92 protein-coding genes and 14 pseudogenes (1 of these 106 cut by a window edge) are annotated in these 115,343 nt (G+C 72.2%); 57 read left to right on the forward strand and 49 right to left on the reverse strand.

Annotated elements, in window-relative coordinates; translation table 11 throughout:
- The first annotated feature begins 117 nt into the window (after positions 1–117).
- Complete coding sequence (locus KIF24_RS03855; RefSeq protein ID WP_407939866.1) at positions 118–1,533, forward strand: M1 family metallopeptidase; 1,416 nt, start codon at positions 118–120, stop codon at positions 1,531–1,533.
- 14 nt (positions 1,534–1,547) lie between these two features.
- Positions 1,548–2,293: pseudogene (locus KIF24_RS03860) on the forward strand (hypothetical protein); the annotation flags it as partial.
- A 118-nt stretch (positions 2,294–2,411) separates the two neighbouring features.
- On the opposite strand, the gene KIF24_RS03865 reads toward KIF24_RS03860, so the two are convergent.
- A complete protein-coding gene (locus tag KIF24_RS03865; protein ID WP_221082783.1) occupies positions 2,412–3,512 on the reverse strand; it encodes an LCP family protein in 1,101 nt (366 codons plus the stop codon).
- 211 nt (positions 3,513–3,723) lie between these two features.
- On the opposite strand from KIF24_RS03865, the pseudogene KIF24_RS03870 reads away from it, so the two are divergent.
- Both KIF24_RS03870 and guaA read left to right on the forward strand, forming a co-directional pair.
- A pseudogene (locus KIF24_RS03870) lies at positions 3,724–4,289 on the forward strand (GMC oxidoreductase); the annotation flags it as partial.
- A 117-nt stretch (positions 4,290–4,406) separates the two neighbouring features.
- The gene (gene guaA, locus KIF24_RS03875) at positions 4,407–5,963 is read left to right on the forward strand and encodes a glutamine-hydrolyzing GMP synthase (RefSeq protein WP_221082784.1); all 1,557 of its coding nucleotides are present in this window, start codon (positions 4,407–4,409) and stop codon (positions 5,961–5,963) included.
- Positions 5,964–5,993: 30 nt separating this feature from the next.
- Here guaA and KIF24_RS34895 read toward each other — a convergent pair whose 3' ends face one another.
- Positions 5,994–6,452 carry a PspC domain-containing protein gene (locus KIF24_RS34895; RefSeq protein WP_221082785.1) on the reverse strand — a complete coding sequence of 153 codons (459 nt, stop codon included), beginning with the start codon at positions 6,450–6,452 and terminating at the stop codon, positions 5,994–5,996.
- 143 nt (positions 6,453–6,595) lie between these two features.
- Here KIF24_RS34895 and KIF24_RS03885 point away from each other — a divergent pair, with 143 nt between their 5' ends.
- The 3 genes from KIF24_RS03885 to KIF24_RS03895 all read left to right on the forward strand — a co-directional run bounded on the left by KIF24_RS03885 (position 6,596) and on the right by KIF24_RS03895 (position 9,853).
- Positions 6,596–7,543: an NUDIX domain-containing protein gene (locus KIF24_RS03885; RefSeq protein WP_221082786.1), complete on the forward strand. Its 948-nt coding sequence runs from the start codon at positions 6,596–6,598 to the stop codon at positions 7,541–7,543.
- A 95-nt stretch (positions 7,544–7,638) separates the two neighbouring features.
- Entirely contained in the window at positions 7,639–8,544 is a 906-nt protein-coding gene (locus KIF24_RS03890; protein WP_221083161.1) for an NUDIX hydrolase, read from the forward strand.
- A 400-nt stretch (positions 8,545–8,944) separates the two neighbouring features.
- On the forward strand, positions 8,945–9,853 hold the full coding sequence (locus KIF24_RS03895; RefSeq protein ID WP_221083162.1) for a CDP-alcohol phosphatidyltransferase family protein: 909 nt from the start codon (positions 8,945–8,947) through the stop codon (positions 9,851–9,853).
- A 62-nt stretch (positions 9,854–9,915) separates the two neighbouring features.
- Here KIF24_RS03895 and KIF24_RS03900 read toward each other — a convergent pair whose 3' ends face one another.
- From KIF24_RS03900 to KIF24_RS34905, 4 genes and pseudogenes are all read right to left on the reverse strand, one after another.
- Entirely contained in the window at positions 9,916–11,163 is a 1,248-nt protein-coding gene (locus KIF24_RS03900; RefSeq protein WP_221082787.1) for a phosphatidylserine decarboxylase, read from the reverse strand.
- A 410-nt stretch (positions 11,164–11,573) separates the two neighbouring features.
- Positions 11,574–11,757 (reverse strand): annotated as a pseudogene (locus KIF24_RS32115) (hypothetical protein); the annotation flags it as partial.
- The gene (locus tag KIF24_RS34900) at positions 11,754–12,341 is read right to left on the reverse strand and encodes a LiaF domain-containing protein (RefSeq protein WP_407939867.1); all 588 of its coding nucleotides are present in this window, start codon (positions 12,339–12,341) and stop codon (positions 11,754–11,756) included. The gene KIF24_RS34900 and the pseudogene KIF24_RS32115, both read right to left, overlap by 4 nt.
- Positions 12,342–12,514: 173 nt before the next feature.
- On the reverse strand, positions 12,515–13,300 hold the full coding sequence (locus KIF24_RS34905; protein ID WP_407939868.1) for a PspC domain-containing protein: 786 nt from the start codon (positions 13,298–13,300) through the stop codon (positions 12,515–12,517).
- A gap of 444 nt (positions 13,301–13,744) precedes the next feature.
- On the opposite strand from KIF24_RS34905, the gene KIF24_RS03915 reads away from it, so the two are divergent.
- From KIF24_RS03915 to KIF24_RS03945, 7 genes are all read left to right on the forward strand, one after another.
- Positions 13,745–14,941, forward strand: coding sequence for a PspC domain-containing protein (locus tag KIF24_RS03915; protein WP_407939890.1), 1,197 nt, complete (start codon positions 13,745–13,747; stop codon positions 14,939–14,941).
- Positions 14,941–15,627 (forward strand): response regulator, encoded by a 687-nt coding sequence (locus tag KIF24_RS03920; protein ID WP_221082789.1) that lies wholly within the window; start codon positions 14,941–14,943, stop codon positions 15,625–15,627. The genes KIF24_RS03915 and KIF24_RS03920 overlap by 1 nt, the downstream gene beginning before the upstream one ends.
- Before the next feature lie 329 nt (positions 15,628–15,956).
- Positions 15,957–17,591 (forward strand): peptide ABC transporter substrate-binding protein, encoded by a 1,635-nt coding sequence (locus KIF24_RS03925; protein WP_221082790.1) that lies wholly within the window; start codon positions 15,957–15,959, stop codon positions 17,589–17,591.
- 100 nt (positions 17,592–17,691) lie between these two features.
- Positions 17,692–18,702: an ABC transporter permease gene (locus tag KIF24_RS03930; RefSeq protein WP_221082791.1), complete on the forward strand. Its 1,011-nt coding sequence runs from the start codon at positions 17,692–17,694 to the stop codon at positions 18,700–18,702.
- 78 nt (positions 18,703–18,780) lie between these two features.
- Positions 18,781–19,719, forward strand: coding sequence for an ABC transporter permease (locus KIF24_RS03935; protein WP_221082792.1), 939 nt, complete (start codon positions 18,781–18,783; stop codon positions 19,717–19,719).
- A 20-nt stretch (positions 19,720–19,739) separates the two neighbouring features.
- Positions 19,740–20,777, forward strand: a complete 1,038-nt coding sequence (locus KIF24_RS03940) for an ABC transporter ATP-binding protein (RefSeq protein WP_221083164.1) — start codon at positions 19,740–19,742, stop codon at positions 20,775–20,777.
- Complete coding sequence (locus KIF24_RS03945; RefSeq protein WP_221082793.1) at positions 20,770–21,780, forward strand: ABC transporter ATP-binding protein; 1,011 nt, start codon at positions 20,770–20,772, stop codon at positions 21,778–21,780. Before KIF24_RS03940 ends, KIF24_RS03945 begins: the two co-directional genes overlap by 8 nt.
- Positions 21,781–21,899: 119 nt before the next feature.
- Here the strand turns inward: KIF24_RS03945 and KIF24_RS03950 are convergent.
- Positions 21,900–22,262: pseudogene (locus KIF24_RS03950) on the reverse strand (chorismate mutase); the annotation flags it as partial.
- Between the two features lie 284 nt (positions 22,263–22,546).
- On the opposite strand from KIF24_RS03950, the pseudogene pcrA reads away from it, so the two are divergent.
- Positions 22,547–24,939, forward strand: a pseudogene (pcrA, locus tag KIF24_RS03955) (DNA helicase PcrA).
- 53 nt (positions 24,940–24,992) lie between these two features.
- Here the strand turns inward: pcrA and KIF24_RS03960 are convergent.
- Positions 24,993–25,769 (reverse strand): M23 family metallopeptidase, encoded by a 777-nt coding sequence (locus KIF24_RS03960; RefSeq protein ID WP_331461001.1) that lies wholly within the window; start codon positions 25,767–25,769, stop codon positions 24,993–24,995.
- A 274-nt stretch (positions 25,770–26,043) separates the two neighbouring features.
- Positions 26,044–26,757, reverse strand: a complete 714-nt coding sequence (locus KIF24_RS03965; RefSeq protein ID WP_221082794.1) for a M23 family metallopeptidase — start codon at positions 26,755–26,757, stop codon at positions 26,044–26,046.
- A 483-nt stretch (positions 26,758–27,240) separates the two neighbouring features.
- Between KIF24_RS03965 and KIF24_RS03970 the strand changes: the two genes are divergently transcribed.
- The 3 genes from KIF24_RS03970 (at position 27,241) to sucD (ending at position 30,196) form a co-directional block, all read left to right on the forward strand.
- Positions 27,241–27,645, forward strand: a complete 405-nt coding sequence (locus KIF24_RS03970) for a cobalamin B12-binding domain-containing protein (RefSeq protein WP_221082795.1) — start codon at positions 27,241–27,243, stop codon at positions 27,643–27,645.
- Between the two features lie 481 nt (positions 27,646–28,126).
- Positions 28,127–29,305, forward strand: a complete 1,179-nt coding sequence (sucC, locus tag KIF24_RS03975) for an ADP-forming succinate--CoA ligase subunit beta (protein ID WP_221082796.1) — start codon at positions 28,127–28,129, stop codon at positions 29,303–29,305.
- Between the two features lie 3 nt (positions 29,306–29,308).
- On the forward strand, positions 29,309–30,196 hold the full coding sequence (sucD, locus tag KIF24_RS03980) for a succinate--CoA ligase subunit alpha (RefSeq protein WP_221082797.1): 888 nt from the start codon (positions 29,309–29,311) through the stop codon (positions 30,194–30,196).
- 48 nt (positions 30,197–30,244) lie between these two features.
- On the opposite strand, the gene KIF24_RS03985 is transcribed toward sucD, so the two are convergent.
- Positions 30,245–30,502, reverse strand: coding sequence for a DUF4190 domain-containing protein (locus tag KIF24_RS03985; protein ID WP_221082798.1), 258 nt, complete (start codon positions 30,500–30,502; stop codon positions 30,245–30,247).
- Between the two features lie 162 nt (positions 30,503–30,664).
- On the opposite strand from KIF24_RS03985, the gene KIF24_RS03990 reads away from it, so the two are divergent.
- Entirely contained in the window at positions 30,665–31,954 is a 1,290-nt protein-coding gene (locus KIF24_RS03990) for a cell division protein PerM (protein WP_221082799.1), read from the forward strand.
- Positions 31,955–32,119: 165 nt separating this feature from the next.
- Here KIF24_RS03990 and KIF24_RS03995 read toward each other — a convergent pair whose 3' ends face one another.
- A complete protein-coding gene (locus KIF24_RS03995; RefSeq protein ID WP_221082800.1) occupies positions 32,120–32,797 on the reverse strand; it encodes a DUF4190 domain-containing protein in 678 nt (225 codons plus the stop codon).
- A 5-nt stretch (positions 32,798–32,802) separates the two neighbouring features.
- On the reverse strand, positions 32,803–33,105 hold the full coding sequence (locus KIF24_RS04000; RefSeq protein ID WP_221082801.1) for a CD225/dispanin family protein: 303 nt from the start codon (positions 33,103–33,105) through the stop codon (positions 32,803–32,805).
- A gap of 160 nt (positions 33,106–33,265) precedes the next feature.
- Here KIF24_RS04000 and purN point away from each other — a divergent pair.
- Both purN and purH read left to right on the forward strand, forming a co-directional pair.
- Positions 33,266–33,871: pseudogene (gene purN, locus KIF24_RS04005) on the forward strand (phosphoribosylglycinamide formyltransferase); the annotation flags it as partial.
- 3 nt (positions 33,872–33,874) lie between these two features.
- Positions 33,875–35,445 (forward strand): annotated as a pseudogene (purH, locus tag KIF24_RS04010) (bifunctional phosphoribosylaminoimidazolecarboxamide formyltransferase/IMP cyclohydrolase).
- A gap of 570 nt (positions 35,446–36,015) precedes the next feature.
- Here purH and KIF24_RS32120 read toward each other — a convergent pair.
- The 7 genes from KIF24_RS32120 to KIF24_RS04040 form a co-directional block, all read right to left on the reverse strand.
- A complete protein-coding gene (locus tag KIF24_RS32120; RefSeq protein WP_407939870.1) occupies positions 36,016–36,501 on the reverse strand; it encodes an EAL domain-containing protein in 486 nt (161 codons plus the stop codon).
- Entirely contained in the window at positions 36,498–37,379 is an 882-nt protein-coding gene (locus KIF24_RS32125) for a diguanylate cyclase domain-containing protein (RefSeq protein WP_230414839.1), read from the reverse strand. Before KIF24_RS32125 ends, KIF24_RS32120 begins: the two co-directional genes overlap by 4 nt.
- Positions 37,380–37,512: 133 nt before the next feature.
- Entirely contained in the window at positions 37,513–38,541 is a 1,029-nt protein-coding gene (locus tag KIF24_RS04020) for an ABC transporter ATP-binding protein (RefSeq protein ID WP_221082802.1), read from the reverse strand.
- Positions 38,525–39,562, reverse strand: a complete 1,038-nt coding sequence (locus tag KIF24_RS04025) for an ABC transporter ATP-binding protein (protein WP_221082803.1) — start codon at positions 39,560–39,562, stop codon at positions 38,525–38,527. The genes KIF24_RS04020 and KIF24_RS04025 overlap by 17 nt, the downstream gene beginning before the upstream one ends.
- A 10-nt stretch (positions 39,563–39,572) precedes the next feature.
- Entirely contained in the window at positions 39,573–40,529 is a 957-nt protein-coding gene (locus KIF24_RS04030) for an ABC transporter permease (protein ID WP_221082804.1), read from the reverse strand.
- Complete coding sequence (locus KIF24_RS04035) at positions 40,522–41,460, reverse strand: ABC transporter permease (RefSeq protein WP_221082805.1); 939 nt, start codon at positions 41,458–41,460, stop codon at positions 40,522–40,524. The genes KIF24_RS04030 and KIF24_RS04035 overlap by 8 nt, the downstream gene beginning before the upstream one ends.
- 81 nt (positions 41,461–41,541) lie before the next feature.
- The gene (locus KIF24_RS04040) at positions 41,542–43,146 is read right to left on the reverse strand and encodes a peptide ABC transporter substrate-binding protein (RefSeq protein ID WP_221082806.1); all 1,605 of its coding nucleotides are present in this window, start codon (positions 43,144–43,146) and stop codon (positions 41,542–41,544) included.
- Between the two features lie 423 nt (positions 43,147–43,569).
- Between KIF24_RS04040 and KIF24_RS04045 the strand changes: the two genes are divergently transcribed.
- The 3 genes from KIF24_RS04045 (at position 43,570) to KIF24_RS04055 (ending at position 46,955) form a co-directional block, all read left to right on the forward strand.
- Complete coding sequence (locus KIF24_RS04045) at positions 43,570–44,430, forward strand: bifunctional methylenetetrahydrofolate dehydrogenase/methenyltetrahydrofolate cyclohydrolase (protein ID WP_221082807.1); 861 nt, start codon at positions 43,570–43,572, stop codon at positions 44,428–44,430.
- A gap of 178 nt (positions 44,431–44,608) precedes the next feature.
- Positions 44,609–45,559 (forward strand): malate dehydrogenase, encoded by a 951-nt coding sequence (locus KIF24_RS04050; protein ID WP_221082808.1) that lies wholly within the window; start codon positions 44,609–44,611, stop codon positions 45,557–45,559.
- 178 nt (positions 45,560–45,737) lie between these two features.
- Positions 45,738–46,955 carry an NADP-dependent isocitrate dehydrogenase gene (locus KIF24_RS04055; protein WP_221082809.1) on the forward strand — a complete coding sequence of 406 codons (1,218 nt, stop codon included), beginning with the start codon at positions 45,738–45,740 and terminating at the stop codon, positions 46,953–46,955.
- A 332-nt stretch (positions 46,956–47,287) separates the two neighbouring features.
- On the opposite strand, the gene galT is transcribed toward KIF24_RS04055, so the two are convergent.
- From galT to KIF24_RS04070, 3 genes are all read right to left on the reverse strand, one after another.
- Positions 47,288–48,364: a galactose-1-phosphate uridylyltransferase gene (galT, locus tag KIF24_RS04060; RefSeq protein ID WP_221082810.1), complete on the reverse strand. Its 1,077-nt coding sequence runs from the start codon at positions 48,362–48,364 to the stop codon at positions 47,288–47,290.
- Between the two features lie 37 nt (positions 48,365–48,401).
- Positions 48,402–49,931, reverse strand: a complete 1,530-nt coding sequence (cysC, locus tag KIF24_RS04065; RefSeq protein ID WP_221082811.1) for an adenylyl-sulfate kinase — start codon at positions 49,929–49,931, stop codon at positions 48,402–48,404.
- 92 nt (positions 49,932–50,023) lie between these two features.
- A complete protein-coding gene (locus tag KIF24_RS04070; RefSeq protein WP_221082812.1) occupies positions 50,024–50,602 on the reverse strand; it encodes a DM13 domain-containing protein in 579 nt (192 codons plus the stop codon).
- Between the two features lie 167 nt (positions 50,603–50,769).
- Between KIF24_RS04070 and KIF24_RS04075 the strand changes: the two genes are divergently transcribed.
- The 4 genes from KIF24_RS04075 to KIF24_RS04090 are packed head-to-tail and all read left to right on the forward strand — an operon-like array spanning position 50,770 to position 54,215.
- Positions 50,770–51,684, forward strand: a complete 915-nt coding sequence (locus KIF24_RS04075) for an ABC transporter ATP-binding protein (RefSeq protein ID WP_221082813.1) — start codon at positions 50,770–50,772, stop codon at positions 51,682–51,684.
- Positions 51,677–52,558, forward strand: coding sequence for an ABC transporter permease (locus KIF24_RS04080; protein WP_221082814.1), 882 nt, complete (start codon positions 51,677–51,679; stop codon positions 52,556–52,558). The genes KIF24_RS04075 and KIF24_RS04080 overlap by 8 nt, the downstream gene beginning before the upstream one ends.
- Entirely contained in the window at positions 52,555–53,505 is a 951-nt protein-coding gene (locus tag KIF24_RS04085) for an ABC transporter ATP-binding protein (RefSeq protein WP_221082815.1), read from the forward strand. The genes KIF24_RS04080 and KIF24_RS04085 overlap by 4 nt, the downstream gene beginning before the upstream one ends.
- Complete coding sequence (locus KIF24_RS04090) at positions 53,505–54,215, forward strand: ABC transporter permease (RefSeq protein WP_221082816.1); 711 nt, start codon at positions 53,505–53,507, stop codon at positions 54,213–54,215. The genes KIF24_RS04085 and KIF24_RS04090 overlap by 1 nt, the downstream gene beginning before the upstream one ends.
- A gap of 7 nt (positions 54,216–54,222) precedes the next feature.
- Here the strand turns inward: KIF24_RS04090 and valS are convergent, their stop codons facing one another.
- From valS to KIF24_RS04115, 5 genes are all read right to left on the reverse strand, one after another.
- Positions 54,223–56,787 carry a valine--tRNA ligase gene (gene valS, locus KIF24_RS04095; protein ID WP_221082817.1) on the reverse strand — a complete coding sequence of 855 codons (2,565 nt, stop codon included), beginning with the start codon at positions 56,785–56,787 and terminating at the stop codon, positions 54,223–54,225.
- 70 nt (positions 56,788–56,857) lie between these two features.
- On the reverse strand, positions 56,858–58,729 hold the full coding sequence (locus KIF24_RS04100) for an ABC transporter ATP-binding protein (RefSeq protein WP_221082818.1): 1,872 nt from the start codon (positions 58,727–58,729) through the stop codon (positions 56,858–56,860).
- Entirely contained in the window at positions 58,726–60,573 is a 1,848-nt protein-coding gene (locus tag KIF24_RS04105; protein ID WP_221082819.1) for an ABC transporter ATP-binding protein, read from the reverse strand. The genes KIF24_RS04100 and KIF24_RS04105 overlap by 4 nt, the downstream gene beginning before the upstream one ends.
- Before the next feature lie 379 nt (positions 60,574–60,952).
- Entirely contained in the window at positions 60,953–61,459 is a 507-nt protein-coding gene (locus KIF24_RS04110) for a methylated-DNA--[protein]-cysteine S-methyltransferase (protein ID WP_221083166.1), read from the reverse strand.
- A 41-nt stretch (positions 61,460–61,500) separates the two neighbouring features.
- A complete protein-coding gene (locus tag KIF24_RS04115; protein WP_221082820.1) occupies positions 61,501–62,943 on the reverse strand; it encodes a DNA-3-methyladenine glycosylase 2 family protein in 1,443 nt (480 codons plus the stop codon).
- 239 nt (positions 62,944–63,182) lie between these two features.
- Between KIF24_RS04115 and KIF24_RS04120 the strand changes: the two genes are divergently transcribed.
- Together KIF24_RS04120 and ychF are read left to right on the forward strand one after the other, a co-directional pair.
- Positions 63,183–63,668: a hypothetical protein gene (locus KIF24_RS04120; RefSeq protein WP_221082821.1), complete on the forward strand. Its 486-nt coding sequence runs from the start codon at positions 63,183–63,185 to the stop codon at positions 63,666–63,668.
- Positions 63,669–63,790: 122 nt separating this feature from the next.
- Positions 63,791–64,876, forward strand: coding sequence for a redox-regulated ATPase YchF (gene ychF / locus KIF24_RS04125; RefSeq protein WP_221082822.1), 1,086 nt, complete (start codon positions 63,791–63,793; stop codon positions 64,874–64,876).
- A gap of 61 nt (positions 64,877–64,937) precedes the next feature.
- Here the strand turns inward: ychF and KIF24_RS04130 are convergent.
- The 4 genes and pseudogenes from KIF24_RS04130 to KIF24_RS04145 form a co-directional block, all read right to left on the reverse strand.
- Positions 64,938–65,458 (reverse strand): annotated as a pseudogene (locus KIF24_RS04130) (SanA/YdcF family protein); the annotation flags it as partial.
- Positions 65,459–65,849: 391 nt separating this feature from the next.
- Positions 65,850–66,206: pseudogene (locus KIF24_RS34910) on the reverse strand (methyltransferase domain-containing protein); the annotation flags it as partial.
- A gap of 222 nt (positions 66,207–66,428) precedes the next feature.
- Positions 66,429–66,791, reverse strand: a complete 363-nt coding sequence (locus KIF24_RS04140; RefSeq protein WP_111245897.1) for a PH domain-containing protein — start codon at positions 66,789–66,791, stop codon at positions 66,429–66,431.
- Positions 66,792–66,854: 63 nt separating this feature from the next.
- The gene (locus KIF24_RS04145) at positions 66,855–67,160 is read right to left on the reverse strand and encodes a 4a-hydroxytetrahydrobiopterin dehydratase (protein WP_221082823.1); all 306 of its coding nucleotides are present in this window, start codon (positions 67,158–67,160) and stop codon (positions 66,855–66,857) included.
- A gap of 236 nt (positions 67,161–67,396) precedes the next feature.
- Between KIF24_RS04145 and KIF24_RS04150 the strand changes: the two genes are divergently transcribed.
- A complete protein-coding gene (locus KIF24_RS04150) occupies positions 67,397–67,783 on the forward strand; it encodes a (deoxy)nucleoside triphosphate pyrophosphohydrolase (RefSeq protein WP_407939891.1) in 387 nt (128 codons plus the stop codon).
- A gap of 149 nt (positions 67,784–67,932) precedes the next feature.
- On the opposite strand, the gene KIF24_RS04155 is transcribed toward KIF24_RS04150, so the two are convergent.
- The 6 genes and pseudogenes from KIF24_RS04155 to KIF24_RS04180 form a co-directional block, all read right to left on the reverse strand.
- Positions 67,933–69,042, reverse strand: a complete 1,110-nt coding sequence (locus KIF24_RS04155; RefSeq protein ID WP_221082825.1) for a succinate dehydrogenase/fumarate reductase iron-sulfur subunit — start codon at positions 69,040–69,042, stop codon at positions 67,933–67,935.
- Between the two features lie 3 nt (positions 69,043–69,045).
- Positions 69,046–71,037, reverse strand: a complete 1,992-nt coding sequence (locus tag KIF24_RS04160) for a fumarate reductase/succinate dehydrogenase flavoprotein subunit (RefSeq protein WP_221082826.1) — start codon at positions 71,035–71,037, stop codon at positions 69,046–69,048.
- Positions 71,038–71,048: 11 nt separating this feature from the next.
- A complete protein-coding gene (locus tag KIF24_RS04165; protein ID WP_221082827.1) occupies positions 71,049–71,855 on the reverse strand; it encodes a hypothetical protein in 807 nt (268 codons plus the stop codon).
- A 270-nt stretch (positions 71,856–72,125) separates the two neighbouring features.
- A pseudogene (locus tag KIF24_RS04170) lies at positions 72,126–73,564 on the reverse strand (TldD/PmbA family protein).
- Positions 73,561–74,997 (reverse strand): TldD/PmbA family protein, encoded by a 1,437-nt coding sequence (locus tag KIF24_RS04175; RefSeq protein WP_221082828.1) that lies wholly within the window; start codon positions 74,995–74,997, stop codon positions 73,561–73,563. The pseudogene KIF24_RS04170 and the gene KIF24_RS04175 overlap by 4 nt, the downstream one beginning before the upstream one ends.
- 76 nt (positions 74,998–75,073) lie before the next feature.
- Positions 75,074–77,221: a prolyl oligopeptidase family serine peptidase gene (locus KIF24_RS04180; protein ID WP_221082829.1), complete on the reverse strand. Its 2,148-nt coding sequence runs from the start codon at positions 77,219–77,221 to the stop codon at positions 75,074–75,076.
- 86 nt (positions 77,222–77,307) lie between these two features.
- On the opposite strand from KIF24_RS04180, the gene mshB reads away from it, so the two are divergent.
- From mshB to KIF24_RS04195, 3 genes are all read left to right on the forward strand, one after another.
- Positions 77,308–78,234, forward strand: a complete 927-nt coding sequence (gene mshB, locus KIF24_RS04185; protein ID WP_221082830.1) for an N-acetyl-1-D-myo-inositol-2-amino-2-deoxy-alpha-D-glucopyranoside deacetylase — start codon at positions 77,308–77,310, stop codon at positions 78,232–78,234.
- 14 nt (positions 78,235–78,248) lie between these two features.
- The gene (locus KIF24_RS04190) at positions 78,249–78,689 is read left to right on the forward strand and encodes a hypothetical protein (RefSeq protein WP_221083167.1); all 441 of its coding nucleotides are present in this window, start codon (positions 78,249–78,251) and stop codon (positions 78,687–78,689) included.
- 78 nt (positions 78,690–78,767) lie between these two features.
- Positions 78,768–79,232: a hypothetical protein gene (locus tag KIF24_RS04195; RefSeq protein WP_221082831.1), complete on the forward strand. Its 465-nt coding sequence runs from the start codon at positions 78,768–78,770 to the stop codon at positions 79,230–79,232.
- A gap of 13 nt (positions 79,233–79,245) precedes the next feature.
- Here the strand turns inward: KIF24_RS04195 and KIF24_RS04200 are convergent, their stop codons facing one another.
- Positions 79,246–80,235: a GNAT family N-acetyltransferase gene (locus KIF24_RS04200; protein ID WP_221082832.1), complete on the reverse strand. Its 990-nt coding sequence runs from the start codon at positions 80,233–80,235 to the stop codon at positions 79,246–79,248.
- A gap of 79 nt (positions 80,236–80,314) precedes the next feature.
- On the opposite strand from KIF24_RS04200, the gene fdxA reads away from it, so the two are divergent.
- From fdxA to KIF24_RS04225, 5 genes and pseudogenes are all read left to right on the forward strand, one after another.
- Positions 80,315–80,641 carry a ferredoxin gene (gene fdxA / locus KIF24_RS04205; RefSeq protein WP_331461003.1) on the forward strand — a complete coding sequence of 109 codons (327 nt, stop codon included), beginning with the start codon at positions 80,315–80,317 and terminating at the stop codon, positions 80,639–80,641.
- Positions 80,638–81,747: a succinyldiaminopimelate transaminase gene (dapC, locus tag KIF24_RS04210; protein ID WP_269440589.1), complete on the forward strand. Its 1,110-nt coding sequence runs from the start codon at positions 80,638–80,640 to the stop codon at positions 81,745–81,747. Before fdxA ends, dapC begins: the two co-directional genes overlap by 4 nt.
- A 135-nt stretch (positions 81,748–81,882) precedes the next feature.
- Positions 81,883–82,894, forward strand: a pseudogene (locus KIF24_RS04215) (prephenate dehydrogenase).
- 91 nt (positions 82,895–82,985) lie between these two features.
- A complete protein-coding gene (locus tag KIF24_RS04220) occupies positions 82,986–83,633 on the forward strand; it encodes an SIMPL domain-containing protein (protein ID WP_221082834.1) in 648 nt (215 codons plus the stop codon).
- Positions 83,633–84,280 carry a nucleoside/nucleotide kinase family protein gene (locus KIF24_RS04225; RefSeq protein ID WP_221082835.1) on the forward strand — a complete coding sequence of 216 codons (648 nt, stop codon included), beginning with the start codon at positions 83,633–83,635 and terminating at the stop codon, positions 84,278–84,280. The genes KIF24_RS04220 and KIF24_RS04225 overlap by 1 nt, the downstream gene beginning before the upstream one ends.
- On the opposite strand, the gene KIF24_RS32130 is transcribed toward KIF24_RS04225, so the two are convergent.
- A complete protein-coding gene (locus KIF24_RS32130) occupies positions 84,257–85,960 on the reverse strand; it encodes a hypothetical protein (protein WP_230414841.1) in 1,704 nt (567 codons plus the stop codon). The two genes, KIF24_RS04225 and KIF24_RS32130, sit on opposite strands and share 24 nt — an antisense overlap.
- 119 nt (positions 85,961–86,079) lie before the next feature.
- Here KIF24_RS32130 and KIF24_RS32135 point away from each other — a divergent pair, with 119 nt between their 5' ends.
- On the forward strand, positions 86,080–86,748 hold the full coding sequence (locus tag KIF24_RS32135) for a hypothetical protein (protein WP_230414843.1): 669 nt from the start codon (positions 86,080–86,082) through the stop codon (positions 86,746–86,748).
- Positions 86,749–87,107: 359 nt separating this feature from the next.
- Here the strand turns inward: KIF24_RS32135 and dapD are convergent, their stop codons facing one another.
- Positions 87,108–88,067: a 2,3,4,5-tetrahydropyridine-2,6-dicarboxylate N-succinyltransferase gene (gene dapD, locus KIF24_RS04235; RefSeq protein WP_221082836.1), complete on the reverse strand. Its 960-nt coding sequence runs from the start codon at positions 88,065–88,067 to the stop codon at positions 87,108–87,110.
- 126 nt (positions 88,068–88,193) lie between these two features.
- Here dapD and dapE point away from each other — a divergent pair, with 126 nt between their 5' ends.
- The gene (gene dapE, locus KIF24_RS04240; RefSeq protein ID WP_221082837.1) at positions 88,194–89,267 is read left to right on the forward strand and encodes a succinyl-diaminopimelate desuccinylase; all 1,074 of its coding nucleotides are present in this window, start codon (positions 88,194–88,196) and stop codon (positions 89,265–89,267) included.
- Between the two features lie 68 nt (positions 89,268–89,335).
- Here dapE and KIF24_RS04245 read toward each other — a convergent pair whose 3' ends face one another.
- A complete protein-coding gene (locus KIF24_RS04245) occupies positions 89,336–89,488 on the reverse strand; it encodes a hypothetical protein (RefSeq protein ID WP_221082838.1) in 153 nt (50 codons plus the stop codon).
- Between the two features lie 138 nt (positions 89,489–89,626).
- Between KIF24_RS04245 and KIF24_RS04250 the strand changes: the two genes are divergently transcribed.
- The 10 genes from KIF24_RS04250 to nudC all read left to right on the forward strand — a co-directional run bounded on the left by KIF24_RS04250 (position 89,627) and on the right by nudC (position 102,983).
- Positions 89,627–90,466, forward strand: coding sequence for an LOG family protein (locus KIF24_RS04250; protein ID WP_221082839.1), 840 nt, complete (start codon positions 89,627–89,629; stop codon positions 90,464–90,466).
- Between the two features lie 3 nt (positions 90,467–90,469).
- Positions 90,470–91,015: an LOG family protein gene (locus tag KIF24_RS04255; RefSeq protein ID WP_221082840.1), complete on the forward strand. Its 546-nt coding sequence runs from the start codon at positions 90,470–90,472 to the stop codon at positions 91,013–91,015.
- 398 nt (positions 91,016–91,413) lie between these two features.
- Positions 91,414–92,940: a UvrD-helicase domain-containing protein gene (locus KIF24_RS34915; RefSeq protein ID WP_407939874.1), complete on the forward strand. Its 1,527-nt coding sequence runs from the start codon at positions 91,414–91,416 to the stop codon at positions 92,938–92,940.
- A 275-nt stretch (positions 92,941–93,215) separates the two neighbouring features.
- The gene (locus KIF24_RS34920; protein WP_230415173.1) at positions 93,216–94,946 is read left to right on the forward strand and encodes a RecB family exonuclease; all 1,731 of its coding nucleotides are present in this window, start codon (positions 93,216–93,218) and stop codon (positions 94,944–94,946) included.
- A gap of 25 nt (positions 94,947–94,971) precedes the next feature.
- Positions 94,972–98,325, forward strand: coding sequence for an ATP-dependent helicase (locus KIF24_RS04265; protein WP_221082841.1), 3,354 nt, complete (start codon positions 94,972–94,974; stop codon positions 98,323–98,325).
- Positions 98,326–98,555: 230 nt separating this feature from the next.
- Positions 98,556–98,759, forward strand: a complete 204-nt coding sequence (locus tag KIF24_RS04270; RefSeq protein WP_092378207.1) for a cold-shock protein — start codon at positions 98,556–98,558, stop codon at positions 98,757–98,759.
- Positions 98,760–98,949: 190 nt separating this feature from the next.
- Positions 98,950–99,153, forward strand: coding sequence for a hypothetical protein (locus KIF24_RS04275; protein ID WP_407939876.1), 204 nt, complete (start codon positions 98,950–98,952; stop codon positions 99,151–99,153).
- 125 nt (positions 99,154–99,278) lie between these two features.
- A complete protein-coding gene (locus KIF24_RS04280) occupies positions 99,279–100,589 on the forward strand; it encodes a M16 family metallopeptidase (RefSeq protein WP_221082842.1) in 1,311 nt (436 codons plus the stop codon).
- An 82-nt stretch (positions 100,590–100,671) separates the two neighbouring features.
- Positions 100,672–102,006, forward strand: coding sequence for a M16 family metallopeptidase (locus tag KIF24_RS04285; protein WP_221082843.1), 1,335 nt, complete (start codon positions 100,672–100,674; stop codon positions 102,004–102,006).
- Complete coding sequence (nudC, locus tag KIF24_RS04290) at positions 102,003–102,983, forward strand: NAD(+) diphosphatase (RefSeq protein ID WP_230414844.1); 981 nt, start codon at positions 102,003–102,005, stop codon at positions 102,981–102,983. The genes KIF24_RS04285 and nudC overlap by 4 nt, the downstream gene beginning before the upstream one ends.
- A 129-nt stretch (positions 102,984–103,112) precedes the next feature.
- Here nudC and KIF24_RS04295 read toward each other — a convergent pair whose 3' ends face one another.
- From KIF24_RS04295 to KIF24_RS04305, 3 genes are all read right to left on the reverse strand, one after another.
- A complete protein-coding gene (locus KIF24_RS04295) occupies positions 103,113–103,385 on the reverse strand; it encodes a hypothetical protein (RefSeq protein WP_221082844.1) in 273 nt (90 codons plus the stop codon).
- A gap of 215 nt (positions 103,386–103,600) precedes the next feature.
- Positions 103,601–103,837: a DUF397 domain-containing protein gene (locus KIF24_RS04300; protein ID WP_221082845.1), complete on the reverse strand. Its 237-nt coding sequence runs from the start codon at positions 103,835–103,837 to the stop codon at positions 103,601–103,603.
- A 67-nt stretch (positions 103,838–103,904) separates the two neighbouring features.
- Positions 103,905–104,885, reverse strand: coding sequence for a helix-turn-helix domain-containing protein (locus KIF24_RS04305; RefSeq protein WP_221083170.1), 981 nt, complete (start codon positions 104,883–104,885; stop codon positions 103,905–103,907).
- Between the two features lie 221 nt (positions 104,886–105,106).
- Here KIF24_RS04305 and KIF24_RS04310 point away from each other — a divergent pair.
- A pseudogene (locus KIF24_RS04310) lies at positions 105,107–106,468 on the forward strand (MFS transporter); the annotation flags it as partial.
- On the opposite strand, the gene KIF24_RS04315 reads toward KIF24_RS04310, so the two are convergent.
- The gene (locus KIF24_RS04315; protein ID WP_221083171.1) at positions 106,459–106,701 is read right to left on the reverse strand and encodes a mycoredoxin; all 243 of its coding nucleotides are present in this window, start codon (positions 106,699–106,701) and stop codon (positions 106,459–106,461) included. The pseudogene KIF24_RS04310 and the gene KIF24_RS04315 sit on opposite strands and share 10 nt — an antisense overlap.
- A gap of 92 nt (positions 106,702–106,793) precedes the next feature.
- Here KIF24_RS04315 and KIF24_RS04320 point away from each other — a divergent pair.
- The 3 genes and pseudogenes from KIF24_RS04320 to KIF24_RS04330 all read left to right on the forward strand — a co-directional run bounded on the left by KIF24_RS04320 (position 106,794) and on the right by KIF24_RS04330 (position 109,868).
- Positions 106,794–108,943: pseudogene (locus KIF24_RS04320) on the forward strand (UvrD-helicase domain-containing protein).
- 139 nt (positions 108,944–109,082) lie between these two features.
- Positions 109,083–109,367, forward strand: coding sequence for a hypothetical protein (locus KIF24_RS04325; protein ID WP_221082846.1), 285 nt, complete (start codon positions 109,083–109,085; stop codon positions 109,365–109,367).
- A 135-nt stretch (positions 109,368–109,502) separates the two neighbouring features.
- Positions 109,503–109,868: a WhiB family transcriptional regulator gene (locus KIF24_RS04330; protein WP_221082847.1), complete on the forward strand. Its 366-nt coding sequence runs from the start codon at positions 109,503–109,505 to the stop codon at positions 109,866–109,868.
- A gap of 299 nt (positions 109,869–110,167) precedes the next feature.
- Here KIF24_RS04330 and KIF24_RS04335 read toward each other — a convergent pair whose 3' ends face one another.
- The 3 genes and pseudogenes from KIF24_RS04335 to KIF24_RS04345 all read right to left on the reverse strand — a co-directional run bounded on the left by KIF24_RS04335 (position 110,168) and on the right by KIF24_RS04345 (position 112,979).
- The gene (locus KIF24_RS04335) at positions 110,168–111,496 is read right to left on the reverse strand and encodes an ABC1 kinase family protein (protein ID WP_221083172.1); all 1,329 of its coding nucleotides are present in this window, start codon (positions 111,494–111,496) and stop codon (positions 110,168–110,170) included.
- Positions 111,497–111,556: 60 nt separating this feature from the next.
- Positions 111,557–112,615: pseudogene (locus tag KIF24_RS33800) on the reverse strand (hypothetical protein); the annotation flags it as partial.
- 193 nt (positions 112,616–112,808) lie between these two features.
- A complete protein-coding gene (locus KIF24_RS04345) occupies positions 112,809–112,979 on the reverse strand; it encodes a DUF5679 domain-containing protein (protein ID WP_221082848.1) in 171 nt (56 codons plus the stop codon).
- Positions 112,980–113,512: 533 nt separating this feature from the next.
- Here KIF24_RS04345 and KIF24_RS04350 point away from each other — a divergent pair.
- Both KIF24_RS04350 and KIF24_RS04355 read left to right on the forward strand, forming a co-directional pair.
- Complete coding sequence (locus KIF24_RS04350; protein WP_221082849.1) at positions 113,513–114,034, forward strand: M48 metallopeptidase family protein; 522 nt, start codon at positions 113,513–113,515, stop codon at positions 114,032–114,034.
- A 23-nt stretch (positions 114,035–114,057) separates the two neighbouring features.
- A complete protein-coding gene (locus KIF24_RS04355; protein ID WP_221082850.1) occupies positions 114,058–114,687 on the forward strand; it encodes a hypothetical protein in 630 nt (209 codons plus the stop codon).
- Positions 114,688–114,735: 48 nt separating this feature from the next.
- Here the strand turns inward: KIF24_RS04355 and KIF24_RS04360 are convergent, their stop codons facing one another.
- A protein-coding gene (locus tag KIF24_RS04360) for a zinc-dependent metalloprotease (RefSeq protein WP_221082851.1) crosses the window boundary here: on the reverse strand, positions 114,736–115,343 show its final stretch. Its footprint extends 691 nt past the window's final position; 608 of the gene's 1,299 nt are visible here — the last part of the coding sequence; its start codon lies off the right edge, out of view; its stop codon occupies positions 114,736–114,738.

The following is a 115,343-nucleotide window of genomic DNA, read 5'->3' on the forward strand; positions in this document are numbered from 1 at the left end:
CCCACCCCTGTCAGCGTCGATCATGGAGTTGTGGCGCCCGGTCGAGGCGGTAATATCCGATTCGCCGTGCGCCATAACTCCATGATCGACGGAGGGGACGACGGTAGGCTCGGGCTGGTGAGCAGGAGGCTTGGCGGGCGGTGGGTAGCCGGTGTAGCTGCGGTGGCGGCGGCGGTGGTGGTGCTGGTCAGTTGTACCGGTGGGCGGCAGGCCGAGCCGGGCTTCCGGGCCGGCAGCGTGGACCTCGCCGACCCGTACGTGCCGGGTAGCGGCAACGGTGGGTACGACGTCGCGCACTACGACCTCGGCGTGCGCTACGACCCGGCGCACGACCGGCTCACCGGCCGTGCCGAGATCACCGCGACCGCCACCCAGCGCCTGTCCCGGTTCAACCTGGACCTGTCCGGACTGGACGTCAGCTCGGTCACCGTGGACGGTGCCCCGGCCGAGCACCGTCGCGACGACGGTGAACTGGTGGTCACCCCGCGCGACGGGCTCGGCTCGGGCAGCCGGTTCACCGTCGAGGTGGCCTACGCCGGCGTGCCCGAGCCGATCGCCGACGGTGTGCTGGGCAGCGGCGGATTCCAGCACACCGACGACGGGGCGATCGCCCTCGGCCAGCCCCACTCGGCGGCGACCTGGTTCCCGGTCAACGACCACCCCTCGGACAAGGCCACCTACGACATCGAGGTGACCGTGCCGGACGGGCTCGCCGCGCTGAGCAACGGGGTGCCGGGGGAGCGGAGCAGCGCCGCTGGCTGGACCACGTGGCGCTGGGCCGAGGGCTCGCCGATGGCGAGTTACCTGACCACATTGGTGATCGGCGACTACCGGGTGACCACCGGCGAGCACGGCGGCAAGCCGCTGGTCACCGCCGTACCGACCGGGTTGCCCGCCACCGGTCCCGAGGCCGCCTCCATGGCGCGGACCGGCGAGATCGCCGACTTCCTGGCCACCCGCTTCGGCCCGTACCCGTTCGAGTCCTACGGCGGCGTGGTGGTCGCCGACGCCCGCATCGGCTACGCGCTGGAGACCCAGTCGCGGCCGGTCTACGGGCCGGGCTTCTTCCGTGCCGGTGAGCCGAACTATGCCGTGGTCACCCACGAGCTGGCCCACCAGTGGTTCGGCAACAGCGTGGCGCTGGCCCGCTGGGGCGACATCTGGCTCAACGAGGGTTTCGCCAGCTACGCCGAGTGGTTGTGGGAGGAGCACGACGGCGGACGCAGCGCCCAACGCAACTTCGAACTCCAGTACGCGGCGACGGACTGGTCCCGCCGCACCCTCGATCCGGGCCCGGGGCAGATGTTCAGCACCGCCGTCTACAAGCGCGGGGCGCTGACCGTGCACGCGTTGCGGCGTACCGTCGGCGACGACGCGTTCTTCGAGATCCTGCGGGCGTGGACCACCGAGCGGCGGGACGGCACGGCGACCACCGCCGATCTCGTCGCCCTGGCCGAACGGGTGTCGGGGCGTTCGCTGGGCACATTCTTCGATACCTGGCTCACCGGCGCCGCCCCGCCGGCCCTGCCCTGACGACGTGGACGGCGATCGGTAGGCTGCCGCCCGCGATCGGGCCGGCGTGCCCGCGCGGTGGCGGCTACGACGTCGCCGGCTACACGGTCAAGGTCCGCTACGACCCCGCGAAGGACCACCTCACCGGCGTGACGGCGGTGCAGGCCAAGGCGACCGCCGACCTGTCGTCGTTCGATCTGGATCTGGCCGGCCTGAAGGTGAGCGCGGTGACGGTGGAGGGTGCGGCGGCCACCTACCGGCAGGACCGCAACGAACTGGTCGCCACGCCCGCCACCGGCCTGGCCTCGGGCAGCCAGTTCACCGCCGAGGTCAGCTACGCGGGCAAGCCGAAGCCGCTGAAGAACGAGGCGGTCGGCGAGGGCGGCTGGCTGCACACCTCCGACGGTGCGATCGCCCTCGGCGAACCCGAGTCGGCCAGCACCTGGTTCCCGGTCAACGACCACCCGTCGGACAAGGCCACCTACCGGTTCGAGATCACCGTCCCGGACGGCCTGACCGCGGTCAGCAACTGCGTGCCGGGCGGCCGGACCAGCACGGCCGGACCAGCACGGCCGGCTGGACCACCTGGCGCTGGGCCGAGAACACGCCGATGGCGAGCTACCTGAGCACGGTGGCGATCGGGAAGTTCCGGCTCACCGAGGGCAACAGCGTGGCGCTGAGCCGGTGGCAGGACATCTGGCTCAACGAGGGCCTGTCGTCGTACGCCGAGTGGCTGTGGGCGGAGCACACCGGTGAGTCCACCGCCAAGGAGGCGTTCGAGATCCGGATGGCGCGTTTGGACAAGCTCTTCGACGCCTGGCTCTTCGGCAAGAAGAAGCCCGCCGCGCCCAAGCGTCTCTAGGCCGCGTTTCACAAGACCGTGCCCCCGGGGGACTTGGTCAGGCGGGCACCTTCAGGTCCGGATGCTCGGCGAGGAAGGCGTCGACCCGGCCGGCGCGCAGCTCGGTGAGGAACCGGCGGCCGACCTTGGTCAGTTCCTCGCCCCGGTAGGCGCTGCCCCGGCCGACCGAGGCCCCGGGCAGGCCGACCAGGGTGAGCGCCTGCGGCGAGAGCGTGCCGAGGGCGTACGCGAAGTCGACGATCCGCCGTCCGCCGACGTAGAGCAGCGCGTCGCCGAGGGCCGCGACCACCTGTTCGACCCGCTCGGGCTGCCGGGCCAGGTCCTCGTCGAGGATCTTTCCGACCAGTGCCCGGATCAGCTGCTGGTGGTGGCGCTGGCGGGAGTAGTCACCGCCCGGCAGGTAGCGCTGGCGGGCGTAGTCGAGGGCCTGCCAGCCGTTGAGGTGCGCCTCGCCGGGCTCGTAGACCATCTGCGGCCCGACGTAGCCGCCCACCCCGGGGCCCGGCTCCCGGTGCTTCCCGTCCGGCTGGCGGTGCCGTGACACCACCCGCTGATCGATGTCGATGTCGACACCGCCCAGGCTGTCGACCAGTTCGTCGAAGCCGCCGAAGGTGAGCACCGCGCCGGCGTCGATGCGCAGGCCGGTGTAGTCGCTGACCGTCCGGCGCAGCAACTCGTACCCCTGGGCCGGGTCCGGTCGCTTGGGGCGGTCCGGTATCCGGCTGCCGTAGCTCATCGCGTGGGTGAGCTTGGTCCGTCCGCCCGGGTAGCCGGCCGGTTTGTAGGAAGGGATGTCCACCACCAGATCGCGGGGGAGGGAGAACAGGTACGCCCGGGACAGCCCCGCCGGCACGTGCAGCACGAGTACGGCGTCCGCGTGCGGCTCCCAGCCGGGCATACTCACCCGGGTGTCGACCCCGACCAGCAGCAGGTTGAGCGGGCCGGTGATGTCGGCCCCCGGCGGCGGGCTCGGGCTGGCGCTGGGGCTGGGCGACAGGCTCGGGCCGCCGGTGGCGGCGGTCGATGTCCGGCGGTCGTCGCTGACCGTACGGGCCACCACCACGCCGATCACCGCGACCACCGCCAGCGTGACCAGACCGGCCAGCGCCAACCGTCTCCGGTTTCCTCCGAGCATCATCCCCCGCCTTCTTGGAGCGCCTGTCGAAGTCCTGGCCGACCGGTGACTCCACCTCGGCTCGACGGAGACTTCGACACCCGCCCCGGGTCGATACCGGTCCAACGCGCTGAACCGGGCTCGTGGTTGCATCCCCGTCGGGCGAGACTGACGCGGTGCGGAGCATGATCGCGCGGAATCAGGTCCTGGCGCGAGAGCTACTCGCGAGTAATGCTACGGCCGGGGCTCGAACGCGATGGGGCTGCTCCAGTCGCTGCTGGTCGACGGCGGGCCGCACCGGCTGCGCCGGTGGCTCGGGCAGCTGCTCCGGCAGCCCCGGGTGGCCGCCCGGATGCTCTCCGTCCGACGCTGGTCGGAGCGGACGGTGATCGCCCTGGTGATGCGGTCGACCGACAACTCGCTTACCCTCCGGCTGCGGCGTGGGCCGCTCGGCCGCCGGCTCGTCTCCGGGCCGGGCCACGGCAGCCCCACCCCGACCTGGATCCCGGCCGGCAACCAGGCGGTCCGGCTGCTCGCCGAGGAGATCGACGGTACGCCGGGGGCGCGCTGACCGAGCCGTTCGACATCCCGGTGACCGCGCACATCCTGGGCGGAGCGGTGATCGGTGCCACCCCCGCCGACGGCGTGATCGACCCCTACCACCGCGTCTACGGCCACCCCGGGCCGCACGTCGTCAACGGTGCCGCGACCCCCGCCAACCTCGGCGTCGACCCGTCGCTCACCATCACCGCCCAGGCCGAACGCGCCCTGTCCCGCCGTCCCCTGGCCGCGATCATGTAGTTATGGCACCTCGCAAAGGGCGTGAAATGGGGCGAGACGCTCGCCACAACTGCATGATCGGCGCGTGGTGCGGTGGGGGGCGGGGGGTGGTCGTCACGCTGGGTAGGATTGCCGGCTATGAGCCTGCCGCGTCCTGTCCTCGTGGTCGACTTCGGAGCCCAGTACGCCCAGCTGATCGCGCGCCGGGTACGCGAGGCGAACGTCTACTCCGAGATCGTCCCGCACACCATGCCCGTGGCTGAGATGCTGGCCCGCGACCCCGCCGCGATCATCCTCTCCGGCGGTCCCGCGAGCGTCTACGAGCCGGGTGCCCCGCAGGTCGACGACGGGCTGTTCACCGCGGGGGTGCCGGTCTTCGGCATCTGCTACGGGTTCCAGGCGATGGCCCGCTCCCTCGGCGGCACGGTGGCGCGCACCGGCGGTCGGGAGTACGGCGGCACCCCGCTGCGACCCCGCCTGCTCACCCCGGGCGTGCTGCTCCGCGACCTGCCGGCCGACCTGCCGGTGTGGATGAGCCATGGTGACTGCGTGACCGAGGCGCCCGACGGCTTCACGGTGACCGCCGAGTCCGCCGGTGCGCCGGTCGCCGCCTTCGAGGACCTGACCGGTCGGCGGGCCGGCGTGCAGTTCCACCCCGAGGTGGGGCACACGGCACACGGGCAGGAGATGTTGACCCGTTTCCTGTACGACATCGCCGGGATCGAGCCCACCTGGACGGCGGCGAACATCATCGACGAGCAGGTGGCCCGGATCCGCGAGCAGGTCGGCGACAAGGAGGTGATCTGCGGGCTGAGCGGCGGGGTCGACTCCGCGGTCGCCGCCGCGCTGGTGCACAAGGCCGTCGGCGACCAGCTGACGTGTGTCTTCGTCGATCACGGTCTGCTGCGTGCGGGCGAGGCCGAGCAGGTGGAGAAGGACTACGTCGCGGCCACCGGCATCAAGCTGAAGGTGGTCGACGCGGCCGACCGGTTCCTCGGCGCGCTGGCCGGGGTGACCGACCCGGAGCAGAAGCGCAAGATCATCGGTCGGGAGTTCATCCGGGTCTTCGAGGCCGCGGCCCGGGAGATCGCCTCGCACGGCGACGTCGAGTTCCTGGTGCAGGGCACGCTCTACCCGGACGTGGTCGAGTCCGGTGGCGGGACCGGCACCGCCAACATCAAGAGTCACCACAACGTCGGCGGGCTGCCCGAGGATCTCAGGTTCGCCCTGGTCGAGCCGTTGCGCACGCTGTTCAAGGACGAGGTCCGTGCGCTCGGGCTCCAGCTCGGCCTGCCCGAGGCGATGGTCTGGCGGCACCCGTTCCCGGGCCCCGGCCTGGCCATCCGGATCATCGGCGCGGTCGACCGGGAGCGGCTCGACGTGCTCCGCCGGGCCGATTTCATCGCCCGGCACGAGCTCAGCGCCGCCGGGCTGGACCGGGACGTGTGGCAGTTCCCGGTGGTGCTGCTGGCCGACGTGCGCAGCGTCGGTGTGCAGGGCGACGGGCGCAGCTACGGGCATCCCGTGGTGCTGCGCCCGGTCTCCAGCGAGGACGCGATGACCGCCGACTGGTCCCGGCTGCCCTATGACGTCATCGCCCGGATCTCCACCCGGATCACCAACGAGGTGGCGGAGGTGAACCGGGTGGTGCTGGACGTCACCAGCAAGCCCCCCGGCACCATCGAGTGGGAGTGACGCCGGTCCACGCCGGTGCGGGACGTCGGCTCAGGCCGGCGGCTGCGCTGCGGGCCGTGGCGCCGGTGCCGGAGTAGCCGGTTCGGCCTCTTGCACCGGAGTAGCCGGCGCGGCCTCCGGTGCTGGAGTAGCCGGCGCGGCCTCTTGTGTCGGGTCGGCCGGCCCGGGGAACGGCCACGCGGGGTGCGGCGCACCGCCTGCCGGCGTAAATGGCTGCGGCGGCGGGCCGGCGGGCCGGTGGGCCGGGCCGCCCGCCGGGTGCGGCCAGGCGGGCGCGCCGGCCGGCTCCTCGGGCATCAGGAACCACATCACCGGGTACGCGAGGGCGGCGATCCCGCCGGTGAGCAGCGTGGCGACGGCGAACGCGACGCGAACCAGGGTGGGGTCGACGGCGAAGTAGCGGCCGAGGCCGCTGGCGACGCCGGCCACCATCCGGTCGGTGGTCGGGCGGCGTAGTTGCTTGTACGGGGCCTGAGGTGTGGAAGTCATGCCTCCACGGTCCGTGTTGCCGGGCGCATCGACCTCGGTGACCGCCCGGATCAATACCCTGACCCAACCCTCAGGGGCGAGCATCAGTCAGGAATCCGACTCTTTTCCGCGCCGGTAACCGGTCGCGGGGAGAATTTGGCTCCGTGACCACCATGCTGGAGCCGCTGCGCAGGATCGCGGCATACGCCGTCTGTACTGATTCCGTAGACCGAGTCCTGCTGGTCCGCGCATCGGAGCGCTCCGGCACCCCTGGTACCTGGTCCCTGCCCGGCGGGGCGGTCGACCACGGCGAGGATCCGCACCACACCGTCGTCCGTGAAACCGCCGCCGAGACCGGTCTGTCGGTGGCCGTCGCCAGCCTGCACGACGTGCTGGCCGACATGCGGGCACTGCCCGAGCGGGGCATCACCATCCACACCGACCGCCTGGTCTACCGGGTCTCGGTCCGGGGTGGTTCGCTCACCGACCGGGTCGACCGGCCGACCGACCTGGCCCGCTGGTTCACCGTGGACGAGGCGCGGCGGTTGCCGCTGCGCTCGTTCACCGCGCGCGCCCTCGGGCTGCCCGCCTCCTCGGCGGACATCGTGCCCGACGAGGCGCCGGAGTTCCCCTCCTTCTACGCGGTGCCGGGCCCGGACGGGCTGCACCGGGCGCAGCGCTTCGCCGCGTACGCCGTGGTCACCGACCCGGAGGGGCGGGTGCTGCTGACCCGGGTCTCCGACGGCTACCCGGGTGCCGGGTGCTGGCACCTGCCCGGCGGCGGCACCGACTACGGCGAGCAGCCGGGCGCGGCACTGATCCGGGAACTGGTCGAGGAGACCGGGCAGACCGGGCGACTCGTCGGGTTGCTCGGAGTGGCCAGCCACCGGGACGCCGCGTCGCTGGGGCCGGAGGGATACCCGATCGACTGGCACGGCGTGCGGGCCTTCTACCGGGTGGTGGTGGACCAGCCGGCCCCACCCACCGTCGGCGACGTCGGTGGCTCCACCTGCGAGGCCCGCTGGTTCGGCCGGGAGGAACTCGGCGCGCTGCCCAGCGACCGCCTCACCGAGGTCACCGCCGAAGCCGTCCAGGCCGCCCAGCTGACCTGACCCGCCCCACCCGCGCTGATCATGTAGTTATTGTCGGGACACGGCGTCGACTTCATGATCGACGGGTGGCTGACGGGACGGGAGCGCAGGGAGCCGTGAAGCAGGTGCGGCGGGTCGGGGCGTACGGCGTGTTGCGGGACGCCGATCGGCGGGTGCTGCTGGTGCGGGGTTCGGAGGGGGCGGACTTCCCGGGGGTGTGGTCGTTGCCGGGCGGTGGCCTGGAGCACGCGGAGCATCCCGCGCTCGCCGTGCTCCGCGAGGTCACCGAGGAGACCGGGCTGATCGGCGCGGTGACCGGGTTGCGGGCGGTGGTCGCGGACGTGGTGCCGTACGCCGACCTCGGCGTGGCACTGCACACCGACCGGATGCTGTTCGACGTGGCGCCGGTGGGCGGGCGGTTGCGTGCCGAGCGTGACGGCAGCACCGACCTGGCCCGCTGGCTGACCCTGGACGAGGCCACCGGGCTGCCGCTGCTGGCGTTCACCGCCGAGGCCCTCGGCCTGCCGGTCGTCCCGCTACCGCCCGGTGCGCTGCGCCGCCGGTCGCCGTTCGCCGTGCCCGCCGCCGACCGGCGGCAGCGTTTCGGCGCGTACGGGGTGGTCACCGATCCCGCCGGGCGGATGCTGCTGTCGTTGATCGCCGACGGCTATCCGGGCGCCGGGCGGTGGCATCTGCCCGGCGGGGGAACGGATCACGGCGAGCAGCCGGTGACCGCGTTGCTACGGGAGCTGGTCGAGGAGTCGGGTCAACTGGGCAGGGTGACCGAGCTGGTCGGTGTGGACAATCTGCACAATCCGGCCGCTCTCGGCCCCGAGGGGTTTCCCCTCGACTGGCACGGTGTCCGGGTTGTCTACCGGGTGGTGGTCGACTTTCCGACCGAACCGGCGGTGACCGAGCTGGCCGGCGGCTCCACCGCGGGCGCCGCCTGGTTCACCCCGGAAGGGCTACGAGAGCTTCCGCTTACCGAGATCGCCGCCGCGGCCGTGGCGCTGCCGGCCTAATCCGGGCGGCCCTTGCCGACGTCCGCTCGCTGCGTCGGCAGTGACCACCTCCGGTACAGTCGAAGCAGGGCAAGTGGCGGAAACGGGCGACGGTGTCGGAAACAGCCAACGATGTCGGAAACAGCCAATCACCTCCGAGATGGGAACAAGACGGCGGTTCGCACCGTTAAGGGAGATATAAGTACCGTCGGCAGCTATCGCCAATCCCCGTCCCCCTGTGCGATGGTGTACTCCGCAAAACGGCTGCCGGGCCCCAGAAAGGTCTGGCACGAGACAGCCGGACACCCGCCCCACGGCGGCCAGTTGGTCCGGTGATGGAGGAAGCGTGCCGAGAGCCCCCTGGCGCCGGCGTCGTACGACTGACAGCCCGCGCCCCGCAGGGCGACGCTGGACGGGTCCGCTGCGCCGCAGCGGCAGCCTTGCCCGCCAGGTCCTGCTGGTCCGCGTCGGCCGCCGAGGTGCGCAGGCCGACGTGTTGCCCGAGCCCCGGTATCAGGACCGCCCGCGTCGCCGGTACGGCCTGCAGCGGTTCCACCGTACCCGGCTCGAGACGATCGCCCCGGTCATCCCGGCCGTCCTGCCGCAGCCGGTGGCGGTCGAGCCGGAGGGGATCTCCGTACCCTTGCTTCCCGGCGCGCGGACGCCCGCCCGGCGGGTGAAGTTCGCGCTGGTCAATGCCTGTACGCTGGCCAGCCTGCTGCTCGGCATCAACGCGATCTTCGTCGCCATGCAGGGCGACGTACGGCTCGCCGCCCTGCTCCTCATCGCCTGTGTCGGCTTCGACGGCCTCGACGGCGCACTGGCCCGCAAGCTCGGCGTGTCCAGCCCGTTCGGCGCCCAGATGGACTCGCTGGCCGACATGTGCTCCTTCGGCCTCGCCGCGCCCGTGGTCGTCTACGCCTCGCTCGCCGGCTCCGCGCCGACGGCCGCCGCGGCGGTGGCCGCCGCCCTCGTCGCGGCCTGCGCCGCCATCCGCCTGGCCCGCTTCAACGTCTCACCCAGCGACGGCCGGTTCTTCTCCGGCGTGCCCACCACCATGGCCGCGGCCGTGCTCGCCCTGATGGTCGTGATCGGCCTGCCGGTGCCGGGGGCGGTGCAGATCGCCGGGGTGGCCCTGCTCGCCTTCACCATGGTCAGCAGCTTCCCGTACGCCAAGCTCGCCCGGCTGGTCAAGCTGCCGCCGTGGGTCTGGCTGGCGCCGGTGCTCGGCGCGCTGATCGACGTCCGGCTCACCTTCGGCCTGATCGTGGTCGGATATCTCGTCAGCGGTCCGGTGCTCTGGCTGCGCCAGCGCCGCACCATCATCTGAACCCATACCCGAGAACGGGGCGCCGCGGTTGCCGTGGCGCCCCGCTTCACGTATCTCGCCGATCAGCGCCAACGGGCGATGACGCTCGCCCCGCCGATCACCTTGTCGCCCGGCCCGACCAGTGGCTCCGCGGCATCCGCCGGCAGGTAGACGTCCGTACGCGAGCCGAAGCGGATCAGCCCGAGCCGTTCGCCCCGGGCCAGCAACGCGCCGATCGGGGCCCGCTGCACGATCCGCCGGGCGATCAGGCCGGTGCGCTGGGCCACCACCACCGTGCCGTGCGTGGTGTCCAACACCGTGTACGCGGCCACGTTGTGCTCCGCGTCCGGCTTCATCGCGTTGACGAACCCGCCGTCGGCGACGAAGTAGTCCACCACCTTGCCGGCCACCGGCGAGCGGTTGACGTGCACGTCGAGCACCGACAGGAAGACCGCGATCCGGAGGAACTCACCGTCGCCGAAGCGCTCGTCGGCCAGCCGTTGCACCGACAGCACCCGACCGTCGGCGGCGGCGACCACGGCCGACGGATCCTCCGGAACGTCCCGCTCCGGGTCGCGGAAGAAGGCGGCCACCGGCGCGGCGGCCAGCGCGGGCAGCAGCCAGAGCTTCGACTTCGGCCGGGCCAGCCGGGTCAGCGCGGCCATCCCGAGGGCGATGCCGGCCGCGGCCAGCCCGTTCGAGTCGATGTGCATGCCCCGGGTCAGCGGCACGCTCGACGGCCGGTACGCCGGGGCGAGCCGCTCCGCGGACGCGGCCTGCGCCGGGGTGAAGCGGAGCCGGTACACGCGCACCGGCGGGGAGTTGCGCAGCACCAGGTCGTCGCCGACGCCGTACAACGCGCCCTGCCGGTCCAACTCGGCAGCGGCGCCGGCGGTCCGGGCGACGGCGGTTGCGACGCTGAGCACCGCGCCGTCGGCCAGGTACTTCGTGAGCGCCTCGATGGCGACGCGGGCTTCGTCGGCGGTGCCGGTGAACGCATCCGCGGCGATGACCACCCCGGCCGGCTCGGCCTCGGTCAGGCTTTCCACGACGCGGACCCGGTCGGCCACCCAGCGGCCCTGGGCGGTGACGTGCTCCCGCAGCGCCGCGGCGCCGACCCGATCGGCTGGTACCACGGTGAGGGTGTCGCCGGGCAGCATCGCCTCGATCGCCGCGGCCAGCACCGCGGATCCCGGGACCGCGCCGACGAGCAGGGCAGCCTTCGGGGCGTTGATCCGGGCAAGCTCGGCGACCAGAGTACGAGCGGCGCGCTCGCCGAGGCGGACCGGACCGGATCGGTCGGTGGTGCGCACGGCGGGGAACTGGGTCATGTCGAACGGGCTCCTGACGGGGTAGTGGCGACTGACACGGGGTCACCGCCGCGGCGAGGTCGGCCCGGACACGGACGGCCCGCGCGAGCCGGTGGCCCGCGAAGGATGCCCCGCGGCGCGGGCCGCCGGCGCAGGCGGGAGCACACCGGCCAGCATAGGCCGCGCGCGGCGGCCGTCGCACGGTCAGGCGGCGGGCCCGGCCCGGTCTGGTGGCGCAGCGTCGTCCCCGGCGGAAAGGTCGAGCGTACGGTCGTCGTCGGCGTCCGCCCGCGAGACGGGGTGCGGTTCGGTGTCGGTGCCGGCCGCCGGCTCCGGGCCGGTCAGCTCCGACGCTTCCTGGTCCCGGCCGGTCGGTTCCGACGCCTCCTGGCCGGTGCCGGGCGCACCGGCAGTCGCCGGTCCGCCGTTCTGCCGGCTGGAGCGAAGGGCGCCGATCAGGCCGAGCCCGCCGATCAGGATCAGCCCACCGGCCAGGAACCAGCCGATCGGCGGCAGGACGAGACCGAGCAGCTTGGCGAGCAGCCACCAGGCGGCGAGGGCGAGGAAGAGCAGCCCGAAGGCGAACGACACCAGGTCGGTGCGGTGGACCCTCATCGGGTCACCTCCATGTGTCCGGCGTTGACGTGCAGGTTCAGGCGCAGTTCGCCGCCGCCGGGGCCGTCCGCGCCGAGGTCGACGGTCTCCGTGAGCCGGTTGTCCAGCCCGCCGGCCCGCACGCCGAAGAGGCTCGCGTCACCGGCGGTCACCTGCGCCGCCGCGGTCACGTCCACGTTCGGCGGCACCACCACGGTGGCCTCACCGAAGTTGATGACGACGGTGATCTCGGTGTCCTGCTGGTCGAGGTCGATCGCGCGCAGGTCGAGCACCGCGTCGCCGAAGCTCTGTTCGTATCGCACGGCGAGGTCGCGACGGTCGGTCGGTGCCCAGGTCACCGTGCCGTCCACCCCGCGCACCCGGTCGTACGACTCGGCGACGGTGGCCACGGCCAGCGCGGCGGCGGTCACCAGGCCGAGCGCGATCAGCCAGCGGGCCCGGCCGAACCAGGTGCCGACCAACAGGCCGAGACCGATCACGGCGAGCGCCGCCGCGAAGTAGGCCGAGGCGCCGATCCCGAAGACGTCCAGCAGGTCGAGGACGCCGACCAGCCCGAGCGCGACGAAGATCAGTGAGAACGTCACCGCGCCGAGGGCGGAGCGCTCCCGGGGCTTCCTGGGCCGCTTGGGCTTGGCCGGCGGAGGCGGAGTCACCGTCGTCTGCCCGGCGTACGGGCCGTGCGGGGCGAACGGGGGGCGGTAGGTCGGCGGGCCCGACGGGGTGCCGCCCGGTGGCCAGGCCGGTGTCGGTGCCAGGTTCAGGGTTGGTTCCTCGGGCCGCCCGGGCCCCGTGGTCCCGGGCGGTGCCGAGGTGACGCCGGACGCCGGAGCGTGGAACGCGGCCGGCCCGGCGGTGGCCGGCGTGGTCCGGCCCCAGCCGGGGTACGGCGGGGGTAGGCGGTCGGGCCGGGGTAGCTGACCGGTGGCACCGGGCCGGGCGGTTGGCTGCCACCCTCGCCCTGCGCCGTGGGTGCGCCCGGTGCCGCCGTCGGCCGGGGCTCGCGCTGCTGGCGGTTGAGCAGCAGCGCGCCGCCGACCAGGATGGCCGCGCCGAGCAGCACCGCGCGGAACGCGTCGGTGACGATGTAGCCGAAGCTCACCGCCACCAGGATGCTGAGCACGATCACCGTGATCGGGGACATGCTGGAGCGGCCCCGGCCCAGCATGGACTCGACCGGCGAGGCGGTGTCGCCCTCACCGGGGATGATCAGCCAGGCCGCGACGTAGACCAGGATGCCGACGCCGCCGAAGAAGCCGAGCACCGCGAGCAGCACCCGCCAGAGCACCGGATCGGTGTTGGTCGCCCGACCGACGGCGGCGCAGACGCCGGCCAGGTAGCGGCCCTCGCGGGGACGGACCAGCCCGTACCGCGAGGTGAAGCCGGCGCCGCCGAAGTACGGACCCGGGCCTCCCGGCGGCGGCCCGGCGCCGGCCGGACCGCCGCCGCCGGGCGGCGGCGGAGGCCGCCGAGGGACCGGCGCCGGGCCAGCGACCGCCCGGCCCCCGGCCCGGCGGTCGCTGCCGACGCACCCACGCCGTCGCACCGCCCGGTGGTGGCGTGGCGACCGGCGGAGCGCTCCCGTCCCACGCCGTCTCCCCGGTGGGTGCTCCACCGCCGGCCGGTGTGGCCGGGGCGTCCGCCGGGCCACCGGGCGCTTCGGTGGCGGCCGGTGCTGCGGACTCGGGGGGTGCGGGCTCCGGTTCCGTCGGCCCGGGCCGGTGCGGCTTGGCGGCATCGTCGGTCATGCCTCGATCCTGCTGCTCCGGGTGCCCGAGCGACCTCCGGAGACGACCCTGACCCCACCCTGAGATCCGACCTCGCGGAATGTCGGGGACGTCCCCGTGGTCGGGCGACCGCACCACGTGTGACGATCGGATCGGCGCCGGGAGGCTCCACTCTTCGTTCCGGCCCGACCGTTCTGCACAGGGAGCTTGTGATCAGCACCGGCAGCCAACCGCCCCGCCTCTACCGCGCCCCGGAACACCGGATGGCCGCCGGGGTGGCCGCCGGCATCGCCGAGCATCTCGGCGTCCCGGTGGTGCGGGTTCGGGTCGCCTTCATGGTGCTGCTCGGGCTGAGCGGGCTCGGCCTGCTGCTCTACGCGGCCTTCTGGGCCGTCGTCCCGCTGCGACCCGGTGACACCGCCGCCCCGCCCCGCCGCGATGTCGGCCAGTTGCTGCCGTTCGTGGCGATCGGGCTCGGCGTGCTGCTGATCCAGGTGATGGTCTTCGACTCGGTTGGCGCGGCCGGCACGGCGGGCTGGCTGGTGGCCATCATCGCGGTCGGTGCCGGAGTGATCTGGCACCAGTCCGCACCGGAGCGGCGGCGGCAGTGGGGCGAGTCGATGCCGGTGCCCTGGCTCGGCGCGGTGATCGAGGAGAGCGACCGGCGTGCCTTCGTGCTCCGCTTCGTCGGCGGCGGGGTGCTGGTCGCGGTCGGCATCATCGGTGTCGCCGCGGTCTACTCCCCGGCGCAGAACCTCGACGCCGTCGTCAACGGGGTGATCTTCGCGCTGGTCGGGCTGGCCGGCGTCGGGGTGGTGGCCGCGCCGGTGCTCTGGCGGACGTGGAACCAGCTCCGCTCGGAGCGCGAGGGGCGGATCCGGGAACAGGAGCGGGCCGAGCTCGCGGCGATGGTGCACGACCAGGTGCTGCACACGCTCGCATTGATCCAGCGCAACGCCAGCGACGTCAAGACCGTGCAGCGGCTCGCCCGTGGTCAGGAACGCTCGTTGCGCAACTGGCTGTACAAGCCCACCGCGTCGCCGGCCGAGCGCTTCGCCGCCGCGCTGGAGCAGGGTGCCGCAGAGGTCGAGGACACCTTCGCGATAACCGTGGAGGCGGTCGTGGTCGGCGACCGGGAGACCGACGAGCGGGTCGCCGCGCTGGTGGCCGCGGCCCGCGAGGCGCTGGTGAACGCCGCCCGGCATGCCGGGGTGCAGACCGTCTCGCTCTACGCCGAGGTCGAGCCAGACCAGGTCAGTGTCTTCGTACGGGACCGGGGGACGGGGTTCGACCCGGATACGGTGGAGGACCACCGGCATGGTGTCCGAGGCTCCATCGTCGGGCGGATGAGGCGGCACGGAGGCCGGGCGGAGATCCGCTCCCGGCCAGGAGAGGGAACCGAGGTCCGGTTGATCCTGCCGATCCCCCGGGACTCGGCCACGGCGGAAAGGGACAAATGATGGCCGAGCAGTCGATGCCACCGGTCGAACCGGCAGGCACCGGGCCCGAGCGGCTGCGGGTGTTCCTGGTCGACGACCACGCCATGTTCCGTGCCGGCGTACGCGCCGAGCTGGGCGCGCACGTCGAGGTGGTGGGTGAGGCGAGCACGGTGGCCGAGGCCGTCAACCGGATCGCGGCCACCGCACCGGACGTCGTCCTGCTCGACGTGCACATGCCCGACGGTGGCGGCCGGGCCGTGTTGGAGGCGATGCGGCGTAGCCATCCCCAGGTGCGCTTCCTGGCGCTCAGCGTCTCCGACTCCGCGGAGGACGTGATCGGGCTGATCCGGGCCGGTGCGCGGGGCTACGTGACGAAGACCATCTCACCGGACGAACTGGCCGCGGCGGTCCGGCGGGTGGCCGACGGCGATGCCGTGTTCAGCCCGCGGCTGGCCGGCTTCGTGCTGGATGCCTTCGCGGCCCGCCCGGACGCCCCGGTGGCCGATCCCGAGCTGGATCAGTTGACCAACCGCGAACGCGAGGTGCTGCGGCTGCTCGCCCGGGGATACGCGTACAAGGAGATCGCCCGGGAGCTCTACATCTCGATCAAGACGGTCGAGACGCACGTCTCCAACGTGCTGCGCAAGCTTCAGATGTCCAACCGGTACGAGCTGTCCCGGTGGGCGGCGGACCGCCGGCTGGTGTGACCGCCCGGGTCGGTCACCAGGCTGGAATCAGACTCATCCTTTCGGGTAGCATCCTGGTCGGAGTGGCGGGACTCACGTCGATATTCGGTCGCTTCACGGATTCGTCAGCTTGGTGTCGCCGGCTGGCCCGTCGAGCGTGGAAATGGCGTTGACGAGCAGCTCATACCATGCCTCCGAGGTGACGTGAAGTCGGCTTCGGGTCGGTGTCGGCGCCGTCCCGGCCGCGTATCGGGTTGATAACACGCCTTCCCGCCTGGGCGCATCGGGTGTCACAGTGGCAGGCACCTCACAACCCCCTCGTGAGCCGAGCGCCCTGAGGAGGCACTCCCATGCGCGGGAAATTCCTGAAGGTGGCGGTCGCGGCGACCGCCACCGCCATGTTGGCCACCGCCTGTAGCAGCGGTGGCGACGAAAACGAGCCGAGCGGCCAGACCGGCGGCACGCTGCGGGTCTACAACGCCGAGCCGGCGTTCCTGACGCCGTCCGGTGGCGACGACGAGCCGTCGTTGTACGTGATCCGCCAGCTGTACCGCGGTCTGGTCAAGTACAACGCGGAGAGCTCGGCGGTCGAGATGGACCTGGCCGAGTCGGTCGAGTCGACCGACCAGAAGCTCTGGACGATCAAGCTCAAGAGCGGCTACACCTTCGACAACGGTGAGCCGGTCAACGCCGACGCGTTCATCCGGTCTTGGAACTACGCCGCCTATGGGCCGAACGCCCAGAACAACGGCTACTTCATGAAGCGGATCGTCGGCCTCAAGGACGTGGCGCCGGCCGACCCGGACGGCGAGGGCCCGCAGAAGGCGCCCGAGCCGGCCACCAAGGAGATGTCGGGTCTGAAGAAGGTCGACGAGCTGACCTTCACCGTCGAGCTGGACGCTCCGTTCTCCGGCTTCCCGACCACGATCGGCTACCCGGGCTTCTTCCCGATGGCCCAGGCGTGCGTGGACGACATCGCCAAGTGCAACGAGACGCCGATCGGTAACGGTCCTTACAAGATCGACGGTAGCTGGCAGCACAACGTCGCCATCAACCTGACCCGCAGCGACAGCTGGCAGGGTGAGGCCGGCAAGCCGGACCGCATCGAGTACCGGATCTTCGCCGACATCGACGCCGGCTACGCCGCCTTCCAGGCCGGTGAGCTGGACGTGCTGTACTACCTGCCGCCGGCCCGTTACAAGGAGGCGCAGGCACAGTACGGCGACCGGATGTACGAGACGCCGGGTGACAGCTTCACCTACGTCGGCATGCCGCTGTACCAGGACGCCTTCAAGGACAAGCGGGTCCGGCAGGCGCTGTCGCTGTCGCTCGATCGCCAGTCGATCATCGATGCGGTCTTCGACGGCCGGTACACCCCGGCCACCGGCTACGTCGCCCCGACCTTCGAGGGTGCGCGCGAGGGCGTCTGCAAGTACTGCACCAAGGACGTCGAGAAGGCCAAGCAGCTGCTCGCCGACGCCGGCGGCTGGCCGGCCGGCGAGAAGCTGATCCTGTGGGCCAATGCCGGTGCCGGCCACGACCTGTGGCTGCAGGCGGTCGGTGACCAGATCAAGGAAGCCCTGGGCATCGACTACGAGCTGAAGGTGAACCTCCAGTTCGCCGAGTACCTCGAGACCGCCGACCAGAAGAAGTTCACTGGTGGGTTCCGTCTCGGCTGGGGCCCGGACTACCCGTTCATGGAGACCTACCTCTACCCGCTGTACGGCACCGGTGCCGGCAGCAACAACTCGGGCTACACCAACCCGGAGTTCGACGCCCTGATGGAGGAGGGTGACTCGGCCGACTCGATCCAGGCCGCGATCCCCGCCTACCAGAAGGCGGAGGACCTCCTCGGCGAGGACCTGCCGGTCATCCCGATGTGGTGGAACAAGGTGGGGGCCGTCTACGGTGAGAACGTGGACCAGTTCGTCTGGAACGCCGTCTCCGACGCCGACTACGGTGCGACCTCGCTGAAGCAGAACTGAGCTTCAGACTCCTGATCATGCCGTAACACGACGTGGCGGCAACGATCACCTCAACAGGGTGATCGTTGCCGCCACGTCAGCGCCGAGAGGAGACCCCGACATGGGGCGCTACGTCATTCGACGGTTGCTCCAGTTCATCCCCACCGTGCTGGGCACCATGTTCCTACTGCACTACATGACCTCGCTGGCGATCCAGTTCAGCGGGAACCCGGTCCGGGCGCTGTTCGGGGACCGGACGCCGCCGCCCGCGCTGCTCCAGGCGGTCACCGAGCGGCTCGGCTACGGCGACCCCTGTCTGGACCAGCGGGGCAGTCCCTGCCTCGGGCTCTTCCTGGACCGGCTGCAGAACATCTTCTTCCACTTCGACTTCGGCATCAACCTGCGCCAGCGCGAGGTCACCGACCTGGTCGCCGATGCCATTCCGTTCACCCTCAAGCTGCTGGTCATCGCGATTGTCTTCGAGGCGGTCGTCGGCATCGTGGCCGGCGTGCTGGCCGGCCTGCGCGGCGGCAGCTTCACCGACTACCTGGTGAAGATCAGCACGGTCTTCATCATCTCGGTGCCGATCTTCGTGCTGGGTGTGGTGGTCCGGGAGTTCGTCGGGGTCAAGTTCGGCAACGTGCTGCGGGACCAGGACTGGATCCCGGACGTGATCTCGGCCGGCATGTTCAGCCCCGGCTTCAAGCCCGACTATCCGCTGGCCAGCCTCGTGATCCCGGGCATGGTGCTGGGCGCGGTCTCGCTGGCCACGACGGCCCGGCTCACCCGGACCAGCATCATGGAGAACATCCGCGCCGACTACGTCCGGACGGCCCGCGCCAAGGGACTGACCAACAAGCGCGTCATCGGTGTGCACACGCTGCGCAACTCGCTGATCCCCGTGATCACCTTCCTCGGCGTCGACATCGGCGCCGCGATGGCCGGCGCGGTGGTCACCGAGACCATCTTCAACGTGCCGGGCATCGGCCGGTTGGTGACGATGTCGGCACGCACCGGTGAGTCCTCGGTGGTGGTCGGCGTGGTGACCATGCTGGTGCTGGTCGTCCTGCTGGCCAACCTGCTGGTCGACCTCCTGTACGCCGTGCTCGACCCGAGGATCCGCTATGAGTGACCGGCAACTGGTGACGATGCGGACGCTGGGTCTGTCGACCGCCCGTGGTGGTCGGCCGGAGCGAAACGAGGTGTGGACATGAGCGACCTGACGAATGCGGGTACCGCGGCCGGCGGCGCGCCGGTGGACGGTGACGGTCCGGCGGCCCAGGCACCGGGCGAGGACAAGGACCGCAACGTCAGCCTCTGGGCGGACGCCCGGCGGCAGCTGATGCGCGATCCGGTCTTCGTGATCGCCTCCCTCTACGTGCTCGTGGTCGGCTCGATGGCGGCCTTCCCGAAGCTCTGGACGAGCCAGGACCCCCGGGCCTGCGACACCGGCCGGTCCCGGATCGGCCCGAGCTGGGAGCACCCCTTCGGGTTCGACATCCTGGGCTGCGACTACTACTCGCACGCCATCTACGGCGCGCGTCCGTCGATGGTGATCGCGGTGATGGCGACCAGCGGCATCGTGCTGTTCGGTGGCGTGCTCGGCCTGCTGGCCGGCTACTACGGCGGCTGGATCGACGCGGTCATCTCCCGGGTGATGGACATCTTCTTCTCGCTGCCGTTCCTGCTCGGCGCGATCGTGTTCCTCACCGTGATCAAGCGGCAGAACGTCTGGACCATCACCGCGGTGCTGTTCCTGCTGGCCTGGCCGACCATCGCCCGGATCATCCGGGGCAGCGTCATCTCGTCGAAGGACCTGGACTACGTGCACGCCGCCAAGGCGGTCGGAGCGCGTAACTCCCGGTTGATGTTCCGGCACATCCTGCCGAACTCGATCGCCCCGATGCTGGTCTACGCCACCATCGTGCTGGGTTCGTTCGTCGCCGCGGAGGCCACGCTGACCTTCCTCGGCGTCGGGCTCCAGCCGCCCACGCAGTCCTGGGGCATCATGATCAGCCAGCACCAGGTCTACTTCCTGGAGGACCCGTGGCTGCTGCTCTTCCCATGTGGGCTGTTGGTCGGCACGGTGCTGTCCTTCATCCTCATGGGTGACGCCCTGCGTGACGCCCTCGACCCGAAGTTCCGGTGAGTGCCATGAGCGAGCGAAACATCAGCACCGACGTGAACGTCAAGATGGAGGCGCTGGCGGGCGTCGACCCGGACGCGCTGCCGTTGCAGGTCAAGGATCTGCACGTGGAGTTCCGCACCCGCAACGGCATCGCCCACGCCGTCAACGGCGTGAGCTTCGACCTGCGGGCCGGTGAGACCCGGGCGATCCTCGGCGAATCCGGCTGCGGCAAGAGCGTGACCGCTCAGGCGATCATGGGCATCCTGGACTCGCCACCCGGCTTCGTCACCGGTGGGGAGATCCTCTACCGCGGCGTCGACCTGCTCAAGCTTCCGGAGTCGGAGCGTCGCAAGGTGCGCGCGAACCGGATCGCGATGATCTTCCAGGACGCGCTCTCCGCGTTGAACCCGGTCTTCACCGTCGGGTTCCAGCTCGCCGAGCTGTTCCGCAAGCACCGGGGGATGTCCCGCCAGGACGCCAAGGCCCGCGCCGTCGAGCTGCTCGACCTGGTCAAGATCCCCGCCGCGAAGCAGCGGGTGAACGACTACCCGCACCAGTTCTCGGGTGGTATGCGGCAGCGTGTCATGATCGCCATGGCCCTGGCGCTCGACCCCGAGGTGCTGATCGCGGACGAGCCGACCACCGCGCTCGACGTGACCGTGCAGGCCCAGATCATGGCGCTGCTGGCCGAGTTGCAGCGGGAACGGAACATGGGCCTGGTGCTGATCACCCACGACATGGGTGTGGTGGCCGACGTGGCGGACCAGATCTCGGTCATGTACGCCGGTCGTGTCATCGAGGAAGCCGGCGTGAACGACATCTACGCCAACCCCGCCCACCCGTACACCAAGGGCCTGCTGGAGTCGATCCCGCGTCTGGACCTCAAGGGTCACGAGCTCAGCGCCATCAAGGGTTTGCCGCCGGTGTTGACCAACATCCCGCCGGGCTGCGCCTTCAACCCCCGGTGCGGGTACGCGCAGGACGTCTGCCGGAAGGACCCCGCGCCACCGCTGTACCAGGTGTCGCCGAGTCGGACGGCCGCCTGCCACTTCTGGAAGGAGGTCAAGGGCGATGAGTGACGTCGTGCTGGAGACCCGAGACCTGGTCAAACACTTCCCGCTGACCCGGGGCGTCGTCTTCAAGAAGCAGTACGGCGCGGTTCAGGCGGTCGACGGGGTCAACCTCGAGCTGCGCCGGGGCGAGACGCTCGGCATCGTGGGCGAGTCCGGCTGCGGCAAGTCGACGCTGGCCCGGCTGCTGGTCGGGCTGGAGACGCCGACCTCCGGTGACCTGTTCGTGCAGGGCAAGAACATGTCCAAGGTCGGTGCGGAGGAGCGGCGGCGTGGCCGGCGCAACATCCAGCTGGTGATGCAGGATCCGTACACCTCGCTCAACCCGCGGATGACCGTCGGCGACATCGTCGGCGAGCCGTTCGACGTGCACCCCGACGTGGTGCCGAAGAGCGGCCGGCGGGGCAAGGTGCAGGAGCTGCTGGAGCTGGTCGGTCTCAACCCCGACCACATCAACCGGTACCCGCACCAGTTCTCCGGCGGCCAGCGGCAGCGCATCGGCATCGCCCGGGCGCTGGCGCTCAACCCGGAGATCATCCTGTGTGACGAGCCGGTCTCGGCGCTGGACGTCTCCATCCAGGCGCAGGTGATCAACCTGTTGGAGAAGCTCCAGCGCGAGCTCGGGCTGTCGTACATCTTCATCGCCCACGACCTGTCGGTGGTCCGGCACATCGCCGACCGGGTCGCGGTCATGTACCTCGGCAAGATCATCGAGATCGGCACCGAGGACGACATCTACGACAAGCCGACCCACCCGTACACCCAGGCGCTGCTGTCGGCGGTGCCGGTGCCGGACCCGAAGCTGCGCGGGCACCGGGACCAGATCGTGCTCACCGGTGACGTGCCGTCACCGGCCAACCCGCCGTCGGGCTGCCGGTTCCGCACCCGCTGCTGGAAGGCCCAGGACATCTGCGCGGAGCAGGAACCGCTCCTGCAGATCCACGACCGGTCCGGCCACCCCAGCGCCTGCCACTTCGCCGAGGTACGCGACGTGGTGCACGCGAGGGAGTAGCCGCACAGACGCCGTCGGCCCTCGACCATCCGTACCGGGAGCGGCGGTGAAGGTAGTGCCTCCTCAGTGACCGGGGCGTCGGCCGTCACCAGCGGCCGGCGCCCCGGTCCTCGCTCAGAGGGGCCGCGGCCGGCCCGCAGCAGCAGCAGCGCGAGTTGCGTGCCGTCGGCACCGAGGGCCGATCGGAACCGCTCCAGGATCTCCTGCTCGCGGGAGAGCACGAGTCGGGTTCCGCCCGAGGCCATCCGGGTCGCGCCGACCTCCTGGGACAGTTCGGCCCGTTCCTGCCACAACTCGACGAGCGCTCGGTCGATCTCGTCGATCCGTACCCGGATCTCGGCGATCCGGGCGGCGGCGCCGGGCTCGTGGGTGCCCGCCACCGGCCTGCCCGGCTCGGGTCCGGATCGACCGGCGGGGCCCGCGCCGTCGGTCGCGCCGTTCGGGGTCGCGCCGGAACCGGTCGGGGCTCCGCTCTGCTCCATCACGTCTGTCATCTTCGGGTACCTCTCACGGTCTGGTGCCCAGTGCCCGGATCCCGGGACGACGAAAGCCCCGGGCTCCAAGGAGCCCGGGGCTTTCGCAGGTCTAGTCGATCAGGCGCGACCTACGGCTGCCGGACTCCCGGTGCCGTAGTAAAAGTAGAAGCGCTGGTCGAACACGCCGTCGAGTATGCCGCCCGACCGGGCTGGCGCGCAAGGGAAAGCGCCGGGAGCCGACGGCGCCGGGGGCGGGTGATGTCGGGCCGGCGGCATAGACTCGCCGTGCGATGCATCCTCTCTTCGACATCCCCGCGTCCCCGCCCGCGCCTGCCCGGGCACAGCCGCCGCGCCGGACGGGACCCGGCCACCTCGACCCGACGCAGCTGGTGGAGGGACTCAACGGCCCCCAGCGGGACGCCGTCACCCACGCCGGCTCACCGCTGCTGATCGTCGCCGGCGCCGGTTCCGGGAAGACCCGGGTGCTGACCCACCGGATCGCGTACCTGCTCGCCGCGCGGGACGTGCATCCCGGCGAGATCATCGCGATCACCTTCACCAACAAGGCGGCCGGTGAGATGAAGGAGCGGGTGACCGCACTGGTCGGCCCGCGCGCCCGGTTGATGTGGGTCTCCACCTTCCATTCCGCCTGCGTCCGGATCCTGCGCGCCGAGCACGAGCACGCCGGCCTCAAGTCCACCTTCTCGATCTACGACGCCGACGACTCCCGCCGGCTGATGCAGCTGGTCGCCCGCGAGCTCGACCTGGATCCGAAGCGCTACCCGGCGCGTGGCCTGGCCGCCCAGGTCTCCAACCTGAAGAACGAGCTGGTGGATCCGGAGGACTTCGCCGTGCGGGCCAGCGGGCCCAACGAGCGTGCCCTCGCCGAGGCCTACACGCTCTACCAGCGCCGGCTGCGCGAGGCACATGCGCTGGACTTCGATGACCTGATCATGGCGACGGTGCACCTGTTCCAGTCGCACCCGCACGTCGCGGAGAGCTACCGCCGCCGGTTCCGGCACGTCCTGGTCGACGAATACCAGGACACGAACCACGCACAGTACGTCCTGATCAAGGAGCTGGTCTCCGGCACCGCCGGCCTCGACCCGGCGGAGCTGTGCGTCGTCGGAGACGCGGACCAGTCGATCTACGCCTTCCGTGGCGCGACGATCCGCAACATCCTGGAGTTCGAGCGCGACTTCAGCGACGCCCGCACCATCCTGCTGGAGCAGAACTACCGCTCCACCCAGACCATCCTGAACGCCGCGAACGCGGTGATCGACCGCAACACGTCCCGCAAACCGAAGCGGCTGTGGAGCGATGCGGGCACGGGTGAGCCGATCGTCGCCTACGTCGCCGACACCGAGCACGCCGAGGCGGACTGGGTGGCCCGGGAGATCGACCGACTGGTCGACGCCGGTGAGACCCGTCCGGGGGACGTGGCGGTCTTCTACCGCACCAACGCGCAGTCCCGGGTCTTCGAGGAGGTGTTCATCCGGGTCGGTCTGCCCTACAAGGTCGTCGGCGGAGTGCGCTTCTACGAGCGCAAGGAGGTCCGTGACGCGTTGGCCTACCTGCGTTCGGTGGTCAACGACGACGACACGGTCAGCCTCCGCCGGATCCTCAACACGCCGCGCCGGGGCATCGGCGACCGCGCCGAGGCGTGCGTGGAGGCGTTGGCCAACCGGGACCGGGTCTCCTTCGGTGCCGCGCTGCGCCGCGCGAAGGACGCGCCGGGCATCTCGGCCCGGGCGACCAACGGCATCGCCGACTTCGTCGCGCTGCTCGACTCCGCCCGCGAGTTGGCCGTCGACGGCACCCCGGAGGAGGTACTGGAGGCGGTGCTGACCCGCTCGGGATACCTGACCGAGCTGGAGGAGAGCCTCGACCCGCAGGACGCCGGTCGGGTCGACAACCTCCAGGAACTGGTCAGCGTCGCCCGTGAGTACACCGAGCGGATCGAGGTCGCCGGCGCGGAGGGGGAGCGGGCCACCCTGGCCGGCTTCCTGGAGCAGGTCGCGCTGGTCGCCGACGCCGACCAGGTCCCCACCGACGACCCCGAGCACCAGGGCGTGGTCACCCTGATGACCCTGCACACCGCCAAGGGCCTGGAGTTCCCGGTGGTGTTCCTGACCGGCCTGGAGGACGGCGTCTTCCCACACCTGCGCTCACTCGGTGACACCAGGGAGCTGGAGGAGGAGCGGCGGTTGGCGTACGTCGGCATCACCCGGGCCCGGCAGCGGCTCTACCTCTCCCGGGCGGTGACCCGCTCTGCCTGGGGTCAGCCGTCCTACAATCCGCCGTCGCGGTTCGTCGAGGAGCTGCCGCCCGAGCTGGTCCGCTGGGAGCGGACCGAGGGGTCGTACACCTCCTGGGGCGGTGGTGGTGGCGTCGGCGGTCGCGCGGAGCGGATGGCCGACGGTCGCGGCACCTTCGCGGGGGGCACCCTCGGGCCGTGCAACTGGCGCGGAAGCTCGGCGTGGACGGCAGCCGGCTGGCCACCGCCAGCGAGCTGCCGCAGGGGCCGAAGGTCACCGCCGGGGACCGGGTCAACCACCAGCGGTACGGGCTGGGCCGGGTGGTGGCCGTCGAGGGGCACGGCCCCGGCGCCCGGGCGCAGATCGACTTCGGCGAACAGACGCTCTGGCTGGTGCTGCGGCACGCCCCGATCGAGAAGCTCTGAGGGACACCGGCCCGGGATTTACGCCGGGCCGGTGTCCCGGCGGGTCGACCGACTCAGCAGGCCACGTCGAGGCCCCGGGCGCGCAGGAACGGCGCCGGGTCGATCTGGTTCCACAGCTGGCCCTGATGCACCTCGAAGTGCAGGTGCGGGCCTGTGGAGTCGCCGGTGGATCCCTCCAGGCCGATGGTCTGCCCGGTGCCGACCTTCTCGCCCACGCTCACCCTGGCCGTGCTCAGGTGGGCGTAATGGGTGAGGTAGCCGTTGCCGTGGTCGACGAAGACGGAGATGCCATAGCCGTCGCCGACGTCGCCGGCCTTGGTCACGGTGCCGGCGAACGCGGCGCGGACGGGGGTGCCGGCGGGCTGCGCGAAGTCGATGCCGGCGTGCAGGGTGCCCCACCGGGGCCCGTAGCAGGAGGTGACGGCGGCTCCTGCCATCGGGATGACCCAGGACGATTTCGGCGCCGCGCTCCTGGTCGATTTCGGCGCCGCCCTGGTGGCCTTCGTGGCCTTCGGGCTGGGCTTCGCGGTCGGGCTCGCGTCGGCGGTCGGGCTCGTCGACGCGGCGGGCGTCGGGCTGTCCGGGGTGACCGGGCCGCGGGCCGAGCGGTCGGCCCGGTCGGCGGCCTCGGTCCGGGCCTGCGCGTCAAGGGCGACCAGGCCCGGGGCCGGGCTTTCCTCCCGGGTAACGGCGACGACCGCACCGACGCCGAGGCCGACCAGAGCGACCGCACCGACCATCAGGAAGCGGCCGCGCCAGCCGAGGCGGCGCCGGTGCCGGGCGGGGGTGTGGGGGATCTTGCGGGTCGGGGTCGAGCTGTCGTCCTGCACGGCGGACCTCACCGGAATCGAGTGGCACGTGACCTCGAAATCCTGGTGTCGGTCCGGGTGGCCACGGGTATCGGGGGTTCGGTGGCGCACCGACGGCAGCCGGTGCGCTGTCCAGGTCTGTCCGCTGCTGTCGCCGATGCCCGGCGCGGCCGGCCGAGGGCGCTGTGACGTCGGGCACAGTCTGCGTCGTGAGCTGGGACACTTCGCGGGCCACCGGGAAACGTGAAACCGCCCGGATCGATCGATCCGGGCGGTCAACGGGCGTTACGGCGCGTCAGGACTCCGCTACCTCGCTGTAGATTGCCTCGACTTGCAGCTTGATGTCCACTCCGCGCTCCTGCAGCCACGGCACCGGGTCTAGCGGCTTGCCCTTGACATGGATCTCCAGGTGCAGGTGAGGGCCGTAGGAGTGGCCGGTGTTGCCGACCAGGCCGAGCTGGTCGCCGGCCTTGACCTGCTGGCCCTCCCGGACGCTGACCGCGGAGGAGTGGCCGTAGATCGCCTCGCTGCCGTCGGCGTGCTGGACGATGACCGCGTTGCCGTAGCCGCCGAACCAGCCGGCCTTCGTGACCGTGCCCTCGTGGATCGCGACGTACGGCGTGCCCTCGGGGGTGACCAGGTCGATGCCGGTGTGCAGCTTGCCCCAGCGCATCCCGTAGGGGGAGTTGAAGTCGTAGCCGTGCAGCGGCAGCAACCAGGTGCCGGAGTCGGTCGCGCTCTCCGGGCCGCTGCGGCTGTCGCGGGAGGCCCGCTCCGCGGCATCGGCCCGCTCGGCAGCGCCCTGGTTGCTGATCGACGCCTGCTTGAGCTCGTCGAGCACCGTGGGGCTGACGTCCTTGGCGTCCGGCATCGCGCTGGCGCCCAGGGCGACCACACCGGCACCGACGAAGGCGGTGGTGACGACCGCGGCGTACCGGCTGCGCGGGGGGGTGGGTACGCGACGGCGGCCGCGATATCGATCGGGCTCAGACGACAGGCGCTGGCGCACGCACACCCTCCGTTGTCGGGGTTCCGATGCGGTCGGCCGTCGTCCGGATCTGGTGACCCGTCCGCCGGCTGGTCGCGTCGTCACCCGTCCGTAGACCTGATGACAACCGTGGACACGGTAGCCAACCGTTGGTCGTGTCACAAGCCGGAGCGCCGAATTGGCCGCAACGATCTGTCCCTTTCCGTCCGTGATTGTCATGGCTCATGCCGGTGGCGGGCTGCCCTCGTTATCGTCCGTTCGTCGCACACCGTGACCGATCGGCGGAGTCGTCCCGCTTGACGCGACCCTGGGCGGACAGTGTCGCTACGTGAGGTTGTGGTGGCGTCGTGTTCCTTGGCCCCGGCCGCGCCGCCGGACCTGCCGCCCGCCCGGCCCGGTCGCCGCGTCGGCGGCCGTCTGTGCGGCCCCCGTTCCCCGGCCCCGGCCGGGCGGGTTACCGTTCGTCCAGGTGAGTGCCGCAGAGCCGGTGAAAGGGATGCCCAGATGAGCTCTCATGTTCGGGTCGTCGTCGCCAAGCCGGGCCTGGACGGCCACGACCGTGGCGCCAAGGTGGTGGCGCGCGCCCTCCGGGACGCCGGCATGGAGGTCGTCTACACCGGCCTGCACCAGACCCCGGAACAGATCGTGGAGACCGCGATCCAGGAGGACGCCGACGCCGTCGGTCTGTCGGTGCTGTCGGGAGCGCACATGACGCTGTTCCGCCGCGTCCTGGAGTTGCTCGGCGAGCGGGACGCCCGGGACATCGTGGTCTTCGGCGGCGGCATCATCCCGGAAGCCGACCTTCCGGAGTTGGAGCGGCTCGGTGTCGCCAAGATCTTCACGCCGGGTGCCACCACGCAGTCCATCGTGGAGTGGGTCCGGAGCAACGTCGCCCAGCCGGTGGGCTGAGCAACCGGGGCGAGGCCCCGACGTCGGCCCCTCCCCCTGCGCGCAGGGGGGAGGGGCCGGACGCACCCCTCACACGTCCGGCCCCTCTATGCACGATGCCCCGCCGCCACCCCTCGACCGACAGGGCATCGGCCGTTTCGTCGCCGCGCCTCTCAGCGCTCCGACACCTGACTCAACGACGCCCTTCCGGCGGGGTTACGCGCGGCCGGCGAGATCCCGCGCCGACCCGGCAAGATCGCCCGAACGGGTGACGGCGGGCACCGGGCGCCCGGTGGTACGGCCCCGGTGACACTGCGTCGTGGCGAGGCTGTGCATTACCGCACACCGAGCACCCGCTGTCGTTGCCGGCGGTGCCGGCATCGCTAGGCTGCGCCAATGGCCTGCGTCAACTTCCACTGATGCCAGGCACCACACTGTTTTCTTTCCATACGCTGGTGGCGGCGCGACGGTGCGCCGCAGAGACGGGACGGGACGCGCAAACGTGGACCTGTACGAGTACCAGGGGCGGGACCTGTTCGAACGGCACGGGCTTCCCGTGCTCGCCGGCGGCGTCGCCACGACCCCTGAGGAGGCCCGCGCGATCGCCGAACGCCTCGGCGGCCGGGTGGTTGTCAAGGCACAGGTGAAGGTCGGCGGGCGAGGCAAGGCGGGCGGCGTCAAGCTGGCCGAGGGCGCGGAGGAGACGGTGGCCCGCGCCACCGACATCCTCGGTATGGACATCAAGGGTCACCCGGTCCACAAGGTCATGATCACGGTGACCGCCGACGTGGCCGAGGAGTACTACTTCTCGTACCTGCTCGACCGGGCGAACCGCACCTTCCTCTGCATCGCCAGCGTCGCTGGCGGTATGGACATCGAGCAGGTCGCCGCCGAGACCCCGGACCAGGTCGTCAAGGCTCCGATCGACGCGGTCAAGGGCGTGGACGAGGCGACGGCCCGGGAGATCGTCAGCGCGGCCGGCTTCCCGGCCGAGGTCGCCGACCAGGTCGTCGACGTCGCGGTGGGCCTGTGGCGGGCATTCGTCGCCGAGGACGCCACCCTGGTCGAGGTGAACCCGCTGGCCCAGACCAGGGAAGGCAAGCTGCTGCTGCTGGACGCCAAGGTCTCGCTCGACGAGAACGCCGGCTTCCGGCATCCGGACCACGAGGCGCTGGTCGACCAGGCGACCGTGGATCCGCTGGAGCAGGCCGCGAAGGAGAAGGACCTCAACTACGTCAAGCTCGACGGCGAGGTCGGCATCATCGGCAACGGTGCGGGTCTGGTGATGTCCACTCTCGACGTGGTCGCCTACGCCGGCGAGCGGCACGGCAACGTCAAGCCGGCCAACTTCCTCGACATCGGCGGCGGCGCAAGCGCCGCGGTGATGGCCAACGGGCTGGAGATCGTGCTCTCCGACCCGGCGGTCAGGAGCGTCTTCGTCAACGTCTTCGGCGGCATCACGGCCTGCGACGCGGTCGCGAACGGCATCGTGCAGGCGCTGGCCCTGCTCGACCAGCGGGGCGAGCGGGTCACCAAGCCGCTCGTCGTACGCCTCGACGGCAACAACGCCGAGGCAGGTCGGGCGATCCTGGACGGGGCGAACAACCCGCTGATCGAGCGGGTCGACACCATGGACGGCGCGGCCGAGCGGGCCGCCGAGCTGGCAGCTGCGGGGGTCTGACGTATGGCTATCTGGCTGACCAAGGACTCGAAGGTCATCGTCCAGGGGATGACCGGTTCCGAGGGTTCCAAGCACACCCGGCGGATGCTCGTCGCCGGCACGAATGTGGTGGGCGGCGTCAACCCGCGCAAGGCGGGCACCACCGTCGACTTCGACGGCACCGAACTGCCGGTCTTCGCCGGGGTCACCGACGCGATGAAGGACACCGGCGCGGACGTCACCGTCATCTTCGTGCCGCCGCAGTTCACCAAGGGTGCGGTCATCGAGGCGATCGACGCCGAGATCCCGCTGGCCGTGGTGATCACCGAGGGGGTGCCGGTGCATGACACCGCCGCCTTCTGGGCGTACAACGTGACGAAGGGCGAGCGGACCCGGATCATCGGCCCGAACTGCCCCGGGATCGCCTCACCCGGCGCCTCCAACGCCGGCATCATCCCGGCCGACATCACCGGCAGCGGCCGGATCGGCCTGGTCAGCAAGAGCGGCACGCTGACCTACCAGATGATGTACGAACTGCGCGACATCGGCTTCTCGACCTGCGTCGGCATCGGCGGCGACCCGATCATCGGGACGACCCACATCGACGCGCTGGCGGCGTTCGAGGCCGACCCGGACACCGACGCCATCGTCATGATCGGTGAGATCGGCGGCGACGCGGAGGAGCGGGCGGCCGAGTTCATCAAGGCCAACGTCACCAAGCCGGTCGTCGGCTACATCGCCGGTTTCACCGCGCCCCCCGGCAAGACCATGGGGCACGCCGGTGCGATCATCTCCGGTTCGGCGGGCACCGCCGACGCCAAGAAGGCGGCGCTGGAGGCGGCCGGCGTCAAGGTCGGCAAGACGCCGACCGAGACCGCCGAGCTGATGCGTGAGATCATGTCCGCCGGCTGAGCGGAGCAGCGACCACGCCCAGCGAGGGGCCGACCGATGGTCGGCCCCTCAGCGGTTCCAGTACGGGTAGTTCCCGGTCGCCTGGAGGATCAGGCTGACGACGATGTTCAGCACGCCCAGGCCGATGGCCACGTAGCCGAGCACCGGCGACTGCCGGAACCGCCGCGCGTCGCGTATCGACAGCCAGCCGAAGACGATGCCGAGGATGCCGCAGCACAGCACGCCGGTCACGATGCCCAGCACGCCCCAGAGGGTGGTGCGGTCGCGGCCGGCGGGCGGCGGGGGCGGTGGATACGGAGCGTTCACGGCTGCCCTCCGGTCGCTTGTTGCCGCGACATCGCCGCACGGCCCCTGTGCCCGAGGCTAAAGGAGGTCGGCGCCCACGCACGCCGGATCAGGCGAACTCGCCACCGGAGATGGGGCGGTGTCGGGCAGCCGACGCGGGCACGGCATGCCAGAGTAGAGCCGATGTCCTTCGTCACCCCTGACCAGCCTCGTCGGGCCACCGACGCCCGTGGGGCCGGCGCCCGGCCACCCGGCCGCGCCGGCCCGCCGCGCCGGGTGCCGGCTCCCCGGGCCGCGCCCGCGGGCCGCAGCCACCCGCCGCTGGTGGTCGCCGCCCTGGTCGCCGCCGTCGGGGCCGCGGTCACCTCCTGGCTGCCGGTGGCGTTGGTGCTCTGGCTGTTCCAACTGAGCGAGGGTGCCGCCAGCCTGCCCGGCGCCGTGCGGGCCGGAGCGGCCGGATGGTTGCTCGGGCACGGGGTGCCACTGGCCACGGACGCGGGCACCCTGGGGCTGGCCCCGCTCGCGGTGACGGTGCTGGCCGGGTGGCGGCTGATCCGCGCCGGGGTGCACGTCAGCCGCGCGATCGGCGCTCGCGGTGGCCGGTCCCCGGGTCGTACGCTCACCGCCGCCGTGGCGGTGGGCATCGCGTACGCGCTGCTGGGTGCGCTCGCCGCGATGCTGGTCGGGGCCGGCGGTCCCGGTGTGTCGCCGGTGCGCGCCGGGCTGACGCTCGCGGCGATCGGCACGCTCGCCGCCGGCGTGGGAGCCGCCCGCACCACCGGGCTGGCGGAGGTGTTCGAGCAGGCGCCGGTGCCGTTTCGGGAAGGTGTCCGCGCCGGTCTGGCGGCCGGCCTGGCGTTGCTAGGTGCGGGAGCGGCGGTGGCGGGACTGGCCGTGGCGACCGGTGGTGGTGACGCGGCCGACCTGATCGGCGCCTACCGCACGGGAGTGGCCGGACAGGCCGGCATCACCCTGGTCAGCCTGGCGTACGCGCCCAACGCCACCGTGTGGTCGGTGAGCTACCTGCTCGGCCCCGGCTTCGCCGTGGGCACCGACACGGCGGTACGCACCAGCGAGGTCTCCGTCGGTGCCCTGCCGGCCCTGCCGTTGTTCGCCGGCCTGCCCAGCGGGCCGGTCGACGGGGTCGGTGCGGTCGCCGTCCTGGTGTTGCCCGTCCTGGTGGGGATGGCCACCGGGTGGCTGCTTTCCCGCCGGTTGCTGCGGCTGACCGCCGCCGAGCGGGCGCCCTTGCCCTGGAGGCGGCTGCTCGCCCCGGCCGCGCTCGCCGGACCGGTCGCCGGCCTGCTGCTGGGCGCCGCCGCGGAGGCCTCCGGCGGGCCGCTGGGCGCCGGTCGGCTGGCGGAGGTCGGTCCGGTCGGCTGGCAGGTGGCGCTGGCGGCGGTCGTGGTCACCGGCGGCGGTGCGCTGCTCGGTGCCGCCGCCACCCGCTGGTCCACCCGGTTCACCGGCTGAGCCCACGGCCGCCACCGGCTGGTTCCACCCCGGCTTGGCGGCCGAGGTCGGGCCGCACCCGTCGCCCCGGCTGCCGGGCGGGTCTCCCGGGTCGCCGATGTGCCGCCGGCGCGACCACCCGTCGAGGGGCGCCCGGTGCTCCGGACGCCCCTCGACCAGCTTCGCTCAGTTTTGCAGCGGCAGGGCGAAGTTCACCGTCAGCAGCACGATGTGCACCAGGCCCAACAACAGGCCGACCGCGCCGCAGACCAGGCCGGCGAGCGCCTGGCCGGAGTTGCCGGCCCGGCCCTGATCGGCCTTCTGCTTGCCCAGCCAGCCGGTGACCAGCGCGGCCAGCCCCAGCGGGACGCCCAGATAGCAGCAGCTCAGCGGGATCGACGCGATGCCGATGATCATCGCCACCAGGCCGAGGGTGTTCTGCTGCCCCGGCATTGCGGTGAACCCAGCGTTCGGGTACATCGGCGTGCCGCCGTACGGCTGCGGCGGGCCGTACGGGTCGGGGTAGGACTGGCCGTACGGCTGGCCCGACGTCGACGGTGGCCCGTAGCCCGGCGGTCCGTAGCCCGGTGGCCCGTAGCCCGGTGGCCCGTACGCGGGCGGCTGACCGGCCGGCGGCGCGTACGGGTCGTGGGGCGCTGGAGCGGCCGGCGGCCGGTATTCCGGCGGCTCCGGGGTCGGTTGCTGACCGTACGGATCGGCCGGTGGGGCGTACGGATCGGCCGGCGGCGGGGCGTACGGGTTGACCGGTGGCGGAGCGTACGGGTTGGCCGGGGGTGGCGTGGTCGGGTCCCCGTACGGCGGTTGCTGGCCGTACGGGTCCTGACCAGGCTGGCCGGGCTGCATCCGACTCAGTAGCCGGCGGCGCTGCTGCCGCCGGTCATCGCGCCCAGCAGGCTGCCACCCACGCAGCAGACCAGGACGATCGCGATCCAGGCGATGCCGACGATCAGGGCCCACTTGGACCACTTCTTCGACTCGGCCGCGGCGGCCTGGGCGCCGGCGTAGTCACCCTGCTGGAGCAGCGGGTTGACCTTCGAGGCGTTGATGATCGCCGGAATGGCCAGCGGCCAGAACAGGAAGATCGCGACGATCGACATTGTCATGTTGTTGTCGACCGACTGGGGCGGCTGGGACGGGTATCCGGGCTGCATGATGACGTGCTCCTCACGGTTGTTCCCTGACGGGTGCGGGCCGGGTACGCGCCGGTCCCAAGCGACCGGCAGCGTACCCGGTCCGCGCCAGAACGGCAGCCGTCGAAGGGTCTGCTGCCCAGCGGGTGGGCGCCGGTCAGCGGCCGGATAGGGTGTTCCGGTGACCGAGCCCGCCCGCATCGTCGTCCTTGTCTCCGGCTCCGGGAGCAACCTGCAGGCCCTGCTGGACGCGACCGCCGACCCGGCGTACGGCGCACGGGTGGTCGCGGTCGGCGCGGACCGGGACGGGATCGCCGGCCTGGACCGGGCCGCCGCCGCGGGCGTGCCGACCTTCGTCGAGCGGGTCAAGGACCACCCGGACCGGGAGGGGTGGGACGCCGTGCTCACCGCTCGGGTCGCCGAGCACCAGCCGGACCTGGTCATCTCCGCGGGGTTCCTGAAGCTGGTCGGGGCACGGTTCCTCGCCGCCTTCGGCGACCGCTACCTCAACACGCACAACACCCTGTTGCCGGCCTTTCCCGGCATCCACGGCCCGCGTGACGCCCTCGACTACGGGGTGAAGGTGACCGGGGCGACCCTCTTCTTCGTCGACGCCGGTATGGACACCGGCCCGATCGTCGCGCAGGTGGCGGTGCCCGTGCGCGACGACGACGACGTCGACACACTCACCGAACGCATCAAGGAAGCGGAGCGGAGCCAGCTCGTCGAGCAGGTGGGCCGGCTGGTCCGCGAAGGCTGGACGATCACCGGTAGAAAGGTCACGGTTGGAGTGAGTTCCATGCAGGACGGACGCCGCCCGATCCGGCGGGCACTGGTCAGCGTCTACGACAAGACCGGCCTCGCCGAGTTGGCTCGCGCACTGCACGCTGCCGGTGTGGAGATCGTCTCCACCGGCAGCACCGCGTCGACGATCGCCGCGGCCGGGGTGCCGGTGACCCCGGTGGAGCAGGTGACCGGCTTTCCGGAGATCCTCGACGGGCGGGTGAAGACCCTGCACCCGGCGATCCACGGCGGGCTCCTCGCCGACCTGCGCAAGGACGAGCACGCCGTGCAACTGGACGAGCACGGCATCGCCGGGATCGACCTGCTGGTGTCCAACCTGTACCCGTTCCAGGCGACCGTCGCCTCCGGGGCGAGCCAGGACGAGTGCGTCGAGCAGATCGACATCGGCGGCCCGGCGATGGTGCGGGCCGCGGCCAAGAACCACGCCTCGGTGGCCGTGGTGACCGACCCTGGCGCGTACCCGATGCTGCTGGCCGCCCTCGACGGCGGCGGCTTCACCCTGGCGCAGCGTCGGGCGCTGGCCGCCCGTGCCTTCGCCGACATCGCCGAGTACGACGTGGCGGTCGCCGAGTGGTTCGCCGCGTCGGTCGCCCCGGCCGCCGACGGCTGGCCGCAGTTCGCCGGCCTGGCGTTGCGCCGGCAGTCGGTGCTGCGCTACGGCGAGAACCCGCACCAGGCCGCCGCTCTCTACACCGACCCGGCCGGCCCGGTCGGGCTGGCTCAGGCCGAGCAGTTGCACGGCAAGGAGATGTCCTACAACAACTACGTCGACGCGGACGCCGCCTGGCGGGCCGCCAACGACTTCGCCGACCGGCCGGCGGTGGCCATCGTCAAACACGCCAACCCGTGCGGCATCGCGGTCGGCGCGGACGTGGCGCAGGCGCACCGCAAGGCACACGCCTGCGATCCGGTCTCCGCCTTCGGTGGGGTCATAGCGGTGAACCGGCCGGTCTCGGTCGAGTTGGCCGGGCAGATCGCCGAGATCTTCACCGAAGTGGTGGTGGCGCCCGGGTACGAGCCCGGCGCGGCGGAGGCGCTCCAGGCCAAGAAGAACATCCGGCTGCTGCGCGCGCCGGAGTTCCGCCCCGGCCGGCCGAGTGGCGGCAGGTCACCGGCGGCGTACTGGTGCAGCTGCGCGACGCGATCGACGCCGAGGGCGACGATCCGGCCAGCTGGCGGCTGGCCACCGGCGAGGCGGCCGACGCCGAGACCTTCGCCGACCTGGTCTTCGCCTGGCGGGCGGTGCGTGCGGTGAAGAGCAACGCGATCCTGCTGGCCCGCGACGGCGCGACCGTCGGCGTCGGGATGGGGCAGGTCAACCGGGTCGACTCGGCCCGGCTGGCGGTCAGCCGCGCGGGCGCCGACCGGGCACGCGGCGCGGTGGCCGCCTCGGATGCGTTCTTCCCGTTCGCCGACGGCCCGCAGATCCTCCTCGACGCGGGGATCCGGGCGATCGTGCAGCCCGGCGGCTCGATCCGCGACGAGGAGGTGATCGCCGCCTGCAAGCAGGCCGGCGTCACCATGTACCTCACCGGCACCCGCCACTTCTTCCACTAGGGCGGTGTCGAAGTCATCGGTCGAGCCGAGGTGGAGTCCAGGCGGCGGTCCCTAACGCGGCCGGTCGTCGCCTGGGCCGCCGGAGGCCGGCCAGGGACTTCGACACGGGGCCTGGCTTGCGTGGAAGGCTCGGCGCGGTCCTGTTTTCAGCGGATGAGATGCGAATGTGAGATCTTGGACAGTTTCCGTTAACTCCTAACGGAAACTGTCCAAGATCTGGACCGAACCTGTAGCTGGAAACTGCATCGCCGGGGTCGTCCGGTCTGGTGGCGTCCGGTCCGGCCCGGTTCGGCTGGCACGGTTGCGATACGTCGCTCCGGTGCTTTCAGGGGCTGCCGCGTCCAGCCGACGAAGCGTCGGTGTAGTGCGCCGGCGGGTGCCCAGGGCATGCCCTCGGCGACCTGGACGAGACGGGGCAGGCGCGATCCGATCCAGCATGTGAATGCGCGTCGGCCGCTTCGACGCGCCCCGCCGCGACGGGCCGTGCTGGAGGCACCGGGTGCGAGATCCGGGCCGGCTAGGAAGTGTGTCGAGGTCCCTGGCCACGCAGATCGGCCCGCCGGTCTTCGGTCAGGTCGGCGGTCGGATGGCTGTCACGGTCCGCTCTTGGGCCAGCAGGCAGGCGATGCCGTCGGCGGTCATCGGCCGGGCCAGGTGATAGCCCTGGCCACGGGTGTAGCCGAGGTCGCGGAGCACGGCGACCTGCTCGGCGCTCTCGACGCCCTCGGCGACGGTCTCCAGGCCGAGCGCGTGGGCGAGTTGGATCACCGCCCGGGCCACCGCCTGCCGGGCGTCGGCCGCCGCGGCCTGGCCGTCGTCGATCTCGATTCCCTCGACGAAGGACTTGTCGAGCTTCACGATCGCGGCGGGGAAGTCCCGCAGCAGGCTCAGCGACGATTCGCCGGTGCCGAAGTCGTCCAGCGAGAGGCGGATCCCCATCCGGCCGAGTTCGAAGAGGGTCCGGGAGACCTGCTGACCGCGTAGTACCGCGGACTCGGTCACCTCCAGGACCAGCCGCTCGCAGCCGAGCCCGCTCTCGGCGAGCGCGGCCGTCACGTCGGAGACGAAGTCGGGGTCGTGTAGTTGCCGCGCGGAGACGTTCGCGCGGAGACGTTCAGGCCCGCCTCCCGGAGTGCGTCCGGCCCGAACTCCCGAGACCACGCCGCCGCCTGGCGGCACGTCTCGCGCAGCACGAACCGGCCCAGCGGCACGATCAGACCGGTCCGCTCGGCGGCCGGGATGAACTCGGCCGGGCCGACGACGCCGCGGGTCGGGTGGTGCCAGCGGACCAGCGCCTCGACCCCGACCAACCGGTTGTCGTCGAGCCGCAGGATCGGCTGGTAGACGACCCGCAGTTCGTTCTCGTCCAGGGCCCGCCGCAGTTCGCCGCCGAGCTGCATGTGTGCCAGCACCGGCTCACCCATGCCGTCCACGTAGCGTACGAAGCCCGCCTTTCCGCGCTGTTTGGCCGTGTACATGGCGACGTCGGCGTCCCGCAGCACCGAGTCGACGGTGGCACCGGCGGCGGCGTCGGCGATGCCGATGCTGGCCTGCACCAGCCGGCGGTGCTGGCTGATCGGGTGGTCGAGCGCGGCGAGCAGCCGGCCGGCCAGCTCCTCGGGGTCGGCGTCCGCGCCGGTGAGCAGGACGGCGAACTCGTCACCGGCGACCTGCACCGGCAGGCCGTCGTCGCCGACCTCGGCGCGCAGCAGCTGGGCGACCGAGACGAGCAGCCGGTCACCGACGCCGTGCCCGAGCAGGTCGTTGACGGTCTTGAAATCGTCCAGGTCGACCAGGAGCACCGACGTGGGTGTCGTCGCGGCGAGCGCGGACGCGAGCCGGTCCCGGAAGAGCACCCGGTTGGCCAGCCCGGTAAGGCCGTCGTGGCTGACCTCGTGCTGGAGGCGCTCCTCCTGGACCCGGGTTTCCCGCAAGTAGCCGGGCGTTCTCCCGGTAGGCGATGAACTGCGTCACGGCTGTAGACACTAGTGAGTGAGCAGTGGCTCGCCATCCGTCATCGGGTGCTTCTTCGATGCCGCAGTATCCACTGGGGAGGGAGGTTCGTACTCACCGCCCCGGGCGTAGTTCGGCGAAGTGGCAGGCGGAGGGGTGCGGGTCGGCGGCGCGGAGCACGGTCTGCGGGTCCTGGGTGGCGCAGATCTCCTGCGCCTTCCAGCACCTGGTCCGGAAGTGGCAGCCGCTCGGCGGGTCCGCCGGGCTCGGCACGTCGCCGCGTAGCCGGATGATGTTGCGGTGCTGCCGGGCGTCCGGGTCCGGCACCGGCGCCGCGGAGAGCAGCGCCTGGGTGTACGGGTGGGTGGCCCGCTCGTAGATCTCGTCCTCGGTGCCGATCTCCACGATCCGCCCCAGGTACATGACGGCGACGCGGTCGGCGATGTGCCGGACCACCGACAGGTCGTGGGCGATGAAGATGTACGACAGCCCGAACTCGCTCTGGAGCTGCTCCAGCAGGTTGATCACCTGGGCCTGGATGGAGACGTCAAGCGCGGAGACCGGCTCGTCGCAGACGATCACCTCGGGCCGCAGCGCCAGCGCCCGGGCGATGCCGATGCGCTGCCGCTGGCCGCCGGAGAACTGGTGCGGGTAGCGGTTGATGTGCTCCGGGTTCAGTCCGACGACGTCGAGCAGCTCCTGGACCCGGTGCTGCCGGCTGCCCTTCGGCGCCGCCTCCGGGTGGATCTCGAACGGCTCGCCGATGATGTCGCCCACGGTCATCCGCGGGTTCAACGAGGTGTACGGGTCCTGCATGACCATCTGCATGTTGCGCCGGACCCGGCGCAGTTCGCCGCCGGAGGCGGCGAACAGGTCCCGCCCGGCCAGGGTGGCCCGGCCGGCGGTGGGCTTCTCCAGCCGCATCAGCAGCCGGGCGAGGGTGGACTTGCCGCAGCCCGACTCGCCGACGATGCCCAGCGTCTCACCCCGGCGCAGCTCGAAGCTCACCCCGTCGACGGCCTTCACCGCGCCGACCTTCTTCCGGAACACCACGCCCTGGGTGATCGGGAAGTGCTTGACCAGGTGGTTGACGTCGAGGAGCGTTTCGCCGCGCACCTTGGTGGGGTTAGCCGGCGCGGTCATCGCGTACCTCCTGCGCGAAGTGGCACGCGCTGGTCCGGCCGTCGCCGAGGACCAGGTCGTGCGGCACCACGTCCACGCAGACCTGCTGCGCGTACGGGCACCGGGGGTGGAAGGGGCAGCCGCTGGGGATCTGCATGAGGTTCGGCGGCAGACCGCGGATCGTGGACAGCTTCCCGCCCCGCTGGTCCAGGCGCGGGATCGAGTTCAGCAACCCCTTGGTGTACGGGTGGGCGGGCGCGCGGTACAGCGATCGGACGTCGGCGTGCTCGACGATCCGACCCGCGTACATGACGGCGATGCGGTCCGCGACGTCGGCGACGACGCCGAGGTCGTGGGTGATCAGGATCATGCCCATGTCCAGGTCCCGCCGCAGTTCGGCGAGGAGGTCCATGATCTGGGCCTGCACGGTGACGTCCAGCGCGGTGGTCGGCTCGTCGGCGATGAGCACCTTCGGTTCCATCGCCAGGGCCATCGCGATCATGACCCGCTGGCGCATGCCGCCGGAGAACTGGTGTGGGTAGTCACCGAGCCGCTGCGCGGCGGCCGGGATCTGCACCAGGTCCATCAGCTCCACCGAACGCCGGCGGGCGTCCGCGCGGGACATCCCGAGCCGCTGACGCAGCGTCTCGCCGATCTGCCAACCGACCGGAAAGACCGGGTTCAGCGCGGAGAGGGCGTCCTGGAAGACCATCGCGATCTCCTTGCCCCGTATTTGCCGGCGTTGCTCCTCCGGCAGGCCCAGCAGGTCCCGACCCTGGTAGCGGATCGCACCGGAGCTGATGTGCGCCGGCGGGGTGTCCAGGATGCCCATGATGGCCTGGGCGGTGACGGACTTGCCGGAGCCGGATTCGCCCAGCACGGCGAGCGCCTCGCCCGGATCCAGGTGGTAGCTGACTCCATTGATCACCTTGGCGACGCCCTCACCGGTACGGAACTCGACGTGCAGCTCGCTGACCTCCAGCAGGTGCCCGCCGGGTGGGGTCGGGGAGGCCGGTGTCGGCCGGACGGCGTTCTGGCTCATGGGGATCCAGTCACCTCAGCTTCGGGTCGAAGGCGTCACGGATGGCGTCGCCGAGCATGATGAAGGCCAGCACGGTCAGCGCCAGGAACGTCGACGGGACCACCAGCGGCGTCGCCGACTCCCGCATGTGCACCCGGCCGTTGTTGATGTCGATGCCCCAGGAGATGGTCGGTTCCTTCAGCCCGATGCCGAGGAACGACAGCGTCGCCTCGGCGGCGATGAAGGAGCCGAGCGCGATGGTCAGCACCACGATCGCCGGGGCGAGCGCGTTCGGCAGGATGTGCCGCCACATGATGCGGCCGTTGCCGGCACCCAGCATCCGGGCCGCGGCCACGTAGTCCTGCTCCCGCGCGGTGATCACCGAGGAGCGGACGACCCGGGCCGCGGTGGTCCAGCCGAGCACCGCCAGGACGAAGATGACCGCGCCGACGCGGACCGTGGCGCTGTCGCTGCCGACCCGCTTGAGCAGGACGATCGCCGCCAGCAGCAGTGGGATGCCGAGCACGATGTCGATCACCCGGGACAGCACCGCGTCCACCCAGCCGCCGAAGTATCCGGCGAGCATCCCCACGACGAGCGCGATCAGGCCGGTGATCAGCGCGGAGAGCGCGCCCACCAGCAGTGAGGCGCGAGCGCCGTAGACCGAGCGGGCGTACGTGTCGCAGCCCTGGAAGTCGTACCCGAAGATGGCCCCGCCGGACGGCGCGGCGTGTTGCCGGGACAGCACGCACTCGGTCGGGTCGTTGCCGGTGAACAGGCCCGGTACGGCGGCCATCGCGGTCACCAGCAGGACCAGGGCGAGGCTGATCCAGAAGACCGGCTTGCCGCGCAGGTCGCGCCAGGCGTCTCCGGCGAGGCTACGCGGCTTGCGGGGCCGGCCCACCTGGTCCGGCGTGCCCGGTTCACCCGACGGCCCCCGCCGGGCGGCCTGGTTCTCCGAGGCCGCCACCGTCTCGAAGTCACTCATAGCGGATCCTCGGGTCGAGTACGGCGTACAGGATGTCCACCACCAGGTTGGCGACGAGGTAGACCACGACGAGCACGCTGACGATGCCCACCACCAGCGGGCCGTCCTCGGTGCGGATGCCGCGGAACAGGTTGAAGCCGACGCCGGGGATGTTGAACACGCCCTCGGTGATGATCGCGCCGCTCATCAGGTTGCCGACCTCGACACCGAGAAAGGTGATCACGGGGATGAGCGAGTTGCGCAGCACGTGCACGCTGACCACCCGCCGGCCCGGCAGACCCTTCGACCGGGCGGTGCGCACGTAGTCGGCGCGCAGGTTCTCGGCCACCGAGGTCCGGGTCAGCCGCAGCGCGGTGGCCAGGGAGAGCGAGCCGAGCACGATGCCCGGCAGCAGCAGCGCGTGGAAGTCGGGGTCCGCCCCGGCGGTGGGCGGGAACAACTGCCACCTGACGCCGAGGAAGTACTGCGCGAGGGGGGCGAGCACGATGGTCGGGATGCCGAGCACCAGCAGGGTCAGCACGAGGGTGGCGTTGTCGAAGATGCCGGCTCGCCGGATGCCGGCGAGCACACCGGCGGTGACGCCGAAGATGACGGCGACCGCGATGGCGATCAGCGCCAGTTTGATCGTGACGGGCCAGGCGGCGGCGAGGATCTCGCCGATCGACCGCCCGGTGAGCGACTCACCCAGGTCGCCGCGAACCAGGTTGGAGAGGTAGTCGAAGTACCGGTAGAAGAAGCCGCCGACCCCGGTGGCGTCCAGGTGGTACTTCTCGGTGAGGTACGCCCGCTGCGCGGCGGTGACCGGGCGCTCACCGGCGAGCGCCTGGATCGGGTCGCCCTGGCCGGCGAACATCAGGGCGTAGACGATCAGGGTGGTCCCGAAGAAGGCCAGGACCATCTGGAGTAGACGCCGCACGACGAAGCGGAACATACTTGGCAGTCTCTCTGAAAAGGGGCGAACCGCGTGGCGGGTCGGGTCACCTCGCGATGACCCGACCCGCCTGCGTGGGTGTTACCTGACGGCCTCGATCTTGACCAGGTCGACCCGGTCGAAGAGGTCCATCTCGACGTTCTTGACCTTGGTCGAGTGGCCGAAGTTGTTCTGGCCGAACCGCAGCGGCACCACCGGCAGGTCCTCCGCCAGCAGGTCCTCGGCCTCCTGGTACTTCTTGATCGCTTCCTCCTCGCTGGGGGCGCTGGCGCCCTCGGCGAGCAGCCGGTCGAACTCCGGGTTGCTGTAGCCGTAGTAGTTCGACGAACCGTTGGTGCTGTACAGCGGGCCCAGGTAGTTCTCCATGGACGGGTAGTCCATGATCCAACCCATCCGGAACAGGCCGACCGGTTGCTTGGCCTTGACCTTGGTCAGCAGGTCGGCGAACTTCGGCTCGGCACTGCCGACGCAGTCCACGCCCAGGTTGGCCTTGAGCTGGTTGCAGGTGGCGTCGATCCAGTCCTTGTGGCCGCCGTCACCGTTGTAGGACAGGGTGATCTTCGACGGACCGTCGGCGGCCTGGTAGAGCGCCTTGGCCTTGGCCGGGTCGAACTCGCCCGCGGCGCCGACGGTGTTCTCCCGGTAGCCGGCGACGGCCGGCGAGACGAACGAACGGGCCGGCTGCTGCGAGTCCTTGAAGATCGACGTGGTGATCTCGTCCCGGTCGATCGCCATCGAGATGGCCTTGCGCACGTCCGGGTTGCTGAACTCGTCCTGGAAGGTGGGGAAGGCCAGGAAGTGCAGCGACGAGGCGGGGCTCTGCAGGAACCGGTCGCCCAGGTCGGTCTCGGCCGTCGAGAGGTTCTCGGTCGGGATCGTCTTGATCACGTCGAGGTTGTCCGACAGCACGTCCGCGTAGGCGGCGGTCAGCTGCTGGTAGATCCGGAACTCGACACCGGCCACCTTCGGCTGCTCGCCGGGGAAGGCGTCGTACCGCTCGACCACGACCTTGGCGTCGTGCTGCCAGGTGCCCTTCATCTTGAACGGGCCCTGACCGATCGGCGCCTGCTCGTAGCCCTCGACCAGCTCGCCGGGCGCGGAGAACGCGGCCTGCGGCAGCGGGTAGAAGGCGGTGTAGCCGAGCATCGACTTGAACTCGCTGTACGGCTGCGACAGCGTGACCGTGAAGCTCTGGTCGTCGACCTTCTTCAGGCCGGTGAGCGTCTCGGCCTTCGGGCTCTCACCCTGAAGGTCGTCGTATCCGGCGATCTTCTCGAAGAAGTAGCTGGAGTTCTGCCCGTTCGGTGCGTACGCGCCGTAGTTCCAGGCGTCGATGTAGTTGTCGGCGGTGACGTTCTCGCCGTTGTGGAACGTGTAGCCGTCCTTGAGCTCGATCGTCCAGGTGGTGTTGTCCTCGGACGTGATCGACTCGGCGGCCACCTCGTACGGCTTGTGGGCCTCGTCGTAGTCGACAAGCGGGCTGAACAGAGCGGCGAGCACCTGGGAACCGCTGGTCTCGTTGGTGTTGGTCGGCAGCAGGTGCTGCGGCTCGGCGATCTCGATCCGTACCGCCGCGTTGGGGTCGCTCTCGCCGGATCCGCCGTCGCCGCCCGAGCCGCAGGCCACCAGGCCCAGGGTCACCGCGAGCGGGAGGGCGGTCCAGGCGGCAAGCCTACGAACACGCATCTAGCCTCCTCATCTCCACTACGCTGCGCAGTCGGGCCCGGCATTGGGTGACGCTGCGCAACGATCGGCAACGGTAGGTCACCTAACGTGACTCGGCAACGTAGCGGTTGCGAAGGTGTAACGGAACGGCGCACGATTCCTTGCCGGACGCTCGGATCCGTGCTACTCGATCGGCGAGATCCGCCGGCCTGGCTGGGGAGATTCGAACCTTTGTGGCGAATCCGGCGGTTGCCGGGTCCCGCTGGGGCGAATGGCCGTGCTCGACGGATTGCGCACCTTCATGCTCCGTCGTCCGCTCCCGCTGTGTCTGGCTCCACAATTCATCACTCAAAGTGACGAAAGACACCTCACGGAAAGTAGTCTGGCGGGTCGAGGCAACCAGGTCGGGGGAGCCGACGGCACCGCTCGTGAGACGATCTGGACGTGACGGCGACGCTTCTGGACGGCAAGGCGACCGCGGCCGAGATCAAGGACGAGCTCCGGGCGCGGGTCAAGGCACTGGCGGAACGAGGCACCGTGCCGGGGCTCGGCACGGTGCTGGTCGGGGCGGACCCCGGTTCCCAGGCGTACGTGAACGGCAAGCACCGGGACTGCGCCGAGGTCGGCATCGCCTCGATCCGCCGGGAGCTGCCGGCCGACGCCGGTCAGGCGCAGGTCGACGAGATCCTCGCCGAACTCAACGCCGACCCGGCGTGCCACGGCTACATCGTCCAGCTGCCGCTGCCGGGACACCTGGACACGCAGCGGGTGCTGGAGTCGATCGACCCGGACAAGGACGCCGACGGCCTGCATCCGGTCAACCTGGGCCGGCTGGTGCTCGGCTACGACGCACCCTTGCCGTGCACCCCGCGCGGCGTCGTGGAACTGCTCCGCCGGCACGAGGTGCCGTTGCGCGGGGCCAACGTGGCGGTGGTGGGCCGGGGCAACACGGTCGGCCGACCGCTGGGGCTGCTACTCACCCGGCGCAGCGAGAACGCCACGGTCACCCTGTGCCACACCGGCACCCTCGACCTGGCCGCGCACACCCGTGCCGCCGACATCGTCATCGTCGCGGCCGGCGTGCCCGGCCTGCTCACCGCGGACATGGTCACCCCGGGCGCGGTCGTGGTCGACGTGGGCATCACGCGCGTGATCGGCGCGGACGGCAAGGGTCGCTACACCGGCGACGTGGACCCGGAGGTCGCCGAGGTGGCCGGCAAGCTGGTGCCGATGCCCGGCGGTGTCGGCCCGATGACCCGAGCCATGCTGCTCACCAACGTCGTCGAGCGTGCCGAACGCGGCTGAGGCCGGTTGCCGAACGCGGCTGTCGGCGGCGCCGAACGCGGCTGTCGCCGGTCGGCGTGAACCGGGCGGCCGGTGAGGTTCACCCCATCCCGGCGATCGCCGCCGCCCCTGGCCGGTTCGGTGCCAGGATGACTGATACGGTCCGGAAAACCGACTGGTATCAGGGAGTGGGACGACCATGGGTAAGAAGGTCACTGTCGTCGGCGCCGGTTTCTACGGCTCCACCACCGCGCAGCGCCTCGCCGAGTACGACGTCTTCGACACTGTCGTGATCACCGACATCGTGGAGGGCAAGCCGGCCGGCCTTGCCCTGGACCTCAACCAGTCGCGGGCCGTCGAGGGCTTCGAGACCAAGGTCGTCGGCGTCACCACCGGCCCCAACGGCGAGGGTTACGAGGCCATCGAGGGCTCCGACGTGGTCGTCATCACGGCCGGCCTGCCGCGCAAGCCGGGCATGAGCCGGATGGACCTGCTGGAGACCAACGCCAAGATCGTCCGCCAGGTCTCGGAGAACGTCGCCAAGTACGCCCCGAACGCCGTCGTCATCGTGGTCTCCAACCCGCTCGACGAGATGACCGCGCTGGCCCAGCTCGCCACCCAGTTCCCCCGCAACCGGGTGCTCGGTCAGGCCGGCATGCTCGACACCGCCCGGTTCACCAACTTCGTGGCCGAGGCGCTCGGCGTACCGGTGCGGTCGGTGCGCACCCTCACGCTCGGCTCGCACGGTGACACCATGGTGCCGGTGCCGTCGAAGAGCACCGTGAACGGCAAGCCGCTGCGCGACGCCATGCCGGCCGAGCAGATCGAGGAGCTGGTCGTGAAGACGCGCAACGGGGGCGCCGAGGTGGTCGCCCTGCTGAAGACCGGTTCGGCGTACTACGCGCCGTCGGCCGCCGCCGCCCGGATGGCCAGGGCCGTCGCGGAGGACTCCGGCGAGGTCATGCCGGTCTGCGCCTGGGTCGACGGCGAGTACGGCATCTCCGGCGTCTACCTCGGTGTCGAGGCCGAGATCGGCCGCGATGGCGTCCGGCGGGTCGTCGAGACCGACCTGGACGCCGACGAACTGGCCAGCCTGACCGCCGCCGCCGAAGCCGTCCGCACCAAGCAAGCCGACATAACCTCCCTCTAACCCCACCCCACCCCACCCCACCGCCTCGTTGATCATGAAGTTGGCGGGACTTTTGAAGATCGAAGTGACCGCTAACCTCATGATCAACCCAACCGGGGTGAGGGGGAGGGGGAGCGGGTGGGGGGTTTGCAGTACGCTCGTACTGCTTGAGCATGTCCCCTGAGAGGAGCGCCGGTCGATGGCGAAGATCAAGGTAAACAACCCGGTCGTGGAGCTCGACGGCGACGAGATGACCCGGATCATCTGGAAGCAGATCCGGGAGCAGCTGATCCTGCCCTACCTCGACGTCGACCTGCATTACTACGACCTGTCGATCCAGCACCGTGACGCCACCGACGACCAGGTGACCGTCGACGCCGCCAACGCCATCAAGCAGCACGGCGTGGGCGTCAAGTGCGCCACCATCACCCCCGACGAGGCCCGGGTGGAGGAGTTCGGCCTGAAGAAGATGTGGCGGTCGCCGAACGGCACCATCCGCAACATCCTCGGCGGCGTGGTGTTCCGCGAGCCGATCATCATGTCCAACGTGCCGCGGCTCGTCCCGGGCTGGACCAAGCCGATCATCATCGGCCGGCACGCCCACGGCGACCAGTACAAGGCCACCGACTTCGTCGTCCCCGGCCCGGGCACGGTGACCATCACCTACACCCCCGCCGACGGCTCGCAGCCGGTCGAGATGGAGATCGCCAACTTCCCCGGTGGCGGCATCGCGATGGGCATGTACAACTTCGACGAGTCCATCCGGGACTTCGCCCGGGCCTCGTTCCGGTACGGCCTGGACCGCAACTACCCGGTCTACATGTCCACCAAGAACACCATCCTCAAGGCGTACGACGGCCGGTTCAAGGACATCTTCGCCGAGGTGTTCGAGAACGAGTTCAAGGCGGAGTTCGACGCCGCCGGCCTCACCTACGAGCACCGGCTCATCGACGACATGGTCGCCGCCGCGCTCAAGTGGGAGGGTGGCTACGTCTGGGCCTGCAAGAACTACGACGGTGACGTGCAGTCCGACACCGTCGCGCAGGGCTTCGGCTCGCTCGGCCTGATGACCTCCGTCCTGCTCAGCCCCGACGGTCGTACCGTCGAGGCCGAGGCCGCCCACGGCACCGTCACCCGGCACTACCGGCAGTGGCAGAAGGGCGAGAAGACCTCGACCAACCCGATCGCCTCGATCTACGCCTGGACCCGGGGCCTGGCCCACCGGGGCAAGCTGGACGACACCCCGGCGGTCACCGAGTTCGCCAACACGCTGGAGCAGGTCATCGTCGACACCGTCGAGGCCGGTCAGATGACCAAGGACCTGGCGCTGCTCATCTCGCGGGACGCCCCGTGGCTGACCACCGACGAGTTCATGAACGCACTCGACGAGAACCTGGCCCGCCGCCTCGGCGCCTGAGCCCCGTGAGCAGCCACCGAACCCGCCGGCCCGGGCCGGCGGGTTCGGTGTTTCCGGCACGCCGGTCGGTTCCGGCACGCCGGTCACCTGCCGGCGTGTCGGGTGACGGCACGCCACCGGGCGTCACCCGGCTCGGCGCGCCTCGTTGACCTGGGTGGACGAGATGCCAGTCCCGTCCTGGAAGGTTGACCGTCGCCGCCGCGCGGCGCGCGTGCCCAGCAGCCAGCCTTCCCGGCTGTCGTGCACAGCCAGCCGTCCCTTCCCTGCGGGGGCCCTGTCCCGGGCCCCCGCGCCCTGCTGCCGCAGCTGGCCGGATCCGTGTCGGCGGGCGGTCAGGCCGCGCGCAGCAGGGCCGCCGCCCGTTCCGGGGCGATGTCGTTGATGAACACTCCCATCGCCGACTCCGAGCCGGCCAGGTACTTCAGCTTGTCCGCCGCCCGCCGGACACTGAACAGTTGCAGGTGCAGATGCCCCAGCTCGCGGCCGACGTGTACCGGAGCCTGGTGCCAGGCGGCGATGTACGGCATGGGCACGTCGAACAGCCCGTCGAAGCGGCGCAGCAGATCCAGATAGAGCGGGCCGAAGGCGTCCCGTTCGGCATCGGTCAGCGCCGGGATGTCGGGCACCGGCCGGTGCGGCGCGACGTGCACCTCGAACGGCCACCGGGCCGCCGCCGGGACGTACGCCGTCCAGTGCTCGTTCGTCGCCACCACCCGCTCCCCGGCGGCACGTTCGGCGGCGAGTACGTCGGCGTACAGGTTGCGGCCGCCGGTGCGCCCGGCATGCCGGCGGGCCGCGCCCAGCAGTGACCGGGTGCGCGGGGTGAGGAACGGGTACGCGTAGATCTGCCCGTGCGGGTGGTGCAGGGTCACCCCGATCTCCACCCCCCGGTTCTCGAAGCAGAACACCTGCTCGACGCCGTCCAGCCCACCGAGCACCGTGGTCCGGTCCGCCAGCGCGTCGAGCACGGTGCGCACCCGGCGCGGCGGCAGAGCGGCGAACGAGGCGTCGTGGTCGTCGGTGAAGCAGACCACCTCGCAGCGGCCCTGCCCGGGCCGGACCGCGGTGAACGGGGTGATCCCGGCCGGTTCGGCGACCACCCGTCCGCTGAGCGCCGGGAACCGGTTCTCGAACACCGCGACCGCGTAGTCCGGGGCCGGGATCTCGCTGAGCCGGTCCCCGGTCGACGGGCAGAGTGGGCACTGGTCGGCCGGCGGGAGGAAGGTCCGCGTCTGCCGGTGCACCGCGACCGCCACCCACTCGTCGGTCAGCGGGTCGTGGCGCAGCTGCGAGGCGGGCGGGGGAGGGGGCAGCTCGCGCCGGTCCGGCTGGTCCCGTACGGCGTCGTCCCGCTCGTCGAAGTAGACCAGCTCACGGCCGTCGGCCAGGCTGATCTCCGTACGCTTCATCGCGGCGCACCCTTTCCGGTGATCGGTACGACGACCATCAGAGCGCCGGCAGGCGCGGCTCGACCCACCCGGTCTCGGTCAGGTGGTGCAGGACCCGCTGGACCGCCTCGTCCACGGTGAGTTCGCTGGTGTCCAGCACCAGATCCGCGTCGGTCGGCTCCTCGTACGGGTCGTCGACCCCGGTCATCCCGGTGAGCTGCCCGGCCCGTGCCCGCGCGTACAGGCCCTTGCGGTCGCGTCGCTCGCAGACCTCCAGGGGGGTGGCCACATGCACCAGCACGAATCCCGCGCCCGCCGCCACGGCCATCTCCCGGGCGGTCGCCCGGGCCTGGGCGTACGGGGCGATCGGGCAGCAGATGCCGATCCCGTGGTGCCGGGCTATCTCGGCGGCGACCCAGCCGATCCGGCGTACGTTGGTGTCCCGGTCGGCCTTGCCGAAACCGAGCCCGGCGGTCAGTTCGCGGCGCACCACATCGCCGTCGAGCAGGGTGACCGTCCGTTCGCCCTCCTCGCGCAGCGCGTCGGCGAGGCCACGGGCGACGGTCGACTTTCCCGAGCCGGAGAGCCCGGTGAGGAACACCACCAGGCCCCGGTGCCGCCGGGGCGGCCGGGCCTGGCTCAGCTCCTTCGCCACCGCCGGCGGGGTGTGCCACTCCGGCAGCGGGAATCCCCGATCCAGCAGGTCGTCGATCTCGGGCTGGGTCAGCGCCAGCCGCCGGTTGCGCGGTGGGATGTCCTCGCGCCAGCGCCACTGGCCGTCCCGGTTGTCGTACGCCAGCTCGCGCGGCACCAGCACCCGCAGCCCGGCCCCGGACAGCATCTCGCCGGTGGAGAGCAGGTGGGTGACGCCGTACGCGGCGGAGACCCGGGCCAGCAGCAGGGCGTCGCTGATCTCGTCGCGGCGCCGAGAGAACGGCACGGCGATCAGGGTCGCCGCCGGCATCCGGTCGCGGGCGGCGAAGACGCTGCGCACCAGCGCCTCCGGCGGTAGCCCGCCGGTGCCGTCCTCGCCGACCGGAATCATGACCAGCAGATGCGCGCTGAGGGTACGCACGGCGTGCGCGATCTGGGCCAGCTGCGGGCGGTGCAGCGGGCGGTCGGCGACCACCCCGAGCACCCGGCCGGGCGGCAGCAACGGGCGGACCTCCTCGGGGGTACGCCGCAGCCTTTGGAAGGGACCGTGCCCGCCGTCGCCGAGCCGACGAACAGGGCCACCGACTCCGGCCACCCCGTCGCGCACCGCCCAGGCGTCGACAACCTCCAGCGCCGCCATCGGCGCACCCTCGCCGTCGGTGAGCACGAGCGTCCGGCGGCTCGGGTTGGTGAGGTCGAACCCCTGCACCAGCGTGGTGGGCACCTGGAGGGTCACGGCGACCGGCCACGGGTCGCCGTTGACGAGCCGGCCCCGACGGCTGACGGAGACCAGGTCGGCCCGGGTCATGAACCCGGTCACCGGCGCGTACGCGCCGGTCAGCAGCAGCTCCAGATCCGCGAGCTCACCGGGACGCGGCGTGTACGTCGGAGACTCCCGCAGCACCTCGTCGGGCAGCACCCACCCGTTGCTCATCAGACTCCCCACTCCGGCGACCGGCACACAGTTTCGCAGCCGGTCGCCGATCGGTCGAGAGCACCACCGGGTCAGTCAGGAGCACCACCGGGTCAGTCGAGTGCCGCCGCGCCGAAGGAGACCGAGAACCGCTTGCACCAGATCGAGACACTGGTCAGGTCGCCCAACTCGACACCGTCGGGGATCTCGTAGCCCTGGTCGCCGAGGTTGCCCTTGAGCCGCCCCAGCTCGACCCAGCGGCCGTCGTCGAACACATGCCAACCCGCCCGGCCCTCGACGACCGGCTGGTCGGTGAGCCAGACCCGCAGGTCCGGGCCGTTGGAGGTGTTCAACCCCACCAGTTCCAGGCGGTGCCGCCCGTCCTCGGTGCGCACGATGCGGGCGCTGCCCGACGTCTTGTGCTCGTGGCTCACGAAGTCGCCGGAGCTGACCAGCCGCGCCGCGCCGCCGGTGGGCACCGGTGCGGTCGACGTGTCCGGTGCCGCCGACGCGCCTGGCGCGGTCGACGCCTCTGGCGCGGTCGGCGTCGCGATCGTGGCCAGCGGCTCGGTCACCGCCTGGTCGGTGACCAGCTTCCAGGGTTGGAACCAGTACAGACCCAACACCGATCCGGCGGCCAGCACGGCGACCGCGATCCAGGTCAACGGGGTACGGAGCAGGCGGGAGATCACGGGTCCAGTGTCTCCGGCACCATCGGGGGCGGTCAGCCCGAACCGCCGTTACGAATCCTTACCGCCTCGGGTCGCTCGAACCCTAGGGGGAGGGGCAGCGGAATCAGGGTAAAGGGGGGTGGGTTCCGGAATCCCCGATCTTGTCCGGCAGCCCTAGGCTGTCCCCCGTGACACTCATCGCAACAGAGTCGTTGACGAAGGTCTACGGCGGCGGGGTCACCGCGCTGTCCGATCTGACGGTCGCGGTGGAGCCGGGGATCGTCGGTCTGGTCGGCGCCAACGGCGCCGGCAAGTCGACCCTGATCAAGCTGCTGCTCGGCCTGCTCGCCCCGACCCGTGGCCGGGTCCAGGTGCTGGGGCTCGACCCGACCGCCGACACGGCGGCGGTCCGGGCCCGGGTCGGCTACATGCCGGAGCACGACTGCCTGCCGCCCGACCTGTCCGCCGCCGAACTGGTCACCCACCTGGGGCGGATCAGCGGCCTGCCGCGTACGGTCGCCCGGGAGCGGGCCTCCGAGGCGCTGCGCCACGTGGGGCTGCACGAGGAGCGGCACCGCCCGGTGGGCGGCTACTCCACCGGCATGAAACAGCGGGTCAAGCTCGCCCAGGCGCTGGTGCACGATCCCGACCTGCTGCTGCTCGACGAGCCGACCAACGGGCTCGACCCGGCCGGCCGGGACGCGATGCTCGCCCTGGTGCAGCGGATCGGCACCGAGTTCGGCATCTCCGTGCTGGTCTGCTCGCACCTGCTCGGCGAGGTCGAGCGGATCTGCGACACCCTGGTCGCCATCGACGGTGGGCGGCTGCTCAGGGCCGACCACATCGCCGCGATGACAACGGCCACCGACGTGCTCGCGGTCGAGGTCAGCGAGGGCACCGAGGCGCTGGCCGCCCGGCTGGCCGCGCTCGACCTGCCGGTCGGCCGGGAGGGTCGGCTGCTCCTCGTCCCGCTCGCCGACCAGGGCACCTACGACCTGATCCTCGGCGCGGTGGCCGAGCTGGAGCTGCCGTTGCACCGGCTGGACCAGCGCCGGCACCGGGTGGCCGAGCTATTCGCCCGGAGGGAGAACAGCCATGCCTGAGCCGACCGGCGTCATCCACGACATCGGCTACCAGCGTTACACCGGCCCCCGGCTCGGCCGCCGGCACGTCTTCGGCGCGCTGTACCTGCACGGTGTGCGTACCGCCTTCGGGCTGGGCCGCAGCGCCAAGGCCAAGATCTTCCCCTGGCTGGTGGTGGGCATCGTGTTGATGGTGGCCGCCGCGGTGACCGCGATCCGCAGCCAGGTCGGCGAAGTGATCATGACGTACGCCCAGTTCGCCGACGCGATGAGTTGGCTGGTCATCTTCTTCGTCGCGGTGGCCGCGCCCGAGCTGGTCTCCCGTGACCTGCGCAGCGGCGTCCTGCCGCTGTACTTCTCCCGCCCGCTGCGGCACGCCGACTACCCGCTGGCCAAGCTCCTTGCGCTGGTCACCGCGCTGTTCCTGCTGCTCGGCGCGCCGCAGTTGCTGATGTTCCTCGGCGCGGCGTTCAGCGCGGACGGCATGGGCGCGGTCTGGGACGAACTGCTCGACCTGCTGCCCGGGCTGCTCTACGCCGGGCTGTGGGCGGTGGTCTTCGCCTCGGTCGGCCTGCTGGTCGCCTCGCTGACCGGCAAGCGGGCCTTCGCCGCCGGCGGGACCGTGGCCGTGTTCCTGATGACCACGCCGATCGTCGGCATCCTGTCGGTCCTGCCCTCGCAGGCGGCGAATCAGCTGTCCGGCATCGCCTCGCCGCCCACCCTGGTGCAGGGCGTCGGCATCTGGACGATGCGCGACCTGCTGATCACCGATGCCACCGGTCCGGGCCTCGACCTCGGGCCCTTCGGGCCGGTGTACGCGCTGGCCGCCGTCGCGCTCGTGGCGGGCTGCGTCGCCCTGCTGCTGGCCCGCTACCGGAAGGTGGCCGCACGATGACCACGACGAGTTCCGCCGCCCCGCCGGCCACCACCACCAGCACCCTCGACCTGGCCGGGGTCTCCCGCTGGTACGGCAACGTGGTCGCGGTCAACGACGTGAGCATGACCCTGGGGCCCGGGGTGACCGGGCTGCTCGGCCCCAACGGCGCGGGCAAGACGACGCTGCTGCACATGATGGCCGGCTTCCTCTCCCCCTCCCGGGGCGCGGTCACCCTGGACGGCCGGTCCACCTGGCGCAACCCCGAGGTCTACCGGCGACTCGGGCTGGTCAGCGAACGGGAGGCCGTGCACAGCTTCCTCACCGCGTACGAGTTCGTGCTGGCCACCGCGAAGCTGCACAAGCTGCCCGACCCGCAGGCGGCGGCCCGCCGGGCGGTGGCCATGGTCGAGATGGAAGACGCGCAGGACCGCCGGATCGGCACCTACTCCAAGGGCATGCGGCAGCGGACCCGGGTGGCGGCGGCGCTGGTGCACGACCCGCAGGTGCTGCTGCTCGACGAGCCGTTCAACGGCATGGACCCGCGCCAGCGGCTGCACATGATGGAGCTGCTGCACTCCCTCGGTGACGCCGGCCGCACGATCCTGTTCAGCTCGCACATCCTGGAGGAGGTCGAGCAGGTTTCCGGCACCGTGCAGGTGATGGTCGCCGGTCGGCTCGCCGCCTCCGGCGACTTCCGGACGATCCGGCGGCTGATGACCAACCGACCGCACGTCTTCGCCATCCGCTCGACCGACGACCGGGCGTTGGCGGTCGCGCTGATGGCCGAGCCCTCGGTCAGCGGGGTCGAGTTGGGCCGCGACGGTCTGACCGTTCGGGCCGGCGACTACGGTGCCTTCACCCGAGTGCTGCCGAAGGTCGCCCTGGCCCGCGGCGTACGGGTGCGGCAGCTCCTGCCCGAGGACGAGTCCCTGGAGAGCGTCTTCTCCTACCTGGTGGAGGTCTGATGTCCACTGTTTCGTGGATCACCGCGCGCGGGCTGTTCGGGCGCCGCCGGTTCCTGTTGCTGCTGCCGCTGCCGGTCCTGCTGGTGCTGCTGGCCGTCCTGTCCCGGGGGCTGGGGGTGGAGCCCACCGACTGGGGGCCGCCGGTGCTGGTCGGCCTCGGGCTGGCCGTGGTGCTGCCGGTGGTCGCCCTGATCGTCGGCACCGGCGTGCTCGGTGCCGAGATCGACGACGGCACCGTGGTGCACGTGCTCACCACACCGTTGCCGCGCTGGCAGATCGTGCTGCCCAAGCTGGCCGTCGCGTCCGGTGTCACCGCGGTCACCGTCGCGGTCCCGCTGTTCGTCGCCGGCCTGCTGGCCGACTCGGTACGCCTCGGCGTGGCGCTCGCCGTCGCCGCGTCGGTCGGTGCGCTGGCCTACACGGCGTTGTTCGTGGCGGCCAGCCTGCTCACCCGGCGACCGGTGCTGCTCGGCCTGGTCTACGTGCTGATCTGGGAAGGGCTGCTCAGCAACGTGATCAGCGGCACCCGGGTGCTGTCGATCCAGCACTACGTGATCGCGCTGGCCGACCGGCTGGCCCCGACCGATCTGCTCAGCACGACCGTCTCCGTGGCGGTGGCGGCGGTGATGACCGTGCTGATCGTCGTCGCCGCCACCTTCCTCGCCATCGACCGCCTGCGCGCCTTCTCCGTCGCCGGCGAAACCAGCTGAGCCGGGTTCAGAACGCGCAGGCGACGACCAGCTCCGAGGTGCGGTCGGGCAGCAGGTCGAGCTTGCCGATGTGGCCCGCCGCGCGCAGGTCGTCGACGACGAGGGTGAGCCGGTCGAGCAGGGCCGCCGGGCCGAGCGCCTCGGCCAGCGGCACCTCGGCCCTCATCGACAACTTCCGCTCGGACTTGGCCCGGCGGACCTGCCCCAGCGCGTCGGCGGCCAGCCGCAGCAGTTCCGGATCACCCTCACCCTGAACGTCCCGGCCGACCTCGTAGGTGGTGGGCCACGGCGCCCGGTGCACCGAGCCGTACCGCCACCAGGACCACACCTGTTCGGTCACGAACGGCAGCACCGGGGCGAACAGTCGTAGCTGCACCGAGAGGGCGGTGGCCAGCGCGGCGCGGGCCGAGTCGGCCCTGGCCCCGGTGCCGTAGGCCCGCTCCTTCACCAGCTCGATGTAGTCGTCGCAGAACCGCCAGAAGAACGACTCGGTGGCCTGCAACGCGGCCGTGTGGTCGTACGCTTCGAAGGCGGCGGTCGCCCCCGCCACCACCGTGGCCAGTTCGGCGAGCATGGCCCGGTCCAGCGGCTCGGTCGCCGGGGCGCGCAGCGCGTCGGCGGCGCCCAGCCCGAGCGCGAACTTCGACGCGTTGAGCAGCTTGGTGGCGAGCCGCCGGCCGATCCTGATCTGCGCCGGGTCGAAGGCGAGGTCGGTGCCGGGCTTGCCGCTGGCCGCCCAGTAGCGCACCGCGTCGGAGCCGTGCTGCTCCAGCAGCGCCATCGGGGTGACCACGTTCCCCTTGGACTTCGACATCTTCTTGCGGTCCGGGTCGAGGATCCAGCCGGACAGCTCGGCCGTGCGCCACGGCAGCGTGCCGTGCTCCAGGTGTGCCCGGACCACGGTGGCGAACAGCCACGTCCGGATGATCTCCTGGCCCTGCGGGCGCAGGTCCATCGGGAAGACCCGGCGCCACAGGTCCGGGTCACGTTCCCAACCGCCGACGATCTGCGGGGTCAGTGCCGAGGTGGCCCAGGTGTCGAGGACGTCCGGGTCGCCGAGGAAACCGCCGGGCAGGCCGCGCTGCGACTCGTCGTACCCGGGCGGGGCGTCCTGCGACGGGTCGATCGGCAGCGAAGCCTCCGGCGGCGTGAGAGGGTGGGACCAGTCCGGCTCGCCATCGTCGTCGAGCCGGTACCACACCGGCACCGGCACGCCGAAGAACCGCTGCCGGCTGACCAGCCAGTCGCCGGTCAGCCCGCTCACCCAGTGCTCGTAGCGGTGCCGCATGTGCTCCGGCACCCAGCGCAACTCCCGCCCCCGGGCCAGCAGCGCCTCCCGCAGGTCGGCGTCGCGGCCACCGTTGCGCAGGTACCACTGCCGGGTCGAGACGATCTCCAGCGGCCGGTCGCCGCGCTCGTAGAACTTCACCGGATGGGTGATCGGGCGCGGCTGTCCGACCAAGTCGCCCGCGTCGGCCAGCAGTTCCACGACCGTCCGCCGGGCGCCGTTCACGGTCTGCCCGGCCAGCGCCGCGTACGGCCCGCTCGGCACCCCGGCCGGTGCCTCCGGCAGCAGCCGGCCGTCCCGGCCGATCACCACCCGGGTGTCCAGGGCCAACTCCCGCCACCAGGTGACATCGGTCAGGTCGCCGAAGGTGCAGACCATGGCGACACCGGTCCCCTTGGCCGGGTCCGCCAGCGGATGCGCGTGCACCGGCACGTCGACGGAGAAGACCGGCGAACGCACGGACCCGCCGACCAGGTCGGCGTACCGCTCGTCGTCGGGATGGCAGACCAGCGCGACACAGGCCGGCAGCAACTCCGGCCGGGTGGTGTCGATCAGCACCTCCCGGTCACCGGGCCCGTGGAACCGCAGCCGGTGGTACGCGCCGGGCCGCTCCCGGTCCTCCAGTTCCGCCTGGGCGACCGCGGTGGCGAAGCCGACGTCCCACAGCGTCGGTGCCTGGGCCTGGTAGGCCTCGCCCCGTGCCAGGTTGCGCAGGAACGCCCGTTGGGAGGTGGACCGGGCCACCGCGCCGATGGTGGTGTACATCAGCGACCAGTCCACCGACAGCCCGAGCCGGCGCCACAGCGCCTCGAAAACCTGTTCGTCGGAGACGGTCAGCCGCTCGCACAGCTCGATGAAGTTGCGCCGCGAGATCGGCGTCGGATCCTTGCGGGCGGCGTCGTCCACCGGTGCCTGCGGCGCCTGCCAGCCCGGGTCGTACGGCAGGGACACCTCGCAGCGCACGCCGTAGACGTTCTGCACCCGGCGCTCGGTGGGCAGGCCGTTGTCGTCCCAGCCGATCGGGTAGAACACCGTCCGGCCGCGCATCCGCTGGAACCGGGCGACCAGGTCGGTGTGAGTGTAGGAGAAGACGTGCCCCATGTGCAGCTCGCCCGATACGGTCGGCGGCGGGGTGTCGATCGCGTATACGTCCGAGCGCTCCTTCGAGCGGTCGAACGCATACGTGCCCTCCTCCTGCCAGCGGCGCGACCAGGTCTCCTCGAGGCCGTCCAGGCTCGGACGCTCGGGGACGCCGGTGCGGGCCGTCCTCGCCGTATCAGTCATCCGTCGATCGTAAGCACCACCCCGGGTGCGGGCACGTCATTACCGCAGGCCGCATTACCGCAGGCCGCTGTCAGAGCAGCGAGTCGCGCCACTGGCGATGCAGGGCCGCGTACCGGCCACCGGCAGCGATCAGCTCGGCCGGCGGGCCGTCCTCGACGATCCGGCCGCCGTCGAGGACGAGGACCCGGTCGGCGGTCTCCACTGTCGAGAGCCGGTGCGCGATCACCACGGCGGTGCGGTCCCGCAGGATGGTGCCGAGCGCGTGCTGCACCAGGCGTTCGGTCGGTACGTCCAGCGACGAGGTGGCCTCGTCCAGGATCAGCACCGCCGGGTCGGCCAGGAAGGCCCGCGCGAAGGCGACCAGCTGCCGCTGGCCGGCGGAGAGCCGTCCGCCGCGCCGTTGCACCTCGGTGGCGTATCCGTCGGGCAGCGCCGCGATGAAGTCGTGTGCGCCGATCGCCCGGGCGGCGGCCTCGACGGCGTCGTCGTCGGCGTCCGGGCGGCCGAACCGGATGTTCTCCGCCACGGTGCCGCCGTACAGGTGCGTCTCCTGGGTCACCAGCACCACCGCCCGGCGCAGTTCGGCGTCGGCCACCTGACGCAGGTCCACGCCGTCGATGGCGACCGTGCCGGCGGCCGGGTCGTGGAACCGGGCCAGCAGCTTGGCGACGGTGGACTTGCCGGCACCGGTCGGCCCGATCAGTGCGACGGTCTGCCCCGCGGGGACGGTGAGATCCAGCCCGGTGAGGATCGGCGAGTCCGGGCGGTACCCGAACGACACCGCGCGGAACCGGGCGGCGCCGCGTCCCGGGCCGCGAGGCAGTGGCACGGGACGAGCCGGTTCGGCGACCGAGGGCCGCTCGTCGAGCACCCCGGCGAGCTTCTCCAACGCCGCCGTCGCCGACTGTAGGGAGTTGTAGAACTGGCTCAGCTCCTGCATCGGCTCGAAGAACCGGCGCAGGTAGAGCAGAAAGGCCGCGAGCACGCCGACCTCGGTGTCGCCGCCGAGCACCCGGGCGCCGCCGTAGCAGAGCACCACCGCCACGGTCACGTTGCCGATCAGTTTGATGCTCGGCGAGTACGTCGCGATCAGGTGGAACGCGTGCCGGCTGGACCGGCGGTAGTCGTCGTTGACCGCGTCGAAGATCCGCTGGTTGCGCGGCTCCCGGCGGTACGCCTGCACGGCTCGGATGCCGCGCATCGACTCGACGAAGTGGACGATGACCAGGGCCATCGCCTCCCGGGTGTGGCGGTACGCGGCGGCCGATGCGCGGGCGAACCAGCGGGACAGCCGGAACAGCAGCGGGAAGGCGAGCAGGGTCACCGCGGCCAACGGCAGGTCCAGCCAGAGCAGGATGCCGGCCACCGAGACGATGGTCAGGGCGGCCATCACCAGCGACTCCACGCCCCCGTCGACCAGTTCGGCGATCGAGTCGATGTCACTCGTCAATCGCGAGATCATCCGGCCCGAGGTGTACCGCTCATGGAAGGCCACCGGCAGGCGCAGGAAGTGCGCGTACACCCGCTGGCGCAGGTCGAGCAGGACGGCCTGGCCGATGCGGGCGGAGACGGTGAGGAAACCGCGCCGGGCGGCGTACTCGATCCCGGTCGCCGCGGCGAACGACACGGCGACGGCGATCAGCGGGCCGGACTCGCCGGCCCGCAACGGCTCGATCGCCCGGTCGATGCCGAGCATGACCAGGTACGGCCCGGACATGGCCGCGGCGTTCTGGGTCAGCAGCAGCGCGACCGCGGCGCCCAGCCGGGCGCGGTGCGGACGCAGCACGTCGGCCAGCAGCACCCGGCTGCGGGCGCGTAGCCGGGCCACCGCCACCGGATCGGTGTCCTCGGCGAGGCTGCGGTCGGCGTGCGGGTCGAGGGCCATTCCCCGCCAGTGGGTCGGGTCGGAGTCGTTGCCCGGCCTGGCGGTGCCGGCGGTCACGAGCGCACCAGTGGGGAGCCGCCGGGTGCCGGACCGGCCGCCGTGCGGGGCGGACCGGCGGGTCCGCCCGGCCCGGCGGAGAGCACCGCACGGTACGCGGGCACGGTGGCCAGCAACTCGGCGTGCCGGCCGACGGCGGTGATCCGGCCGTGCTCCAGCAGGGCGACCCGGTCGGCGAGGGCGATGGTGGAGGGGCGGTGCACCACCAGCAGGGCGGTGGTGTTGCGCAGCACCCGTCTCAGCGCCGACTCCACCAGTGCCTCGGTGTGCACGTCGAGTGCGGAGAGCGGATCGTCGAGGACGAGCACGGCCGGCCGGACGAGCACTGCCCGGGCCAGCGCGAGCCGTTGCCGCTGGCCGCCGGAGAGCGACAGGCCCTGCTCGCCGAGCCGGGTGCGCAGCCCCCACGGCAGGTCGTACGCGAACTCGGCCTGGGCCAGCGCGAGAGCGGCCCGGACCTCGTCGTCGGCGGCGTCGGGCCGGCCCAGGGTCAGGTTCTCCCACACCGACATGGAGAACAGCGTCGGCTCCTCGAAGGCCATCCCGACCAGCCGGCGCAGCGAGGCCAATCGCAGGTCACGCAGGTCGTGTCCGTCCAGGGTGATCCGGCCCGCCTCGACGTCGTGCAGCCGGGGCACCAGGGAGAGCAGGGTGCTCTTGCCGCTGCCGGTGGCACCGACCACGGCCAGGGTCTCACCGGGCTCCACGGTCAGGTCGATGCCACGCAGCACCGGGGCGGCGGCACCCGGATAGCGGAAGCTGACGGCCTCGAAGCGGAGCCGGCCACGTACGGTCGAACGGGCCAGGGCGACGGCGACCGGGGCGTCGACGATGGCCGGGGCGGTGTCCAGGACCTCCTGGATCCGGTCGGCGGCGGTGGCCGCCTCCTGCCCGTTGGCGATGATCCAACCCAGCGACTGCACCGGCCAGATCAGCATCAACTGGAGGCTGGCGAAGGCGACGAGCTGGCCGACGGTCAGCCTCCCGCCGGCGACCGCCGCGGTGCCGGCCACCAGCACGATGCCGAGGGTCAGATTCGGCACCAGGTCGAGCAGCGCGGAGGTACGGGCGAGCAGCCGCCCCTTGCCCACCCCGGTGTCGTGCAGCGCCCGGGTACCGGCGGCGAATCGGCTGATCATCTGCGGCCCCCGACCGTACGCCTTCATGGTGCGCAGGCCCTGCGCGGTCTCCTCGATCAGCGTGGCCACATCGCCCTGCTGGTCCTGCATCCGTCGGGACGCCGCGTGGTAGTGCCGGCCGAAGCGGCGGGCGATCAGGAACAGTGGCGCCGCGCTGGCGGCGACCAGCAGGCCCAGCGCGGGGTGCAGCCGGATCAGCAGCACCACGACGGCCAGGTAGGTGACCACGTTGAGGATGAGGAAGAACAGGCCGAAGGAGAGGAATCGGCGCAGCACCGACAGGTCGCTGGTGATCCGGGACAGCAGTTGGCCCGACGGCCACCGGTCGTGGAAGCTGGCCGGCAGCCGTTGCAGATGGGCATAGACGTCGGCCCGGATGGCCGCCTCCATCGCCACCGAGGACGACGACTGCACCCACCGACGAATGAAGATCAGCAGGGCTTCGGCGAGCCCGAGCAGCAGCGCGAGCCCGGCCAGGAGGAACAGTCCGGTCAGGTCCCGTCGCGCAACCGGACCGTCGACCACCTGCTGCGCCACCAGTGGTACGGCGATGCCCGCCCCGGTGGCGGCGAGCCCGGCCAGCATCAGCCAGCCGAACTCGACCGCGTGCGGACGCAGGTAGTGGCGCAGCTGCCAGAGGTTGCGCAGCGGACGGCGACGGACCTTGCCCCGGTCGGCCGGGCCGCCGTCGCTCCCCGCAGCCACTACCCGACGGTAGCTGCAATCGGGAGCGCCGCCGCTGTCAGCTTGCTGTCAACAGAGCCGACTCCGCACCCGATCCCGGGCCACACCCCGTGGCCCGCATCCCGCGTCTCGTGGCCCGTGACAGTGGGTGCTGGACAAGCCCTCGGTCGGTCACCGACTCCACGCGCTTTGCTCTGCTTCAACCCACGCAACGGTCACCCTCCGTACCGGATGGCAGGCCCTGGTCCGTCTCGCTAGCGACACGTCGCCGCTGCTCAGCGGTGGTTGCGTGGAGTGAAGCAGAGCAAAGCGTTTGCCTGGAAACCACCCGCTCGCCGGCTGTGCCGCGCGAGTCGTCGCGCACAGTGACGGTCGCTGAGGGTGGCCGCTGTGCACCGGCCTAGCCGAGTCGTTCGTGATCGAGGAGCCAGCGTTTCACGGGCAGCCCCCAGCGGTAGCCACCGAGCGCCCCGTCGGTACGCAGCACCCGGTGACAGGGGACGAAGAGGGCGGCGGCGTTGCGGGCACAGGCCGCCGCCGCTGCGCGCACGGCGGCCGGGCGGCCGGCCAGTGCGGCGTACCCGGTGTACGTGATCGGCTCACCCGGCTTCACGTCGCGTAGCACCTGCCAGGCGTGGGACATGAACGCACCGCCGGTGTGCTGCTCGACCGGGACGTCGTCGATGGCGTCCAGGTCGCCGCCGAGGTACCCGGCCACGGCCGCGGTGATCGGGCCGAGTTCCGGCTGCTGCCGCGGCTCGCCGCGCAAGCTCGGGTGCACCAGCGGCAGCAGGCTCGCCGGTTCGGCGGTGAAGCCGGCGGCCCGCACCGCGCCGTCCGGCCCGGCGAGGATGGCGAACGGCCCGACGGGCGTGCCGACGACTGCGCTGTCGATCGTGCCGCGCACGGCGCTGTTCCTACTGTTCACGCTGATCTCCAGATTCGGAATTACGCTGATCTCCAGAGGCGGAGCACCGCGTACGAGCGCCAGGGGCGCCAGCGGGCGGCGTACTCGTCAAGGTTTTTCGGGTCGTCGGGTAGGCCGAGCGCGGTGGCGCCCCGGCGCACCGCGAGGTCGGTGGCGAGGAACACGTCCGGGTCGCCGAGCGCACGCATCGCCAGGTAGCCCGCCGTCCACGGGCCGATGCCCGGGATCGCGGTCAGTTGTCGCGCCGTCTCTGCCCGATCCCCGCCCGGTTCCAGGTCGAGCCGCCCGTCGGCGACCACCCGGGCCAGCGCTCGGATCGTCTCCCGCCGTCCCACCGGCATCCGGAACCCGGAATCCGGCGCCGCCAACACCTCCTCGGCAGTGACGAACCCCCGCAGTTGCCGCCGATCACGACTTCGGTCGGGGGTGGGAAGGGTCATGGTGGAGAGGAGGTGGCTGATGGTGGTGCGGGCCGAGGTCAGGGAAACCTGCTGGGTGGCGATGGCGCGGACGGCCATCTCGAAGCCGTCCACCGCGCGGGGGACGCGTACCCCGGGCTCGGCGGCGACGGCGGGGGCCAGCGCCGGGTCGGCGCCGAGCGTCTGGTCGACGGCGACCGGGTCCGCGTCGAGGTCGAACAGGCGCCGGCAGCGGGCCACGGCCGGGGCCAGGTCGCGTAGGTCGGTCAGGCGCAGTGTCGCCGCCACGTACCCCGCCACCGGGGTCAGGGCCGCCTCGGCGGTGCCGTGCGGCAACCGGAGGCCGCGGCGGTACGTCCCGTCGATCACCTCGTCCACTTGCGGCAGCGCGCGCCGGCCGAGGAAGTCGAGCAGTGCGGCGGCGTGCAACGGCGGGCGGTACGCCAACCGCAGGGAGACCGTGCCCGCGCCGCCCGCCACGGTTCCCCGCGCGGTACGCAGTTGGGACGGCGACGCACCATAGACCTCGCGGACGGTGTCGTTGAACTGCCGGACGCTGCCGAACCCGGCGGCGAACGCGATCTCGGCCAGGCCGAGCCCGGTGGTCTCGATCAGGGTGCGGGCGGTCTGCGCCCGCTGGGCACGGGCCAACGCCAGCGGCCCCGCCCCGACCTCCGCCCGCAGCATCCGGTGCAGGTGCCGCTCGGTGTAGCCGAGCCGGGCGGCCAACCCGGGCACCCCGTCGCGATCCACCACCCCGTCCGTGATCAACCGCATCGCCCGGGCCACCACGTCGGCGCGTACGTCCCACTGCGGTGACCCCGGGGAGGCGTCCGGGCGGCAACGGCGGCAGGCCCGCAGGCCGGCGCGCTGGGCCGCGGCCGACGACGGGAAGAAACGTACGTTCTGCCGCTTCGGGGTCATCGCCGGGCAGGACGGCCGGCAGTAGATCCCGGTCGAGGTCACGCCGGTGAAGAACCAGCCGTCGAACCGCTGGTCGCGGCTGTCGACGGCCCGGTAACACCGCTCGAAGTCCAGTTCCACAACACCGATGATGCGCCCGTCCCCGACTCCCCGGCTGGCGGAATTCGGACCCCACGCCACCGTTCGCCGATCATGGAGTTGTGGCACCTCGCAAAGGCCGCGTCACACCTCAGGTCGGGCGCCACAACTCCATGATCGCCAGGGGTGGGGGTGGGGGTGGGGTGGGGTGGGGGTGGGGGTGGGGAAGTGTCGGTTGTGGTGGGTAGCGTGCGGCCACCAACTCAAGAAGGGGTGCGGCGATGGTGAGCGCGGTGGGTCCGGCGGCGGCGTCGGAGCACGGGGAGCCCTTGCCGGAGGGGACAGCGGTCCAACGCCTCTTCGACCGGATGCGCGCGGTCGCGCCCGCCGCCGTCGGTGCCATCGAGCGCGACCGCGCCGGCGACCCGGGCCGCGCCTTCGGGGACACCGCCTGTGGCCGGCTGGTGCGTTCGCTGGATCACGACGGCATCCGGGCGCTGGGCATGTGGGTGCACCACTGGTGCATGCGCTTCTACGACGACGACACGCGGGTCGCGCTGCGGCTGCTCCGGGAGATCGCCGGCCGTCCGGCGCTGGGCTGGACGGCCGACGAGGTGCACTGGATGCTCCGGGAGTCGCAGCACGCCGGGCCGGCCGCCGCCGCACGATTCACGCTGCCGCTGGCCGCCGCCGCCGAACTCGCACCCGGTGCCCTCCGGATCGACATGCTGGTGCCCCGCCAGCCGGGGCGGCACCGCGATCGGTGACGGTCCAGCTGCTCGACACGCCGTTCACCGGGCAGCTGACTCGTCCGCTTCGCGACGCCGGGCCGCGCCGCGGTGAGCCTGCCTGCCGACGGCCGCCCGGTGGCGGCGTAGGCTGGCTGGTCGTGAGTCTCACCATCGGCATCGTCGGCCTGCCCAACGTCGGCAAGAGCACCCTGTTCAACGCGCTGACCAAGAACAACGTGCTCGCCGCGAACTATCCGTTCGCGACGATCGAGCCCAACGTCGGTGTGGTCGGGCTGCCGGACGACCGGCTGCCCGAGCTCGCCGAGATCTTCAGCTCGCAGAAGGTGATCCCCGCCCCGGTGTCGTTCGTCGACATCGCCGGTCTGGTGCGCGGCGCGTCCAAGGGGCAGGGGCGAGGCAACGCGTTCCTGGCCAACATCCGCGACGCCGCCGCGATCTGCCAGGTGGTGCGGGCCTTCTCCGACCCCAACGTGGTGCACGTCGACGGCAAGGTCTCGCCGGCCGACGACATCGAGACGATCAACACCGAGCTGATCCTCGCCGACCTCCAGACGCTGGAGAAGGCGCTGCCCAGGCTGGAGAAGGAGGCCAAGCTCCGCAAGGACCGGGCCGCCGCGGTGGACGCCGCGCGCAGGGCGGTCGACGTCCTCGACCGGGGCACCACCCTCTACGCGGGCGCGGCGGCGGCCGGCGTCGAGCTGGAACACCTGCGTGAGCTGCACCTGCTGACCACCAAGCCGTTCCTCTACGTCTTCAACGTCGACGAGGCCGAGCTGAACAACGCCGACTTCCTCGCCGAGCTGCGGGCGCTGGTGGCCCCGGCCGAGGCGGTCTTCATGGATGCCAAGATCGAGTCGGAGCTGGTGGACCTGCCCGAGGAGGAGGCCCGCGAGCTGCTGGAGTCGATCGGGCAGTCCGAGCCGGGCCTGGACCAGCTGGTCCGGATCGGCTTCCGGACGCTCGGCCTGCAGACGTACCTCACCGCTGGCCCCAAGGAGGCGCGCGCCTGGACCGTCCCGGTCGGCGCCACCGCCCCGGAGGCCGCGGGGGTTATCCACTCGGATTTCCAGCGCGGCTTCATCAAGGCCGAGGTCGTCTCCTACGCCGACCTGGTCGGGGCCGGTTCGATGGCCGCCGCCAAGGCGGCGGGCAAGGTCCGCATCGAGGGCAAGGAGTACGTCATGCAGGACGGCGACGTCGTGGAATTCCGCTTCAACGTCTGACGGTCGCCCGTTGGCGACGGCCCCTCGAAGCGATTTGCCCGGCGGCCAGCGAGTCCGAGGGTCAGCCGGTGCGCAGGGCGTCGTCGACGCCGGTCTCACGCGGGCCGAGGTGCGCCGGGTCGCGGCCGGAGAGCACGTCCAGCGCGGCCTTGAGACCGGCGCCGTACTCCCGGGTGGAGCTGACCCGCCAGGTGCGGGGGTTCAGTTCCCGCGCCGTCTCGTCGCCGACGCCGTTGGCCTCGACGCCGAGGTGCCGGCAGACCGTGACGGCGCGGGCCAGGTGGAAAGACTGGGTCACCACCGTGGCCCGATCCACGCCGAAGATCCGCTTCGCGCGGGCACACGAGTCGTACGTGTCGAAGCCGGCACAGTCCAGCACCACCTTGTCGCCGGGCACGCCCCGGTCGACGAGCCAGCGTCGCATCGCCTCCGGTTCGTTGTACTCGTGGCGCGCATTTTGTCGCCGGAGACCAGGATCGCCCCGACTTTGCCGGTGGCGTACAGCTCGCGGGCGATCTCCAGTCGGGCGCTGAGGAACGGCGACGGGGTGCCGTCGGGCTGGACCCGGGTGCCCAGCACCAGGTGGGGGTGGCGCGGTCAGGCGAGGCGGTAGACGGAGATGTGGGCGGTGCTGTCCGGGCCGAAGGGCGTGCGATCCCAGTCGGCGAACCGCTCGGCCAGGCGGAACCCGGCCCTGCCGGCCATCTCGTCGATCTGGTCGGGCCACATGTACCGCATGGCGAACGGGTGCAGGTGCACGGCCCGTGCCGTCGAATGTGATGGTCTGCCGGAGGAACGTCTGCGCCTCGCGGTCGTAGCGGTGCAGCCGGATGGTGGCCGAGTCCTCGGTCACCTCCCGCATCCGGACCTGCTCGTCTCGGTCGAAGTTCGCCGGGTCGGGCACGTACGTCTCGATGACGAACGCACCCCCGGGCTCCAGCACCCGTGCGACGTTGCGGAAACAGTCCGCCTGCCGCTCGGCCCGCACCAGGTTGAACAGGGTGTTGAAGATCAGGTACGCCATCCGGTAGGTCCCGGTAACCGGTACGTCCGCCATGTCGCCGATGGCGACCGGGATGTCGCTGCCGCCGGGCTTGGCGCGCAGCTTCGCCACCATCTCCGGCGACGCCTCGACCCCTGCCACGGCGATGCCGCGGGCGGCCAGCGGCAGGGCAACCCGGCCGGTGCCGATGGCGAGCTCCAGCGCCGGACCGTCCCCGACGAGGTCGGCGAGGAACTCCACCGCCGCCGCCGGATCGGGGTTACCGGGCAGGTCGTAGGTGTCGGCCCACATCCGGCCGAAGTGCCCCGGGTCGTCGAAGACCGACATCAGCGGCCTCCGTCGGTGCTACCGGCGCCGCGCGGCGCCCTCTCCGATGATGTCCACGTACGCACGAAGCCTCGATTCGACGGGGTTGACGCTGACTGCTCGCTGGACGGGCGTCGTGGCGTGCCTCATGTCGTTCGCTCCCTTCGTTCGGCTGGCCGTGAGTCAACCGGCCTCGATGGCTCTGGGCAAGCGGATATCGACTTCGCCCCAGGGCAGGGCTGCTCAACTGATGTAGTGCAGGATGACGTTGTGCACGTGGTGGCTCTTCTGGTCGCCGCGGAACTCCACCTCGTAGGTGTGCGTGCCGACGTGGATGGCGATCGACCCGGTGGAGAAGAACGAGCCGCCCCACGACTTGTTGCTGACCACGCTCACGCTGGTGATCTTCGAGTACGGAATGCTGGTGATCGCGTACCGCTTGCCGACGAACGAGCGGTCCTGGATGATCACACGCCGGTCGGTCAGCCCGATGAATCCGGTGCCGGTGCCGACCGCGTCGTAGACGGCGATGATCTGTTCTCCGTCGAGCAGGCCGCTCTGGATCTGCTGGAACTGCTCCTTGCGGTCATAGGTCGCGTTGGCCATGGCGCCACGGTAGATCGCCCTCGCCACCTGACGGTTCACGCGCCGGCCATGGCAAGACCGCAATCAGCTCTCGGTGACCGCCCGGTAGGCGTCCTCTATCCGGGCGGCCAGCAGGACCTCGCCCTCGGAGAGCGGCTCGTTGCCGTGCCCCACCCGGATCTGGGTGCGGTCGGCACGCCGGCTGATGTCCGGTCGCAGGTGCAGCGCGTCGGCGACCACCTTGACCCGTTCGGTCAGTGCCGCGTGCTGGGTGTCGTCGATGACCAGCGTGCGCCGGATCTGCTCACCCTCACGCGTCCAGCCGGACAGTAGGGTGAGAGCGTCGCTGAGGTAGTCGTGCTTGGCCCGACCGCCAAACAGCGCACGCATCACCGCACCTCCCAGGCTTCGTTGCCGGCTTGTGGCCAAATCGTCGCCGCCCCGTGTCTTGTCGGTGCCTCTAGTCTTACGTCGCACGGATGGTGTGTCCACGCCCACACTTCCGGGTATTCCTGGCCTGACGGACGACCAAGCTACCCAAACCGCCGATTGATCTGGCACCCTGGACGCCCGTGTGGACCGAACGGGCGAACGCCGGCGGACACGCCGGCCAGCGGGATCCGAAGGTGATCGTCGGCGCGGCCATCATCCGGGACGGCCGCGTGCTGGCCTGCGCGCGGTCGGCCCCGCCCGAGGTGGCGGGCAGGTGGGAGTTCCCCGGCGGCAAGGTGGAGCCGGGGGAGAGCGAGACGGCAGCCCTGGCCCGCGAATGCGCCGAGGAACTCGCCGTACGCGTGCAGATCGGTGAGCGGGTCGGCCATGACGTCCGGATGGCGCACGGCCGATCGGTGCTGAAGGTGTACGCCGCCCGCCTGCTGCACGGCGACCAGCCGCAAGCGTTGGAACACTCCGCGTTGCGCTGGCTCTCCGCCGCCGAACTGGACACCGTCGCCTGGCTCCCCGCCGACGCCCCCATAGTCGCCGCCCTCCGCCCCCTCCTCACCCCAACCTGACCCCACCACCCGCATCGATCATGAAGTTGGCGGGCGCATCGGAGATCGAGCTGCTCGCTAACCTCATGATCAACGGGGTGGGGCGTGCGGCTGGGGGTGGGAGACGGGAACGGGGGCCATGGCGGATGCCGCGGCCCCCGTCCGGGTGCTCAGTGCTTCTTTTCGTCCTGGTCGGGGTGGGCGAAGTTGAGGTGCTCCGGGGGCAGCGGGAAGGTCACGTCGTCGCCGAAGGGCGAGGGTGCCGCCGCGCGGTCGAAGGTGAACTCCGTCAGCGGCAGCCTGCCGCTCGCGTCGGTCGCCGGGGCGGTGGGGTGCGGCACCTCCCGGTGCCAGTTGACGCCCTGCTGGGCCTGCACCTCGGCCCGGGCGTCGTGCGAGCCGCCCGCGTGCGAGTGCACACCGCCGCCGCCCGTCGCGGCGCTGGAGCCCACCGCGCCCGGGGAGTGTTCGCTGGTCACGCTGGTCTGAGGCACCTGACCCCTCCGGAAGATCTTGCTGCCGAGCCACACAAGTGGATCGTACCTGCGGTCCACGACCCGTTCCTTCATGGGGATGATCCCGTTGTCGGTGATCTTGATGTGCTCGGGGCAGACCTCGGTGCAGCACTTGGTGATGTTGCAGAAGCCGAGCCCCTGTTCGGACTGTGCGTAGTCCTTGCGGTCGGTCCTGCTGTCCAGCGGGTGCATGTCGAGTTCCGCGGCCCGGATGAAGTACCGCGGGCCGGAGAACGCCGGCTTGTTCTCGTCGTGGTCGCGGATGACGTGGCAGACGTTCTGGCACAGGAAGCACTCGATGCACTTGCGGAACTCCTGCGAGCGCTCCACGTCGACCTGCTGCATCCGGTAGTCACCGGGGGCCAGGTCGGCCGGGGGAGCGAAGGCCGGCGTCTCCCGCGCCTTCTCGTAGTTGAACGACACATCGGTGACCAGATCCCGGATGACCGGAAAGGTGCGTAGCGGGGTCACCGTGACCGTCTCGTCCTCCTCGAACGTCGACATCCGGGTCATGCAGCTGAGCTTGGGCATCCCGTTGATCTCCATCGAACAGGATCCGCACTTGCCCGCCTTGCAGTTCCATCGGCAGGCCAGATCGGGCGCGTCGGTGGCCTGCAACCGGTGGATCACGTCGAGGACGACCTCGCCCTCGTTGACCTCGACCGTGTAGTCCTGGAGTTCGCCGCCCTCGGCGTCGCCCCGCCAGATCCGGAACTGGCGCTTCGCGCCCGGCTGGCCCGGCGCCCCAGACGTTTCGGTACCCATTCCTCAGCGCTCCTTCTCGGCGTCGTCAGTGGCGGTAGCGGCGTCGGTGGCAGCGGCAGCGTCGACGGCGGCGAGGGCGTCGAACTCGGCCAGTTCGGAGTCCGTGAGGTACTTGGCCAGTTCCGCGCGGTCGAAGAGGCTGACCAGCTCGGTACGCATCTTCGGCAGCGGCTTGCGGGCCAGCCGTACGGTGTCGCCCTCAAGCGAGCAGACCAGGTTGAGTCGCCGCCACTGTGGATCCATCGTGGGAAAGTCCTCGCGGGTGTGGCCGCCGCGCGACTCCCGGCGCTCCAGCGCCGCCCTGGCGGTGCACTCGGAGACGACAAGCATGTTGCGCAGGTCGATCGCGAGGTGCCAGCCCGGGTTGTACCGCCGGCCACCGGCCGCACTGACCTTGGCCACCCGCTCGCGCAGCTCGGCCAGCCGGACCAGTGACTCCTCCAGCTCGGCCTCCCGCCGGATGATCCCGACCAGATCCCCCATCACCGCCTGGAGGTCCTGCTGCAGGGTGTACGGGTTCTCGCCGGTGTCGCGCTGCAACGGGGCCAGGGCGGTCTCCACCGCCGTCTCGACCGCGGTCACCTCGACCCGGGGTCGGCCCCCGGTGAGCTGGTCGACGTAGGTGGCCGCGTGACCGCCCGCCCGCTTGCCGAAGACCAGCAGATCGGACAGCGAGTTGCCGCCCAGCCGGTTCGAGCCGTGCATGCCGCCGGACACCTCACCGGCGGCGAACAGGCCGCGCACCGAGCCGTGCGCGGCGCCGCTGTCCGGGTCGACCTCGACACCGCCCATCACGTAGTGGCAGGTCGGTCCGACCTCCATCGGCTCCTTGGTGATGTCGACGTCGGCCAGTCCCTTGAACTGGTGGTGCATCGACGGAAGGCGACGGCGGATCTCCTCGGCCGGCAGCCGGGAGGCGATGTCCAGGTAGACGCCGCCGGCCGGGGTACCCCGACCGGCCTTGACCTCGCTGTTGATCGCCCGTGCCACCTCGTCGCGGGGCAGCAGCTCCGGCGGGCGCCGGTTGTTGTCCGGGTCGGTGTACCAGCGGTCCGCCTCCTCCTCGGTCTCCGCGTACTGCTTGCGGAAGACGTCGGGAACGTAGTCGAACATGAACCGCTTGCCCTCGGAACTCTTGAGGACACCGCCGTCGCCGCGCACCGACTCGGTGACCAGGATGCCCTTGACCGAGACCGGCCAGACCATCCCGGTGGGGTGGAACTGGAGGAACTCCATGTTGATCAGAGTCGCGCCGGCGCGCAGCGCCAGTGCGTGGCCGTCCCCGGTGTACTCCCACGAATTCGAGGTGACCTTGTAGGACCGACCGACACCACCGGTGGCGAGCACGACGGCGGGCGCCTCGAAGAGGACGAACTCGCCGGACTCCCGGTAATAGCCGAACGCGCCGGCGACCCGGTCCCCATCCAGCAGCAACTCGGTGATGGTGGTCTCGGAGAAGACCTTGATCCGCGCGTCGTACGAGCCGTGCTCGCGCTTGTCCTCCTGCTGCAACGAGACGATCTTCTGCTGGAGGGTGCGGATCAGCTCCAGGCCGGTCCGGTCGCCGACGTGCGCCAGCCGGGGATACTCGTGGCCGCCGAAGTTGCGCTGCGAGATCTTCCCGTCCTTGGTGCGGTCGAACAGCGCGCCGTAGGTCTCCAGCTCCCAGATCCGCTGCGGCGACTCCTTCGCGTGCAGCTCGGCCATCCGGAAGTTGTTGAGGAACTTGCCGCCGCGCATGGTGTCGCGGAAGTGCACCTGCCAGCTGTCCCGGCTGTTCACGTTGCCCATGGCCGCGGCGGCGCCACCCTCGGCCATCACCGTGTGCGCCTTGCCGAACAGCGACTTGGAGATGATGGCGGTCTTCTTGCCGGCCAGCCGTGCCTCGATCGCCGCGCGCAGGCCGGCGCCGCCGGCTCCGATCACGACGACGTCGTAGTGGTGTCGTTCGATGCGAGTGGTAGCGCTCGTGTCCTGGTGCGAATTGGTCGTCATGTTCAGGGCCCTCAGTTGATGAACCGCAGGTCGGAGATCCACCCGGCGGCGACGGACATGACGTAGAAGTCGGCCAGCGCCAGCGTGCCGAGCGTGATCCAGGCGAGCTGCATGTGCCGGACGTTCAGCCAGGAGATGTAGCCCCAGGCCCGGTAACGGACCGGGTGCTTGGAGAAGTGCTTCAGCCGCCCGCCGATGATGTGCCGGCAGGAGTGGCAGGAGATGGTGTACGCCCAGAGCATGACCACGTTGCCGAGCAGGATCAGGTTGCCCAGCCCGAAGCCGAAGCCCTCGGGGCTGTGGAAGGCCAGGATCGCGTCCCAGGTGTTGATCAGCGAGATGACCATGGCGAAGTAGAAGAAGTACCGGTGCGAGTTCTGCACGATCAGCGGGAACCGGGTCTCGCCACCGTAGGAGGCGTGACCGTCGGGCACCGCACAGGCCGGCGGGGAGAGCCAGAACGACCGGTAGTACGCCTTGCGGTAGTAGTAGCAGGTCAGCCGGAACAGCAGCAGGAACGGCAGGGTGAACGCGGCGTCCGGGATGATCCACCAGCCGGGCAGGTACTGCCCGAAGTGGGATGCCTCCGGGATGCACCGGTCGGTCACGCACGGGGAGTAGAACGGGGTCAGGTAGTGGTAGTCCTCGACCCAGTACCACCTGTGCATGAAGACCCGGACCGTCGCGTACGTGACCCAGGCGCCGAGCCCGATGACGGTGATCAGTGGGGCAAACCACCAACGGTCCGTTCGCAACGTCTTCGCCGCGATGGCGGCGCGTGCCCGCGCGCCCCGCGGTTTCGTTGCCGATGATGTCATTCGCGTCGTCTCCCTGACGGGGCCCTGTCACGGGCGGCGGAACACTTCTGGGCGGCACGCGGAACGGCGAACCTGCCCCCCGCCTGCCGCGTCATGCGCGCACCAACGACCGCACCGGGCGTACCGGAGCAGCTAAGTGACACACGTTACGCCGATCTAGGCGGGCCGTCCGCGCAAGGCAGTGTCCCGTGTGTCCCGCCCTTTGGAAACCCTCTCACCATGATCAAGATGCGGGCGTCCGGAAAAGATCGACCAGCGGTGGACGAGCGGTCAGCCGGACGCCCCACCAGTGAAGTTCCAGGAGGCCAGCCGCAGCGAGGCTGCCTCCCACCAGACGCCGTCCGCGCGGTCCGGTAGGCGTACCGCACGCCGGCCCACCTCCAGCACCGCGCCGGGCGCGAGCGCCCGAGGGTACGACTCGGTGAAACGCAGGTCGCGGACCGCCCCGGTGACCTGGCCGTCCTCGACCAGCCACAGCCCGTTGCGGGTCAGGCCGGTGACGACCAGACTCAACGGGTCGAGCACCCGGGTGTACCAGAGGTCGCTGACCAGCAGACCGCGCCGCATCCGGGAGACCAGAGCGGCGGTGTCCGGGTCGGCGACCGCCCCGGCCGGCGGGGCGGCTGGAGCGCCCGCGACTGCGCCGCCCGCCGCGCCCGCCGTGCTCAGCGGGCTCGCGGTGCCGGCGGGGGCCAGGCGCAGGTTGCGGGGGATCGGGCCGAAGGTGGGGCTGCCGGCCCAGGCATGGCCGGTCGAGGCGGCACCCACTTCGGCGGCGCTACGCCGGTCGTGTGCCACGGCGTTGGTGGTGCCCGCGTCCACCAGGGTCAGTTCCCGGGTCGGGGTGCCCTCCAGGTCGAACGGCACGCCGGACCCGCCCAGCGGATCGTCGACCAGGGTCACCGCGCGGTCGAACTGGGCCACCCCGGGTGCGGCGAACGACTGCCGCTCCGCGTACCGCTTGCCGTTGAAGCCGTACCAGGCCAGATTCTCCAGCAGGTCCGCGACGGCGGCCGGTTCCAGCACCACCGGATAGCGCCCGGGTGCCAGTTCCACCGGGTCGGCAGCGGCCCGTGCCTTGCCGGCGGCCCGGCGGCCGAGGCCGGCACCGTCGAGATCGGCGAGCCGGTCGACGCAGTGCCGGGCGGTGCCGTCCGCGCCACCGGCCCGGGCGATGCCGTCCATCGCCGCCTCGGCCCCGCGCCCCGTGCCGAGTGCCCCGCCGAGTTGGCGAACGCCGCCGCGCGGCGCGCCGTGCGGCAGTAACCGGCGGTTTCCAGCCCGCCGGCCGCGTCGACGAATGCCCGGACCAGGGCCGCCCGCTCGGCCGGCCCGGCGTACGCGGTCGCCTCGTCCCATCCGGCGGCCGGTATCGCGACCGTGGGCGTGAGCCCCGGCCAGCCCGGATCGGGTGGGGTGAACCGGGCCGCCGCCAGCACCCGCTCCACCAGCGCACGCAGCCCGTCGGCGGTGACCGTGTTCCCGCTGCCGGTGGCGGTACGCCCGGCCAGGTGGACCCGGAGCCGGACGTCCACGGCGGACCCGGCGACGTTCTGGTGGATCGCCGAGTTGGCGAACCTGGTCAGCGCCAACTCCGTCCTGCCCACCGAGACCTCGGCCTGCGCGCCCGCTCCGGCCAGCCGGGCGACCAGATCCACCACCCGTCCGGCGAGGTCCAACTCGGCGTCGTCGGTCGGACCGGTGCTCACGCGCGCACCCCCACCCGGACGTTGCGGAACCGGGCCGGCGCGGCCGGGTGTCCGGTGTGCCCGACCTGTCCGGGCTGACCCTTGCCGCAGTTCGGCGTGCCCCACGAGACGATCTCGGAGGAGAGCATGTCCATCGAGCGCCAGAACAGCGGCCCGATGCCGGTGTACGTCGGGTTGCGCAGCATCCGCCCACGCCGGCCGTTGCGGATCTCCCAGCCGATCTCGCAGCCGAACTGGAAGTTCAGCCGCTTGTCGTCGATGGACCAGGATCGGTTGACGTCCATCAGCACCCCCTCGTCGGTGGCGGCGACGATCTCCTCAAGGGTGTGCGGGCCGGGTTCCAGCCCGACGTTCGTCATCCGCACCATCGGCAGCCGCGCCCAGCCGTCGGCGCGTACGCTGCCGCCGTAGTCGAGGCCGGCGACCGCGGCCGAGTCCCGGCCGGCCAGCACCCCCACCCACCGCCCGGCCCGCACCGCGTCGCGCTTGACCGCCGGCGAGCCCTCGTCGTCGTAGCCGAAGCTGCCCAGCGCGCCCGGGATGGTCGGGTCGATGGTGACGTTCATCAGCTCGGAGCCGTACCGCAGCGAGCCGAGCTGGGCGAGATCCAGCCACGAGGTGCCGGCGAAGGCCGCCTCCCAGCCGAGGATGCGGTCCAGCTCGATGGCGTGCCCGACCGACTCGTGGATCTGCAACGCCAACTGCTCGCCGCCCAGGATCAGGTCGGTCTCGCCGGCCGGGCAGAGCGGCGCGGTCAGCAGCGCCCGCGACTCCTCGGCGATCCGCGCCGCGTGGGCTGTCAGGTCGAGGGAGTCGACCAGCTCCCAGCCGGTGGTGCCGTACTGGCCGCGGTAGCTCGGCCAGGACCGGCGTTGCGTCTCGCCGTCGCCGACCGAGGTGGCCGAGATTCCGCCGCCGCACTCGCGGATGCGCTGGTCGATGCGGTGTCCCTCGCTGGAGACGAACCACTTCGTGGTGTCCCAGACCTGGTAGAGACCCTCGGCGAGGTCGGCCCCGTGGTCGGCCATCGTGCGGGTGGCGGCCACCAGCAGGTCGCCCTTGGTGGCGAGGGAGACGCCGAGCGGGTCCGCCTCGCACGGCGCGGACCAACTGGCCGTCGCCGGTGCGGACGGGACCAGGTCGACGGGCTGCCCGGGGACCAGTCCGCTGGCCGTGGCGGTCCGCGCGGCGCGCCGGCCGGCATCGCGGGCGGCCCGCTCGGACAGCTCCGGTACGGCCTGGAAGCCCCAGCCCGACCCGACCAGCGCGCGGACACCCAGCCCGATGCTCTCGTCCTGGGCCAGCGCCTCGACCTCGCCGTTGCGGGCGGCCATCGACTCGTAGCGCCGGTGCATCACCCGGGCGTCGGCGTAGCGGGCCCCCGCGTCCAGCGCCGCCTGCACGGCCGCCTCGGCCGCGTCGAACTCGCTCATGTCGGTGCTCCGCTGCGCTGCGCGCCGCCATGAGGCACTTTCGCGCTGCGTCGATGATTCACTCGCTGACGCTCGCTCATGGGCCAAGGTGGGCGCGGAGAAAGTCGAGCTCCAGGTGGAGGAGGCGTTCGGAGAGGCCACCGGCCGCCATGTGGGTGGCGCCGGTCAGCGGCAGCACCGAGTGCGGCCGGCCGGTGGCCAGCAGCGCCGCGGACAGCCGGAGCGTGTGCGCCGCCACCACGTTGTCGTCCACCATGCCGTGGACCAGCAGCAGCGGTCGGGTCTGCGCCGGATCGGTGACCGGCTCGGCGGCCAGCTCCACAAGCGAGTGGTGCGCGTACACGTCCTCACCGTCGGCGGGCGGGCCGAGATAGCGCTCGGTGTACGCGGTGTCGTAGAGGGCCCAGTCGGTGACCGGCGCACCGGCGATCCCGCACCGGAACAGCTCCGGATGGCGCAGCACCGCCAGGCCGGCCAGCCAGCCGCCGAACGACCAGCCCCGCACCCCGACCCGGCTCAGGTCCAGGTCCGGGTGCTTGTCGGCGAGCGCGGTGAGCGCCTCCACCTGGTCGAGCAGGATCACGTCGGCCACCCGCCGGTGGATGGCCTTCTCGTACGACGGGGCGATGCCCGGTGTGCCCCGGTTGTCGACCACCACCACCGCGAAGCCGGCGTCGGCCCACCACTGCCGCTCCAGCCAGGCCGACCGGGCGGCGAGCACCTCCTGGTGCCCCGGCCCGCCGTAGACGTCCAGCAGCACCGGCAGGCGGCGGCCGGTGACGTGGTTGTCCGGGTAGAGCACCGCCGTGGGCAGCCGACGGTCGGTGACCCGTTCCAGCAGCGGCAGCGGGGAGTAGCCGCAGGTGGCGGCCAGCGACCGCAGGGTGCCCACCTCCCGGTCGCCCTGCCGCACCGTCCACCGGGTGCCCGCGTGGTCGAGTGAGGCGCTGCCGACGACCAGCACGTCGCCGCCGACCGCGGCGACGTGCCACCCGGCGTCGCCGGTGAGCCGGCGGGCGTCGACCCCACCGCCGATGCTGGTCCGCACCCGGAACAGGTGCTGCTCGCTCGGTTCCCCGTCGCTCGCCTCGACCAGCAGGTCGGCCGGGCCGCTGCCGGCGGCGAGCCGGCCGACGACCCGGCGCACGTACAGCGAGGGCGGGGTGAGCAGGGTGCCGTCGGCGAACAGGCAGCGGGCGTCGTACCCGTCGTGGGCCAGCTCGCCACCGACCAGCACCCGCCCGTCGGGCAGGTGCGCGGGCGTGCCCGGGATCGGCTCCACCCAGCGCGGGTCGGCCAGCTCGGCGTGCACCTGGGTCTCGCCGGTGCGCGGGTCGACCGCGAGCACGAGCCCGTGCTGCTGCGAGCGGCGCAGCACGGTGATCAGCGGGGCGCCGTCGCCCCAGTGCACCGCGGTCAGGTACGGGTAGGTCTCCCGGTCCCAGTGCACGTCGACCCAGCCGCCGTCGAGGTCGAGCAGGTGCAGGCTGACCTCCGCGTTCGGGCCACCCGCCACCGGGTACGCGACAGCGACCGGCGCGCTGGCCGGCTGCGCCGGATCGTGCAGGTGCCAGCGGGGCAGCCGGGACTCGTCGACCCGGGCGGCCAGCACCGACCGCCCGTCGGGCGCCCACCAGTACCCGCGGTGCCGCCCGAACTCCTCGGCCGCGATGTGCTCGGCCAGCCCCCAGACCACCCCGGAGTCCTCACCGGCCAGGATCGTGTCGCTGCCGTCGGCGTCGACCACCCGAAGTTCGCCCCGGCGCACTCCCTCGGCGGCGTCGGTCACGTAGGCCAGCCGCTGGCCGCCCGGATCCGGCCGGGGGTCGAGCACCGGACCGACGGCGGGCACCTCGATCACGTCGCGGTGCACCAGGTCGGCCCGGAAGATCCGGCCGGCCAGCGCGAACACCGCCACCCGCCCGGCGCCGTCGAGGGCGTACGCGCCGATGCCCGAGGCGCTCAGCCGCAGCCGCTCCCGCCGGGCCCGCTCCCCGGGGCTGAGCGCCGCGAGGTCGGCGTCCGCGCCGAGCAGGGCGGCCGGGTCGGCGACCAGCCGCTCCTCGCCGGTCGCGACGTCCAGCTGCCAGAGCGCGTCGGCCGGGTCCTGCGGTCCCGCCGAGCGCAGGAAGACCACCCGGGCGCCGTCGTCGGCCACGGAGACGGCGCGCGGCGCCCCGTGGCCGAACCGGCGGGTGCGGGCGGCCAGCTCGGGATAGTCCACAGGCCAGATCGTAGGCCGGTGCCGAGCGGGATGTGAGCGACCTGAGCGGACGCGTCCACCCGGATCCGGCAGAACCGCCGGATAGAGTGACCGTCGTGACGACGCTGCCTGACCGCCGCCTGCTGCTGGTCCACGCGCACCCCGACGACGAGTCCATCGGCACCGGCTCGACCATGGCCCACTACGCGGCCAGCGGTGCCCACGTCACGCTGGTCACCTGCACGCTGGGCGAGGAGGGCGAGATCCACGTGCCGGAGTTGGCCGGTCTCGCCGCCACGGAGGCGGACCAGCTCGGCGGGTACCGGATCACCGAGCTGGCCGCGGCGTGCGCCGAACTCGGCGTCACCGACCACCGCTTCCTCGGCGGCGCCGGGCGCTACCGCGACTCGGGCATGATGGGCCTGCCCACCAACGAGCACCCCCGCGCGTTCTGGCGGGCGGATCTCGACGAGGCCGCCGGGCAACTGCTGGAGATCATCCGGGAGATACGGCCACAGGTGCTGGTCACGTACGACGACAACGGCTTCTACGGCCACCCCGACCACATCCAGGCACACCGGGTGGCGATGCGGGCCGTCGAACTGGCCGCCGCGGAGGGGCTCGCCCCGGCGAAGGTCTATTGGACGGCCATGCCGCAGAGCGTGCTGGAAGCGGGCATGACGCACTTCGCGGAGGCGTCGGACAATCCCTTCGCCGGCATCGCCGACGCCACCGAGCTGCCCTTCTGCACGCCGGACAAGGAGATCGCGGCGCGCGTCGACGCCACCGAGCAGCACGCCGCGAAGGAGGCGGCGATGCGCTCCCACGCTACCCAGATCCCGGCCACCTCCTGGCTCTACTCGATCGCCGGCAACTTCGGTGCCGAGTTCATGGGGGTGGAGTACTTCACCCTCGCGCTGGGGGAGAAGGGGCCGGGCAGGGGCCCGTACGGTTGGGAGCCGGACCTGTTCGCCGGGCTGGACGTCGCCGGTGGCCCCGAGCCCGCACCGGCCCCGTCGGCCGGCCGCCGGTGAACCTGCCCACCGCGATGTCGATCGCCCCGCAGGAGCAGGAGCAGCAGCCACCCCGGCCCGGCCGGCTGCGGCGGCCCCTGGACATCGGTCTGCGGGTGACCGGCGGGGCGCTCGCCGTCGTCGCCGCCGCGGTGAGTGCGGTGCTGGAACTGCTGCTCGCCCCGCTGCGGGTCGGCGGTTACCTGGTCGGGGTGGCGGTGCTCGTCGCCGTGGCCGTGAACGTCGTGTTGAGTTCGTTCGCCGTCGAGGCGGTCGGCCGCCGCTGGGCGGTGGCGCTGCCGGCGTTGCCCTGGGTGGCGATCATGGTGGCCGCCGCGGACCGGACCACCGAGGGCGACGTGCTGCTCGTCGGCGACTGGGTCGGGCTCACCCTGGTGGTCGCCGGCGCGATGACCTTCGCGGTGATGGCGTTCCGGTCGATCCTCGCACCGGCACCGGCTCGCGGCCGGTACTGACGGCACTCAGCAACGGGTGGTAGATATTCCTGCCAGGAGACCCGCCATCGGGGCGGGCGGTACGGCGGGAGGCGTGTGATGGGACAGCGGTGGCGTGCGGTCGGGGTGCTCGCGGTCGCACTGTTCGCGGTCAACGTGGCCGCCCGGCTGGTCATCCGGTTCGGTTTCGACGGTGACGACATCGTCGCCGACCGGGTGTCGCTCGGGATGTTCGTGGTGATCGGTCTGATCCTGGCCGGCGTCGCGTTCGTGTGGGGCGGGCGGTGGCCACTGGCACAGTGGGCCGGTGACGTGGCCATCGCGATCGGTGTCGCGCTCGGGCTGACCGTGCTGGTCGGGCCGCTGCTGGTCGGCAACAACCCGTTCGCCGGCGGCGGCAGTACGTTCTTCGCGCAGATCGGGCTCTACCTGGTGGCGACCACCGCGGGGACGCTCCTGGGTTACCTGCTGCTGACCACGCTGGGTCGCGATCACCGTTCGCAGCGTCTCCAGCGGTACGCCGAGACCACCGCGGCCAAGCCCCGCCGCGTGGTTCGCCGCTGACCCGCCGGGCCGGTCAGCCCGGGGCGACCCGGGTCCGGTAGGTGTGATGGGTGGTGAAGCCGAGCTTGCGGTAGAGCGTGACGGCAGGCACGTTGCGCTGCTCCACCTGGAGGAAGGCGTCGGTTGCTCCCGTCGCGCCGGCCCACCGGGCGAGCGCGCCGACCAGTCCGGCAGCCAGGCCACGGCGGCGGGCGGCGGGCAGCACCTCGATCAGGCACAGCCCCAGCCAGCGCCCCTGCCCGGTGACCGTGCCCCGGCCGATCGCCACCAGTGCGCCGGCGTCGTACGCGTGGGCGAAGCGGACCTGGTCGACGCCGGTGAGCACCTGCCGGGCGGCGGCCGGCAGGCCACCCTTGCGGCCGGCGGCCACCGTGAGCCAGTCGTTGGTCGGGGTGGCCGCCAGTTCGACCACGACACCGGCCGGGCCGCCCGTGCCGGCCGCGTCGATCAGCGGGCCGGTCGGCGACGCCGGCGTGAGGGCGGCGAGCGGGGCCGTCTGCACCAGCACCGGCGGGCGACTGTGCCAACCCCTCAGGTCGAGTTCGGCGCCGACCGGTGCGGCCAGCGGCAGCGGCGTGTTGACCAGCGCCCGCTGGCCCCGCTCGGCGTACCAGCGTTCGATCTCGTCCAGCGCCGCCGGCAACGGCCGGTCCGGGTCACCCACCGGCAGGGCCGAGTTGGCCCGGCCGGTCCAGCCGTCGGCGGCGCGCAGCAGCCAGTCACCGAGCCGGTCACGGGTGGGCGCCGGCCAGGCCTCGTCGGCCGCGAGCTCCAACTCCACCACCGCGGCGGCGGTGGGCCGCCGGGCCGCCGGAACCCGCTTGGCCCGGTGCACCTCCGCGATCGGGACACGCAGCCGCCCGTGCCGCGTGGTCAATGTGAGATGGGTCTCGGTCAACTCGACCAGTTCGCCGAGGGCGTCGGAATAGACCGGGCGACCGGCGCGCATACCCGTGCGGCGCCGGACCACGATCCGGTGTCCCACGTCCTGCTCTCGGAGCACGATCGACCTCCTCCCCGGCGAGATACTAGGCTCTTACCGTCGCGGGTGATCGCGGCGCGTCTTGCGGAGGAGAAGACCGGTGACCTACATCATCGCCGAGCCGTGCGTCGATGTGCTCGACAAGGCATGCATCGAGGAGTGCCCGGTCGACTGCATTTACGAGGGCAATCGGATGCTCTACATCCACCCCGACGAGTGCGTCGACTGTGGTGCCTGCGAGCCCGTCTGCCCGGTGGAGGCGATCTTCTACGAAGACGACGTGCCGGAACAGTGGAAGGACTACACCGGCGCCAACTACGAGTTCTTCGAGGACCTGGGCTCGCCCGGCGGCGCCTCGAAGATCGGCAAGGTGGAGAAGGACACCACCTTCGTGGCCGCCCAGCCACCTCGCGGCGAGGGCCACTGAACCGGCCCGCCCCGGTCTCGTCGCGGCTGCCTGAGTTCACCTGGGACGCCCTGGAGGCCGCGGCCGCGCTGGCCGTGACGCATCCGGACGGCCCGATCAACCTCTCCATGGGCACGCCGGTCGACCCGGTGCCGGAGGTGATCCGGCGGGCGCTGGCCGATGCGGCCGACGCGCCGGGCTACCCGTTGACGGCCGGCACCCCGGCGCTGCGGGACGCGATCGCCGCCTGGGTGGCCCGGGCGTGCGGCGCCGGGGCCGACGGGCTCGGGGTGCTCCCGACGATCGGCTCCAAGGAGCTGGTCGCCTGGTTGCCCACCCTGCTCGGGGTGGGGCCCGGGGATGTCGTCGTGGTGCCGCCGATCGCCTACCCGACCTATGAGGACGGGGCCCGCCTGGCCGGGGCCACGACCGTACGCGCCGACTCGCTGACCACCGTCGGCCCGACCTCCCGGGTACGCCTCGTCTGGATCAACTCGCCGGGCAACCCGACCGGGCGGGTGCTGCCCGCCGCCCACCTGCGCAAGGTGGTGGACTGGGCGCGGGAGCGCGGCGCGGTGGTCGCGAGCGACGAGTGCTACCTCCCGCTCGGCTGGGACGCCGCACCGGTGTCGGTGCTCTCGCCCGAGGTCTGCGGCGGCTCGTACGACTCGGTGCTGGCCGTGCACTCGCTGTCCAAGCGCTCCAACCTGGCCGGCTACCGGGCCGGCTTCGTGGCCGGTGACCCGGCGCTGGTGGCCGAGCTGCTCAAGATCCGGAAGCATGCGGGGATGATCGTTCCCGCGCCGGTGCAGGCGGCCATGATCGCCGCCCTGCGTGACGAGCGGCACGCCGACGAGCAGCGGGAGCGGTACCGCGCGCGGCGCGAGACGCTGCGGGCGGCGTTCACCGGTGCCGGCTTCGCCGTGGAGCACTCCGAGGCGGGGCTCTATCTCTGGCTGACCCGGGGCGAGGACTGCTGGGACACGGTGGACTGGCTGGCCCGCCGGGGGATCCTGGTCGCCGCCGGTGTCTTCTACGGCCCCGGCGCCCGGCAGTACGTCCGGGCGGCGTTGACGGAGTCCGACGAGCGGATCGCCGCCGTCGCCGCCCGACTCGCCCAACCCTGACGGCACGGCCCGCTCCCGCCCGGCCCCGCGGTCGCACTCGGCACCGGGCGGCGGTCCGGCTGGGCGATATCCTCGGCGCGGACTTCGCGCGGGGCCGCCCGGCTCCGTGCACGAGACGGAACGCCGAGGTACACGATGGTACTCACGGCTGACGGCCGCCCGCGGGTGGCGGTGGTCGGCACCGGGCTGATCGGCGGGTCGGTGCTGCTGCGGCTGCACGCCGCCGGGCTGGAGGTCACCGGCTGGGATCCGGACGAGGGGACCCGGCGGCAGGCCCGGCTGGCCGGCGTACCGACCGCGGAGCGGCTGGTCGACGCCGTGGCCGACCGGGACGTGGTCTTTCTCGGCGGGCCGCTGCCCACGCTGCCGGCGACCCTGGTCGAGGTCGCCGGGATGACCGGCGAGGAGTGCCTGCTCAGCGACGTCGGCAGCACCAAGGCGGAACTGGCGGCGTTCGCCCTGGCGCGGGGGTTGACCCGCCGCTTCGTTCCCGGTCATCCGATGGCCGGCACCGACCGGGCCGGTCTCGCCGCGGCGCTGCCGGAGCTGTTTTCCGGCGCCAGCTGGGTGCTCTGCCCCGCGCCGGACGGGCTGGCCGCGTTCCGCCGGCTCGCCACCCTGATCACCGAGGTCTTCGCCGCCCGGGTGGTGCCGATGGCGGCGGACCGGCACGACGCCGTGGCGGCGCTCGCCTCGCACGTGCCGCACCTGCTCGCGGGGGCGCTGGCCGGCGCGGCACAGCGGTCGCCGCTGCGCGAGGCGGTCCTCGCGCTGGCCGCCGGAAGCTTCCGGGACGGCACCCGGGTCGCCGGCACCCGCCGCAGCGCACCGCGAACATGCTGCGCGGCAACCGCGACGAGGTGCTGGCCGCACTGGCCGAGGTCACCGCCTTTCTCGACGAGTTGGCCGGGGCGCTGCGGTCCGGTGCCGGCGAGCGGCTCGCGGCCCGGTACGCCGAGGCTGGCGCCGCCCGCGCCGGCCTGGCCGGCCGCCCGTACGACCAGCAGGTGAGGTCCTTCCGGGTCGGCGAGGAGCGCGCCGAGGTGGCCTGGCTGTGCGGGCTGGGGGCGGCCGGGGACACCTCGGCGCGTGCCGGGTGGCGGACGGCACCGTCGCCTACACCGCCCACCTCCCGCAGGTCGGCTGAGCGCGACCGGTCGCTCCGGGGACGGCACCGCCCGCCGCCGGCCCGCCCGCATCGGTGGGCACGGCGGGTGGCCCGCCGCTAGGGTGAGGGCATGGTGGACGGACCGGTGGTGACGGTGCGGGGCGAGGCGTACCGCGAGGTCGCTCCGGAACTCGCCCGGTTCACGGTGACCGCCCTGGCCCGTGATCGGGAGCGGGAGCCGACGCTGACCCGGCTGGCCGAACGGGCTGCCGCGATCCGCGTGCTGCTCGACTCGTACGGCCCGACGATCGATCGCCGGGAGGCCGGCGACCTGCGGGTGCGGCCCGAGACTCGACGCTCCGGTGAGCGGGTGGTGGCCTGGCACGGCTCGGTGGTCACCACGGTGACGGTCAGTGATTTCGCCGCGCTCGGCGAGCTGATGCTGCGCCTGGCCGACCAGGACCAGGTCGAGGTGGCCGGGCCGTGGTGGTCGCTGCGGCCCGACAGCCCCGCCTACCGGGAGGCCCGGCACACCGCGATCGGTGACGCCCTGCAACGGGCCCGCGAGTACGCCGAGGCGCTCGGTGCCCAGGTCACCGACCTGGTCGAGTTGGCCGACGAGGGCGGCACCGCGCAGCCGATGATGGCGCGGATGGCGTTCGACGCCGGTGGTGCCGAGTCCGGCGGGCCGCCGGAGCTGGAACTCGACCCGCAGCCCCAGGGAGTGCACGCGGCCGTGCGGGCCCGGTTCACGATCAGCCGACCGGTCCTGTCCTGATGCCCACCGCCCTGGTCCTGCCCGTCGGGGAACTGGTGGACCGCGCCCGCGCGTTGGCCGAGGCCGGCCCGCGGCAGCTGCTCGGGATCACCGGCGCCCCCGGGGCCGGCAAGTCCACGCTGGCCGCCCAGGTGGTCGAGGCGGTCGGTCCGGCCGCCCGACTGGTGCCGATGGACGGCTTCCACCTCGCCCAGGCCGAGCTGCATCGACTCGGCCGGGCCGACCGCAAGGGTGCGATCGACACCTTCGACGCGAACGGCTACGTGTCGCTGCTTCGCCGGCTGCGCCGCAAGGAGCCGACCTCGGTCTGGGCGCCCGGGTTCCGCCGGGATCTGGAGGAGCCGATCGCGGGGGCGGTCGAGGTGCCGCCGGAGGTCCGGCTGGTGGTCACCGAGGGCAACTACCTGCTGATCCCGGACTGGCCCTGGGACGAGGTCCGTGCGTTGCTGCACGACGCGTGGTTCCTGGACCTCGACGTCGACCTACGGCGGCACCGGCTGGTGGCGCGGCACGTCGCGCACGGGCGGTCGGAGCAGGACGCCCGGGCCTGGGCGCTGGGCAGTGACGAGACCAACGCGGCGCTGGTGGCCGGCACCGCCGGCCGTGCCGACCTGGTGGTCCGGCTAGCCGCGCCCTCGCCGGGGTGACGGGACCGCCCGCCGGAGCAGCCAGGCCACCCGGGATCTTTCCCGGTGGAATTCGTCGGCCGCCGGGTAGCCGCCGTGGCTGCGGATCGGTGGGTCGGCCACCTCGCCGTCGCTCGGGTGCAGTGCCTCGGGGTCGGTGACCGCGATGTCCCGTTCCCCTGCGGCGACCGGCCAACCGAGCGGGTCGGTGTCCCGCCAGAAGTTCGTCCACCTGGTCACGCCGGACGGCCGGGTCAGTGCCCCGGTCAGCACGGGCAGCCGGTCGGGGCCGAAGTAGGCGGGGAAGATCCGGCCGTAGAGCCGGGTCAGCTGGCAGCCGTAGGAGAAGAACCAGATCCGTCGCCGCCACCGGTGTGGTAGTTGGAGGATCACCGCGGTGCAGATCACGGTGCCCTGGCTGTGCCCGGAGAGGATGATTCCGTCCATCCGGCGGGGGTCGTGCTCGGTCAGCGCGAGCAGGCCGGCGGTGCGGGTGAGCAGTTCGGGCACGGCCCGCTCGGCATAGCTCGGTGGGGCGAGCGGGTGCGCGGTGCGCGGCCAGAACGTTCCCACGTCCCAGACCACCCCGACGGACCGCCGGACGGTGTCGTTGCGGTAGACGAGCAGGCCGACGGCGGCGACCGCCACCGGCAACCAGCCGAGCAGCGAGCCGCCGATGTCGGCGACGGCCTTGACCGCGGCGGCGCCTGCGCCCGTCGCTATCGCCTGCGGGCGGGCGGCGGAGAGGACGGCGACGCAGCCGAGGGCGGCGAGCACGGCCATCGCGCCGGCGTACCAACCGGCCAGCCGCAGCGCGTGTTCGCCGACCAGCCGGTGCAACGCCTGGTGGGTGCTCACGTCCCGGCCGCGGCGCAGGTCGTGCGCGGAAAGCCGTCCGCCGCGGGCGCTCAGTTCGGCGTACTCCTCGCGCCGCAGCCGGTGGAAGAGCACGGCGGCGCGGACGGCGACCAGGGCGAGCAGCAGCAGCGCGACGCCGAAGCCCAGCCCGGCCCAGGGCACCAGGGTCGGCGGGACCACCACGGACCGCCCGCCGGGCGTGGCCGCGCCGTTGAGCCGGTCGGTGACCCAGTAGAGCACTCCGGTGCTGTACGCGAGGCAGAGCAGCCAACCGAAGCCGGCGATGACAGCCGGTGCCCGACCTCGCCAGGCGAGGTCGGTGTGCGGCTCCAGCGGTTGGTTCGACGCGGTGGGCCGGGTCCGGGGCAGCAGCAGGCCGGTCCCCGCGAGGGCCAACAGCGGCAGGGTCAGCTGCCACACCTCAAGCGGTGCCGGCCCGACGCCGGGCAACCAGCCGTGGCACCAGCCGGCGGCGCCGGCGATCAGCAGCGTGGCGGCGGCGGGTGTCGCGACGCCGCGCCGCCCGGAGCGCGCGGCTGCCCCGATCGCGATGAGCAGCAGCAGTTGGCCGGTGCCCAGCCAGGCGATGATCCGGTCGTAGCCCGGCAGCGACCGGTCCGCCAGGCAGCCGGCCAGGGCCGGGTCTTCGGCGCATCCCGCGGGTGGGCGTAGCTCGGCCAGGGGCGTGCCGGCGGCGCCGTCGGGCAGCATCAGCACCGCGACGGTGCCGGCCAGGCCGAGGCCGGTGAGGACGACGACCATGGCGCTCCACGGGCCGAGCGGGGTGGCCCCGTCGCGCCGGGTCAGGAACGGCCGGCCGATGGCCACCAGCGTGATCACCACGACCGCGATCATCCCCGCCGCCGCGGTCCAGGCGATGGCGGCCCGCGCCCCCGCGGCGGGTCCAGCATCGCGACCGTGCCGAGCGGGACCGCCGCGGCCACCACCGTGGCGGTGCAGAGGTGCAGCACGGCCGCGCGCCGCAGCTGCCCCTCGCCCCACCAGAACGTCGGGTCCTGAAGTGGGTTGGCGAGCGGGGCCGGCGGCGGTTCGGGAAGGGAGGCGGTTCCGGCGCCGGCTGGCTGACCGGCACGTCGGCGTCGACCGGCGCCGGCGTACGGCGCACCGGCGGGTTCGTCGTCGGGTCGGCGGGCATCACCGCCTCGTACTGGTACGTCCGCCAGGTGACCAGGCCGAGCACGGCGATCAGGGCGAGCGGCACGAGCAGGCCGACGGCCAACGTCCGGCCGCCCTGCTGCCACCAGGGGCTGGCGAGGAACTCCCACGGCCCGGGGACGTGGCGCAGGCAGGTCTCGTCCACGCACTGCCAGCCGATGAGGTCGACGCCGACTCCGGTGAGCGCGATCACGGGCGTGCCGGTCAGGGTCAGGCAGAACAGCCGGATCAGCCATGCGGTCATCCCGGATCGGCTGGCCAGCCGTTCGGTGGTCGGGTCGGGCGGTATCCCGGGCCGGGCGTGCAGTGCCACATTGGCGAGGGTGAAGGGCAACAGCAGCGTCCAGAGGGCCCGCTCCACGTCACGGGCGGTCCGCGCGCCGGAGGTCAACTGCCCCCAGCTGTACGCCTCGACGACGATCGGATCGAGTGGCGTGGCGGTGGGAGAGCGGTAGAAGCCGGTGACCGGGCCGCCGGCGACCAGCCGTGGCTGGAGTGCCTCGCCGGCCGGTTCCGCCGTCAGACCCAGGATCTCGGCGGGCGGCGTGTTCGACACTCCGTGTACGCGAAGTTCGAGAATCCGACTGCCCATGCCAAGCCTCCCGGTGACGCCTGTGTTACCCAGAGTGCCTGATCCGTCGGCCCGGGTGCCACTCGCCGTAGAGGTGTTTGTGCTGGTGGGAGCCCCTGGTTGGTCAGTTGAGCTGGCATGAGCAAGGACGATCGCGTCGCCGATGGTGATGGGTCGCGCCGCCTCCCACGTCGCCCGGCGCGGTTCTGGAGTCGCCTTCGTCGACGAGACCGTTGCCGGCTCTCAGTCGTTGGCGTGCAGGGCGGCGTTCAGCTCGATGCCCCGGCCGGTGCGGGGCCGGGCCTCCAGCGCTCCGGTGACCGAGTTGCGCCAGAGGAGCAACCCGTCGACGCCGGACAGCTCGCGGGCCTTGACCACCCGGCCGTCCGGCAGGCCGATCTTCGAGGCGGCGGTGATGTAGCAACCTGCCTCGACCACGCAGTCGTCGCCGAGCGAGATGCCCACGCCGGCGTTCGCGCCGACCAGGCTGCGTTCGCCGATGCGCACCTTGTCGGTGCCGCCGCCGGAGAGGGTGCCCATGATGGAGGCGCCGCCGCCGATGTCCGAGCCGTCGCCCACCACCACGCCCTGCACGATGCGACCCTCGACCATGGAGGTGCCCAGCGTGCCGGCGTTGAAGTTGACGAAGCCCTCGTGCATGACCGTGGTGCCCGCGGCGAGGTGTGCGCCGAGGCGGACCCGGTCGGCGTCGGCGATCCGCACCCCCGCGGGGACCACGTAGTCCGTCATCCGGGGGAACTTGTCCACTCCGTACACGCCCAGGTGGCGGCCGGCGGCCCGTTCGATGACGCGCAGTTCGTCCACCCGCTCCGGCGGGCAGGGCCCGGCCGAGGTCCAGGCCACGTTGGCCAGCTTGCCGAAGATGCCGTCGAGGTTGAGCTCGTTGGGCCGCACCAGGCGGTGCGAGAGCAGATGCAGCCGCAGGTACGCGTCGGCCGCGTCCTTGATCGGGTCGTCCAGCGAGCCGATGACGGTGACCACCTGGACGGTACGCAGACCCGGCAGCGCGCGGTCGCCGATCGCGCCCGGCGGCAGGTCCAGCACGTCGGCCTCGTCCTCGCCGGCGATCAGCGGCAGCTCGCCGAGGCCCAGCTTGCCGGTCGGGTACCAGGTGTCGAGCACCTGGTCGCCGGCGGTGACGGTGGCCAGGCCGATGCCCCACGCGGATTGTGTGGACGTCATTTACTCACCTCTCGTTCCCATGGGCTTGCTGCTGCTCGCGACTGCGGGGCTCGCAAGCTCACTCCTCGCGTTTCGCCGAAGGGCTCGCGTCTCACGGTCGCCGGTTGTGACGGTACCGTGCGGACCATGGAGAACCCGCTTACCCCCGAGGTCCTCGCCGATCCGGTGGCGTTGACCCGCGCGCTGGTCGACATCAAGTCGGTGTCCCTCAACGAGACGGCCATCGCCGACTGCGTCGAGGAGATCCTGCGGGTGGTGCCGCACCTGACCACGAGCAGGCACGGCAACACGGTGATGGCCCGTACGGACCTGGGCCGGAGCTCCCGAGTGGTACTGGCCGGGCACCTGGACACCGTCCCGTTGAACAACAACTTCCCGTCGACTCTGCGCGGCGACCTGATCTACGGCTGCGGCACCTCGGACATGAAGTCCGGGGTCGCCTTCGCGCTGCACCTCGCGACCACCCTGGCCGAGCCGCGCTACGACGTCACGTACTTCTTCTACGAGGCCGAGGAGATCGAGTCCAGGTACAACGGGCTGCACCTGGTGGCGCAGGCGCACCCCGAGTGGCTGACGGCCGACTTCGCGCTGCTGCTCGAACCGACGTACGGCGTCGTGGAGGCCGGCTGCCAGGGCACCATGCGGGCGACGGTGGTGACCACCGGGGTCCGGGCCCACTCGGCCCGTTCCTGGCACGGGGTCAACGCCGTGCACGACGCCGGTGAGGTGCTGCGCCGGCTGTCGACGTACCAGGCACGGCGGGTGACCATCGACGGGTGCGAGTACCGCGAGGGGATGAACGCGGTGCGGATCTCCGGTGGGGTGGCCGGCAACGTCGTGCCGGACCGGTGCGAGATCGAGGTGAACTACCGCTTCGCGCCCGACCGGACGCCGGCCGAGGCCGAGGCGCACCTGCGCGAGGTGTTCGCGGGGTACGAACTCGCGGTGACCGACTGCGCGGCCGGGGCACTGCCCGGTTTGGCGGCCGCCCCCGCGCGGGAGTTCCTGGCCGCGGTGGGTGCTGCCCCGATCGGCAAGCTGGGCTGGACCGACGTGGCCCGGTTCGCCGCGATGGGGATTCCGGCGCTGAACTTCGGCCCGGGTGACCCGAACCTGGCCCATCATCCCGACGAGCACGTCGAGATCGGCAAGATCCGGGATGGCGCCGCCACCCTGTACCGCTGGCTCGCCCCCGCCTGAGCCTCCTCGGGCCGGAGGTTCGCCCCGTGGTCGGCCGGGTGACGTGGCCGCCCGGTGACGCGGTGGGGTCAGACGGCGCTCAGGTGCGAGTCGGTGCTGGGCTCGACGGGCGGTTCGGGCGGGTTCTCGAGCAGCCGGGCGCGCCGGCGCTCGGCCACCACGTCGCGGATCCGTCGCTGCATCTGGCGTCGGATCCGGACCCGTTCGTTGTTGTTGATCACGCTGTCTCCTCCCCCGAAGCCGCGTGCCGAGGCATACCCGGTATGTGAATAGTAAGACGTACGGGAAAGGGGTTTGGTTGCACAAGATCACGAAGTGTTTGCCGGGTTCTCCGGTCGGACTCCACTACGGTTGCTCCCATGACCCAGAGCAACCGCCGTGAACCAGGACAGGAGCGGCACCGCGGCGCCGTCACATTCCGTCGCCAGTCAATTACCTCAAGCACCGCCGACCAGGGGCTGCTGGACTCGCGGGCGCGCGCCGACTGGAAGACCAAGGACGCCTGGCGGGCGCTGCGCATTCTCTCCGAGTTCGTCGAGGGCTTCGACACCCTCGCCGACCTGCCACCGGCGGTGAGCGTCTTCGGCTCGGCCCGTAGCAAGCCGGACAGCCCGGAGTGCCAGCTCGCCGAGGCGCTGGGTGCGGCACTGGCCCGAGCCGGGTACGCCGTGATCACCGGCGGTGGGCCCGGCGTGATGGAGGCGGCCAACCGGGGTGCGAGCGAGGCGGGTGGCCACTCCGTCGGTCTCGGCATCGAGCTCCCCTTCGAGCAGGGCATCAACGACTGGGTCGACCTGGCCATCGACTTTCGCTACTTCTTCGCCCGCAAGACCATGTTCGTCAAGTACGCGCAGGCGTTCGTCGTGCTGCCCGGCGGCTTCGGCACCATGGACGAACTCTTCGAGGCACTCACCCTGGTGCAGACCGGCAAGGTCACCCGGTTCCCGGTGGTGCTGATGGGCGCGGAGTACTGGCAGGGTCTGCTCGACTGGCTGCGCGACACGATGGCGGCGGAAGGGAAGATCGGTCCGGTCGACCTGGAGCTGATCTGCGTCACCGACGACATCGCCGCGGCGGTGCGGCACATCGTGGAGGCCGAGGCGGCCATCAGCGCCGAGCAGGAGGCGGTCCGCGAGGAGGCCGTCGCCCGGGTCGCCGCCGACCAGCGGGCCGCGGCCGACGAGTCCACGGAGCGCTGACCCGTGGCCGCGATCTGTGTCTTCTGCGCCTCCTCCCGTACTCTCGACCAGCGCTGGCTCGACCTCGCCGCCGCCACCGGCGCGGAGATCGCCCGGCGTGGGCACACGCTGGTCAGCGGTGGCGGCTGCGTCGGGATGATGGGTGCGCTGGTCGACGGCGCACGGTCGGCGGGTGGCCGGACGATCGGCGTGATCCCGCAGGCGCTGGTCGACCTGGAGGTTGCCGACCTCGCCTCCGACGAGCTGCTCGTCACCGATTCGATGGCCAGCCGGAAGATCCTCATGATCGAGAAGTCGGACGCCTTCCTCACGCTGCCGGGTGGTCTCGGCACCCTGGACGAACTCTTCGAGGTCTGGACCACCGCCACGCTGGCCCTGCACCGCAAGCCCATGGTGTTGGTGGACAGCGACGGGTTCTACGGCCCACTGCTGGACTGGCTGCGCAGCCTGACCGACCAGACCTTCCTCAAGCCCGCCGGTTTTGGCCTGCTCCGGCTGGCCGACACCGTTCCCACCGCCCTGGACCTCCTCGAATCCCACCTCGCCTGAACCACGGCCCGACCCGTCCGTGCCCGACCCGTCAGTGCCCGACCGGTGTGTGCCCCGACCCGTGGGTACCCGACCCGTCCGCGCCGCCGGTGGCTACCTGGCACACACTTGGCTCTGCTTCAATCCACGCAACAGAAGCTGCCTCGACCGGTGCGTGGGGTGAGGCAGAGCAAAGGGCGCGGAGTGGTACCGGTAGGCGGTGGCGCTCCGGCACCGTGCGCCGCAGTGCGATGGGGCGCCCAGCGGCCCTCCGGGCACCGATCGGCGGGGACCAGGCCGGGGCGCGAGCTGGGGCTCGGAAGGGTGTGGCGCGGCGGCAAGTGTCGCAGGGGCGTGATGGGATGTCGGGATGCAGGCGTACCGGTTGGTGCGTCGGCCCGCCGGGCCGACCGACGGTGGTGGCCCGTCGGCCGGGCAGTCACCGGTCGACGCCCACCCGGAAGCCGACCCGGCTCCGCCCATCCGAGGCCGCGGGCCGGGAGGATCTCGGGCAGGCGGAGGTCGTCGCGCACACCGACGGGCCGATGCTGGTCCTCGGCGGGCCGGGCACCGGGAAGACCCGCACGCTCGTCGAGGCGGTCGCCGCGCGGGTCGCCGAGGGCGTCGATCCGGAGCGGATCCTGGTGCTCACCTTCAGCCGACGCGGCGCCGCCGACCTGCGGCATCGAGTCGAGGCCCGGATCGCCGCGACCGGACAACGGGTGTTGCGCGAACCGCTGGTACGCACCTTCCCCGCGTACGCGTTCGGGCTGCTGCGGCGCGCCGCCGCCGAGCGGGGTGAGCCGTCACCCCGGCTGCTCACCGGCCCGGAACAGGATCTGATCATCCGTGAGCTGCTGGACGTGGTCGGTGCGGAATCCGGCGAGGAACCCGGCGACGACCCGGTCGGCTGGCCGGTGGAGCTACGCCCGGCACTGCGTACCCGGGCGTTCGCCGCCCAGCTGCGTGACCTGCTGATGCGCGCCGCCGAGCGTGGGGTGGGCCCGGTCGAGCTGGCCCGGCTCGGCGAGCGGTTGGGCCGCGCCGACTGGCCGGCCGCCGCTCGGTTCCTGCGGGAGTACGTCGCGGTGCTGGCGCTGCGCGACGTGGCCAACCGGGGCTCGGTCGCCTACGACCCGGCGGAACTCGTGCGGGCGGCCACCGGGATGCTGCGCGACGACGCGGAGCTGCTGTCCGCCGAGCGGCGCCGGCTGGCGTACGTCTACGTCGACGAACTCGCCGACACCGACCCCGCGCAGCTCGACCTGTTGGACACCGTCGCCGGTGGCGGGATTCCGCTGGTCGCCTTCGCCGATCCCGATTCCTCCACCTATGCCTTCCGGGGCGCCGACCCGGCCGGTGTGACGACCTTCCCGCACCGGTTCCGCACCGCCTCCGGTGCGCCGGCCGCGCAGGTGCTGCTGAGCACCAGCTACCGCGCCGGGGCCGGTTGCTGGCCGCCTCCACCCGGCTGGCCCGGCGGCTGCGCGGCCCGGCGGCACATCGGCGGCTGCGCCCGCTGCCGGACGCACCCGCGGGAGCGCTGGAGGTACGCACGTTCTCCTCGACCACCAGCGAGGCGGCCTGGCTGGCGCACGCGTTGCGTGCGGCGCACCTGCTCGATGGACTGCCCTGGGCGCGGATGGCGGTGCTGGTCCGCTCCACCGCCCGGCAGTTGCCCGGGTTGCGCCGGGCGCTGCACGCGGCCGGCGTACCCACCGTGGTGCACGGTGAGGATCTCCCCCTGCACCTGCAACCGGCGGTCGCGCCGCTGCTGCTCCTGCTGCGCTGTGCGCTGGAGCCGGAGCGGCTCGACGAGGAGGCCGCCGTCGCACTGTTGCACTCGCCGCTCGGCGGCGCCGACCCGCTGGCCGAGCGGCGGCTGCGGCAGGGCCTGCGGGCACTGGCTCTCGCCGGCGGCGACCGGCGGCCCTCCGGCGAGCTGATCGTCGAGGCGCTGCGCGACCCGGCCGAGCTGGCGGGCGTCGAGCGGCGCTGGGCCGAGCCGGCGCACACAGTGGCCGGCCTGCTGGGCGTGGCCCGGGAGGCGGCCGGCCGGCCGGGCGCCACTGCGGAGGAGGTCCTCTGGGCCGTCTGGCGGGCCAGCGGGCTGGCCGAGTTGTGGTCCGCCGCGCTGACCCGGGGCCCGGCCGTGGCCGGCGAGGGCGACCTCGCCCGCCGCCGCCGGGCCGAGGCGGCCGATCGTGACCTTGACGCGGTGATGGTCCTCTTCGACGCCGCCGCCCGGTTCACCGACCGGCTGCCCGGTGCCCGCACCGAGGTCTTCCTCGACCATGTGCTCGGCCAGGAACTGCCCGCCGACACCCTCGCCCCGACCGCGGACCGCGGCGACGCCGTGCGGCTGCTCACCGCGCACGCCGCCAAGGGCCTGGAGTGGGACCTGGTCGCCGTGGTCGGGGTGCAGGAGGGTGTCTGGCCGGATCTGCGGCTGCGTGGCAGCCTGCTCGGCTCGGAACGCCTGGTCGACGTGCTGGCCGGCCGCGCGGACGGCGCCGGCGGGGTGGCCACGCTGGTCGGGCAGACCTCCGCCTTGCTCGACGAGGAACGGCGGCTGTTCCACGTCGCGGTGACCCGGGCCAGGCGGCGGCTGCTGGTCAGCGCGGTCGCCTCGGCCGCGGTCGGCGGCGACGACCACGAGGAGCAGCCCAGCCGGTTCCTCTACGAACTCGGCACCACCGGCCAGCCCGGCGACGAGCCGGGTCCGGGCGACGCGGCCGGCGGCCCACCGGATCCCGGCCCGGCCGATCCCGGCCCGGCCGATCCCGGCCCGCCGGATCCCGGCCCGCCGGATCCCGGCCCGCCGGATCCCGGGCCGTTGGGCCCGCCGGTGCCGGCCGCCGGGCCGCCGGACCGCGGCCCGGCCGCCGGGCCCGCCCCGACCGGCGAAGGCCATGCCGGCGCCGCCGGCCCGCGTAAGCTCCCGCTGAGCCGGCCACCCCGGGCACTCACCCTGCCCGCGTTGGTGGCGGAACTGCGTACCGCGGTCGTCGACCCGGCGGCCCCGCCCGCCCGGCGGCACGCGGCGGCGGCCGAACTGGCCAGGCTGGCCGCCGCCGGGGTCTCCGGCGCGCACCCCGACGACTGGTGGGGGTTGCGCCCGCTGTCGGACGATCGGCCGCTGGTGGACGACGGGAAGCCGGTCCGGGTCACCCCGTCGGGGATGGAGAGCGCGCTGCGGTGCAGCCTGCGCTGGCTGCTGGAACGGCACGGCGGTAGCGCGCCGGCCAGCACCCCGCAGGGCGTCGGCAACCTGGTGCACGCGGCGGCGATGCTCGCCGAGGACGCCAGCGTCGACCGGGGCGCACTGCTGGACTACGTGGCCGCCCGGTTCGACGCGATCGAGTTGGCGGCCCGCTGGATGGTCGGGCCGGAGCGGGCCCGCGCCGAGGCGATGGTCGACAAGCTGCTGCGCTGGCTGGCCGCCAACCCGCGCCGGCTGCTCGCCATCGAGCACGAGTTCGCGGTACGCCTGGACGACCCGCACCGGCCGGTCGAGCTGACCGGCCGGGTGGACCGGCTGGAGGTCGACGCGGACGGCCGGCTGGTGGTGGTGGACCTGAAGACCGGCAAGTCCACCGCCGTCACCGAGAGTGAGGTGGCCGAGCATCCGCAGCTGGGTGCGTACCAGGCTGCCGTGGAGGCGGGGGCGTTCGCCGAGTTCGGCGACGAACCCGGGGGGGCGGCACTGGTGCAGCTCGGCACCGGCGCCAAGGACGCCCGGGAGCAGGCCCAGCCACCGTCGACCGACGGTCCTGAGGCCGGCTGGGCGACCGCGCTCGTCCGCCGTACCGCCGATACGATGGCCGCCGCCACCTTCGCCGCGGTCGCCAACTCGAAATGCCGGGTGTGCCCGGTCCGCGCCAGCTGCCCGGTTTCCGGGCAGGGGCGTCAGGTGGTCGAGCCGCCGACCGTCCGGCAGCGCGAGGAGTGAGCGTGCGAGCCCCGAAGAAGGCGGCATGACCCAGCCCGCTCTGTTCAACCCCGCCGCCCCGGCGCCCCGGGCGGCCGACGCCGGCCCTCGGTACACCCCGGTGGAGCTGGCCAAGCTACTGCGCCTGCCGGCACCGACGCGGGAGCAGGCGGCGATCATCGCGGCACCGGTGGAGCCGCTGCTGGTGGTCGCCGGCGCCGGCTCGGGCAAGACTGAGACGATGGCCGCCCGGGTGGTCTGGCTGGTGGCCAACTCGTACGTCCGGCCGGAGCAGGTGCTCGGCCTCACCTTCACCCGCAAGGCCGCCGGTGAGCTGGCGCACCGGGTGCGTACCCGGCTCGACCAGTTGGTCCGCCGGCTGGGCCGGCGCGGGCGGGACCCGCTCGACGACCCGCTCGCGGGAGAGCCGACGGTCGCCACCTACCACTCGTACGCGGGTCGGATCGTCACCGAACACGGCCTGCGGGCCGGCTACGAGCCCTCCACCCGGCTGCTCACCGAGGCGTCCCGCTGGCAGCTGGTCGACCTGATCGTGCGCAACTACGACGGCGACATGTCCGAGGTGGACCGGATGCCCAGCACCGTCACCGACGCGGTGCTGGCGCTCGCCGGCGAGCTGGACGAGCACCTGGTCGACCCGGACGAGCTGGCCGCCTGGACCGGCCGGTTCTTCGCCGACGTGCAGTCCCGCCCGGGGCGGATCTACGCCGACGTGCGCAAGGCTCTCGCGCTCCAGCGGACCCGGCTCAGGCTGCTGCCGCTGGTGCGGGCGTACGCCCGCCGTAAGGACGACTTCGAGGCGATGGACTTCGCCGACCAGCTCGCCCGCGCCGCACGGGTGGCCCGCGACCATCCGGCGGTGGGCGAGATCGAGCGCAGCCGCTACCGGGTGGTGCTGCTCGACGAGTACCAGGACACCAGCCATGCCCAGGTGGTGCTGCTCGGCGCGCTGTTCGGCGGCGGGCATCCGGTGACCGCGGTGGGCGACCCCTGCCAGTCGATCTATGGCTGGCGGGGGGCCAGCGCCGGCACCCTGGACCGCTTCCCGAGCGAGTTCGCCCGCGCCGACGGCGCCCCGGGCCAGGTGCTTGGGCTGACCACCAGCTGGCGCAACCGGCCGGAGATCCTCGCGGTGGCGAACGCGCTGGCCACCCCGTTGCGCGCCGCCGGCGCCCGGGTGCCCGAGCTGCATGCCGCGTTCAGCGTCGACGATCCGATCCCGCACCGCACCCCGCGTGGTGCCGCCGCCGGCACCGTGCACTGCGCGCTGCTGCCGACCTACGCCGACGAGGCCGACTGGATCGCCGACAGCCTGCTGGCCTCCTGGCGGGGGGCGGCCGGGACGCCCGGTGCGCTGCCCGAACAGATCCCGGTCGCGCTGCGCCCGACCACGGCGGTGCTGGTCCGGCTGCGCAGCCAGATCCCGACGATCGCCGCCGCGCTGCGCGGGCGTGGCCTGCCCGTCGAGGTGGTCGGGCTGGGTGGGCTGCTGGACACCCCGGAGGTGCGCGACGTGGTGTGCACGCTGCGGGTGCTGGCCGACCCGACCGACGGGGCGGCGCTGCTGCGCCTGCTGACCGGCGCCCGGTGGCGGATCGGGCCGCGGGATCTGGTCGCCCTGCACCGCCGGGCCAAGGCCATCGCGGCGGCCCGCCGCCAGCTCGCCGACGACGGCGCGCCCGAGATCACCCCCGACCGCCTCGACGAGGCGACCCTGGTCGAGGCACTGGCCGACCTGGGTCCCGCGCAGGCGTACTCGGCCGAGGGATATACGCGGTTGCGCGCGTACGCCCGGGAACTGGGCCTGTTGCGGTACCGGCTGGACCAGACGTTGCCGGAACTGATCGCGGACGTCGAGCGGACCACCGGCCTGGACGTGGAGGTGGCGGTGCGAGCCGGCCGGGACGGCACCGGCGACGCCGGGTTGGCCCGGGGCCACCTGGACGCGCTGGGCGACGTGGCGGCCCGGTTCAGCGGGGAGTCCCCGGCCGCCACCCTCGCCGGCTTCCTGGCCTATCTCACCGCGGCCGAGGACGAGGAGCGCGGTCTCGCCCCGGGCGAGGTGGAGGTGGTCGAGGGTGCCGTGCAGATCCTCACCGCGCACGCCGCCAAGGGGCTGGAGTGGGACGTGGTCGCGGTGGCCGGGCTGAGCCGGGGGGTGTGGCCGGGACCGGTGCGCAACTCGGACCACTGGCTCGGCGGGCTGGGCGTGCTGCCGTTCCCGCTGCGCGGCGACGCGGACGGGCTGCCCGAGCTGGCCCTGGCCGGGGTGGACGACCAGCGCGGCGTGGCCCGAGCGGTAGCCGACTTCACCGACGCCTGGCGGGCCCACGACGAGCGGGAGGAACGGCGGCTGGCGTACGTGGCCGTCACCCGCCCGCGCCGCCTGCTGCTCTGCTCCGGTCACTGGTGGGGTGAGGGGACCAAGCGCCCACGCGGGCCGTCGGCTCTGCTGCGCGAGGTGCGCGACGCCTGCCTGGACGCCGGTGCCGGTCGTCTGGTCGACGTGTGGGCTCCGGAGCCGGCGCCGGACGCGGTGAACCCGACCACCGAGGTGGTGCTGCGGGCCGAGTGGCCGGCCGATCCCCTCGGCGCCCGCCGCCCGCCGCTGACCGAGGCGGCGGCGCTGGTCCGCCGATTCCTGACCGAGGGCGGCGCGGAGGCCCGGCCGGATGAGGCGGTGCCGGACCCGGAGGTTGTCCGGTGGGCTCGGGAGGCCGACCTGCTGCTGGCCGAGCGGGCGGAGCTGAGCCGGCTCTCCGGCCCGGTCGACGTGGCGCTGCCCGAGCACCTGTCGGTGACGCAACTGGTCGCGCTGCGCCGGGATCCGGCGGCGCTGGCCCGGGCACTGCGCCGGCCGCTGCCGGCCGAGCCCAACCCGTACGCCCGCCGGGGCACCGCGTTCCACGCCTGGCTGGAGCAGCGGTTCGGGGCGGACCGACTGCTCGACACCGACGAGCTGCCGGGGGCGGCGGATGCCGACGCCGCCCCGGACGAGGCGTTGGCCGAGCTTCAGCAGCGCTTCCTGGCAAGCGAGTGGGCGCAACGGGTGCCGGTCGAGGTGGAGGTGCCGTTCGCCACGGTGATCGGCGGCGTGGTGGTGCGGGGCCGGATGGACGCCGTGTTCCGCCGTCCCGGCGACCGCTTCGACGTGGTCGACTGGAAGACCGGCGCCCGCCCGGTCGGCACGGCGGCCGAGGTGGCCGCGGTGCAGCTGGCGGTCTACCGACTGGCCTGGGCGGAGCTGTCCGGCGTGCCGGTCGACCGGGTCGGCGCGGCCTTCCACTACGTGCGGGACGGGGTGACCGTCCGTCCGGCGGACCTGCTCGATGCCGACGGGCTGACCCGGCTGGTCAGTTCTGTCCCCGAGTTGCCGTAAACACTGGCGCCGCGCTGGATCCATGGTAAGGTGCCTGCGTTGCAGTTTTGGTTACCAGCTCTGTTTGCGCCTGGCGGATTGTGGCCCCAGGCGCTCTTTGTTATGTCCGGAGTTCTCCGGGCGGGGCGACCAGAAGCGACAGGCGTTCCGGGCACGTTCGCACGGGACATTCCTCTTTCAACCCCACAACAGGTGTGGGGTTGACGTTCCGTCAAGGAGACGAAACAAGCATGGCTATTGGCACCGTCAAGTGGTTCAACGCCGACAAGGGCTTCGGCTTCATCACCCCGGACGGCGGCGGCGCTGACGTCTTCGCCCACTTCTCGGCGATCCAGTCCTCCGGCTACCGCAGCCTGGACGAGAACCAGCGGGTTGAGTTCGAGGTCGTCCAGGGCCAGAAGGGCCCGCAGGCAGAGAACATCCGCCCCGTCTGACCCCACGGGTCACCGGCTACCGGCCGGGTCGCCGCCGTGCACGTTCGTGCCGGCGGCGGCCCGGCCGTTCGCACGTCCGGCGCCGGAACCTGAGTCGGCAATCAGCCGTCCGACAGTCGGGTGGGCGACTGTCGGCACCGCTCGGCTGGGCGACGCTGGGGTCCGGGGAGAGCCGGGGGGATCGGCTCGGGTGGGAGGGGCGACCATGCCGGGCTACGCGGCGGTGCGTGAACTGCTTCTGGTTGTCGCGGTGGCGGTGGTCGGGTTGCTGCTCGCCACGGCGGCGGCATTCACGCCCTGGCCGGTCACGCCCGGCGGGCCCGCCCCGGCCGGCCTTGTCGGGCTGCACGGCACGCCGGGGTCGACCGACCGGCTCGGCAGCGCGTCCGGCTGACCGCGAGGCCCCTCTCGACGTCTCCGGCGCCGCCGAGACCCCGGTCGACAGGGGCAGGCTGTCAAACGGCTTCCTTCCTCCCGCGCAGACGTCGGCGCGCGCGCCGAGACGTTAGGGTCGGATTCGTGCCGACCCGCAGAGCGAGAATTCCAGCGACGAGCTACCCCGTCGAGCGGTTCACCCTCGACAACGGCCTGCGGGTGGTCCTCACCCCCGATCGCAGTGCCCCGGTCATCGGGGTGGCGGTCGTCTACGACGTCGGCATCCGGTCCGAGCCCGAGGGACGCACCGGGTTCGCCCATCTCTTCGAGCACCTGATGTTCCAGGGTTCGGCGAATCTGGAGAAGCTGGCCCACTTCCGGCACGTGCAGGGCGCGGGCGGGACCTTCAACGGCTCCACCCACCTGGACTACACCGACTACTTCGAGACCCTGCCCAGCAACGCCCTGGAACGGACGCTGTTCCTGGAGGCCGACCGGATGCGCGGTCCCCGGCTGACCGAGGAGAACCTGCGCAACCAGGTCGACGTGGTCAAGGAGGAGATCCGGGTCAACGTGCTCAACCGACCGTACGGCGGGTTTCCCTGGCTGACCCTGCCACCGGTCATGTTCGACACGTTCCCGAACGCGCACGACGGGTACGGTTCGTTCGTCGACCTGGAGTCGGCCACGGTCGCCGACGCCGCCGACTTCTTCCGGCGCTACTACGCCAGCGGCAACGCGGTGCTCGCGGTCAGCGGCGACATCGACACGGTCGAGGCGGTCGAGTTGATCGAGCGGCACTTCGGCGACGTTCCGGCCCGTCCGGCGCCCGACCGGCCGGACTTCACCGAGCCGGGCCTGACCGCCGAGCGGCGCACCGCGTACACCGACCAACTGGCCCCGCTGCCGGCGGTGGCGGCGGCGTGGCGGGTGCCCGACCCGGTCGGCGACTTCGCCGCCTATCTGCCGTACGTGGTGCTGGCCGAGGTGCTCACCGACGGTGACGCCTCCCGGCTGGTGGAGCGGCTGGTCCACCGCGACCGCGCGGTGACCAGCGTGGGCGGCTATCTCGGGTTCATGGGGGATCCCTTCGACGTCCGCGACCCCACGGCCCTGCTGCTCCAGGCGCACCTGCCGCCCGGCGGCGACGTCGACAAGGTGCTACGCACCCTTGACGAGGAGTTGGACCGGCTCGCCACCGACGGGCCCACCGACGGCGAGTTGGCCCGTACCCAGGCCCGGATGGCAACCCACCTGCTGCGCGACACCGACGCGGTGCTCGGCCGCGCGCTGCGGATGGCGGTGCTGGAGCAGCAGCGTGGCAAGCCGGAGCTGCTCGGCGAGCTGCCCCGGCTGGTCGGTGAGGTCACCGACGATCAGGTCCGCGCCGCTGCCGCCGCCCTGCGACCCGAGCGCCGCGCGTCCGTCGAGGTCATTCCGGGAGGTGCCCGGTGAGCGCGAGGAGTGAGCCGGGTTTGCGAGCCCCGCAGTCGCGAACGAAAGGTTGGGCCTGTTGAGCGCGAGGAGTGAGCCGGGTTTGCGAGCCCCGCAGTCGCGAACGCTGCCGCCGCTCGGCCCGACCCGCCGGCTCAAGCTGCCCCGGCAGGCCGAGCGCACGCTCGACAACGGGCTCACCGTGATCGCGGTACGCCGACCGGCGGTCCCGCTGGTGGAGCTGCGACTCTGGATGCCCTTCGGGCGGGCCAACCTGGCGCGCGCTCACCTGCTCGCGCAGACCCTGCTCTCCGGCACGGAGACGATGAGCAGCGTGCAGATCGCCGCGGAGTTGCAGCGGATCGGCGGCGTGCTCTCCGCCGGGCTCGACCCGGACCGGTTGATGATTTCCGGTGCCGGTCTGGCCACCGGGCTGGACCGGATGTTGGAGCTGCTCGCCGAGGTGCTCACCGGCGCCAGCTACCCGGCCGGCTGGGTGGGCGTCGAGCGGGACCGGCTGGTCGACGGGATCCAGGTCGCCCGAAGCCAGCCGGGGCACCTGGCCCGCACGGCGTTGCTGAAGCGGATCTACAGCCGGCACCCGTACGCCGTCCAGACGCCGGAGCCGGAGCAGGTCAGGGCGGTCCGTCCGGCTGCGCTGCGGACGCTGCACGGCCAGCGGGTGCATCCGGCGGGAGCGGTGCTCGTGCTGGTCGGCGACGTGCGTCCGGGGCGGGCGTTGGACGCGGTGGAGAAGGCTCTCGGCGGCTGGAACGGCACCGGTCATCCGGCCGGCCTGCCGCCCGCCCCACCGCTGGAGCCCGGTCCGCTGCTGCTGGTCGACCGGCCCGGGTCGGTGCAGTCGTCGATGCGGGTGGCGTTGCCGGCGATCCCGCGCACGCATCCCGACCATGCCGCGTTGCAGCTGGCCAACCTGATCTTCGGGGGCTACTTCTCCTCCCGTTGGGTGGAGAACATCCGCGAGGACAAGGGCTACACGTACGGGCCGCACTCGGTGATCGAGCACTCGGTGGCCGGCTCGGTGCTGCTCGCCGCCGCCGAGGTGGCCACCGAGGTGACCGCACCGGCGCTGCTGGAGACGAGTTACGAGTTGGGCCGGCTCGCGACGAGGCCACCCGCGCCGGACGAGTTGGAACAGGCCCGGCAGTACGCCCTCGGCACGCTCCAGCTCGGCGTCTCCACCCAGGCGGGGCTGGCGTCGCTGGTGAGTGCGTACGCCGGCAGCGGGCTGCGGTTGGACTTTTTGTCCGAGTACGCGGCCCGGCTGGCAAGGGCCAGCATCGACGACGTGGCGGAGGCCGCCGCCCGATACCTCGCCCCGTCGCGGGCGGTCACCGTCGTGCTCGGCGACGCCGAGCGGGTCGCGGCGTCGCTGGCCAACCTGACCCCGGTGGAGACCGTGCCGGTGCCGGCATGAGTGGGCGTGGCATGGGTGGGCGTGGCCTGGGTGGGCGTGGCGAGACCGACCCGCCGCTGGCCCGTGCCACACTGGACCGGACGGCGCACCGGCGTACCGACGCGCAGTGGCTGGCGCAGGCGTGGAGCGGGGCACGGGTGCTGGTCCTCGATGTCGAGTCCGGCGGGCAGGCGCTGGTGCGCACCGACACCTCGGTGCCGGCGCTGGTCCTGGCGGAGGCCGATGCCCTGCCACCGGCGCTCGCCACCGGCGCGATGTTTCTCGGCGTCGAACCGGACGGGGTGCCGGTCTTCTGTGTGCACACCACGCTGGCGGTCGTGCCGAATACCCGGTCGGCCCACCTGCGGAGCGTCGGGCACCTGCTCAGCGACCGCGACGCGGGCCTGTTCACCACGGCGCTGGCACTGACCAACTGGCACCTGCGGCATCTCTACCACCCGGTCACCGGCGAGCCGACCCGGGCGGACGAGGGCGGCTGGTCCCGGGTGGACCCTACGGGCGAGCGGATGTGGCCGCGTACCGACCCGGCGATGATCGTGCTCGTGCACGACCGGGTGGACGGCTCCGACGGGCGGTGCCTGCTCGGCAACAACGCCACCTGGCCCAGCGTCGAGGGCCGGCGCCGGTTCTCCTGCCTGGCCGGTTACGTCGAGCCGGGGGAGTCGGCGGAGGCCGCGGTGCGCCGGGAGGTACGCGAGGAGGTCGGCGTCCCGGTCTCCGACATCAGGTACGCGGGCAGCCAGGCGTGGCCGTTCCCCGGCTCGCTGATGCTCGGCTTCCTGGCCACCGCCGACCCGGAGCATCCAGTGCGGACCGATCCTGCCGAGATCGCCCAGGCGCGCTGGTTCTCCCGGCGGGAGGTCGGTGCGGCGCAGGCCGGCCGGCCGGTCGATGTGGGCGGCGCTCGGCTGCTGTTGCCCCCGCCGTCGTCGATCGCACTGTTCCTGATCCACCGTTGGCTCGACGGGCACTGCTGAACGAGTGCGGCCCCGGCCCGTGACCGTCGTTGCCGCGGCGGTCACGGGCCGGGGACACGGGCCGTCGTGGTCGGCTGGTTGAGGAACACGGCGGGGGAGCCGGTCGACCACGACGGACGTGTGGTGGGCTCAGGTGCCGGGCCCGCCCGGCCGGGTCCGTCGGTGCGTCGGTGCGTCCAGCGGCAACACCTTGACCCGTTGCTTGCCGGATCGTACGGCGCCCACGGTGGCCAGTGCCCGGGCCAGCAGCAGCGCGGCGTCGCGGTCCTCGGCGTGGACGACCTGGCGGCGCGGCTCGGGCCGGGTGGTCTCGTCCCGCAGCCGGCGACCGCCGGCCCAGGCGGCCGTGATGTCGGTCTCGGCGACGGCGCGGATGTCGGTGCGAACGATCAGGAACCGCATGTGGGTCTCCGGATGTGCCGCGACGGGTGGAACGGTGGAAGTTCCACGTCACTACCCCGTCATCGTACGCCCGACTCGCGTCCCAGTGAGTAAAACGCGCCCACTGGCTCGCAGCGTCGTCCGATCATCCGACCCCAGCTCAGCGGGGTCGTCGGGGTCGTACCACGACGGGGCCGCCGGCAGAGGTGCCGGCGGCCCCGCGAGGTGTCCGGGTGCTAGTTCAGGTCGAACTGCCCGTTCTTGGCACCGGACATGAAGCCCAGCCATCCGGCCCGGTTGAACAGCAGCACCGGGCCACCACGGTCCTTGCTGTCGCGCAACGCGACCGTGGCGGGACCGTCGGACAGCGGCGCGACCTCCACGCAGTTGGAGGTCTGGCTGCGTGTGCTGGTGCGCCAGGGGGCGTTGGCGAGTTGGGCGAGGACGGACGGCGTGTTGCGGAACTCGTTCATCGTTGCGCTCCTGAGGTGAATCGATGGAACGAGTGGCGCGCACCTCCCGACGGCGGTCCGGAGTTGGTCACCGCTCCGTGAGGCGCCCGGAGGATCCGCGGCGTTGGGCCGGCGCCGTTGCCGGACCGTTCGCCACGGTCGGCGGGCTCGCCGCCACGGACAGCCGTCCCGAAGACTCCATCAGCCAGGAAAGGGTGTCCGTTGCGGAGAGTGCCGCCGTGCATAGCCACTCGAACACCACTTTATAGCTATTTAGGGTGATTACCTCGGTCGACATGACGTCGGTGAAGCCACCTTCGATGGCGAGCGTCTCCGGATCGAGGGGATCGGCGAACCGGTAGACCGAGAACGCGGTCGGTGGTAGGTACCACCGACCGATCGGGGTGTCCCGGAGCAACACGTGCAACGTGACGTTCGGCAGCATGGCCAGCTCGCAGAGCTGTGCCAACTGTTCGCGGAGCACCTCGGGCGGCCCGGCCCGGTGGCCGAGCGCCGTCTCCTCAAGCACTGCCGTGTAGCGGGGTGCGTCGGTCTCCCGGGTGAGCGCCGACTGTCTCGCCTGCCGGGCCCGGATCTCGGTCTCGATGTCCTCTTCGGCCTCGGGGGCGCCGGCGGCCTGGTCGACCTGCCAGGCCGAGGAGATCCGCAGCCGGGCGTACCCGCTGGTCTGCAACAGCCCCGGCACCAGCACCGGGTTGTACTCGGAGATCTCGGCGCAGCCCGCCTCCAGCTCGGCGAAGCCACGCTGCTGCCGCGTCATCGCCGGATAGCTCCTCAACCAGCCGCGCATGTCGCCGGCCTCGTGGGTGATGCCGAGCAGTTCCAACCGGAGCGCGTCGCCGACGAGATACAGATCAAGCAGATTCCGGACGTCCTGCGGGTCTGGCCGGCTGCGACCGTTCTCCAGCCGGGACAGCTTGGATGCGGAGGCCCAGCCGACGCGTTCGATCACCTGGTCTCCGGTGAGCCCGGCAGCCTCGCGCAACCGGCGCAGTTCGCCGCCGAGCCGGCGGCGCCGCAGGATCGGGCTGGGTACGGCAGGAGGCACCCTGTCCTCTTTTCCGTCGACCGCCGCGAACACGACGGTAACTGTATGAAATTCGCCCCCCACGGTCAGTATGGACGTCGCGGCCGGCGCCGGAGGTACCGGCGGAGGGCGTGTCACCAGAAATACGCCGGACCCGACACCGGAAGGGGCCGCCGGTCCTGAGTCGCCGGCCCAGGCCGGGCCGTCTGCCACCGGTGAGCCGTGCCACCTGCGGAGGATCAATGCGCACCGTCCTGAGTCGCCCGGATTTCCGCCTGCTCTTCGGCGGGCTGCTGGCCAGCATGACCGCCGAGTCGATCCTGCTGCTGGCGCTCGCCATCTGGGTGAAGGACCTGACCGGATCGGACGGCCTCGCCGGCGCCACGATCTTCGTCATCCTCGCGCCGCGGACGCTCGCCCCGGTGGTGGGCTGGTTCGTCGACCGGTACCCTCGGCGGCCCTTCTTCGTGGTCACCAACCTCGCGATGGCACTGCTGCTCGCCCCGCTCTTCACGGTCCGGGACGCGGGCGACATGTGGATCATCTATGCGGTCGCCGCGCTGTACGGGCTGGCGAACCTGACCGTCGGCGCGGTGCTCAGCCGGCTGATCCGGGAACTGGTGCCCACCGAACTGCTCGGTGAGGCGAACGGGGCGCTGCAGACGGTCCGGCAGGGACTGCGGCTGATCGGCCCGCTGGCCGGTGCCGGGCTGTACGCCGTCCTCGGCGGCTGGATGCTGGCCGCCGCCGCGATGGCCGGCTTCCTGGTGGCCGCCGCCGTGGTCGGCCCGCTGCGGGGGCCGAGCCGCCCGCCCGGCCCCGGCCCGTCCCGGGACAGCGCCACCCGGGCCCGGCGCTGGTCGTCGGAACTGGTCGCCGGGCTGCGCCACCTCGTCGGGGAGCCGGCGTTGCGGCGGGCGTTGGTCGGCTACGGCCTCGGCTCGCTGGTGATGGGCTTCACCGAGTCGCTCATTTTCGCGTACGTCGACCGGGGGCTCGGCCGGGACGCCGCGTTCGTCGGCGTGCTGGTCACCGTGCAGGGCATCGGTGGGCTGGTCGGCGGGCTGTGCTCCGCCGCCGTCCTCCGCCGGGTCGGTGAGCTGGGCACCCTCGCCGCCGGTGTCGCGTTCTTCGGTCCCGCAGCGCTGGCGCTGGCGTACCCGAACCTGTGGCTCGGCTTCGCCGCGGTGCTGATGGCGGGTCTGTCACTGCCACTGACCCTGGTCGGGCTGCACACCCTGATCCAGCGGCGGACCCCGCCCGAGCTGCTCGGCCGGGTCGCCGCGGCCGCCGAGGCCGTGGTCAGAGGGCCGCAGGCGCTCTCGATCGGAGTGGGTGCCCTGGTCGTCGGCGTGCTCGACTACCGCATAGCCTTCGCGTTGATCGGTCTGGCCACCCTGCTCGCGGGTGGCTACCTCTGGCGTGGGCGCCGGCTCAGCCCGCCGGCCGGGCCGGCGGCACGCCCCGGATTCCGGCGCCGCGACCGGCCCCCGACGTCGAGGTCGGCACCCTCGCCGGAAACCCGGGCCGCTGACCGCCGCCCGCGCTCCAGGGCCGCTGCCCGTGACCGCCGCCACGGCTGGCTGTGCGGGTGTCAGGCGGTGATGCTCGCGAGGTGGCTCTTGACCTGCTTGATCGAGGGGTTGGTCAGCGCGCTGCCGTCGGCGAAGCGCAGCGTGGGAACGGTCTGGTTGCCGCCGTTGACCCCCATGACGAACTTCGCGGCTTCCGGATCCTGCTCGATGTCGACCACCTCGTAGGTGACTCCCTCCCGGTCGAGCTGCGACTTGAGCCGGTGGCAGTAGCCGCACCAGGGAGTGGAATACATCGTCAACATGCGCAGATCCTCCAACGTCACGCCCGGCTGCTTGCCGACCAGGCACAGGCTATCCGCTGCAACGCCCGCGGAAGCTGCGACAATTCCCCGCTGTGGTGGTTAACTCCGCGTCCGAACGCGTGCTCGCCGGGCTCGATCCGGAGCAGCGGTCGGCGGTGATCGCCCCGGCCGGTCCGGTCTGCGTGCTTGCCGGCGCCGGCACCGGCAAGACCCGGGCGGTGACCTCCCGGATCGCGCACCGGGCACTGATCGGCGAGATATCGGCCCGGCACGTCCTCGCCGTCACCTTCACCGCCCGCGCCGCCGCGGAGCTGCGGCATCGGCTCGTCCGGCTCGGCGTGGCCGGCGTGCAGGCACGCACCTTCCACGCGGCGGCCCTGCGCCAGGTCCGCTACTTCGCGCCCCGGATGCTCGGCGGGCGGGCCATGCCAGAACTGCTGGACAGCAAGGTCCGGCTGGTCACCCTCGCCGCGGCCCGGGCCGGACTGCGGGCCGACCGGGCGGCGGCGAGGGACCTCGCCGGTGAGATCGAATGGGCGAAGTCCTCCCTGGTCGAGCCGGGCGAGTACGTGGTGGCCGCGGCCAAGGCGCTGCGGGAGACCCCGCACGATCCGGCGAAGGTCGCCGAGGTCTTCACCGCCTACGAGAAGTCGAAGCGAAGCGGCGGGGTGATCGACTTCGAGGACGTGCTCCGCGCCGCGGTCTGGGGGATCGAGGAGCATCCGGACGTCGCGGAGCAGGTCCGCGGCCAGTACCGGCACTTCGTCGTCGACGAGTACCAGGACGTGAACCCGTTGCAGCAGCGACTGTTGGACGCCTGGCTCGGTGGCCGTGACGACGTGACCGTGGTCGGGGACGCCAGCCAGACGATCTACTCCTTCACCGGCGCGACGTCGTCGTACCTGGTCGACTTCGCCCGCCGGCACCGGGGCGCGACCGTGGTCCGACTGGTTCGCGACTACCGGTCCACCCCGCAGGTGGTCGGGCTCGCCAACGCGGTCATCTCGCAGGCGCGAGGTGTCGAGTCGCGGCTGCGCCTGGAACTGGTCGGCCAGCGCCCGCCCGGTCCCGAGCCGGAGCGGCGGATCTTCACCGACGAGCCGGCCGAGGCGACCGCGGTGGCCGCCCGGTGCCGCGCGCTGGTCGAGGCCGGCACGCCGGCCCGTGAGATCGCCGTGCTGTTCCGCACCAACGCGCAGTCCGAGGCATACGAGAAGGCGCTCGCCGAGGCGGGCGTGCCGTACCTCATCCAGGGCGCGGAGCGGTTCTTCGAGCGGCCGGAGATTCGCCAGGCGATGGTGGCGTTACGTGCGGCGACCCGGTCGATCCCCGGCGAGACCCCGCTGCGGACGGCCGTGGTGGAGGCACTGGCCGGCGTCGGGTGGGCCCCGACGCGCCGCCGCCCGGTGGGGCCGCCCGGGAACGGTGGGAAGCGCTGGCCGCGCTGGTCCAACTCGCCGAGGAGTACGCGGCGGCCCCCGAGATCCTGCCCCTCGGGGTGGCCGCCACGGTGGAACGCCCGACCACGCTTGTCGCATTCACCGACGAGTTGGCCCGGCGGGCGGCTCAGCAGCACGTCCCGACCGTGGACGGGGTGACCCTGGCCTCCCTGCACTCCGCCAAGGGCTTGGAGTGGGACGCGGTCTTCCTGGTCGGCCTCGCCGAGGGCACCCTGCCCACCACGTACGCCCGCACCGGCGAGCAGGTCGAGGAGGAGCGTCGGCTGCTCTACGTCGGCGTCACCCGCGCCCGCCAGTGGCTCTGGCTGTCGTACGCCTCGGCGCGCTCGCCGGGCGGGCGGGCCCGGCGACCGTGCCGGTTCCTGCCTCAGCTGGCCCCCGCGGGCGGCGCGGAGCGGGCGACCGGCGGCGGGCCGGCGCCTGGCCAGCAGCGGCGGGCCACCCGGATCGTCTCCTGCCGGATCTGCGGGGCGACCCTGCTCGCCGGGCCGGACCGCAAGCTCGGTCGCTGCGCCACCTGCCCCTCCGACATCGACGACGAGCTGCACGAGCGGCTGCGCGAGTGGCGGTCGCGGGTGGCCGGCGCGCAGAAGGTCCCCGCCTACGTGGTCTTCACCGATGCCACGCTGGTCGCGCTGGCCGAACGGCGGCCGGGCCGCGCCGAGGAACTGGTCGCGATCGCCGGGATCGGGCCGCGCAAGTTGGGCCTGTACGGGGAGGCGGTGCTGGCGTTGGTGGAGGGCGCCGCAGTCGACCAGATCTGCCCGGAGAAAAGTTTCTGAATCTGACCGTTAATTCGTTTGCCCTCGCCCCACCGGCCGGCATAGCCTCAGGGCACACCTCGGGAGGGGGCCCTGTTCGGGCTGCTCACGGGGTCTGTGTTCGGGTCGACCACGAGTGAAGGTCAAGGAGGTGGCACCGATGGAGAGCTACATCTACCAGCGTCCGACGGCGCTTCCCGTTGCCGTCGCTCCGCTGTCGGCTGCCCTGGCCACCGTCGCTCCGTTGACGGGAGGCGGGGTCGCCGCCGTCGCCACGCGACCGTGGGCTCCGCAGGCGCACCGGATCGAGGTTCAGGCCGAGCTGATCCTCGCACCGATGCCGAACGGGCTCCAGGGAAGCAGTGGCTTCACGGGCAAGGGCGTCGATGGCGTCGACAAGCGGATGGACGTCCGCGGTGTTCCACCTCGAGGTAGACCGGTCTGACCAACCAGACCACCGGCTCACCTCGAGGCCGCGGAACCCGCACACCGGGATCCGCGGCCTCAGTTTTTTTTGCACCGCCGAAGTACGTCTGAACAGCGATCCACGAGATCGCAGTGAGAGAGAGGTGACCGGGCGATGAGTCTGGCGTTGGCCCCACTCGACGTGAGCGTCGAGGTGGAGGCGAACCTGCCCTGCCGGAAGTTCGACCCCGACCTGTGGTTCTCCGACTCGCCCACCGAGCTGGAACTGGCCAAGTCGCTCTGCGGGGACTGCCCGCTGCGCGTCGAGTGCCTGGCCGGCGCGGTCGAGCGCGCCGAGCCGTGGGGCGTCTGGGGCGGCGAGATCTTCGAGCGTGGCGCGGTCGTTCCGCGTAAGCGGCCCCGGGGCCGGCCACGCAAGGAGGACCTCGCCCGTGACGCGGAACTGCGGGTCGAGGCCGAGGCGCGGCTGGCGGCCAACGGGCTGTCCGCGTCCCGCAGCGCTGTCCGGCTGGCTGCCTGACATGTACCGGATCCGGACCAACCCCACCGGTGTCAAGCCGGCCGACAGAAAGCTGACCACCATGCTGCACCTTCCGAACGCCGAGATGCATCTACTCCACGAAGCGTTGTCGAGGGCTCGAATGCTCCGGCCTCAGGCCGGTCGCACCACCACGAGCACTGAGGCAACCCGATCCGCCCGCACCGTCGCCATGGCCGGCCGCGCCCGGTCAGCCCGCGAGCTGGGCGTTCTCTAGGACACGCACCGCAACGGCGGGCGGGGACACCGATCCCCGCCCGCCGAGTCACGTCGCCGGGCGGTCAGCCGACCGGGGCGAACCCGGGCAGCCAGCGTTCGAGGATGCCCCGGTAGGGGGCCTTGGCCTCCAGCTGGCACAGCACCCCGATCGACCCGAGCGTGACCCGGTGGATGAGCAGGTACGACGGTGGCAGGTTGAGCTGCCGGCCGAGTTGGTAGGCCGGTGAGCGGGGACTCGCCAGCCTGGTGGCCTCGGCGCGCAGCCAGGCCCGGGTGAACCGGAACTCGTCGGCGGCGATCGGCTCCAGCATCGGGCGCAGGAAGCCCAGCAGCGCGTGGGCGTCGATCGGCTCCTCGGTACTGACGAAACCCTCGTCCCGCAGTCCGGCCACCACCTCGTCGCCGTCGCCACGCAGAGCCAGTCCGGCGATCCGACCGATCGGTTCCGGCGTACCTTCCGGCATCCGCGCCACCGCGCCGAAGTCGACCACCCCGAGCCGGCCGTCGGGCAGCAGCCGGAAGTTGCCGGGGTGCGGGTCGGCGTGCAGCAGCCCTACCCGGGCCGGCGCGGAGAGGTGGAGGGTGGCCATCAGCCGTCCCGCCTCGTTGCGCTGCTCCTCGCTGCCGTCCCGGATGATGTCGGCGAGCGGCGTGCCCTCGATCCATTCGGTCACCAGAAGCCGGGGAGAGGCGAAGAAGACCGCCGGTACGAAGATCTCCGGGTCGTCTGCGTAGGCGGCGGCGAAGGCCCGCTGCGACTCCGCCTCCAGCTCGTAGTCCAGTTCTTCGGTGATCCGTTCGCGCAGCTCGGCGAGGAGCGGCTTGACGTCGAGCCCGGGCTGGATGGCGCGGAACATGCCGCCGAGCCGGGAGAGCTGCTTGAGGTCGGCGAGCAGGGCGTCGCCCGCTCCCGGGTACTGGATCTTCACGGCGGTGTCCCGGCCGCTGCCGTCCGGCAGCCGCCACACCGCGCGGTGCACCTGGCCGATGCTGGCCGCCGCCGCCGGGGAATCGTCGAAGCTCACGAACCGGTCCCGCCAGGCGGGACCCAACTGCTCGGCCAGCACCTTGTGCACGGTGGCCGCGGGCAGCGGCGGTGCGGCCTCCTGGAGCTTCGTCAGGGCCTGCCGGTATGGCGCGGCGATCTCCTCCGGCAGGGCGGCCTCGAAGACCGACAGCGCCTGGCCGAACTTCATCGCTCCGCCCTTGAGCTGGCCGAGGACGCTGAACAACTGCTCGGCGGTGCGCTGCTGGATCTCCGCGGAGATCACGTCGGAGGCGAGCCCGGTGACGCGCTTTCCCATGCCGAGGACGGTCCGTCCGGCGAAGCCGAGCGGCAGAGCGGCGAGCTTGGCGGTCCGGGACACGGCCCGGCGCGGGATGTCGGTCACGTGGTCATTGTTACCGACTCGGCCGGCCCGTTGCTGGAGTGCGGCCGGGCTGGCCCTCGTCCGCCGGCTACGGGCCGCACCGGCACCGGGGTGCGGCGGCCAGTGCCGGCGCCGGAGGCTGCCCGCCGCCACCTCGATCGCCCCGCCGAAGGTCTCCGGGGTTCCGCCGTCCAGCTGGGTGAGCGCCTCGGCGACGGCGTACCCGCTCGCCGCCAGCAGGGTGCTGGTGGCGCAGGCCGGTGCGACCGGATTGCCGGCGAGTTGGGCGGCGAGCATCGGCCAGCCCGGGTCCCGGTCGGCCCGGTGCAGGTCGAGACAGCGCAGGCAGGGACCGACCGGCGGGCGGACCAGCGGACCGATCGCCGGTGCTCCCTCCCTGACCTCCACCAGCAGGTGGGGTTGTCGCCGCTGGGCGTGACCGGCGGCCACCAGCGCGGCCGGCCGATCGGTGCCGAGCTGGATCACCAGGTCGGGGCGGGGCCGGCGGAGCGGCCCGGTCCCGGTGCCGGGCGCGGCCCGCGCAACCGCCGCCCGGACCGCCGCGCCGAGCGGTCGGCCGATCTCGCCGGCGCCGATTCCGCTGCCGACGAGGTCGACCGGGCGGACCGTCCCCGGCAGGTCAGGATGCACGTGCCCGACGCCGGCCTGGGCCAGTGCGACCGCGATGGCGGCGCCGAGCGGACCGGTGCCGGAGACCACCACGCGGGCGGCCAGGCGCCGCCGGAGCACCTGGGCCGGGGTGCCCGGCAGCCGGGCGGCGGCCAGCGCCAGCGCGCCGGCCTCCGCGGCGAGCCAGGTCCGTCGTGGCTCGGCGAGATCCCGGGGTAGGAGTGTGTGCGCCGGCACCACCAGGCCGGCGGCACACAGGGCGTCGAGCAGGGCGCGGGCGTGCTCCGGGCGGGCACCCGCCCCGGTCGTCCCGGCCAGCACCTGCCGCTCGCTACGGGTGCCGTCGAGCAGATCGAGCAGCCGGGCCGCCCGAGGGTCGGCCACCTCGACCAGGACGGCCCGCTCCTGGTGGAGCCCGAGTTGGAGCGTGTGCCGGTCGCGCCAGAATCGGCTGAGCCCGGGTAACAGGCGGGGACGGAGGGACGGCGAGCGCCCGGTGGACTGGGTCACGGGAACGAATAGTGACCGTGTCCGTGCTTTCCGTCGATCGTTGTCCACAGCCGGGCGCCCCCGGATCCTGGCCTGTCCACAGGATTCGGCGAGATATCCACAACCGGTCGGTAACAGAGTCGGTCGCCCGACAGTGACCGGGAGACGCGAAGGGGGGTGGTCGCCCACCACCCCCCTTCGCGGTACGCGTACGTCAGACCTTCGCCTTGCCCAGGATGCGGTTCACTGTTGTGCCACACACGGGACACTTGCCCTTGGCCATGTTCATACCGGTCTTCGAGACCTCCACGCGGCCCTCGAAATCCCGCTTCTCCTTGCACTTGACGCAGTAACCGTTGTAGGTCGTCTGGGCCTGGTCGGCCACGGTGTGCCTCCTCGTCTCGTCCACCGGTCGAAACCGACCTGGCGGGTTCCCGGCGGCGGTCGCGTACGGCGCCCGGCGCTGGGCATCTTCCGCAGCCACCCACGTGGCCACTGGTTGGCGGACCCTACCCAGGTGTGGGCGGTTCCATGTCAGCTGCGCATTGCCACTGTGAGCAAGGCGACGTCGAGAGTGTGCACGGCGAATCGGGTCAGATCAGTCAGTTTGGCGGGGACACGCCGACCGGGGACCCGCAATTGCGCTGGTAGGGCCCCGAAGCCCGGGGGAGTGACCCCGATGCGGGGGACCGAGGAATGATCACTTACCGTGGTGGCCGGTCCCGATGTGACACCTCGCCGGTCACCACGAAGGGTGACCGTGACGTCTGCCGTCGGTCCGGCAAGAATTTTTTCGGGACTCCTGGCGACCAATCCCCATTTTCCGGACGCGTGTCGGGGGGTTGACTCTTGCGGACCCCTGGTCACAACGCATTAGCTTGCCAACGTGACAGCAAACCGAGGCTGCGCGGTCCACTGATGGCCGGGGTGCGGAAGCCGGTCGTCGAGGTGCGGCGCAGCCAGCGCCGACGACGCACGGTGTCTGCCTACCGCGACGGTGAACGGGTCGTTGTTCTCATCCCCGACCAGTTCTCCCGCGCCGAGGAGAGCGAGTGGGTCGACCGGATGCTGGCCCGGCTCGCCGCCCGGGAGGGGCGCCTGGTCCGCTCCGACACGGAACTGCTGGCCCGGGCCAACCGGCTGATCAGGCTCTACCTGACCGAGTACGGCGCCCAGGCACTGCCGGTCAGCGTCCGGTGGGTGAGCAACCAGAACGGCCGGTGGGGCTCGTGCACCCCGGCGGACCGATCGATCCGGCTGTCGCACCGGATCCAGGAGATGCCGGACTGGGTGATCGACTACGTGCTGCTGCACGAGTTGGTCCACCTCATCGTGCCCAGTCACAACGTCCAGTTCTGGGCCCTGGTCGGCCGGTATCCGAAAACCGAACGCGCCCGGGGCTACCTGGAGGGCGCGGCGGCCGTCGCCGGCACCCCCTGAGCGTCCGGCGGTAGGGTCGGTGGATGGCCCGACGTGTGGTGGTGGCGCTGCTCGCGCCGGTCCCCTGGACGCCACCCGGTCTCGACCCCGTGCAGTGGCGCGGGGCGCTCGCCGAGGACGTGGTGGATCTGCTCGCCATGCTCAACGAGGTGGACACCGCGGTGGCGGTCACCCGGGCGGACCGCTGGCTGGCCGAGGCGGTGATCTGGCCCGGCACGCGCGTCTACGAGGTGCCCGAGGCGACGCCGAACGCCGTCTTCGCCGCGCTCGGCGGGCCTGACGTGCTGGACGGTGGTTACGAGCAGGCGGCGGTGGTGGCCGGTGACGCGCCCGACCTGCCCGGACTGACCGTCGGAAAGCTGCTGCGCCCGCTCACCAGCCGACCGGTCGCGCTCGCCCCGGTCGAGGGCAGCGTTCCCGGGTTGCTCGGGGTGGCGGCCCGGCTGCCCGCACCGTCGTGGCTGCCGCCGCTGGACATGGACGCCGCGGTGCCCGCGGACGTGCGCGCGACCGCACCCCGTCCGGGCGACCTGGCCGTGACGCCCTCCTGGCACCGGCTGCGGGGGCCGGCGGACCTGGCCCGGCTCGACCCGGCGCTGGACGGGTGGGAGAACACCCGCGCCCTGCTCTCCGGCACCGGGACGCGCGGCTGAGGCTCGCGTCGCCCGGCGCGCCGGCGCCCGGCCGGCCGGGATGATCTGTCAGGTGCGGTTCTCGCCACCCTCGGTGTCGTCACGCTGCTCCGGGTCGCCCGGCGCCTTCTCCTCCGGCCCGCCCGGTGCGGAGAAGTCGAAATTGTCCAACTCGGTCATCACGTCCAGGTCGGCCATGGCGAAGGCCACCGGGTCGGCGAAATCGTCGTCGGAGGGCAGCAGGTCGGGGTGCCCCCACAGCGCGTCCCGGCCGGCGATGCCGCGACGCTCGGTGAGCGCCGCCCAGAGCGCGGCGGCCTCGCGCAGCCGGCGGGGCCGCAGCTCCAGCCCGACCAGCGCGGCGAACGTCTGCTCCGCCGGACCGCCGGCCGCCCGGCGTCGGCGGAACGCCTCGCCCAGCGCCACCACGTTCGGCAGCCGGCCGGCGGCGGCTCCGTCAACGACGTGGCAGACCCAGCCCTCCACCAGGGCGAGGGCGGTCTCCAGCCGGGCCAGCGACGCCTTCTGCGCCGGGCTGTCCTCCGGGGTGAAGATCCCCTCCAGGGCGATAGCCTGCATCGACTCCGGGTCGGTCGGATCGACGCGGCCCATCGCCTCCTCGATCGCCTCGCGGTTGACCCGGATGCCGGCGGCGTACGTCTCGACGGCGTTGAGGA

The sequence above is a fragment of the Micromonospora tarapacensis genome (assembly GCF_019697375.1).
Classification (GTDB): Bacteria; Actinomycetota; Actinomycetes; order Mycobacteriales; family Micromonosporaceae; genus Micromonospora; species Micromonospora tarapacensis.

Coding starts and splice junctions, on each gene's coding strand:
- KIF24_RS03865 (WP_221082783.1), bottom strand. CDS start 3,512: ATGATGCTCGGAGGAAACCGGAGACGGTTGGCGCTGGCCGGTCTGGTC.
- guaA (WP_221082784.1), top strand. CDS start 4,407: ATGAGCCTGCCGCGTCCTGTCCTCGTGGTCGACTTCGGAGCCCAGTAC.
- KIF24_RS34895 (WP_221082785.1), bottom strand. CDS start 6,452: ATGACTTCCACACCTCAGGCCCCGTACAAGCAACTACGCCGCCCGACC.
- KIF24_RS03900 (WP_221082787.1), bottom strand. CDS start 11,163: ATGACCCAGTTCCCCGCCGTGCGCACCACCGACCGATCCGGTCCGGTC.
- KIF24_RS03915 (WP_407939890.1), top strand. CDS start 13,745: ATGGCCGCCGGGGTGGCCGCCGGCATCGCCGAGCATCTCGGCGTCCCG.
- KIF24_RS03920 (WP_221082789.1), top strand. CDS start 14,941: ATGGCCGAGCAGTCGATGCCACCGGTCGAACCGGCAGGCACCGGGCCC.
- KIF24_RS03925 (WP_221082790.1), top strand. CDS start 15,957: ATGCGCGGGAAATTCCTGAAGGTGGCGGTCGCGGCGACCGCCACCGCC.
- KIF24_RS03930 (WP_221082791.1), top strand. CDS start 17,692: ATGGGGCGCTACGTCATTCGACGGTTGCTCCAGTTCATCCCCACCGTG.
- KIF24_RS03935 (WP_221082792.1), top strand. CDS start 18,781: ATGAGCGACCTGACGAATGCGGGTACCGCGGCCGGCGGCGCGCCGGTG.
- KIF24_RS03945 (WP_221082793.1), top strand. CDS start 20,770: ATGAGTGACGTCGTGCTGGAGACCCGAGACCTGGTCAAACACTTCCCG.
- KIF24_RS03970 (WP_221082795.1), top strand. CDS start 27,241: ATGAGCTCTCATGTTCGGGTCGTCGTCGCCAAGCCGGGCCTGGACGGC.
- sucD (WP_221082797.1), top strand. CDS start 29,309: ATGGCTATCTGGCTGACCAAGGACTCGAAGGTCATCGTCCAGGGGATG.
- KIF24_RS03990 (WP_221082799.1), top strand. CDS start 30,665: ATGTCCTTCGTCACCCCTGACCAGCCTCGTCGGGCCACCGACGCCCGT.
- KIF24_RS03995 (WP_221082800.1), bottom strand. CDS start 32,797: ATGCAGCCCGGCCAGCCTGGTCAGGACCCGTACGGCCAGCAACCGCCG.
- KIF24_RS04000 (WP_221082801.1), bottom strand. CDS start 33,105: ATGCAGCCCGGATACCCGTCCCAGCCGCCCCAGTCGGTCGACAACAAC.
- KIF24_RS04020 (WP_221082802.1), bottom strand. CDS start 38,541: ATGACCGCGCCGGCTAACCCCACCAAGGTGCGCGGCGAAACGCTCCTC.
- KIF24_RS04025 (WP_221082803.1), bottom strand. CDS start 39,562: ATGAGCCAGAACGCCGTCCGGCCGACACCGGCCTCCCCGACCCCACCC.
- KIF24_RS04030 (WP_221082804.1), bottom strand. CDS start 40,529: ATGAGTGACTTCGAGACGGTGGCGGCCTCGGAGAACCAGGCCGCCCGG.
- KIF24_RS04035 (WP_221082805.1), bottom strand. CDS start 41,460: ATGTTCCGCTTCGTCGTGCGGCGTCTACTCCAGATGGTCCTGGCCTTC.
- KIF24_RS04040 (WP_221082806.1), bottom strand. CDS start 43,146: ATGCGTGTTCGTAGGCTTGCCGCCTGGACCGCCCTCCCGCTCGCGGTG.
- KIF24_RS04050 (WP_221082808.1), top strand. CDS start 44,609: ATGGGTAAGAAGGTCACTGTCGTCGGCGCCGGTTTCTACGGCTCCACC.
- KIF24_RS04055 (WP_221082809.1), top strand. CDS start 45,738: ATGGCGAAGATCAAGGTAAACAACCCGGTCGTGGAGCTCGACGGCGAC.
- galT (WP_221082810.1), bottom strand. CDS start 48,364: ATGAAGCGTACGGAGATCAGCCTGGCCGACGGCCGTGAGCTGGTCTAC.
- cysC (WP_221082811.1), bottom strand. CDS start 49,931: ATGAGCAACGGGTGGGTGCTGCCCGACGAGGTGCTGCGGGAGTCTCCG.
- KIF24_RS04080 (WP_221082814.1), top strand. CDS start 51,677: ATGCCTGAGCCGACCGGCGTCATCCACGACATCGGCTACCAGCGTTAC.
- KIF24_RS04085 (WP_221082815.1), top strand. CDS start 52,555: ATGACCACGACGAGTTCCGCCGCCCCGCCGGCCACCACCACCAGCACC.
- KIF24_RS04090 (WP_221082816.1), top strand. CDS start 53,505: ATGTCCACTGTTTCGTGGATCACCGCGCGCGGGCTGTTCGGGCGCCGC.
- valS (WP_221082817.1), bottom strand. CDS start 56,787: ATGACTGATACGGCGAGGACGGCCCGCACCGGCGTCCCCGAGCGTCCG.
- KIF24_RS04120 (WP_221082821.1), top strand. CDS start 63,183: ATGGTGAGCGCGGTGGGTCCGGCGGCGGCGTCGGAGCACGGGGAGCCC.
- KIF24_RS04140 (WP_111245897.1), bottom strand. CDS start 66,791: ATGGCCAACGCGACCTATGACCGCAAGGAGCAGTTCCAGCAGATCCAG.
- KIF24_RS04145 (WP_221082823.1), bottom strand. CDS start 67,160: ATGCGTGCGCTGTTTGGCGGTCGGGCCAAGCACGACTACCTCAGCGAC.
- KIF24_RS04155 (WP_221082825.1), bottom strand. CDS start 69,042: ATGGGTACCGAAACGTCTGGGGCGCCGGGCCAGCCGGGCGCGAAGCGC.
- KIF24_RS04160 (WP_221082826.1), bottom strand. CDS start 71,037: ATGACGACCAATTCGCACCAGGACACGAGCGCTACCACTCGCATCGAA.
- KIF24_RS04165 (WP_221082827.1), bottom strand. CDS start 71,855: ATGACATCATCGGCAACGAAACCGCGGGGCGCGCGGGCACGCGCCGCC.
- KIF24_RS04175 (WP_221082828.1), bottom strand. CDS start 74,997: ATGAGCGAGTTCGACGCGGCCGAGGCGGCCGTGCAGGCGGCGCTGGAC.
- KIF24_RS04190 (WP_221083167.1), top strand. CDS start 78,249: ATGTCGATCGCCCCGCAGGAGCAGGAGCAGCAGCCACCCCGGCCCGGC.
- KIF24_RS04195 (WP_221082831.1), top strand. CDS start 78,768: ATGGGACAGCGGTGGCGTGCGGTCGGGGTGCTCGCGGTCGCACTGTTC.
- KIF24_RS04220 (WP_221082834.1), top strand. CDS start 82,986: ATGGTGGACGGACCGGTGGTGACGGTGCGGGGCGAGGCGTACCGCGAG.
- KIF24_RS04225 (WP_221082835.1), top strand. CDS start 83,633: ATGCCCACCGCCCTGGTCCTGCCCGTCGGGGAACTGGTGGACCGCGCC.
- dapD (WP_221082836.1), bottom strand. CDS start 88,067: ATGACGTCCACACAATCCGCGTGGGGCATCGGCCTGGCCACCGTCACC.
- dapE (WP_221082837.1), top strand. CDS start 88,194: ATGGAGAACCCGCTTACCCCCGAGGTCCTCGCCGATCCGGTGGCGTTG.
- KIF24_RS04250 (WP_221082839.1), top strand. CDS start 89,627: ATGACCCAGAGCAACCGCCGTGAACCAGGACAGGAGCGGCACCGCGGC.
- KIF24_RS34920 (WP_230415173.1), top strand. CDS start 93,216: ATGGTCCTCTTCGACGCCGCCGCCCGGTTCACCGACCGGCTGCCCGGT.
- KIF24_RS04265 (WP_221082841.1), top strand. CDS start 94,972: ATGACCCAGCCCGCTCTGTTCAACCCCGCCGCCCCGGCGCCCCGGGCG.
- KIF24_RS04270 (WP_092378207.1), top strand. CDS start 98,556: ATGGCTATTGGCACCGTCAAGTGGTTCAACGCCGACAAGGGCTTCGGC.
- nudC (WP_230414844.1), top strand. CDS start 102,003: ATGAGTGGGCGTGGCATGGGTGGGCGTGGCCTGGGTGGGCGTGGCGAG.
- KIF24_RS04295 (WP_221082844.1), bottom strand. CDS start 103,385: ATGCGGTTCCTGATCGTTCGCACCGACATCCGCGCCGTCGCCGAGACC.
- KIF24_RS04300 (WP_221082845.1), bottom strand. CDS start 103,837: ATGAACGAGTTCCGCAACACGCCGTCCGTCCTCGCCCAACTCGCCAAC.
- KIF24_RS04315 (WP_221083171.1), bottom strand. CDS start 106,701: ATGTTGACGATGTATTCCACTCCCTGGTGCGGCTACTGCCACCGGCTC.
- KIF24_RS04325 (WP_221082846.1), top strand. CDS start 109,083: ATGGAGAGCTACATCTACCAGCGTCCGACGGCGCTTCCCGTTGCCGTC.
- KIF24_RS04330 (WP_221082847.1), top strand. CDS start 109,503: ATGAGTCTGGCGTTGGCCCCACTCGACGTGAGCGTCGAGGTGGAGGCG.
- KIF24_RS04350 (WP_221082849.1), top strand. CDS start 113,513: ATGGCCGGGGTGCGGAAGCCGGTCGTCGAGGTGCGGCGCAGCCAGCGC.
- KIF24_RS04355 (WP_221082850.1), top strand. CDS start 114,058: ATGGCCCGACGTGTGGTGGTGGCGCTGCTCGCGCCGGTCCCCTGGACG.